The following is a 109553-nucleotide window of genomic DNA, read 5'->3' on the forward strand; positions in this document are numbered from 1 at the left end:
GCCAACGTCACCGCTGCGATCGCGCGCGGCCAGTCGGTGGTGCAGGGCGACGCGAATCGCGACCTCGCCGATTATCCCGACGATGCCTTCGACTATGCGATCCTGTCGCAGACGCTGCAGACCACCGAGCGCCCCGACCGCGTCGTCGACGAACTGCTGCGCATCGCGCCGCGCGCTTTCGTCAGCTTCCCCAATTTCGCGCACTGGCGTATTCGGCTCGCGCTCTTGTGGGGCGGGCGGATGCCGGTGACGCGCCTGCTGCCCGTCGCCTGGTACGAAACGCCGAACATCCACCATGTCACGGTCAGCGACTTCCGCGACCTCGTGCGCGCCAAGGGCATCGCGGTCGAGCGCGTCTGGCACCTGTCGGGGGACAAGCCGGCGAGCGACGCCGCCGCCAGCTGGCGCGCCGAACATGCGATCTTCCTGATTTCGAGATAATATCCTCCCTGCCGCGGCTGTGGGGAAGGATCAATTGCGTTTCAGCCCATTCGCGAGCAAGTCGTTGGCGGCTTGCGCCACGGCATCGACGTCGGCGGCCTCGTCCCACAATCCATATCGCATTCCGAGGAACACGTTCATGCCTGCAATGGCCCACGCGTGGACCTCGCCGGCGTCGGGCCGGATATCGCCGCGCTTCGCCGCACCCTCCAGCCGATGGCGGATGCGTTCGACCGTCGTTTCATAGTGACGCCGATAGCTGGCGTAGTCCACGAATTCCGCCTCGTCGATGATCCGGTAAATTTCCTTATGCTCGCGCACAAAGCCCAGATAGGACTGCAAGCCTAGCCGCTCCGCGGCGATCGCGTCGGGCGCTTCCTGGACCACCGGTGTGACATGATCGCGCAACTGTTCGCTCATATAGCGCACCAGCGCCTGGAAGATTTCGTCCTTTGAATCGAAATAGGTGTAGAAACTTCCGAGCGCAGTCCCGGCACGGCGAGTGATCGCGCTGATCGACGCCTCATGAAATCCGCGCTCGCCGAATTCGACCGCCGCGGCGTCGAGCAGCTTGCGCAGCGTCCGCCGCCCGCGTTCGGTGCGCGGCGTCTTGTCGCGCACCTCGCTCCCGGCATTCTCTGTCGCGACTGGCGGCTGATCCATAACGGCCCTCATCTCCCTCCGTCGCTGCCCCTATCGCTGCATCGTGGCTTTTCCGCACCACTGGCAAGCAAAAAACGACGTTTGCATATTCCAAGTTGAAACTCGGTTCATGTTTCACTATTGGAAGCGGCGCGGCTTGGCAAGCACCGGCCCACGAAAACCAGAACAAGGGTGGCGAAGGGTCACCCGCCACATGGGAGAGTCTTCATGCGTCCTTTCGCCCCCCGGCTGCGCCGCGCGGTCCTTGCCACCAGTGCGCTTTCGATGATCGCCTTCTCACCCGCCGCCTTTGCACAGGACGCGGGAGCCAGCGATGCCGGCGATGACGAGATCATCGTGACGGCACGCCGCCGCGACGAGCGACTGATCGACGTACCGATCGCCGTGACCGCCATTTCGGGCGATTCGCTTGCCAAGGCTGGCGCAATCGACATCACCGACGTCGCGAACATGGCGCCAAACACCACGCTCGAAAATTCGCGCGGCACCAATTCGACCCTCACTGCGTTCATCCGCGGGGTTGGCCAGCAGGATCCGGTGCCGGGTTTCGAAGCAGGCATCGGCATCTATCTCGACGACGTCTATCTCAATCGCCCGCAGGCTGCGGTGCTCGACATCTACGACGTCGAGCGGATCGAGGTGCTGCGCGGGCCGCAGGGAACGCTTTACGGTCGCAACACCATCGGCGGCGCGGTCAAATATGTGACGCGCTCGCTCAATCCCGATTCGCCCGAATTGCGCGTCCGCGGCACGCTAGGCACCTATAATCTTGCGGACCTCGTCGTCACCGCGAGCGCGCCGATCAGCGACATCGTCCGCGTCGGCGGCTCGGTCGCGCGCCTGTCGCGCGGCGGCTTCGGCGACAATCTCGCCATCGATGGCCTCGAAAATTACAACAAGGATGTGTGGGCCGGTCGCGGCACGGTCGAGCTCGGCGGCAACGGCGCGCCGGTGCTGATCCGCATCTCGGGCGACTATACACGCGACAAGTCCGACCCGCGCAACGGCCACCGGCTTATCCCCGGCCTCGTTTCGGGCGCGCCGGTCCTCGACGACGTCTATGACACCCGCGCCGGGCTCAACGATCCCAAACAGGATGTGAAGGCCTATGGCCTGGCGATGAACGTCTCGGCCGAACTCAGCGACAATGTGACGCTGCGGTCGATCAGTTCGTGGCGCAAGGACACCAGCTTCACCCCGATCGATTTTGATGCCTTGCCATCGGTCGACGTCGACGTCCCCGCGGTGTACCGCAACGAACAGCTCAGCCAGGAATTCCAGCTTCTTTACGAAAGCGACCGGCTGAACGGTCTCGTCGGCTTCTATTATCTCGACGCCAAGGCCGCGACCTCGTTCGACGTGTTGCTCGGGCTCGTCGGTTCGTCGGTCGGTTTCCCGGGTTTCAACGCCTATACGGCCGGCGACGTGCGAACGAACACCTGGTCGGTGTTCGGCGATTTCACCTTTGATTTCACCGAACAGCTGAGCCTGTCGGTCGGTGGACGCTACACGAACGACAAGCGCAACGCGTTCGTCTACAAGGCGACGCGCATCTCGGGCCTGTCGCCCGAATTCGGCGGCACGGTCGCACCGATCACCACCGCAGTGGCCACGAATTTCCACGGCGATCGCACCTTCAAGGAATTCACCCCGCGCGCGTCGCTCAGCTTCAAGCCCGACGACGACAATATGATCTACGCCTCCTATTCGAAGGGGTTCAAGGGCGGTGGGTTCGATCCGCGCGGATCGGGGGTGTCGGCGCCGATCAGCGATCCGGCCGCAGGCCGTACCTATCAGGACATCTACGATTATCTTTCGTTCGAACCCGAAAAGGTCGACAGCTATGAAATCGGCTACAAGGGATCGCTGTTCGATCGCCGACTGACACTAAGCCTAGCGGGCTTCTACATGGACTATAAAAATGTCCAGATCCCGGGTTCGTCCGCCTGTGTGGACGCGCTTGGCCTTCCCAGCTTCTGCGGGATCACCACCAATGCGGGCAAAGCCCGGCTGCAAGGGATCGAGGCCGAGGCCAATGCGGTCCTCGCCCGCGACTTCGCTGGCGCGGGCTCGAGCTTCCGCTTCAACGGCGCGCTCGGCTATATCGACGCCAAGTACAAGAGCTTCATCGCCGGAAATCCTCCCGCAGACGTCTCCAACCAGCGCACCTTCCAAAACACGCCCAAATGGACGGTGTCGGGTACGATCGCGGCGGGCATCCCGGCAATGGGCGGCAATATCGATGTCTCGACCGGCCTCGTCTATCGCAGCCTGACGCACCAGTTCGAGGTTCCCATCCCGGCGCTCGACCAGCCGGGCTATGTCCTGTGGGATGCGAGCCTCGTCTGGACCGCCGACAGCGGCGATTATTCGATCGGCATCCACGGCAAGAACCTGACCGACAAGCAATATATCACGTCGGGCTATAATTATCAGAATGCGGCGGGCGGCTCGACGCTCGGCCTCGAAGGCGTGCAGACGGCCTTCTACGGAAACCCGCGGCAGGTCTTCGTCACCGGCACGGTCAAATTCTGATTTTCGATTATTGAGGGGAAAGGGGCGCCGCCGCGGCGCCCCTTTTTCTATTCGCAGAGCGGCGGCGCTCCGGTCGCGGCGACCATCCGTTCGCCGTCGATGACGATCGGGCTCGCGACGCCGTCGATCGAGGCGCCTTCGGGCCGAAAGCGCATCTCGCGCGCGATGACCTGCGGGTCGGCGAACACCTGCGCCAGATCGTGATCGGTCCCGCCGGCACGCCCTCGGCCTCGAGCGCGAGCGCCAGCGGCTGCGCGTCCCACCCCGCGATCTTCGCCGCGAGCAGCGGGATCAGTACGCCCCGGTTCGCGAGCCGCGCGGCATTGTTGACGAAACGCGGGTCGTCGGCCCATTCGGGCACGCCCAATATGCCGCACAGCTTGCGATATTGCCCGTCGTTGCCGACCGCAATCACCAGCTGGCCGTCGGCGGTCGCAAACACCTGGTAAGGCACGACATTGACATGGGCATTGCCCATCCGTTTCGGCACGACGCCGCTCGCGAGGTAATTGGCCGCCTGATTGGCGAGCACCGCGACCTGGCTGTCGAGCAAGGCCATATCGATATGCGCGCCCCCACCCTTGTCGTCGCCCGTGACGTCACGGCGTCGCAGCGCGGCGAGGATCGCGACCGCCGCATACATGCCGGTGAAGATATCGGCATAGGCGATCCCCGCCTTTTGCGGCCCCCCGTCGGGTTCGCCGGTCAGCGACATGAAACCGCTCATCGCCTGGACGATATAATCATATCCGGCGCGGTGGGCATAGGGTCCGGTCTGCCCGAACCCGGTGATCGAGCAGACGACGAGCCGCGGGAAATCGGAACGCAGCCGCGCGGGATCGAGCCCATATTTGACCAGCCCGCCGACCTTGTAATTCTCGATCACGACATCGGCATCGGCGAGCAGCGCGCGTACCTCCGCCTGCCCCTCGGCGCGCGCGATATCGATCGCAACGCTGCGCTTGCCGCGGTTGCAGCTGTGATAATAGGCCGCGCCCAGAGCTTCGCCGTGCGTTCCGGCGACGAAGGGCGGTCCCCATTCGCGCGTATCGTCGCCCGCGCCGGGCCGCTCGGCCTTGATCACCTCGGCGCCCAGGTCGGCGAGCAATTGCCCGCACCACGGCCCCGCGAGCACCCGAGCCAGTTCGACGACAAGGATGCCCTCCAGAGGTTTAGGCAAAGGCCGAAATGCCCGTTATCGCGCGGCCGAGGATCAGCGCATGAACGTCGTGCGTGCCCTCATAGGTGTTCACCGTTTCGAGATTCACCGCATGGCGGATCACATGATAATCGGCCGAAATGCCGTTGCCGCCGTGCATATCGCGCGCGATGCGGGCGATATCGAGCGCCTTGCCGCAGTTGTTGCGCTTGAGCAGGCTGATCGCGTCGGGGATCAGGCGGCCTTCGTCGATCAACCGGCCGACGCGCAGCGCCGCCTGCAACCCCAGAGCGATTTCGGTGAGCATATTGGCTAGCTTGAGCTGGACGATCTGGTTCGCCGCCAGCGGCCGCCCGAACTGCTTGCGCTCGCCGGTATAGTTGCGCGCCGCCTCATAGCAGAATTCGGCCGCGCCCATCGCACCCCAGCCGATGCCGTAACGCGCGCGGTTGAGGCAGCCGAACGGGCCTTTCAGCCCCGACACATGCGGCAAGAGCGCATCTTCGCCGACCTCGACCGAATCCATGACAATCTCGCCCGTCACCGATGCACGGAGGCTCACCTTGCCCTCGATTTTCGGCGCCGAAAGCCCCTTCATGCCCTTTTCGAGTATGAAGCCGCGAATCGCGCCGTCATGCGCGTCGGACTTCGCCCATACGACGAAGACGTCGGCGATCGGCGAATTGGTGATCCACATCTTCGCGCCCTTGAGGCGATAACCGCCTTCGACCTTCTCTGCGCGGGTGCGCATCCCGCCGGGGTCGCTACCCGCATCGGGTTCGGTCAGCCCGAAACAGCCGACGAGTTCGCCCGAGGTCAGCCCGGGCAGAAATTTGCGCTTCTGATCCTCGCTGCCATAGGCGTTGATCGGGTGGATCACGAGGCTGCTCTGCACCGAACAGGCCGACCGGTATCCCGAATCGATCCGCTCGACTTCGCGCGCGATCAGCCCGTAGCTGACATAATTGAGCCCCGCGCCGCCATATTCGGGATCGATCGTCGCGCCGAGCAGGCCGAGCGCGCCCATTTCGGACATGATCTCGCGGTCGAACCGCTCGTTGAGGAACGCCGAGGTCACGCGCGGCAACAGCGCGTCCGTCGCGTAAGACCGCGCGGTGTCGCGGACCATCCGCTCCTCGTCGCTGAGCTCGGCATCGAGCTGGAGGGGATCGAGCGGGTCGAGCGCTTCGATGCGCTGCGGATCGGCGAGGGCCATGGGTCTGCTTTCCTCAAGAAACGACCATCAGGACCGGGTCGTTACGGGGTCGGTTCGGCCGTTTTGCGGGCCATCGCGGCAGCGGTGCTGTCGCGCGGTTCCAATATCGCCGCCGTCTCGATCAGGTCAAGCGCGCGCCGCGCTTCATGATAGCGGCGCGCGGCGATCAGCCAGTCGCTCGCGACGTCCGATCCCGGCATCGCTTCAACCTCGGCAATCGCCAAGTCTGCCTGCCCCGCCCCGAGATAGCGACGCGCGCGATCGAGCCGTTCGGAGGCGCGCGGCGACTGGGTTCCTGCGGCGCGCACGACGAACAATTCGCCGAGTTCGCGGCGCAGCCCGGTCCACAGGCTGCCATTGTCGTCACCGCCGCGTCCGACGAGTTGCGGCGCCAGTGTGTCGAGTTCGGCGCGCAGCTGTTCGAGCGTCACCGGTTCGCGCGAGGTATCGATGATTGTCTTGACCGCGTTCGGCTGATCGTCGCCGAAGCGCAGCCGCAGCTGGGCATCGAGATAGCCGAGCGACAGGCCGCGATCGAGCGCGCGCCGCACGGCAAAGGCGACGAGCAATCCCTCGGCGCGCGATGCGTTGCCCGACGCCGATTCGGCCTCGAGCGTGATCCGCGAAAGCCGCTGTTCGAGTTCGGCGACGCGCGCAGTGAGCGCGTTCGCCCCGTCGATCGGCGCCACCACGAGCGGCTGGCCGCCAGTGCCCTTGGCTGCGCCGCCCGCGATCAGCACGGGCGCCGTCGCGGGCGTGCCGATCATCTTGGTTGTGGGGACATTTTCACCCGTCAGCCAGCGGTTCACCGCCCATCCGCCGCCGGCGATGCCGATCAGAAGCAGGAGGAAGGCACCAAGGGCGATAGCGCGGAACGATAGCCCCCTCGCCGGGACCACCTCGTCCGCTGCGGGCGAGGCGGTGTCGATGCTGTCGATTGCCATGTTTCTCTTTCGAACGACCCTATTTTGCACCCTTGTGCCACAAAGCACCGGCCTCTGCCAACATTGCCGCGTCGCTCGGCTGTCCCGCGATGGCGAGATCGCGCCATCCCTCGCCCCCTGCGGCAGCGACCGCAGAACTGATCGCAACGAGGGTCAAATGGCTGCGTGCGCCGCCGACCAGATCCGAAATGCGCTGCGCACCCCGTGCAGAATGCGCGAGCAAGATCGCGGGCGCAGCGATCAGCGTGGACCATTCCGTCGGCGGCGCTACCGGAGCGACCGCATAGCATGGCAGCGCGGTGATTGCCGCGCCGCGCGCGTCGAATTCCGACCGGTCTCGGCCGCAAAGCCATAATATCGTTCGGATATCATGTGACGCCATGTCATCAAGAAGCCGCTGAGCATCGGCCGATCCGGTCATGACAACCGTCAGTCGCGCGGCCTCGGCGGCGCGCGCGGTCGCGGCGCCGACGGCATAGACGGGCAGCGATGACAGCTTGGCAAGATCCGCGCCCGCGAGCGTCGCGGCGAAGGCGCTGGTCAGCAGCATCGCGTCGAAATTTTCGGCGTCGGGCACTGCCCATTCGAGCGCGCGCGCCGCAAAAAGCGGCATCGCGCGTGCATCAAGCCCCAGTTTTTTTGCTCGCTCGACCGTCGCCGCATTGCCCGGTTCGGGCCGTGTGACGATCAGCGGCAAGTCATCGGTCATGCCGCGAACAGGCTCCGGACGCTCTCGGGCGCCTCGCCGAGCAGGCGATGCGCCAGCGACGCCGCCGCGTCCGAATCGGTAACAAGAACGTGCCCGGCAGCATGTTCCGCGCCATTGTCGGAGAAAATCTCGGCATCGAGGCGCAGCGTGCCATCGTCCCGCCAATAAGCGTGCGCCGCGACGGGTGAGCGGCAATCGCCGCCGAGAGCCGCGAGGAAGGCGCGCTCTGCCGCGACGGCGCGATGCGTCGGGGGGTGGTCGATCGCCGCGAGCAAGGTCAGCGTGACCGCATCGTCGGTACGGCATTCGATACCGATCGCGCCCTGCGACGCCGCCGGAAGCAACAGGCTCGCTTCCTGCACGACGCCCACATCGTGCATCCCCAGCCGGTCCAGCCCCGCCGCCGCGAGCAGGGTCGCATCGGCGTCACCGCCGGCAATCTTTGCGAGCCGCGTCGCGACATTGCCGCGCAGCAGCACGGTTTCGAGGTCGGGGCGAATCCGCTTCACCTGCGCCGCGCGGCGCGGGCTGCTCGTCCCCAGCCGCGCGCCTTGCGGCAGGTCGGCGATCGTCGCGGCCGCAATCCCCTCGCGAACCACCAGCCGGTCGCGTGGATCGGCGCGTTCGAGCATCGCACCGAGGAAAAAACGCGCGTCGCGGATCGTTTCGACGTCCTTCAGTGAATGAACCGCGATATCGATCGTCCCCGCGTCAAGCGCCGCGTCGAGTTCGCGCGTCCACAGCGCTTTGCCGCCAACCTCGGCGAGCGCGCGATCCTGGATCCGGTCGCCGGTCGCGGTCATCGGCACGATTTCGAGCGCCGTCATATCGATGCCATGGCTGGCAATCAGCGCCGCAGCCGCCATATGCGCCTGAGCCATCGCGAGTGGCGAAGCCCGCGTACCGATACGAAACGGGTTTTCGGGGGTCGGAAGTTCAATCATCGGACCTGCTGCTAGCGCGGCTTGCCCTGCCGATAAAGGGGCGGGTAAAGGAACGCGCAATAATATGACCCTGATCCTCGGCCTTGAATCGAGCTGCGACGAAACCGCAGCAGCGCTTGTCGACAGCGAGCGGCGCATTTTGGCGCACCGCGTCGCCGGACAGGAAGCCGAGCACAGCCCCTATGGCGGCGTGGTTCCCGAAATCGCGGCGCGCGCGCATGTCGACCGGCTCGCGCCGATCGTCGAAGGCGTGCTCGCCGATGTCGGCGTGTCGCTTGCCGACGTCGATGCGATCGCCGCGACCGCGGGTCCCGGCCTGATCGGCGGCGTGATGGTCGGGCTCGTCACCGGCAAGGCGCTCGCGCATGCGGCGAACAAGCCGCTGATCGCGGTCAATCATCTCGAAGGCCATGCGCTGTCGCCGCGCCTCGCTGACCCCGACCTGGAATTTCCTTATCTGTTGCTGCTCGTCTCGGGCGGCCATTGCCAGTTGCTGCTCGTCAGGGGCGTCGGCGACTACCGCCGCCTTGCCACCACGATCGACGACGCCGCGGGCGAAGCGTTCGACAAGACCGCGAAGCTGCTCGGGCTTGGCTATCCCGGCGGCCCCGCAGTCGAACGCATCGCAAAGGACGGCAATCCGCTTGCGGTGCCGCTGCCGCGTCCGCTCGTCGGCAGCGCCGAACCGCATTTCTCCTTCGCCGGGCTCAAAAGCGCGGTCGCGCGCGCCGCCGCAAGCGGACAGCACAGCATCCCCGACCTCGCGGCCTCGTTCCAGCAGGCGGTCGTCGACTGCCTCGTCGACCGAAGCAACATCGCGCTCGCCGCCTGCCCCGATGCCACGGCCTTCGTCGTCGCGGGCGGGGTCGCCGCCAATGGCGCGATCCGCTCCGCGCTGACCGCGCTCGCCGCGCGCTTCGGCAAACTCTTCGTCGCCCCTCCGCTTTGGCTCTGCACCGACAATGGCGCGATGATCGCCTGGGCGGGCGCCGAACGCTTTGCGGCGGGCCTGACCGACGATCTCGGCGTCGCAGCGCGCCCGCGCTGGCCGCTCGATCCCGACGCCGAAGCGGTGCGTGGGGCGGGAGTGAAAGCATGACGCCATATGCCAAATTCGGCGTGATCGGCGGCGGCGCCTGGGGCACCGCACTCGCGCAGCTTGTCGCCGCCGACGGCGCCCCCGTTCGTCTGTGGGCGCGCGAGGAGGATGTCGTCGCGGCGGTCAATGCCGATCATCGCAATCCGGTCTTCCTGCCCGGCGCCGCGCTGTCGCCATCGCTGACTGCCACCGCCAACCTCGCCGACATGGCCGACCTCGACGCCCTGCTGGTCGTCGTGCCTGTGCCGTTCCTGCGCGCCGTGCTCGCCGAACTCCCGGCGGGCGACGCGCCGCTGATCTTCTGCAGCAAGGGCATGGAGGCGGGGAGTTTCGCCTTTCCAATCGACATGGCGCGCGACCTCGCGCCGTCGCGCCCGCACGCGGTCCTTTCAGGCCCGACCTTTGCGCACGAGGTCGCCGCGGGCCTTCCGACCGCGATAACCCTCGCCGCCGCCGATACCGACCTCGCCGCCGGGATCGCTCGCGCGCTCGCGCGGCCGCATTTCCGCCCTTATGTCTCGACGGACGTCGTCGGCGCCGAGATCGGCGGCGCGGTCAAGAATATCCTCGCGATCGCGTGCGGCATCGTTGACGGCGCCGGGCTTGGGCTCAACGCCCGCGCGGCGTTGATCAGCCGCGGCTTTGCCGAAATGACTCGGTTCGGTCTCTCACGCGGGGCGCAGGCCGAAACGCTCGCGGGGCTTGCCGGGCTCGGCGACCTCGTCCTCACCTGCACCTCATCGAACTCGCGCAATTTTACACTCGGCCAAGGCCTCGGTCGCGGCGAGCCGGCCGAAGCGCTGATGGCTGACCGCCGCACCGTTGCCGAAGGCGCGTTCAGCGCGCCGGTCGTCGCCGCCGCCGCGCGTGCCGACGGCATCGACATGCCGATCACCGATACCGTGGCGCGACTCGTCGCCGGCGAAACGCGCGTCGCCGAAGCCATTCAGGCCTTGCTCAGCCGACCACTGCGATCCGAAGGGCGATGAAATGTTTCGATCGATTGCCTGCACTCCCCCGCCGCGCTAGACTGCGCTCCGGGGAGCAGCAGAAGGGGCGCGAGGCTTGAGCCAAACCGACAGCGCAGCCGCGCCCTCCTCGACCCCCGCGTCCCCCGCCGTGCCTTCGGGGGATGCGGACACCGCCGCGCTTGCCAAGGGCGGCCGCACCAATTTCTTCGGCTTCATCCTCCGTCTCGTCGCCCGCCTGCCCTTCCTCTATGTGGCGGGCCGCTGGTACGGGCCCGAAGCGGTCGGGCGTTTCGCCTTTGCCGTGCTGGTTATCGAACTCGTCGCGCAGCTCGCGACGCTGGGCCTGAAACGCGGCCTCGCCGAACAATTGAGCGCACCCGGCGCCGATCATCGCACCGTCGTCTGGGACGGCATGTTCGTCGCCTTGCTCGCCTCTGCGACCGGCTCGGCGCTGCTCTTCCTCTTTCCGCAGCTCATGTATCCCGCCGGCGGGGTCGACAGCACCGACCGCTGGATGGCGCTGCTCGTCTTCGCGATCGCGGGCACCGATATCGCGCTCGCCGCCTGCGCGTATAAATTCGACATCGGCGCGACCGTCCGCGCTCGCGCGGTCGTCGAACCATGGGTGATCAGCATCGCCGCCGCGGGATTCTGGTTTGTCTCGGTACGCGACGGCCTGATGCTCTCCTATGCCGCCGCGATGGTCGGCGCCTTCCTCACCGCGCTAGTCCCGATGCTGCGCCATTATGGCGGGCCGCACGGCTGGCAACCGCATCCCGCGCATCTGATCGCAGTTGCGCGGCGCAACGCGCCGCTCGCCGCCGCCGACGCGATCGAATGGGGCACGCGCCGCCTCGACCTCTTCATCCTCGGCCAGTTCACCTCGCCGACGATCTACGGCATCTATTATATGGCGCAGCAGGTCGCGTCGCTGCCGCAGAAGCTCAAGACCAGCTTCGAGCCGATCCTCGGCCCCGTGATCACGCGCAACCTCGCCGATAACCGGCTTGCCGCCGTGGCCGCGCAAGTGAGCCAGGTTGGTTTCTGGATCATCGCCGCACAGGCCGGCGTCGCGCTCGCGCTCGGGATCCCCGGTGAGGCGGTGATGGGCCTCGTCGGCCCCGAATTCGTCAGCGGCACCGCTGCGCTTGCCTTCTTGCTCGCCGCCGAGGTCGTAGCCGCCACCGCGGTCGTCAGCGAGGCCGCGCTCGTCTATGTCGCGCGCCACCGCAATTTGCTGATCAGCATCGCGACCCTCGCGTTGCAGGCGGGGCTCAGCGTCGCGCTGATCCTGATCGCCAAATCGATGGGCCTGCCGCCGATCACTTACGCGGGCGCGGTCGCGCTCGCGCTGATGCTCGCGCTCGGCTTCGCCTCGCTGGTCAAGGCGCGCCTGCTCGCGCGCATCTTGGGTGCACCGGTGAACAGCCTGCGCTGGGCGCTCGTCTGGGCAACCGCGGGCGCGACGGTGCTCGGCTATGGCGCGACGCAACTTCCCGAATGGGCCGAGCTCTTGATCGGCGTCCCCTTCATCCTCGGCGTCTATGCCTGGCTGATCTGGACGCGCGGCTTCGGACCCGCCGACCGGGCACTGTTCAAGAAACACCCCGAGACGGGCGAACCCGCGAGCGCCTGAACTTTATTCGACCGCCTTCTGCGCCGCGTCGCCGACGTCCTGTGCGGCATCGCCGACCTTTTGCGCCGCCTCGGTGATCGCGCCGGTTTCGGTCTTTTCGTTGGCGAGGAACTGGAACGCGACAAAGCCCGCGACCGCGATCAGCACGAGCAGGATCAGGCCAAAGCCCAACCCACCGCCGCGCCGCGGTTCGCGGTCGATGATCGTCGTCGTGTGTGTCGTCCCGTCGGGCGCGCGCGTTTCGTGAATCTCGTCGGCCATAAAGCCTCCTATTGCTGATGGCGCATAGGACGCTTCGGACCAGGGAAGGTTCCTATGCGAGGCGTGCCGCAACGATGGCCTTGAGGTCGGTCTGCGCACGCGGGCCGACCTGCGCGATGATTTCGCGCGCGCAAATGGCGCCCATCGTCAGGCAACCCTTGATCGGGCGGCCTTCGGCGAGACCCGACAGAAATCCGGCCGCGAACAGGTCGCCCGCGCCGGTCGTGTCGACCACCGTTTCGATCGGTTCGGCGCCGACTTCGGTGCGCTCGCCGCCCTGAAGCGCGATCGCACCGTGCGAGCCGCGCGTGACGATCAGCAGCGGCACCTGCGGCGCGATCTTCGCGACCGCCGCTTCGAAATCCTCGGTTTCGGCAAGCGCGCAAATTTCGACCTCGTTCGCGAACAGGATATCGAACAGCCCCTCGGCGATCAGCCTGCGGAAATCCTCGCCGTGGCGGTCGATGATAAAGGCGTCCGAGAGCGTGAAGGCGACCTTGCGCCCCGCCGCACGCGACACGTCGATCGCGCGCCGCATCGCTGCGCGCGACAGCTCCGGATCCCACAGATAGCCTTCGAGATAGAGGATTTCGCTGTCTGCGATCCACGCCTCGTCGATCATGCGCTGATCGAGCAAGTGGCTTGCGCCGAGGAAGGTGTTCATCGTGCGCTGGCCGTCGGGGGTGACGAGGATCAGGCAGCGCGCGGTCGGCGCGCCTTCGCTGAGCGCCGGGGTTTCATAGGCAACGCCGAGCGCGCGCAGGTCGTGCGTGAAGACATGGCCGAGCTGGTCGTCGGCGACCTGGCCGATGAAGGCGCAGCGTTCGCCGAGCGCGGCCATGCCCGCGAGCGTGTTGGCGGCCGACCCGCCCGACACTTCGACCGCGGGCCCCATTGCCGCATAGAGGCGTTCGGCTTCCTCGGCGTCGATCAGCCGCATCGATCCCTTGGTCAGACCTTCGGCAGTGATCAGCGCATCGTCGGCGCGGGCAAGAACGTCGACGATGGCGTTGCCGATGGCGACAACGTCGAAACGGGCGGTGGAGGCCATGAAATATCCTGTGATGTGTGGAAAAAGCTGCCGGGCGCCTTAGGCGGCGGCGCGCGCCAAGGCAAGCATAACGCTTGACCCGCGCCCGCCCGCCCACCATCCCTTCGCCCATGGCCCGCGCCGTTCACGCTTTCCTCCTCGCACTCAGGGACTTGCCCAACCCGCGCGTGCTGCGCGTGCTGGCGCAGAGCCTCGCGCTCACGCTCCTGCTGCTCGCCGTCTCGGGTGCCGCGCTCTTCTTCGCGGCGCGCTGGGCGCTCGCGCACTGGCAATGGCTGGGCGTGGCCGAACGCGACATGGCGGGGGTGCTGATCGTCCTCGCGATCGTCGCCGGCAGCTGGCTGCTGTTTCGCGCCGTCGCGATTGTCGTCGTCGGGCTGTTCGCCGACGGCATCGTCGCCGATGTCGAAGGACGCCATTATCCCGCCGCGGCGGCACAGGCGGTCGATGTCGGCTGGCGCCAGAATATCCGCCTCGCGCTCGCGTCGCTGGTGCGGCTGATCGGCGGCAACCTGCTGGCGCTGCCGATTTATCTCGTGCTGCTCGTCACCGGGATCGGCACCCCGATCTTCGCGCTGATCGTCAATGCGCTGCTGCTCGGCCGCGATCTCGAGGCGATGGTTCTCGCCCGCCATCCGGACCGGCCGCGGCTCGACCGGCCGGCGCGCTGGTCGATGGGGCTGCTGTCTGCCGCAAGCTTCGTGGTGCCCATCGCCAATCTGTTGGCGCCGATATTGAGCGCGGCTATGGCCGTCCACATGCTGCATCTGCGCAATGGGGACCAGAAAAGATGATCGAAAACCGCCGTCTGGCCGCGATTGCGGGCCTTGCTTTGACGCTCGGCGCGTGCGCGGGCCCCGCGATCCCGCGGCCATCGACACCCCCGCCAGCCCTGCCGCAACCAGCGACGGTCGTAAGGCCCGTTCAGAACAACGCGCTGATCGGCAACAGCGCCGATGCAATCGGCCGCATGTTCGGCAAGCCGCGTCTCGACGTCACCGAGGGCGCCGGGCGCAAGTTGCAATTTGCCGGATCGAACTGCACCCTCGACGTCTATTTCTACGCCCCGCGCGCAGGCGCCAACCCCGTTGCAACGCATGTCGACGCACGCACGCCCGACGGCCGCAACGCCGAAGTGAACAGCTGCGCCCAGTCACTCCAGCGCTAAAAGGATCCTCCCTGTCGGGCAGCGATGGGGAGGATTAGCGGCGTCATGACGCCAGTTCGGCGAGCGCCCATCGCGCGGCGTCGGCCACCATCGGCAATTCATCTTCGGCCAGCTGCGTTAGCACGGGCACGAAGCGCGCATCGCCGCTGTTTCCGGCTGCAATCGCCGCATTGCGCACCATGCGTCCGCGCCCGATGCGCTTGATCGGCGACCCTGCGAAGACCTGCCGGAAACCGGCATCGTCGAGCGCGAGCAGGTCCGAAATAGAGGGGGCAACGAGTTCGGCGCGCGGCAGGAAGGCGCGATGGGCGTGCGCGGTATCGGCGAATTTGTTCCACGGACAAACGGCAAGGCAATCGTCGCAGCCATACACGCGATTGCCGATCCCGCGCCTGAGATCGACCGGGATCGGCCCGTCATGCTCGATCGTGAGGTACGAAATGCAGCGCCGCGCATCGAGCCGGTACGGCGCGGGAAATGCCTGCGTCGGGCACGCATCCTGGCACGCCGAACAGCTGCCGCAGGTGTCGCGCCCGGGCTTGCTCGGCGCGAGATCGAGCGTCGTGTAGATCGCACCGAGGAACAGCCAGCTGCCGTGATCGCGGCTGACGAGATTGGTGTGCTTTCCCTGCCAGCCGAGCCCCGCCGCCGCCGACAGCGGCTTTTCCATCACCGGCGCGGTGTCGACGAACACCTTGACCTCGGCGTCCTTCACCTCGGCAACGAGCCAGCGCGCGACCGCCTTCAGCGCCTTTTTGACGACGTCATGATAATCGCCGCCCTGCGCATAGACCGAAATGCGCCCGCGTTCGGGATGCTCGGCCAAGGCGAGCGGATCGTGCGCGGGGGCATAGCTCATGCCGAGCGCGATCACCGATTTGACCTCGGGCCACAGCCCCTTGGGCGATCCGCGCTGCGCGGCGCGGCTTTCCATCCAGATCATGTCGCCGTGGCGCCCTTCGGCGAGCCACTGGTTCAGCCGCGCCGCGGTTTGCGGCGCGGCGTCGGCCTGCGCGATCCCGAACGCCGCGAACCCATGCGCGCGCGCGACGGCTTCGAGGCGGTCTTCGAGCGAAGGGGTTTCAAGAGGCAAGGCTTCGGCAACCATTGGCGCTCTATACGCGAGCGGCCTCGCCGTGCCATAGCTAGCATGGCGGATGATTGGGGACCCGGGTTTGAACGATTTCAGCGTCGAGGCGAATGGCCTCACCAAATATTTCGGCGATTACAAGGCGGTCGATCATGTCAGCCTCGCGGTGCCGACGGGCAGCATCTATGGCGTGCTCGGCCCCAATGGTGCGGGCAAGACGACCAGCCTGCGCATGACGCTGGGCATCATCGACCCCGATGAGGGGACAAGCCGCCTGTTCGGCGGGCAGCGACCGCAGGCGGTGCGCAATCGCATCGGTTATCTTCCCGAGGAGCGCGGGCTTTATCCGGGGATGAAGGCGCGCGAGGCGATCGCCTTCATGGGCGCGCTGCGCGGGCTCGACTGGTCCGAAGGGCGCCGCCGCGCGGCCGGATTCATGACCGAACTTGGGCTCGAACGGGTGATCGACACCAAGATCCGCAAAATGTCCAAAGGTATGGCGCAGATGGTCCAGCTGATCGGCTCGATCGTCCACGCCCCCGACCTCATCGTTCTCGACGAACCCTTCTCGGGGCTCGACCCGGTCAACCAGGAGCGGCTCGAAATGCTCGTCCGGCGCGAGCAGAGCCGCGGCGCGACGATTCTCTTTTCGACGCATGTCATGGCGCATGCCGAACGCCTCTGCGACCGGATCGCGATCATCGCGCGCTCGGCGCGCCGCTTCGAGGGCACCGTCGACGACGCGCGCGCGCTGCTGCCGATGCAGGTGCGCTACACGCCGCGGACCGCGGGCGATCCCGCCACGGTGGCCGCCAACCTGCCCGCCGGCGCGGAACTGCGCGGCGACGCCTGGCATTTCGCGATCGAGGACGCCGACGTCGAACCGTTGCTCGCACGCATCACCGCGAGCGGTCATGGCGTCACCGGCCTGTCGATCAGCCGCCCGGCGCTCCACGATGCGTTCGTGCATATCGTCCGCCAGGTCGATGCGGGGTTCGACGCCGACGCCACCGAAGATGCGGTCGAGGAGGCCAGCGCATGACCCCGTTTATTCGCAGCATGTTCGTTGTAGCGCGGCGCGACTTTCTCGCGATCGTCGCGACCCCGACCTTCCTTCTCTTTTTGCTCGCCCCGCTGTTCATGGTCGGCATGGGCCTCGCCGGCGGCATGGGCGCATCGCAGCTTGCCGATAGCGCGCGCGGCGCCGGGCGGATCGTTGTCGTCGCCGAAGCCGCCGACGTCGAAGCGTTGCAGGCGGCTGACCGCCGCCTTCGCGACGCCTTTACGCGCCGCGAGGCCCCACCCCCGCTCGAATATCGGATCGCCGGACCAGACGCACCCGACCCGCTCGCCATCACGCGCGAAAAGGGTACCGACACCTATGCGGTGATGAGCGGCGAACTCGAACGTCCGCGCATCGTCGAGCGCAATGCCGAGGGCAGCTCGGGCCGCTACCTTGCCCTGCTCGCAAACCAGGTGCTGCGCGACCGCGCCGCTGGCGACGTCGCGCCCGTGAAGCCCCGCTTCGAAAGTATCCAGCGCGGCGGCGCCAGCATCGCGGTGCAACAGTCGATGGGTTTTGGCGCGGTGTTCATCATCTTCCTCCTGACCCTGCTCCTGGCGGGGCAGACGGTGAGTTCGCTCGCCGAGGAAAAGGGTAACAAGGTGATCGAAATCCTGGCCGCCGCCGTCCCGCTCGAAAGCGTCTTCCTTGGCAAGTTGCTCGGATTCCTCGGCGTTGCGATGCTTTTCATCGCCTTCTGGATCACGATGGCGATGGGAGGCGGATTGATCGCCGCGATGCTTTCGGACCCGGCGACGCTCTCCGCCGCGGACGGAGCGGGCAAGGCGGTCGCCGCCCTGGCGTCGACCCCCGCGACGGGATGGCCCTTCTTCCTCGGCATCGGCTTCGTCTATTTCATCCTCTCGTTCCTGCTTCTCGGCGCCGTCTTCCTCGGCGTCGGCGCGCAGGCGGGCACGGTTCGCGAAATCCAGATGCTCAGCCTGCCGATCACGATCTTCCAGGTCGGCATGTTCAGCCTGTCGACCGCCGCCGCGAGCGCGCCGGGCAGCGGCCTTGCGAGCTTCGCGCAGATATTCCCCTTCTCTTCGCCGCTCGCAATGGCGGCGCGCGCCGCGACCGACGATGCCAAGGCGGTTCATCTGCTCGCGCTCGGCTGGCAGGCAATCTGGGTCGCGCTCGTCATCTTCCTGTCGGTGCGGCTGTTCCGCGCGGGGGTGCTCAGCGGCGGCGGCAACTGGAAATTCTGGCGGCTGGAAAAGAAAGCGTAAGGCGCGCTGCGACGTCCCTCCGCTTCTATTGACAAAGTTGTGAATAGTGGCATTCTGCAACCTAATCGGCCGCGTCAGACGGCCGTTCAGAGGAGCAGCCCATGGCCACCCAGATTCGCACCGCGCCCGAAAGCACCGACCCGCTCGACCCCAATCCCCTCGATGTCAGCCGCGCCGAGCTCTGGAGCGAAGACCGCTGGCAGGAACCGATGCGCCAGCTGCGCGCCAAGGCACCCATTTATCGCTGCGAAGATTCGAAATTCGGCCCCTATTGGTCGGTGACGACGTATAAGCCGATCCAGCATATCGAGGCGCTGCCCAAAATTTTCTCCTCGTCGTGGGAGTATGGCGGAATCACCGTCGCCGGTGACGGCATCGAACATCTGAAAGAGGGCGAAATGCCGATGCCGATGTTCATTGCGATGGACCCGCCCCAGCACACCGCCCAACGCCGCACTGTCGCCCCCGCATTCGGTCCATCCGAAATCGAACGCATGCGCGCCGACACACAGGCCCGCACCGCGGCGTTGATCGACACGCTACCGATCGGCGAAACCTTCGACTGGGTCGAACGGCTGTCGATCGAACTCACCACCGACATGCTCGCGATCCTGTTCGATTTTCCGTGGGAAGAGCGCCACCGGCTCACCGGCTGGTCCGACGCGCTCGGCGACATCGAAAGCTTCGACACGCTCGAAAAGCGTCAGATGCGACTCGCCAAGGCGTTCGAGATGGGCGCCGCCTTCAAGCAATTGTGGGATGCAAAGGCGCAAAACCCCGGCGAGCACGACCTGATTTCAATCATGCTCCAGTCCGACGCGATGAAGCATATGAGCGAGAATGAGTTCATGGGGAACCTCATCCTGCTTATCGTCGGCGGCAATGACACGACGCGCAATTCGATGTCGGCCTATGCCTATGGCCTCCACAAATTCCCCGAGGAACGCGCGAAACTCGAGACAAATCACGATCCCGAACTCGCCGTCAACGCGATGCACGAAATCCTGCGCTGGCAGACCCCGCTTGCACATATGCGCCGCACCGCGACCGAGGACATCGAGCTGTTCGGGCACGAGATCAAGGCGCGCGACAAGATCGCCTTGTGGTACGCCTCGGCGAACCGGGACGAGAGCGTGTTTCCCGATGGCGACCGCATTATCGTCGACCGCGAAAATGCGCGGCGCCACCTCGCCTTCGGCTATGGCATCCATCGCTGCGTCGGCGCCCGCGTTGCCGAACTGCAGCTCACGACCCTCATCTCCGAAATGCAACGCCGCCGCCTTCGCGTGAACGTCCTCGCCGAACCCGAGCGCGTGCACGCAAGTTTTGTCCACGGCTATCGTCACATGCCGGTACAATTGGAGAAATATTGACGCGCCGCTGTAACCCTTTGGCATAGGCGCACGTATCGAGGATATGATCGAACGTCGTTACATCCTTGGCGGACTTGCCCTCGGCGGCGCCATCATCGGCGCGCCGATGCTCTTCGCCAAATCATCGCGTCCGAAGGCGCAGCCCGGCTGGCAATTGTCCGACGCCGAATGGAAAAAACGCCTTTCGCCACTGCAATATCGCGTGCTTCGCGAAGCCGCGACCGAACGCCCCTTCACCAGCCCGCTCGACAAGGAAAAGCGCGCCGGCATTTTCGACTGCGCGGGCTGCGCACTGCCGCTCTATTCAAGCCGAACCAAGTTCGACAGCGGCACCGGCTGGCCCAGCTTCTGGGCCCCGCTGAAAGGCGGAATCGGCACGTCAACCGACCATGATCTGGGCTATGCGCGTACCGAAGTGCATTGCAAACGCTGCGGCGGTCATCTGGGCCATGTCTTCGACGACGGGCCCAAGCCGACGGGCAAGCGTTACTGCATGAACGGCGCGGCGCTGCGCTTCCGTCCGGCCTGACGCTTCCTACTCGGGCTTCACCCGCCACACCGACAGCCCGGCGCGCGATGCGATCGGCACCGCTTCGAGCCACGCCGGCGGTGTTCCGGCGTAAAGCTCTGCCGCAAGTCCATCGTTCCGTGCTCGGCGATATTTGGAAAAATCATTGGCGGTGCTGCAAATGACGATCAGCGTCGCCTTCTGCTTGCGAACCAGCGCCTCGGCCTGACTGGGATCGCCAACAAAGACGCGGATCGTATCGGCCATCGCCTCCTTGTTGCGGTGATGCGGGGTCGCAACCAGGCTGTGGCGCGTCCAGAAAAGAACCGGCGCCCCCAGGTCGATCGGCGTGAGGATCGTCGTCGTCGGCAATTTGCCGAGCCCGACGATAGCAGCCTGGTCGAGGCAATTCGCCGCATAGGGATTGGCGGCCTCCGCCGCCACGGTCCTTTCCGCCTCGTCTTTCAGCGAAGGGACGGCGACCTCGAGTGCCCCCACGACCGCCATGCTGCCGAGCAGCGGCAGGGTCAGCGCGGCCAGCACCGATGCGAGGATGCGCGGCACGGTCGACGCGATCGTCCGCGCCCGCGCCCAGGCGCGGAGGCCCAGCCAGGCGCAGCCGGGCAATGCGAAAAGATGCGCGGTCGACGCGCTTCGCAGGACGAATAGCGACAAGGCAGCCGCCCCGATCAAGGCGACGATGATCGTAGCCCAGTTCCGGCGGTCTTCGGCCGTGGCGCAGCCCCGCCACGCGAAAAACGCCCCCGCCAGACCGACGAGCGACGGCAGAATTACGTGGATCGCATCTTGGGGTTTCGACACCCACAAGGGCTGGCCTTCGAGGACGTGGCGGTACCAATATTTCACGACGATCGGGTCGAGCGTGGCAAAGGGGCCGTTCGCGCATCGCGGTTCGGTCCACACCAGCGCCCCCGCCGCCGACGCGCCCGCCAGCCCGAGCAGCAGAAAACGGACCCACGGCTGACCCGGGTTAGCCCGCGCCGCCGCGAAAACGACAGCACCGGCGGCGGCGAACGCCGCCATATAGGGCACCGAAAGCGAATCGCACCAATTGCCGAGCAGGCCCGCGGGGCCGCGCGTCGCAAACTGGAGCAGCAAGGCGCCTCCGGCGAGCGCGCCCATGTAACCGCAGAGCCGCGCGCGGTCTTCGGCCCGGCCGTAGAGCGCCCAGCGCAGCGCGGCGAGCCCCGCAAACAGCGCGACGATCGGCAAGCCTTCGATCGATATCGCGAGCAATGCCGCGGCGAAAAATCCGCCGAGCAGGCCCGCCCACCAGCTTGCAGGGCGAAGCGCCTGCGCCATGATCAGCATCGCGAAAAATATCTGCCAGCCGTGATGATCGACCCGAAGCGGGCGGAACTGCACCAATATATAACCCGACATGATCAGGAAGAGCGGCACGACATAGGCGATCCGCCGGTCCGATAGACCGCGGTAGCCAACAACGCAGGCGACGCTGAGCGCCGCGCCGAGCATCGGCGGCCACAGCGCCATCACGATCCGTTCGGCCATGACCTGCCCGAACAACGGCTTCAGCAACAAAATGCCCGCAGCCAGCGGCGCGTCGACGATCCGCGACCAGTGCATCAGCACCCCGCCACCCGCCGGGTTGACGCGATATTGCGACAGGTCCCACCAGCTTTGTCCGGCGAGAAGGTCGCGCACCTGCGCCATGCGCATCGCGTCGTCGGTATCCGACAGGTCGAGCACACCAATCGCGTGCCATTTGGAGATGATGGCGACGAAGCTCATCGCGCCCCAGATGATCAGCGCGATCCGTACCGGGGTGAACCACAGACTCAGCACGATGCCGTCCGCCGAGGAGGCGCGAACCGGCGCCTCTGCCCCCGCAGGCGGCGCGGAGGCGTCGCTCATGCCGCCGCAGCCCGGAAGACGATATGGCGGCGCAGCAAATAGGTGGTCTGGAAGCTGACGACGATCGCCGCGAGCTTGGCCAGTCGCGGATCAAGCCCGAGCGCGCTGCCGCCGCCGACGATCGCCGTGGTGACCGCCAGCCCGACGAGCGCCGATCCAACGAAGAGCAGTTTCTGGCGATGGCGTTCACCCGTGCCGCGTGCTGCGGCGCCGTCGGCAAAGACAAGCCGGCTCGACACCATCCAGTGCACCAGAATCCCGGCGCAATAGCCGGTTGCAGAGGCCATGACCGGCGACATGCCGGCGTCGAGCAGCAGCAGAAACAGCCCTGCATCGCTGCCGAGCGCGAGCCCGCTCGCGAGCAGATAGTTCAGCCAGCGAATCTCGCCGCGTCGCACCGAGCCGATCAATTTTTTGACTGGAAGCATGGCGCCGATCCCCCCGGCCAACGCCTCAGGCGGCCTTCGCCACGCGCGTGGGCACTTCGCGAACCGAAGCCAGCGCGGCCTGTTCGCCCTCGGTGCCGCTTTCATGATATTCGGCATCCTCGTTGACGCCCCAGATATCATAGAGTTTTTCGCCGGCGACGATGTTGCGTACCGTCAGCATCGCGGTCATCATCGCATGATCCTGGTTGTTATAGCGATGCATGCCGTTGCGCCCGACCATGTGCAGCGTCGGATAACGCGCCTCGAGCTCGCTACGCATCGTCTCGACATGCTTGGCATAATCATCGTCATAGACCGGATAGGCTTTTTCCTGCCGCACCACGGCGCCGCCTACGACATCTTCGGGATCGCACAGGCCCAGGATTTCCATTTCCCTCGTCGCGAGCGCGACCAGCTGCTCGTCGCTCGCCGCCCAGAGCCCGTCGCCCTCGAAACAGAAATATTCGAGGCCGACGCACGCGAGTTCGGGGTCGGGCACCATTTCGGGCGACCAGCTGCGGAAATTCTGCACCCGGCCGACCTGAACCTTGCTGTCGTGGATATAGATCCAATTGTCGGGGAACAGGTCTTCGGAGCGGATCTTGAGCGCGACGGTCAGGAAGTCGCGGTATTTGAGGTTCGGGGCGGCGTTCAGCGCGCACGCCGGCAGCGGATGGATGCGCGCCGCGAGCTCGCGCATCGGCGCCGAGCTGATCACATGCCCCGCATCGATCACGACATCGCCGTCGGGTCCGGTCGCTGTCATCCGCCAGCGGCCGCTCATCTGATCCTGCGTCAGCTGCTTGAAGCTGTGCCCCATCAAAACATGGTTGCCGCCCGCGACGACCTTGTCGCGCGCCGCATCCCACATCATGCCGGGGCCGAGCCGCGGATAGCGGAAGGTTTCGAGCAGGGTCTTGGTCGCCATGCCGTCGTTCGGGCGCTTGTTGAGCCCAAGGCTGCGTTTCAGCCCGTCGATGACCGCGCCGCCGAGCGAAAGCCCCTTGATGCGCTGCGCCGCCCAGTCGGCCGACATTTCGTCGCACGGCATGCCCCACACCTTCTCGGTATAGGTCTTGAAAAAGATCGAATAGAGCTTCCGCCCGAACTGGTTGATCGTCCAGTCCTCGAAACTGCGCACCTTCCTGTTCGGAAACAGCTTCGCCTGCGCATAGCTCACCATGCACAGCGTCGAACGAAAGATGCCAAGGTTCCAAAGCGCCTCGAACGCGCGCAGCGGATAGCTATAGAATTTGCCCTCATAATAGATGCGGCTCATCCGCGGGCGCTCAATGAAATCGTCGGGCAGGATCTCGTTCCACAGGTCTACGACTTCGCGGCTCTTCGAAAAGAAGCGATGCCCGCCGATATCGAAACGAAAGCCCTCATGCTCGACCGTGCGGCTGATTCCGCCGACATAGGTCGGATCCTTTTCGATCACCGTTACGCTGTAACCCTGCTGCGTCAGCTGGTACGCGGCGGTCAATCCCGCCGGGCCCGCGCCGATGATGGCGACGTCGGCACTCGTCGGGCGGCTTTTCGAACCAAAAGCTTCGGACATTATGATGTTTCCCCACAGGCAAATTCTTGCTCGCTACCCCTGTGGCCAATCATGGATAAAAAGTGGTTAACACCGCTTCGGTATTCTGCCGGAAACGCGGCTTCCCGCCTTGGGACGCGGCGCGTTTTGCTGTAAAACCATTCTGGCCAAGGAGGCGCACGGCATGGCAGGCGGTCTGGCAATCATATTGAGCGGCGGCGGCGCGAAAGGCGCGTTTCAGGTCGGCGTCGTCCACGAACTCGTCGTCAATCGCGGCGTCCGGCTCGATATCGTCGCCGGCGTGTCGACCGGCGCGATCCAGGCGCTCGGGGTGGCGCAGGACGATGTGCCGGGGCTGCTCGACGCCTGGCTCGGCATCCGCGGCAACAGCTCGATCTACAAGGAGCGACCGCTCGGCGTTATTGGCGGGCTGCTCGGCGAGGATGCGCTCTACGACACCGCGCCGCTCAAGCGGCTGCTCAAGGGGTTCGCGAACGACGCAAAGCTGCGCGCGAGCGGGCGCAAGCTACTCCTCGGCGTCGTCAATCTCGGCACCGGCACCTTTCGCAGCATCGACGAGAGCGTGCCCGGCATCCACAATTGGGTCTATGCCAGCTGCGCGATGCCGCTCTTCTTCGATCCGCTGAAAACGCGCGCGAGCGACGGCACCGAGGAACAATGGGTCGACGGCGGGGTGCGCGACGTGACCCCGCTCAGCGCCGCGCTCGAAATGAACCCGCGCGGGGTGATCGCGGTGCGCGCCTCCCCCGCGCCACATCCGGGCCCGGTGCGCACCTTCCCCAACCTCATCAAGATCGGGCTGCGCGCGGTCGATATCCTCCAGTCCGAAGTATCGGCGAACGACCTTGCCGGCGCGGCGTTGATCAACGACCTGATCGCCGCGCGCGAGGGTCAGCTTCGTGCGCTGCAAAGCGAAGGCATCGGCGGCGCGCAGGCCGCGCGCATCCTCCGCCCGCTCGACGTCCAGATCGCGCGCTATCGCTTCGCGCCGATCCGCATCATCGAGCCCGAGGAAGAGGTTGCCGAAACACTCGAATTCAACCCCGCGAAAATCCGCGCAGCGATCGATGCGGGGCGAAGGGCGGTCGACCGCGAATGGGACGCGCTGGAGCCGCTGCTAAGCTGATATTGATCAACGACCGACACAGCCGGGAGCGCCGCGCCCACGCCCCTCTGAAGATTCCGGAATTCCCGGCGAATCTGTCAATTCGGCGCGCGCGTCTTGAAATGCGAAGGATTGACGTTGTCCTCGGCCGCCAGTTTCCGCCAGCGATCGAAACGCTCAGTCGTCAATTTGCCCTCGCCAATCGCCGCCCGGACGGCACAGCCTGGCTCGACACCATGCGCGCAGTCGGAAAAGCGGCAATGTTGCGCCACAACGATAAAATCGTCGAAAACTTCCGATATTCCGGTGGCCGCGTCGGACAGTTGCAGCTCGCGCATACCGGGCGTGTCGAGCAGCCAGCCGCCTCCATCGAGTCGATGCATCTCGCGCACCGTGGTCGTGTGGCGACCGGTACCGTCGCGGGCGCGGATCGCTTGAGTGGCGATGCTGTCCGATCCGCGCAGAGTGTTTACGAGCGTCGATTTCCCGACGCCCGACGATCCCAGAAGCGCAACGGTTTCGCCCTTGCCGCACCATGCGGCGAGGCGAGCGACACTGTCGGGGTCGCGGCCGTTGACCGCTTCGACGCGCAATCCCGGTTCGATCGCGCGCGCGGCCGCTGCAAAAATCTCCGGGTCGTCGGTCAGGTCGGTCTTGGTGAGTACCACGACCGGGTTCACTCCAACCTCGCGCGCCAGCACCAGATAGCGCTCCAGCCGGGCGACGCTGAAATCCTGGTTGCACGATGCGACAATGAACAGCGTGTCGACGTTGGCGGCGATCATCTGCTCTTTGCGGGGATCGCCTGGTGCGCGCCGCTTGAACAGGCTCGTTCGACGAAGGACGCGTATGGGCTGGAATGTGTCGCGATCGACAAGCAACCAGTCCCCGACGGTCGGATGATCGTCCGACGGCGCGGCGCCTAGAATATAGGGCGAAATGAAGCGCTGAAATTCGGCGCCCGCAACGTCGATCTTGCCGCGATGGACAGCCATTACCCGGACGGGATGGCATTGCCGGGCTTCCTCGTCGGTGACCTGTTCTCGAAAATGGACCTTCCAGCCTAGAACTTCCAAAGTTTTATCGGGTGAATCCATACAGCAGCAGACGCATCTTTCGTTAAACCCATGCGCGGATTCTGGGCATCGGTTACGGTCCAAAAGCGCGCACAGAAATGAGGGAACCTGCATTAGCAGGGCAACCTATAGGGAGGTATACGGCCGTATTCCTTTGGTGGCCAGCGTGTAGCGAAGATTGGCGGCGCGTCCCATTGTCCTTCTCGCCCCCAAAACCGCCCACGCATCTATCGCGGGCCATCGCCGCCACCCGGCGGTCCGCGCGCGCCATGGCTGTCGGATGCTTCGTCCTGCAGCGCGACATCGCGCCGCAGCGGCTTCAGCACCAGCGTGCCGAGCCGGACGCGCGGAGTCGCCTTGCCGGGTACGGCGGCGATCGCAAAGACGCCGTCGAGCCGCAGCGCGGCCGCCGACGCCTTGCCCAGTCGCACCATGTAGCGCCCATAAGCGACGCCTTCGAAAAGGAAATATCCGTCGAACTCGCTAATCGTCGTCGCGCGCACGCGCCCCTCGGCATCGACCAGTTCGACCCCCAGCCCCTCGATCGGGTTGCCGCCGTCGCGGCGCAGCACCCCCTCGATCTCGCCCGCCGCCGCCATCGGCAGCGCAACGCGCGTCGCGACCCCGGGCCGCGGCGACACGACGACGCCGGGCAGCGCGGGCTGGACATAGGGATCGGGCAGGCTGCCCGCGTCGATGCCGATCAACACCGGGCGGAAAGGCTCAAGCCCGTCGATCGTCCCGCGCCCATCCTTGTCGGTCGCGGAATCGACATAGGCGTTGCCTGCGGTCAGCGGCACCCCGGGAAGCGCAGCTTCACCCGGCTGACGAATGCCATCGCCATTATCATCCATCCATACGTCGGCGATCACCTGGCCGCGGCTCGCGAGCTTTTCGCTCGACACGCGCCAGCCGCCGCTGGGCTTGGGACCGAAGCTAAAAGCGAGCGCCAGCGACGCCGCGACCGACCCGTCGCTCGCGACTTCGCCGAACCCCGTCAGCTGCAACTTGTTGAAGCGACGCGTATATCCCACACCGACGCGTGCGCGGTCGAGCCCGCGGTCATAGCCGAGCTCGGCCCGCCATTCGGCGTCGCCCTTCCCCGCCCATTCGCCGACCAGCGCCATGCGCGTATCGCCATTGTCGCCCGACAGTGCAAAACGCGCCTCTCCCCGGACGCGAACACGCCCGATACGGGCGTTGGCAAGCAGGCTGGCGGTCAGATTGTCGGGCGGATCGGGCCCGATCGGCACTTTGGTCCGGCTCCAGTCGAGCTGGCCGGTAAAGGTCAGCGCGCGGAAGCTCGCCGACGCGCGCGCGCTGGCTTCGAGGCTTTCGATCCCCGATCGCCGCTCGACCTGCCGAACGTCGAAATGCAGTGGCAAAACCGTTTGTCCCAATTTCACCGACTGGTCGAGCGAGATCGAATAAAGACCGTTAATATTGTTGATGAAACGGTCAGACACGAACCCGCCCCAGCCGCGCATCGCATCGGCGCGAACATAGGTTTCGCCGAACGCCGCGAGCCAGCTTGCGCGTGCTGCTACGCCGCCCCCACCTCCTCGCGAAGTGTCGGCATAGCTACCGCCAACCTCGAGCAAGGTCGGCCCGATCGACCGCCGCAGCGCGAGTTCGCCATAATTGTACCGAACATTCTCGATCAGCAGGCTGTGAAAATAGGCCGCCGCGGACGTGCGCGTATCGAGCCCACGCTCGATACCCGCGCTCCCGCGCCACCCGCGCCGAAACGCTCCGCGCCGCTGGTTCCCGAACTCGATCAGATCGGCATTTTCCTGCGCGATCCCCGCCCAGTACCAGGTCTGCTGCGGCGGGATCGAATCCATCCCTACCTGTACCTGCTTGATTTCACGCCGAATCTGGCCTTGCGGCCCATAGAGCACGATCTCGAAGCGGTTCGCGCCATATTGCAGCGGCACATCGATGAACTCGTAGCGCCCGTCGCCATTCGGGTTCGTAAAGGCGAGCAATTGCCCGTTGCGATACAATTCGGCATCCCAGCCCGCGGGCAGGTCGCCGCGGAAGGTCGTTTTGTCGAAGGCATCGGGCCGCTCGATCGGCCGATTGGTGAGCACCGCGCCGCGCCCCGGCGCCGAGGAGGCAACGATTCCCGTCGACAACAGGCTGACGTCACCCACGGCATAATGCGTCGCCTTCAGCGGCCCGAGCAGCCGCCCCTGCGGATCAGTGCGATAGAGCCGCATGCGTAAGCTGTCGGGCACCCCCCCATTGTCCGACGACAGCCGCGCGTCGAAACTCTGTCCGAGCACCTCGCCCGCCGCGAAAATCTCGTAGCGCCCCTGCACATAGGATCCACCGCGCTTGTCCGACACGACGCCCGCCGACGCGACGACATCGACCGACGGCGTCGCCCACGCCTGATACGGCCGCGCCGTCTGCGGAAGGCTTGCGAGGTCAAACTGCACCTCCGGCCGTATCCCCCCCGCCCGCGCGCGACGTTCGGCGGCGAGCTGGAACGGCAGTTTGTCCTTGCTGTCGATACGCAGCACCGCGTTCGACATATCGGCGGTCAGCGGCACGCCAAGCCAGATGTTGAGGCTATCTAGGTCGACGCACCACCCTGCCTGCGTGTCGCGGATCGTCGTCGGGCCCAGCCGGAAACTCTGGCTCCCCGCGCGCACGTCGCCCGCGTCGCGGTCGATCGTCAGGCTGCGGCGCTCGTCGAACACCCATCCGGTTGCGCGGCGCAACTTCTTGTCGACGCGCACCGCCAAGTCCAGCGCGAGCACGACATCGCCCAGGTCGACGCACACGCCCTGCGGCGTCTGATATCCGCGCACTCCGTCGCCGAGCCGATATTGCCCCGATCGCACATCGAACAGCCAGCTGTCGTCCTCGCTCGGTGCCCAATTGTCCTCGGCAAGCGAAACAGGCTTTTTCTCAACCGCCAGAGCGCCGGCGGGGACCAGCCCCACCAGCGCCAACCCGGCCAATATCGCCGGTTTCCATCGAGAGAGCGCCGCGCGGATCATCGTCCCGCCCGCTTCGCTCCGGCCTTACGCCATCATTTCACCACCCGCTCGGCCTCGTCGATCGTGCCGCCGCCGATTTCACGGTCTTCGCTATAACGAATATGCACCGGCCCCTTGAGCTTCGCCGCGAGTTCGCTGGGCACGCGAAGCGACACCTTCCGCGCGGCGACCTCCGGATAGACCGCGATGCCGCGCGCGACGAGCAGCGGCTCGGGCACGCCCGGGCGCGTCACCTGGATATCGCCATAGACCGAGCGGTTGCCCGTGCGCGTGAGGTCGAAATTGAACGCCGGCCCATCCTGCGTCTCACTCACCCACGCCTCGCCGATCGACGCCTCGGCCCCAAGGTCGCCCACGCGCACGATCACTGGAATCGTGATCCCGTAAATCGGCGTGAGCGCGATCGACACACCTTCGTTCTCGGGCTTGGCGGGATCGGCAGGCACCGCCGCGACCGCGTCGGGCACCGCGCGGAACAGCATATGTGCGCGATATTCGCCCGGCGGCGTGCCTTCGGGCACGCGAACCCCGACGCGTACGACCTGCGGCTGATTCGGCGGCAACGTGACGCGGCGCGGGCTGAAGGCAATCATGTCGAGCGCACGCCGCTCGGCCGCCGTCACATTTTCCTCGGCGATCTCGTCGAGCCCGCCCTCGCCGGTCATCCTTTTGATCTCGAGGCTGATGCGATAGGTCGCGGGCTCGGCGCCGATATTGTTCAGCACCACCTCGGTCCCGCGCGATCCGTCGAGGACGACGCGCGTCGGCGCAACGAGCAGGTCGCCGGCGGCCAAAGCCGGCGACGCCGCGGCGCCGAGCGCAGCCGCGGTAAACAGGCCGAAGCCCTTCAAAAAACGCAACATGGATACGATCCCCACAATCGTTTCGGGAAACGGCCCCACACCGTCCCGATGGTCGCATCCTGCTTGGCCCAACATGGTTGATATTTCGCTAACCACATCAACAACGTGCATAAAAAAGGGCCGCCAGACGCGCGTCCGGCGACCCCATTTACTCGCTGACGGGTCTCAGCCCGCCAGCCCCCCCCAGTTATTGGTAATTGGCGGTGACGTTGAACGTCCCCGTATAGTCACCCGACGCTTGGTTGGCGCCGACGCTCAGCGTGCCGCCGACCTGGAAGCTGCCGCCGGTGGCGCTCAGCGTGACGGTCGGCGCCGAATAGGTCAGCGTCGATGCCATTGTACCGCCGAGCGAGCCCGTCAGCGTCACGCTTGAATCGCCGCTGACAACGACAACCGCGCCCTCGGTGCCTGCAACGTTGAAGTTGGCGGCCGTCGCAGTACCGGTACAAGTAAGCGCGGCAGCGCAAGTACGCGTTCCGCCCGTGGACACCGCAACGGTCGCCGCGGTCGCACCGCTGATGATCGTCGCATATTGCAGATCGCTGGTGTTGGTGAGCGTAATCTGGCGCAGGATCTTGGCTTTCGCCGTACCCGTTGCCGACGCCGCATGCGCCGCCGAGGCGTTCATGGCGAGGGCAGCAATCGCGGCACCCAGAAGGGCGCGCTTCATTCCAATTTTGCGCATATATTTGGTCCCTTGAAACAGTCGAATTTCGAATGGATTTCCCACCCCATTCGCCGTCGTCTTTAGGGGACGACCTGTTCAGGCTTTGCCAGCAAGATTGGTTAACAGCGCAACAAGGATTGGCCCATGCCACTCAAGGCAACCAAATAAAATCAGTACTTTAGTGCCTTATGAGGATGATCGTGGGTACCGCCAGTTCTTCTTTAACGGCCCGGACTGGCACAAATTATGCGGTGATCAGATCGATTCGCCGCTCAACCGCTGGCAGATCATATCGAGCTGGTCGAGCGACGCGAATTTCAGCGTCAGCGCGCCCTTGCCCTCGCCGACATATTGGATCGCGACGCCGATGCCGAGCAGTTCGGACAGATGGCGCTCGACCGCGACGATATCGGGATCGCGCCCGCCATCCATGCTCTTATATTCGAGCGGCGCCTTGCGGCCGCCGCCCTTGTCGCTGCGCACCAGCGCCTCGACCGCGCGGACCGACAGGCCTTCCTTCACCACGCGGCGCGCGATCGCTTCGGCGTCCTCGGCGCCGATCAGCGCGCGGGCATGCCCCATAGCGAGCGACCCGTCGCCGACCAGCTCCTGCACCCCGGCGGGCAGGTCAAGCAAGCGCATCAAATTCGCGACGTGGCTGCGCGATTTGCCGACGAGCTTGGCGAGCGCTTCCTGATTATGGCCGAAATCGTCGATCAGGCGGCGATAGGCGCCCGCCTCTTCAATCGCGTTGAGGTCCTGGCGCTGGATATTCTCTACGAGCGCGATCTCATAGGTCGCAGCATCGTCGAGCTCGCGCACGAGCGCAGGGATATGATGCAGCCCCGCGCGCTGCGCGGCACGCCAGCGGCGTTCGCCGGCGACCAGCTGATAGCCGTCGCCATCGGGTGACCGGCGGACGATGATCGGCTGCAACAGCCCGCGCAGCCCGATCGAATCGGCCAGTTCGGCGATCGCATTTTCGTCGAAATGGCGGCGCGGCTGACCCGGCAGCGGTCGAATCGACCCGACCCCGACATGTTGCACCGAATCGCCCGTCGCCGGGGCTACCTTCGCCGCTCCTCCGGGAGTCGCCAGGACCGGCGCCTCGACCGCGACATCGCCGAACAAGGCGTTGAGTCCGCGTCCGAGACCCGAGGGCCGCTTGCGCGATGGGCTCGGATCCTGTCCAGTTTCGTCTTTATTATCAGCCATTTATGCAGCCTTGCGGACGTTGGGAAGCCGGTCGATCAGCTCGCGCGCAAGCGCAATATAGGCGGCCGACCCGGCGCAGCGATGGTCGTAGATCAGCGCCGGCAACCCGTGGCTCGGCGCTTCGGACAGGCGGACATTGCGCGGAATCACCGTCTCGAACACCACGGGGCCGAGCACTTCGCGCACATCGTCCGATACCTGGTCGGTCAGCCGGTTGCGCCGGTCGAACATTGTCAGCGCGACGCCGAGGATCGACAATTTCTGGTTGAAACGCTCGCGCACGCGTTCGACCGTCGTCAGCAACTGGCTGAGCCCCTCGAGCGCGAAAAATTCGCATTGCAACGGCACGATCAGCGATTCAGCCGCAATCAGCGCGTTGAGCGTCAGCATGCCGAGCGACGGTGGGCAGTCGATCAGGCAGATATCCCACTGGCCCGCCTCGGCGGTCGACAGCGCCTGTTGCAGACGATGGAGCCGGTCCTGAAACTCGATCAGCTCAATCTCGGCCCCCGACAGGTCGACCGTCGCGGTGACGATATCGAGCCGCGGCACCGCGGTCGGGATCGCGCATTCAGCAAGCGTCGCGTCGCCGCGCAGCAGTTCATAGCTCGAACATTCGCGCTGCGACTGCTTGATTCCCAGCCCCGTCGACGCATTGCCCTGCGGATCGAGGTCGATAATCAGCGTCCGCCAGCCCGTTGCTGCGAGCGCGGTCGCCAGATTGATCGCGGTCGTCGTCTTGCCGACTCCACCCTTCTGGTTCGCCACGGCAATGCGGATCATCGCTTTCCTCGCTGTTTTGCCGGGATATTTCCGACACCAACCAGAATCTGGCTTTCAGCATCGGTACGGCTTTGTTCCACGTGAAACAGATTCTGCCACGACTGCGGCAGCAAAGCCAGTTCCTTAACCGCATTTCGGCCTTTTGGCAGCAACCAGTGCGTCGTTTCGGTGGAAAAACGGGCGGATAAGTCGAGCAACTTGTTGAGCGGCGCAAACGCGCGCGCGCTGATCGTCGCCGCGGGCCGCGTCTCGACACGCTCCAAAGGCGCCTCAACCACCTCTACATGCGCAAGGGCAAGGTCGGCGGCGACGCTGCGGAGAAAGTCGCACCGCCGCTTACGCGATTCGACGAGCAGCATCGGTCGCGCGCTCAATATCGCGACAACCAGCCCCGGCAACCCCGCCCCGCTCCCCAGATCAATCCAGAGCCCGTCGCTGTCGCGCGTATCGAGCGCCAGAAGCTGCGCGCTGTCGGCAATATGCCGGACCCACATCGTCGGGATTGTCGATGCCGCGATCAGATTCTGCTGCGCACTTTCGGCGACGAGCATGTTGATGAAGCGGTCGAGCTTCGTCCAATGAGCTGCTGTCGGTGCGAATGCGTCGCCGATCCAGGCGCGCGCGGCTTCTTCGCTGGTCAGAATTTCGGTCGTCAAGCTGAAGCTGTCCTTTTTATCCGCTCGTGCTGAGCTTGTCGAAGCGCCGTCCTTCGTTCTTTCGCGTTAGAAGAAAGAACGGCCCTTCGACAAGCTCAGGGCAAACGGATCTTAGTAGTGGCGAAAGCTCACGCCGCGCGCCGCCGGCTATGTACCATGATCGCGGTCAGCGCCGCCGGGGTCACGCCATCGATGCGCGCCGCCTGCCCCAATGTCTCAGGGCGCGCCTTCGACAGCCGCTCGACCATCTCGCGCGACAGGCCGCCGATCGCCGCATAGTCGAGCGCCAAATCGAGCATGATTGCTTCATTCGCGGCAAGCGCGCGTAGCTCAGCATCTTGGCGTGCGATATAGGGTGCATAATGTGCATCCTCGGCGATCTCCGACAGGATCGCCATATCGATCGATTCGAGTTCGGGTGCCAGAACAGCCAGCCGGGCGATCGTCATATCCGGGTAGCGCAGCAGATCGATCCGCCGGCGTGCGATCCCGTCTCCCGGAACAGCCAGCCCAACCGCACCATAGTCGACCGTCGCAACGGGCGCGTCGAGCAGGGCTTCGGCGCACGCCCGTTCAGCCAGCCTCATTTCGAACAGCACCACGGTCGCGGGTCGCACCAACCCCAGCTCGATCCCCTTCGGCGTCAGCCGCGTCGCGGCATTGTCGGCGCGCAGGCGCAGCCGATATTCAGCGCGCGCGGTGAGCATGCGATACGGCTCGGTCACCCCCTGGAGCACAAGGTCGTCGACCATCACGCCGATATAGGATTCGGATCGGTCGAGGATCAGCGGGGCGCGGTCCTGCGCGGCCAGCGCCGCATTGGCGCCCGCGATCAGTCCCTGTGCTGCCGCTTCCTCATAGCCGGTGGTGCCATTGATCTGGCCAGCGCAATAGAGCCCGCCGATCGTGCGTACCTGCAACGTCCGGTCGAGCGCGCGCGGATCGATATGGTCATACTCGACCGCATAGCCGGGCACGACCATCTCGACGGTTTCGAGTCCCTGCATCGTACGCAGCATCGCGAGCTGGACATCGGCGGGGAGCGAGGTCGAAATCCCGTTCGGATAGACGAGAAACGAATCGAGCCCCTCGGGTTCGAGAAACACTTGGTGCCCGTCGCGGTCGGCGAAGCGATGGATCTTGTCCTCGATCGACGGGCAATAGCGCGGTCCCGCTGCGCCGATCGCGCCAGTGAACAGCGGCGAGCGATCGAGATTCGCCGCGATGATCGCGTGGCTTGCGGCATTGGTGCGTGTGATCGCGCAAAAAATCTGCGGCACGGTCCGCCCGCTGTTCCACGTGGAACAGGTCCAAACCTCGCCGTCCGACGGTTGCTCTTCTAGCCGCGCCCAATCTATCGTCCGTCCATCGAGGCGTGGCGGCGTTCCCGTCTTGAGCCGCGCCATCGGCAAGTCGGCCGCACGCAATTGGCCCGCGAGCTTTTGCGCCCCGGCCTCGCCGATGCGTCCGCCTGCCATCCGCTCTTCACCGCGGAACAGCAGTCCGCCAAGGAACGTGCCCGTCGCCAGCACGACTGCCGACGCCGACAATATCGTGCCGTCGCCAAGTTCGAGACCCGTCACGCGCGATCCGTCAGCCGACAACGTCAGCGCCGCCGCCTCGCCCGTAACGACAGTGATATTCTCCTCGGCGGCAAGCAAAGTCTGGATCGCTTCACTATATAGCTTCCGGTCGGCCTGGATCCGCGGGCCTTGCACCGCCGCGCCCTTCGATGCGTTGAGCATGCGATAGTGAATCGCCGCGGCATCGGCGGCGCGCGCCATCCACCCGTCGAGCGCATCGACCTCGCGCATCAAATGGCCCTTGCCGAGCCCCCCGATCGCCGGGTTGCACGACATCGTACCGATCAAAGAAGGATCGAAACTGACGAGCGCGACGCGCGCGCCGAGCCGCGCTGCGGCGCCCGCAGCCTCGGTTCCGGCGTGGCCACCGCCGACGACGATGACATCAAAAATTTCGCTGCTGTGCATGATTGCTGCGACCCTTACCGCAAAGCAGCCCGTGAATCCACCATTGCGGGAACAAGGCGATGTTTCACGTGAAACATCATTTCCCGATGCAGAAGCGCCCGAACAGTGCGTCGAGCATGTCCTCGACCCCGGCCCGCCCGGTGATCCGGTCGAGCGCGCCGCCAGCGAGCCTAAGCCGTTCAGCGAGCAGGATTAAATCCCTCGCTTCGCGCGATCTCGTGTCAATAGTCAGCCAATCGCGCGCCTCGGCGAGCGCCGCGCGCTGGCGCTGACGCAGCGCCGCTTCGCCCTCGCGCGGCAGCAAGGTCCGCGCCATGTCGACGATATATTTATGGAGCTTAGCCATCCCCTCTCCCGTCACCGCCGACAGGATCAGGTCGCAATGCGCTGCGTCGGCTTCGGCGGCCGCATCGCCGCGCCAGCGATCCGCCTGCGCCGCGATCAATATGGCCCGCGGATGATCGGGTGCCTCTTTCGGCGATCCGAGCCATAACAGGATATCCGCCGCCTCGACTGCCGCCTTCGCCCGGTCGATGCCGATCATTTCGATGTCGTCGGCGCTTTCCGCACGCAGCCCGGCCGTATCAGAAAACCGCATCGCGATCCCGTCAAGCGCAAGCGACGTCTCGACAACATCGCGCGTCGTTCCTTCTATCGGCGACACGATCGCCAATTCGCGCCGCGCCAACGCATTGATCAAGGTCGATTTTCCGGCATTGGGGGGCCCCGCAATCACCACCGACAGCCCCTCGGCGATCACCTCCGCCGCCGGCCGCGCCAACCAGGCGCCGAGGTCTTCGGCCAGCGCCGCCATCCCCGAAATCAAACGCCGCGCGACAACTTCGCCAACTTCGACATCATCCTCATCGGCAAAATTCAGCTCGGCCTCGGCCCCCGCCATCAACGTTAGCAGCCGATCCTGCCAACCCTCGACCGCGCGCGACACATGCCCACTTGCCAGCCCGAGCGCCTGCACCCGCTGGCTTTCGGTCTCCGCCGCAAGCAGGTCGGCGAGCCCTTCGGCTTCGGCCAGATCGATCCGCCCATTCAGAAACGCGCGCCGCGTAAACTCGCCGGCGGTGGCGGGGCGCAGGCCCTGGATCGCGCTCAGCGCTGTCTCGACCGCGGCGACCACCGCGCGGCCACCGTGCAGATGGAGTTCGGCCAGATCTTCGCCGGTTGCTGTCGCCGGTCCGGGGAACCACAGGATCAGCGCCCGGTCGAGCGGCGCGCCCGCTGCATCCTTGAGGTCCGCCAGCGATGCCCGCCGCGCTTCGGGCAACCGTCCGGCCAATAGCCGCAACGCCTCACCTGCCCGCGGGCCGCTAATGCGCACGACACCGATCGCCGCCGGCGGCATCCCGCTCGACAACGCAAAAATCGTATCGCTTAATATGTCTTGGTTCAGCTCTTGCGTCCTCGCGCCGGCTTATCGTCAGCGCTCATGTCAGCCGATTTGCTTGCCCCGCCCATCAATCCGCCGCCGAATTGACTCATCAGCGACTGAACCAGCCCCAGCCCGCTCTCGCCCATCGGCACCCAGCTCTTGACCATTTGCTGAACCATGTCGGGCGTAATCCCCTTCGCCATCAATTCTTTGACGCGATCGAGATAGATATCGTGCAGCGGCTCGAGATCGGGAAGACCGACCAGCCGCCGCGCCTCTTCGGGGGTGCAATCGATCTCGATATTGAATTTCATCGTCCGTCTCCGCCCCGAAATACCGGTAAGCCGCTTGAGCCGTGCCCGCAGCCCCGCTAGCTTCGCGCTTTCACCGCAAAGAAGCAAGAGTCAGGAGTTCCTCCCATGTCCGCGACCAACACGACCATTCCCACGCTCGACGGCGAAGCAACGGTTCCCGCTTATGTCGCGCGCCCCGACGCCGATTCATCGCGTGCAATCATCGTCATTCCCGAAATTTTCGGGGTGAACGCCGGCATCGTCCAGAAATGCGATGATTGGGCGGCGCAGGGCTATCTTGCGATCGCGCCCGACCTCTTCTGGCGCTTCGCCCCCGGGGTCGATCTCAACCCCGATGTCGAAGCCGAGTTGAACGAGGCGCTCCGGCTTCTCGGCCAATATGATGTCGACGACGGGGTCAAGGACATCGAGGCGGCGATCCGCTGGCTCCACGGGCAAGGCGCCGCCAAGGTCGGCTGCGTCGGCTACTGCCTCGGCGGCAAGCTCGCCTATATGGCCGCGGCGCGCACCGATATCGACGTGTCGGTCGGCTATTATGGCGTCATGATCGACCAGATGCTGCACGAAAGCCACGCGATCGCCAAGCCGCTCATGCTCCATATCCCGACCGCCGACCATTTCGTCAGCCCCGAGGCCCAGGCGAAGATGCACGAGGGGCTCGATCCGCATCCCAAGGTAACACTCTACGATTATGAAGGGCTCGATCACGGCTTTGCGGCAACCGACGGCGATCGCCGCGACGATGTGGCGGCCGAACTCGCCGACAGCCGCACGCGCGCCTTCCTCGCCGAGAATCTCGCATGAGCACAAAGAACGCGGGGGCCGGTCTCGCCGCCTGGCACGCCTATATGGCGGGCGGCGGCGACCCGCAGGCGCTCCGGGATCTGCTCGCCGAGGATGCGGTATTCCACTCGCCCGTCGTCCACACGCCGCAGGAAGGGCGCGACAAGGTCTTCGCCTATCTCCACGCGGCGAGCCACGTCCTCGGCGGCGACGATTTCCGCTATCTGCGCGAGATAATCGACGGCGAGCAGGCGATGCTCGAATTCCAGAGCAGCCTCGACGGCATCCAGATCAACGGCGTCGACATCATCACGTGGAACGATGACGGAAAAATAAGCGATTTCAAAGTGATGATCCGACCGCTAAAGGCGATTAACAAGGTCTGGGAAAAGATGGGCGAGATGCTCGCAGCGCAAGCGCGCTAGATCAGCATGAGCTCCGCAAGCTCGCGGTAAAGCTCCGGCGGCAAATCCGCGAGTCCTTCGCCCTCGTCGACGCCCTTCGGCGCGTCGGCGTCGGCCAGATAGCGCCACCCCTGATGCGCGCGTTTGGGCTGCGGATGAATGCGTTCGAGCGCCGCCACACAGACGATATCGATCCGCCCGTCGCTGCGATCGTCGAAGCGCAAAATCTCGACGCGCGCGACGAGCGTGTGCTTGACGATGAAATGCAGTTTGCCGCCGATCAGTTCATCGGCGCGCTTCGGCTTGAACCGCGTCGTGAAACGAATTTCACCGCCTTGCGCATAGTTGGCGATCCGCGCCTGAAGCGCCGGATAGTCGGCGCAGCCGACGGCAACGCGGGTCATGTGAAGCGCGGGCATGACCGCCAAATGGGGAGCCGACAGGAAAAAAGCCAGCCCCGCAAAGGACTGGCTTTTCCTTTTTTAGCCGAACAGTGTCCCGATCCCGACACCGGGGTCGACCCAGCCTTCGTAGATCATCTTGACCGCGACATAGACGATCACCGCAAGGCCGATGTAGGCGATCCAGCGGTAGCGCTCGATATATTTGGCGATGATGTTCGCCGCGAGACCCATCAGGGCAACGGCAAAGATCAACCCGACGATCATGATGCCCGGATGCTCGCGCGCCGCACCCGCGACCGCGAGCACATTGTCGAGGCTCATGCTGACGTCGGCAACGGCGACCGCCCAGGCGGCGCCGGCAAAGCTCTTGGCGGGCTTCAGGCCCGAATGCTCATCGCCCGCAATCTCGGGCGAGCCGTGCGACTGGCCGGCGTGACGCAGCTCACGCCACATTTTCCAGGCCACCCAGGCAAGCAATATGCCGCCGATAAAAATCAGCCCGACGATTCCCATCAATTGCTGCACGACGAGCGCAAAGCCGATCCGCAGCACCAGCGCCGCGAGCACGCCGATCAGGATGACCTTCTTGCGCTGATCGGCGGGAAGCCCGGCGGCGAGCGCCCCAACGACGATCGCATTGTCGCCCGCGAGGACGAGATCGATCATCAGCACCTGGAAGAACGCGGCTAAAGCCGCCGGCTCGGTGATGTTCGAGAAATCCTTGACGATTGCCGCCCACATGCCGGCCGCCCCGCCAAATCCCTCGGTTGCGGCACCGGCGTGCACCAAAAATTCCAAGATCACAGCGATTCTCCGAAATAGCTGACCGTAGGCATAGGGTCATAAAAGGGGTGCAGCAACGCTCGCCACTGCTGATACCGATCAGACGGCCGAAAACCATCGCGATGATCTTTGACAGACCGCCACTCTGCTAAAAGCAGATAAGGCTGTCCGGTTCCTGTCGGGCGGCGAATTTCCAGCGAGATGAAACCCGGGGAGGCGGTGATCAACGGCCGCGCCTCGGCAATGGCTTATTGATTCATGCTGTCGAAGAAATCCTCGTTGGTCTTCGAATCCTTGATCTTGTCGAGCAGGAATTCCATCGCGTCGATCGTGCCCATCTGCATGAGGATGCGGCGCAGCACCCACATTTTCGAAAGCTTGTCCTTCTCGACGAGCAACTCTTCCTTGCGCGTGCCCGACTTGCCGACGTCGAGCGACGGGAAGATGCGCTTGTCGGCGACCTTGCGGTCGAGCACGATTTCGGAGTTACCGGTGCCCTTGAATTCTTCGAAGATCACTTCGTCCATGCGGCTGCCAGTGTCGATCAGCGCGGTCGCGATAATCGACAGCGAACCGCCTTCCTCGATGTTGCGCGCGGCACCGAAGAAGCGTTTGGGGCGCTGGAGCGCATTGGCATCGACGCCGCCGGTCAGCACCTTGCCCGACGACGGGACGACGGTGTTGTAGGCGCGGCCAAGACGCGTGATCGAGTCGAGCAGGATGACGACATCCTTCTTGTGCTCGACGAGGCGCTTCGCCTTTTCGATCACCATTTCGGCGACCTGGACGTGGCGCGTCGCGGGCTCGTCGAAGGTCGAGGAGACGACTTCGCCTTTCACGCTGCGCTGCATGTCGGTGACTTCCTCGGGACGTTCGTCGACGAGGAGGACAATCAGGTAGACCTCGGGGTGGTTGTCGGTGATCGCCTTGGCGATATTCTGCAGCAGCACGGTCTTACCCGTGCGCGGCGGCGCGACGATCAGCGCGCGCTGGCCCTTGCCCTGCGGGCTGACGAGGTCGATCACGCGCGCCGACTTGTCCTTGACCGTCGGGTCGATCGTGTCGAGCGACAGCTTCTGGTTCGGATAGAGCGGCGTCAGATTATCGAAATTGACGCGGTGACGCACCGCCTCCGGATCGTCGAAATTGACCTTGATCACCTTGGTCAGCGCGAAATAACGTTCGCCGTCCTTCGGCGCACGGATTTCGCCCTCGACGGTATCGCCGGTGCGCAGGCCATATTTCCGGACCTGGTTCGGCGAGACATAGATGTCGTCGGGACCGGCGAGATAATTTGCTTCGGACGAGCGCAGGAAACCGAACGAGTCCGGGAGAACCTCGATCGTGCCCGATCCGATGATTTCCTCGCCCTCTTCGGCGAGTTCTTTCAGGATCGAGAACATCAGGTCCTGCTTGCGCAGCGTCGAGGCGCCCTCGACCCCCAGCTCTTCAGCCATTTCGACAAGCTGCGCGGGGGCTTTGGTTTTGAGTTCTTTAAGATGCATGGATGGATTCCAGGTAGATTTTCGGAAGAAAGGATACAGTCGATTTCAATGCACCGCTGGGGTGCCTATCCGGCCGTGGGACGACCGTTCAAGATAGCTCCGGCGCAAGGAAACGCCGCCCGCGCTGGGCGGGGTTGATCGGCCCCTAGAACCGGGCCGGGTTCAAGTCAATCGGGCAGCGCCCGAAGGACCAGGATTCAGGGGCGCACCACAACGAGGATGACGATGACCGCCGCGGCGATACCCGGAACCTCGTTGAGCAGTCGCAGCTGTTTTTCGGTGAGCGGACGCAGCCCGCGCGCGAGCTTTTTTGAATAGCCGATCATCCAGCCATGATAGCCCGACAGCGCGATCACGAGCAGGAATTTGGCGATGAACCAGCCTTCGCCCCAATAATCGCCATTAAATGCGAGCATCAGCCCAAAGATCCAGACGATGATCAGCGCGGGATTCAAAATGATCCGCCGCAGCCGATCTTCGCGCTCGATCCACTTCTTGTCCTCGTCCGACCCGACGGGCGTCTGATGGTGATAGACGAAAAAGCGCGGCATCATGAACAGGCCGGCCATCAGGAAAATCACGAAAATGATATGCGCCGCTTTGACCCAAAGCATCGTCGCCCCCAAAAATCCCGCCAGTTCCATAGACTATCCGCCGCGAACGCGTCTGATCAGATGTTCGACATGGGCGATCGGCGTGTCGGGCACGATGCCATGACCGAGATTGAAGATATGGGGACGCGACGGGAAAGCCGCAAGGATGCGGTCGATCGCCGTATCGAGGGCTTCGCCGCCCGCGACGAGCGCGAGCGGATCGAGATTGCCCTGCACCGGCAGGTGCGATGGCAAGGCGGCGTCGGCCCAGACCGGATCGACCGTCTCGTCGAGCCCGATCGCATCGACCCCGGTTTCGTCGGCATAGGCGCGAAGCTTGCCGCCCGCCCCCTTTGGAAAGCCGATTATCGGCGTATCGGGATGCATCGCCTTCAGACGGCGGACAATCTCGGCGTTCGGCGCGATCACCCATTGCTCATATTGCGCCGGCGACAGGCTGCCCGCCCAGCTGTCGAACAATTGCACCGCGTCGACGCCCTGTTCGATCTGTCCCGAGAGATAGGTGACGGTCAAATCGACGATCGCATCGATGATCGCCTGGAACGCCGCTGGATCGCCGAACGCGAGCCGCCTCGCAGCCGCCTGGTCCTTCGACCCCTGCCCTGCGACCATATAGGTAGCGACCGTCCACGGGCTCCCTGCAAAGCCCAGGAAGGTTGTTTCGGGAGGCAGCGATGCCGCAACCCGCGATACGGTTTCATAAATGGGGTCGAGCCGATGCGGCGCGGCTTCGAGCGACGCCAGCGCGCTATCGACGAGCGGCGGTGCGAGCCGCGGTCCCTCACCTGCTTCGAACCACAGATGCTGGCCGAGCGCATGCGGGATGACGAGAATGTCGGAGAAGAGGATCGATCCGTCGAAGCCGAAGCGCCGGATCGGCTGCAACGTCACCTCTGCCGCGGCCTCGGGATCGTAGCACAGCTCGAGGAAGCCGCCCTTCGTTTCACGCAGCGCCCGATATTCGGGGAGATAGCGTCCGGCTTGGCGCATCAGCCAGAGGGGTGGGCGTTCCTGCCGCACCCCGTGCAACGTTGCTAACAGGCTCTTCGGTGACGCCTTCACGCGGGCCCTCTCTCTCTTCTCAATAATAATTAGAATATGATTGTGGTGGTTTGTTGGTAGGCGGACAGCGCGGCTTTAGGCCGGGGCGTCCTTTTTGCCAACAGCTTGACTCCGTCGACCTCGCCATCCGCCGGAGAGTCGCAACGCGCTGTCCCCCTAATTCACAGCCTGTGGATAAGATTCATCCCTTGTGGACAAGTGGTGGAGCGGAATCGACACGGCCGGGGATGAATCGCCCATCCCGATTTGCTCCCCGCGCTTCTCCAAAACTTATCCACAGGGCGGTAAATCCATATAATATCAACTCTTCATCCCGGCGAAGGCCGGGATCTCTACTTCGCGTCGCCGATTAACGGCGAGATCCCGGCCTTCGCCGGGATGAAGAGGGGCATGCATTTTTCCCTCTCGGCTTGCCTTTTGCTTTTCTGCATCGGAAAGCTGCAATTATGGGCCGGCTCCACCTACATCTCATATCCGACTCCACGGGCGAGACACTCGAAAATATCGCCAAAGCGGCGATCGCGCAGTTCGACGATGTCGAGGTCGTGCGCCACTTCTGGCCGATGGTACGATCGGAATCGCATCTCGACCGCATCATGGCCGAGGTGCAGGCAAGCCCCGGCATGATCCTCTTCACGCTGGTCAACGGCGAGTTGCGCGTTAGCCTCGAACGCCGCGCGACCGCGCTGAACCTGCCCACCGTCGCCGCGCTCGACGCGGTCACCGACGCTCTGTCGCGGATGCTTGGACAGGAAGCAAAGGCGCGGCCTGGGCGGCAACATGCGCTCGATGCTGCCTATTTCGCGCGCGTCGACGCGATCCAGTTCACCGTCGCCCACGACGACGGCATCGGCTGGGAAAATTGGGAACAGGCCGATATCGTCCTTGCGGGCGTGTCGCGGACCTCGAAGACCCCCACGAGCATCTATCTGGCGAACCGCGGCTTCAAGACCGCGAACATCCCGATCGTCCCCGAATCGCCGCCGCCGAACGCGCTGTTCAACCTGAGGCGCCCGATGGTCGTCGGGCTGACGACGGGGCTCGACCGGCTCGTCCAGGTGCGACGCAACCGACTGCTCTCGCTCAACCAGGCGCCCGAAACCTCCTATGTCGACGATGAGCGGGTAAAGGCCGAGCTCGCCTATGCGCGGCGGATGTTCGCCGATAATGGCTGGCCGGTGATCGACGTCACGCGCCGCTCGATCGAGGAAACCGCCGCCGCGGTGATCAAGCTTGTCGAAGACCGCAGCGCGACATGACCATCCTCCTTGCCTCGCAAAGCAGTGGCCGCGCCGCGATGCTCCGCGCCGCCGGGCTCAGTTTCGAAACCACTGCCGCGCATGTCGACGAGGAGGCGCTAACGGCGTCGCTGCTCGCCGCCGGGCAAACCCCGCGCAACATCGCCGATGCGCTTGCCGAAGCGAAAGCCGTCAAAATCTCGTCGCGCCTTCCCGGTGTCACCGTGATCGGTGCTGATTCGACGCTCGCGCTCGACGACGGGTCGATGCTTTCGAAGCCCGAAAGTCCTGAAGACGCCGCCGATCATCTCCGCCGCATGGCGGGCACACGTCACCGCCTGTTCAGCGCCGCGGTCGCCGCGCGCGACGGCGTCCCGGTGTGGCGCGCGATCGGCGAGGCGAAGCTGTGGATGCGCCCCTTGTCGGGCACCTTCATCGCCGACTATGTCGCGCGCGAATGGGACAGCATCCGCTGGACCGTCGGCTGTTACGAAATCGAAGGAGCGGGCGTGCAATTGTTCGAACGGGTCGAGGGCGATCCATGGACCATCATCGGCATGCCGATGCTTCCCTTGCTGGCGTGGCTGCGCGCCACCGGACTGGCGCCGCAATGAGCACGCCCTTTGCCGAAGTGATCGGTGACCCGATCGCCCAGTCGAAATCGCCGCTGATTCACAATTTCTGGCTCAAGGCGCTAGGCATTCCCGGCGATTACCGGCGGTTCCATGTCCCGGCTGAGGAGCTCCCAGACTATATCGCCGGTGCTTGCGCTGACGCCGATTGGCGTGGTTGCAACGTGACCATGCCTCACAAGCAAGCGATCATGGATCTCGTAGATGACCCTGGCGATATCCGCGGTACCATCGGCGCGATGAACACGATTGTCCGCCAGCCGGACGGATCAGTTATCGGCACCAACACCGACGCCGCCGGCTTCTATTCGCCGCTCGCCGAACTCGATCTAGAAGGCTCGCCGGTCGCGGTTATCGGCGCCGGCGGAGCGGCGCGCGCGGTCTTGTTCGCGCTCGCCCGCGCCCATGTCGGTCCCGTCACTATTCTTAACCGCAGCCCGTTGAAGGCGATGGGGCTTTTGGCAACGTTCGGACTCAAGGGCGATGTCGCCCAGCTCGATGCGCAGCTCCCGCCCGTGTCGCTGCTCGTCAATTCGAGCAGCCTCGGCATGACTGGCCAGCCTGCACTCGATCTCGACCTGTCGCCGCTTCCTGATGATGCGATCGTTTACGACCTCGTCTATTCGCCGCTTCAGACCGGATTGCTGAAGGCCGCAGAGTCGCGTGGACTCGAGACGGTCGACGGGCTCGACATGCTGATCGGTCAGGCTGCGCTCGCCTTCGAACTCTTCTTTGGTGCGCCTCCGCCCGAGGGCCGCGACGAGGAACTGCGCGCGCTTTTGATGGCATGACCCATCACCGACGCCCCGGCTCGCGGCTCCGCCGTCCCTTCATCATCGGGCTTACTGGCTCGATCGGCATGGGCAAATCGACCGCAGCGGCGATGTTCGAACGCGAAGGCGTGCCCGTCTTTGACGCTGATTCCGAAGTGCATCGACTGCAGGGCCCTGGCGGAGCGCTCGTCGCGGCGATCGAGACACGCTTTCCCGGCACGACCGGGCCGAAGGGGGTCGATCGCCAGAAACTCGGCGCCATCGTGCTCGGCAACAAGCACGAACTTGCCGCGCTCGAGGCGATCATTCACCCCGCCGTCGGTAAGGCGCAAAAATGTTTCCTTGCACGCCACCGTGCGCGCGATGTCGTCGTGCTCGACATTCCCCTGCTCTTTGAAAAGGGCGGCTGGCGGCGCGTCGGCGCGATCGCCGTCGTTTCCGCGCCCGCATGGATGCAGCGGAGGCGCGTGATGCGTCGGCGCGGGATGACTGCGGCAAAGCTCAAGGCGATCCGCCGTCTTCAGGTGCCCGACCGGGTCAAGCGGTCGCGCGCCGATTTCATCATCGAAACAGGGCGCCCGAAAAGCGAGACGCGTCGCCAGATTCGCTTCATCGCCTCTTGTTTCCACGCCCGATAGGGTCCAGATTATGGCTTCGATGCGAGAGATTATTTTCGATACCGAAACCACGGGTTTCGATCCCAAGAGCGGGGACAGGCTGGTCGAAATCGGGTGCGTCGAACTGATCGACCGCCGCGAAACCGGCGTCACCTTTCACGCCTATTTCAACCCCGAACGCGATATGCCCGCCGCCGCCGAAGCGGTGCATGGCCTGTCGATCCAGTTCCTGTCAGACAAACCCTTGTTCGCGACTCGCGTCGACGAACTGATGGAATTTTTGGGCGACGCGCCGCTCGTCGCGCACAACGCCGCGTTCGACTTCGGTTTCGTCAATGCCGAACTCGCCCGCGCCGGCCGCCGCGCGCTCGACATGACGCGCATGTGTTGCACCGTCCAGATGGCGCGCAAGCTCCATCCCGGCGCGAAGCACAGCCTCGACGCGCTCTGCACGCGCTACGGCATCGACCGCAGTCACCGCGTCAAACATGGCGCTTTGCTCGACGCCGAACTGCTCGCGCATCTCTATATCGAAATGACCGGCGGGCGGCAGATCGGCCTCGGACTCGCAGCTTCTGCCGCGCGCACAGGCGCCTCGGCCTCCCCGGCGCCCGCGACATCGCGCGGCGCTGATCGTCCCTTTCGCGAACCCCGTCCCCATATGGCATCGACCGCCGAAATCGCGCGCCATGCCGAATTTGTCGCAGGGCTGAATCAGCCGCTGTGGCTCGATACGGTGTGATGACACTCCCTTAAAGTCATTGCATCGGCCAAGAAGGAGAAGAAAAATGGAAATCCGCGTCTCTGGCCACCAGATCGAAACCGGCGAAGCGCTCCAGGCGCATGTGTCGGACCGGATGAACGCGATTGCCGACAAATATTTCTCGCGGGCGATCGGGGCGCACGCGACTTTTGGTAAAGGGCCGCACGACAGTTTCCAGTGCGACATCGTCGCGCATGTGATGCAGGGGCTGGTGCTGAAGGGTCACGGCCAGGCGCAGGATGCACATGTCGCGTTCGAAGGCGCAGCCGAGCGCATCGAAAAACAGCTCCGGCGTTATATGCGGCGATTGAAGGACCACAATAACGGCGTGGCGGAACCCTCGCCGACGGTCGACGAGATCGAGGACAATGCGGGCTACACCGTGTTTGATGCGGGCGATGAGGAGGATGCGGGCGATGCGCCCGCGATCATCGCCGAAACGCGCGTCGATATTCCGAGCAGCAGCGTGTCCGACGCCGTGATGATGCTCGACCTTCGCAACACAAACGCGCTGCTCTTCGTCAACAGCAAGACCGGCACGCACAACATGGTCTATCGTCGCGACGACGGGACGATCGGCTGGGTCGAGCCACGATAAGGCTGGATTTTCTTCGCCATCCGGCTTAAGGGCCGCGCCCAACGATGCCCGAAGCCGGCATGGCGGGGGGCCTGCCACGACAGATCGCGATCGCCTGCCAGCAGTTCAGTGCCTGGCGGCGGCCGGCGTTTTACAAGATTTGACCAGAGCAATGAATCTTTCTTCCCTTCTTTATCCGGCGACTGTGCGCGCGCACGTGCAGCTCGATTCGAAAAAAGCGCTCTTTCCCTTTGTGGGCGATCTCGCGAGCCGTTCGCTTGGGCTCGATGCGGGCGAAGTCAGCGAAGCGCTGCTCGAACGCGAACGCCTCGGTTCGACTGGCTTTGGCCGCGGGATCGCGCTGCCGCATGCCAAGATGGCCGACCTCGGGGGCGTGCGCGGCCTGTTCCTGCAACTGGCGCGTCCGATCGATTTCAACGCCGTCGACGGCCTGCCGGTCGACCTGCTCTTCATTCTGCTGTCGCCGCTGGATGCCGGCGCCGATCATCTCAAGGCGCTTGCGGGCGTATCGCGCATGCTGCGCAACGAGGCGGTCGCCGAGCGGCTGCGCGGCGCGAAGAATGACGAAGCGCTCTATGCGATGCTCGCCGACACCGAAACGCGTGACGCGGCGTAAGAATATCTTGCCGGTGCCCCGGCGAAGGCAGGGGCCCATCTCCAATATTTTCGGTATCAGCAGCGGGAAGCTGAATTTGCTAGAGCAGGTGATGGGCCCCTGCCTTCGCAGGGGCACGGGCTGATATGACTCGCCTTAAGAGCCGCTTTCTCGTCGACCTGCTGCTGCGCCGCACCGAATCGGCCGGCGGCTTCGCCACCGTGCTCGCCAAGGGCGACGAAACCTCCGGAATCATTCTCGTCCAATGCACCGAACGAGGTCGGCCCGGACCGCTGCTCGAACGGCGCTTTTCAGAGACCGGCCGCTATATCTGGGAGGCCGTCGGTCCAACCGACCCCCATGACGGCGAAGCGCGCAAAAATTATCAGGAACGGCGGCGCAAGGCCGATCCCGATATGTGGCTGATTGAACTGGATATCGCAGATGCGCCACAACTCGTCGCGGAGTGGGCTGCGTTAACTTGACTCTGTTGCGGCGCACAATAACTGGCGCCCATTCGATAACGCGTAGGTCGTTCCGTGGGTTGCACTGCCTTTTTGCAGAAACCCGGTAAAACGGTTTGGACACGCAGTCGGACGATGACCGCAGGCGCAATTGGACCATAGTCCCCCGCCTGTTTTGAGAGGTTCGGTTCATCGGCCGCACTTTTGACGGACACTATGAGTCGCATTTTGAATGTAGCCGGCATGGCTGCCGTCGGCATGACTGCCGCCTCCATGCTGCTTTTGGCGGAACCGGGCTTTGCAAGCGATCTTGCGGCAGACGCCAATATCCCCTCGATCATCCTCCCGGGCGCCGATGCGCCGGTTGTGGCTGAGAATGCGGACCTATCGACCACAACCGAAGCGCCGGTCGAAGACAACAACAACACCGAGGTCGAACCCGTCACCGAGCCCAAGCCGGCGCAGGTGACCGCCGATTCGCTCGCGGAGCTCGTCTCGCTGACTCAGCGCCCCGTAGACCTCGACCCCGAACTGCGCTGCCTTGCCGGCGCGGTCTATTTCGAATCGCGCGGCGAATCGCTCGTTGGCCAGCTCGCGGTCGCGCATGTCGTGCTGAATCGCGCCCAGTCGGGCCGCTTTCCCAAGAGCCTCTGCGGCGTCGTCCATCAGAAGAGCCAGTTCAGCTTCGTGCGCGGCGGCAAAATGCCCGCCATCCGCAACGGCGCGCAGTGGAACAACGCAGTAGCGATTGCACAGATTGCCCGCGACGGCAGCTGGAAGAACCACGCCCCCGGCGCGCTCTTCTTCCACGCGCGCTATGTCTCGCCGGGCTGGCGCAAAACGCGCATCGCGCAAATCGACAACCATATCTTCTATCGTTAAATTGTTTGGGCGGGGTGCAGAGGCATCCCGTTCATTGCCAAGCCATATTTGCTGGCGCATGAAGCAGCGATGACGCGTCAAATTTCCGTCGCCCTGCTCTCAGCAGCGGCGCTCGCTCTCGGTGGCTGCGCCACTGCGGTTCCTCCGATCGAAGTCACGCGCTTCCACGCCAGCGCGCCCGCAGGCTGGGCGCCGGGGACGCGCTATACCGTCGACACCGCGCCGCTCGGCAACGCCGGGGCGATGATCGACCCGCCCTCGCTCGAATGGAACAGCTACCGCACCGCGGTGGAACAGCAATTGCAGCGGCAGGGACTCGTCGCGGCGCCCGACGGCGCCCGCGCGCCCTTGAAGGTGCGGATCGGTTTCGAACGCATGAACCGTGAAGGCGTCGGTCGGCGGTCGCCTGTTTCGGTCGGGGTCGGCGGGTCGACCGGCAGCTATGGGTCGGGCGTCGGACTCGGGATCGGCCTCAATCTCGGCGGTGGTCCGAAGCGGATGGCCGATCTGCAGCTCGCGGTGCGCATCGACGATGCCGCAAGCGGCCAGGCTGTGTGGGAAGGCCGCGCCGTGACCGCGGTTCCAGTGAAGGCGCCCGCCAGCCAGCCCAGCCTCGCGGCGGCGAAATTGGCAGAAGCCTTATTCAAGGACTTCCCCGGCGAATCGGGACGCACTATCAGCGTCAAATGACCATCAGCATCAACGCCGCTTTCGACAGCGGCAATATCGTCGTGGAAAATGTCGACGGCACGTCGGCGCGCCTTTCGATCCGCAAGGATCGCGAGTCGGACTTTTTCCAGTGGTTCCACTTTCGCGTGTCGTGTGCGGTCGGCGACGCGCTCGACCTTGCGATCACGGGTCTTGCCGATTCGGCTTATCCCGACGGCTGGTCGGGCTATGCCGCCTGCGCGAGCACTGATCGCGAAAACTGGTTCCGTCTCGACACGAGCTATGACGCCAAAATGGGTGGGGGCACGCTGACGATCCAGCACACCGCCGAAAGCCAAATCCTCTATATTGCCTATTTCGCGCCCTATTCGATGGAACGCCATCACGACCTGGTCGCGCAGGTGGCCGAATGCGAAGGCGTGACCTATCGCTGCCTCGGCACCAGCCTCGAAGGCCAGCCGATCGACTGCCTCGAAATCGGCACCGGCGACACCCAGGTCTGGCTCTACGCGCGCCAGCATCCGGGTGAGAGCATGGCCGAATGGTGGATGGAAGGCGCGCTGGAAAAGCTCATCGATCCCGCCGATCCGCACGCGCGCTCGCTGCGCGCGAAGTGTCGGTTCCACATCGTCCCGAACATGAATCCCGACGGTTCGCGTCGCGGCCATCTGCGCACCAATTTCGCCGGCGTAAACCTCAACCGCGAATGGGACAATCCGACCGCCGAACGCAGCCCCGAAGTGCTCGCCGTGCGCAACGCGATGGACGAAAGCGGCGTCGACTGGGCGATGGACGTCCATGGCGACGAGGCGATCCCCGCTGTCTTCCTCGCGGGCTTCGAGGGCATCCCGTCGCTCAAGCCCGCGCAGACCGAAAAATATAAAGCGTTCGAAACCGCGCTTGCCGCGAACACTCCCGATTTCCAGGTCGACCTCGGCTATGCCGAATCGGCGCCGGGGCAGGCGAATCTGTCGATGTCGACGACGCAGCTCGCCGAACGCTTCGGCGCGGTGTCGATGACGATCGAAATGCCGTTCAAAGATAATCGCGACCTTCCCGACCCCGTCGCGGGTTGGTCGCCCGAACGATCGAAGCTGCTGGCGCACGCGTGCCTCGCGACGCTGGATCAGCTTCTCTGATGTTCAAAGCGGGCGCCTGGCGGATCGTCGAGGATGATCTGTCGGGCACCGCGATCCGCGCGCTGCTTGAGCAACATTTCGCGGGCATGCTCGCCAACTCGCCGGCGGGCAGCTGCCATTTCCTCGATTTCGACGGGCTGTGCGCCGACGGTGTAACCTTCTGGTCGATCCACCGCGGCGACGAGCTCGCGGGGTGCGGCGCGCTCAAGATGCTGGGTAGCGGGCACGGCGAAATCAAGTCGATGCGCACCGCTGAACCCTTCCTGCGGCAGGGCGTCGCCGCGCATATGCTGGACCATATCATCAATGTCGCGCGCGAACGGCGACTCGCACGCCTCAGCCTCGAAACCGGATCGAGCGGCGCTTTCGAACCTGCGATCGCGCTTTACCAGCGCTACGGCTTCACCGAATGCGAACCCTTCGCCGATTACCAGCCCGATCCGTTCAGCCGCTTCATGACGCGCCTGCTCTAGAAACCAAAACGGGGTCCGGAAGGGACTCTGGACCCCGCAAATTCACCAAGCCAAGAGGCGTCGTTAAGCGGCCTTCTTGTCCTCGATCGCCGGCGTGTTGCCGCCGATCGCGATCTTGTGCGGCTTCATCGCCTCGGGCACTTCGCGCACCAGGTCGATCGCAAGCAGCCCGTCCGACAGATCGGCGCGTTCCACCCGCACGAAGTCGGCGAGCTGGAAGCGGCGTTCGAACGCGCGCGTCGCGATGCCGCTATACAGGAGCTGGCGCCCCTCGCCTTCGGCGGCCGGCGCCTTGCGCCCGCTGACGGTCAGCATATTCTGCTGCGCGGTGATGTCGATCTCGTCGGACTTGAAACCTGCGACCGCGACGGTGATGCGAAAATGGTCGTCGGCGAGTTTTTCGATGTCGAAGGGCGGATAATTTTCGGCGCCCGAACCGCTCGTTTCGAGGAAATCGAACAGGCGGTCGAAACCGACGGTCGAACGGCGATAGGGGGTCCAGTCGAAACTGTTACGCATGACTCTTTCTTCCTTTCAAAAAGCGAAGTCAGGGACCGCGGCCGGTGCCGCGATCGCCGCCCGGCCCCGTGTCGGCGGCCGGATGAGGCAAATCTGGGTGCAGCTGAAACCATTTCAAGAGGGGCGTTGGCCTTATGTAAAAACCCGCGCTAAAGGGCGGCACATCTCTCCAACCGAAGGATCCGAAATGCCCCAGCTCATCCTCATCCGTCACGGCCAGTCGCAGTGGAATCTCGAAAACCGCTTCACCGGCTGGTGGGATGTCGATGTGACCGAAAAAGGCGTTGCCGAAGCGATCGCCGCGGGCGAATTGATGAAGGCCAAGGGCATCGCGCCCGACACTTGCTTCACCTCGGTCCAGTCGCGCGCGATCAAGACGCTGAACCTCGCGCTCGAAGCTATGGGCAGGTTGTGGCTCCCCGTCACCAAGGACTGGCGCCTCAATGAGCGCCACTATGGCGGCCTCACCGGGCTCGACAAGGCCGAGACTGCGGCAAAGCATGGCGAGGATCAGGTCAAGATCTGGCGCCGCAGCTTCGACATCCCGCCGCCGCCGCTCGAAGCCGGCTCACCGTGGGACCTGTCGACCGATCCGCGCTACGCCGGCATCGCCATCCCCTCGGCCGAAAGCCTGAAAGACACCATCGAGCGCGTGCTGCCCTATTATGAAGCCGCGATTGTGCCCGAACTCGCTGCCGGAAAGACGGTGCTGATTTCGGCGCATGGCAACAGCCTGCGCGCGCTCGTCAAGCATCTCTCGGGCATTTCGGACGCCGACATCACTGGCCTCGAAATCCCGACCGGCCAGCCGATCGTTTATGAGCTGAATGACGATCTCAGCGCACGCGAGCGTTATTATCTGAGCGAAAAATAATAAACCTCGTCATTGCGAGGAGCGCAGCGACGCGGCAATCCAGGGGCGGAGCAAGACCGCTTTGGATTGCTTCGCTTCGCTCGCAATGACGAAGACAAGGTCGCCTTAAAGCGTCCCCGTCACCGTAAGCTGGAAAAATCGCCCGAACTTGCGCGATCGATTTTCGCTGAACGCCACCCGCCCATCGCGCCGGTCGACGAATACCGTGCGGTTGAACCCGTCCTTCATCGCCGCAAGATTGCGATAAGACAGCTTCATCGTGAAGCCCGCGACATTCTTGTGCTCGACAAAGGCGGTGACGAACGGCCCGTCGGCATATTCCTTCTCGATCGCGCCGAGCCGCAAATTCGGGCTATAATGCTCGTCGAAATATCCCCCGCCGCACGCCAGATTGGTGCGCGGAATATCGTGGCGCAGGCTCAGGTCGACCACATAGCCGTTCGCGGTGGTCTGCGCGAGCGTCGCCGACAGGCGCGGCTGGCCGGCGTTGTAGCGGCCGAACTCGTCGCGCACGAACAACAGGTCCCCATTGCCGTCGAACCGCTGTTCGGGTCCCCAATGCCTCTGACGCCGCGCCTCGTTCTTCAGGCTCAGCGTCACATTCGTCCCGCCGATCTTGCTGGACGTATGAAAAACGGCCGACATAATTCCCCGGGGTGGCCGCTATCGAAACAAAGGCAGCTCTCAATCGCGAATAGTTCGCAATAATTCTCCAGCTCATATTGTCTACCAACGGCTGGTGTCATTCGACGAGGGTCTGGCGAAGGGCTTTGATCCCGCTTTTGGCAGCCGCCTTGGCTCTAGACTTGCATCGCGGCGAATTCGCGACATTATGTCGCGCAGCTACGGGGGTTTTTAGTGCGCATTCCAGTTTCGATATTCGTGGCGGCCGTGCTTGCGCACGCGCCGGTTCATGCCGAAGACAATCAGATTCAGCGCGGCCCGGTGCCGGACTGGGTGGTTCCGTCCGACCTGATGCCGGTTCCGGGCGACGCCAGCGGGATGTTTTTCGTGCGGCGTCAGGATGCGGTCATTCATCTCGACGAACAGGGGCAGGCGCAATATTTCGGTTATCGGATCCGAATTCTCCATCCGAACGCGTTGCAGATCGGAAATGTCTCGACCGCCTGGAATCCCGCATCGGGGCCCCCCGTGGTGCATCTGGTCAAGGTTCACCGGGGCGACGAGACGATCGATGTCCTCGAAAAGACATCGTTCGACATCCTGCGCCGCGAGGATCAACTCGAGGCGGCGAAACTCGACGGCGTACTTACCGCAGTGCTCCGCGTGCCCGATCTGCGCGTCGGCGACGAGCTTGAGGTCGGGCTGACGACGCGGTCGAGCGACCCCACGCTTGGAACGAATGACTCGGGCCTTCTTTTCCTCGCGGCAAGCCCCGCGCCCGGCCGCTACCGGTTGGGGCTGAGCTGGGACAAGGGGCTGAAGCCGACGGTCAGGATGACCCCCGACATGACGGCGATCGGTGTATCGCGCGATGGCGGGATCGATTTCCGGTTCGACAATCCGGCGCTGTTGACGCCGCCGAAAGACGCTCCGGCGCGCTATCAATGGCAGCGGATCGTCGAATATACCGACTTCGCCGACTGGGCCACGATCTCGCGGCTTTTCGCCCCGCTGTACGCAAAGGCCGCGGCGATCGCCGACGGTTCGTCGCTCGACAAGGAAGCGCAGCGCATCGCCGCGGGGCACGCGAAGCCGCTCGACCGGGCCAACGCCGCGCTGAAACTGGTGCAACAGGATGTGCGCTACATCTATGTCGGGCTGGGCAGCGGCAATCTGACCCCCGCCACCGCCGAGGAAACATGGCAGCGGCGTTATGGCGACTGCAAGGGCAAGACGGCGCTGCTGCTGGGATTGCTCGGCAAGCTCGGGATCGACGCCGAAGCCGTCCTTGCCAACAACAGCGGCGCCGACGACGGCCTCGACGAACGCCTGCCCAATCCGGGGATGTTCGACCATGTGCTGGTACGGGCAAAGATCGACGGCGCTGCCTACTGGCTCGACGGCACGCTTCCGCCGGTCGTTCCGTCCGCTGCTACCCCGGCGATTCCCTACCGATGGGTCCTGCCGGTGACGGCGAAGGGCGGCGCGCTTCAGAAACTCGATTGGCGGATGGCCAGCAAGCCGAACGAAATCACCCTCTATGAAATCGACGCGCGCGCGGGCTTCGACCGGCCGGCGCGGGTGACGAACACCACCATCGTCCGCGGCATCCCGGGGCTGCAGCAGCAGGTCGAGCTGTCCGGATTGACCGCCGATCAGTTGCGCGACGGCATGCGCCAGCAGCTGGTCGGCGGAACGTGGGACAGCGTCGACGATGTCAAATGGCGCTACGATCAAAAGGCCGAGGCCAGCATCCTTACCATCACCGGCAAATGGACGGTCGATTGGGACGACGACGGGGACGGCGACAAATCCTATGCGCTGCCCGGCGGTGGTTTCAGCCCGCCCGAAAAACGCGGGCGCGCTGCGGACCAGAATCAGGATCTGCCTTATTACAGCGCGCCCGAATTCGACTGCCGGGTAACGACGTTGCGGCTGCCGGCGAAGACGAATGCGGCGAATTGGTCGTTCAAATCGGGCTACGACACACGCATTTTCGGAAAAAATCATTATCGCGCTTTCGACCTTCGCGACGGATCGATCCGCATGGTCCGCGGCCTGCGGGTCGAACAGCCCGAAATCGACGCGGTCAGCGCACGGCGCGACAATGGCCGGATTGCCGGTTTCGACAACAGCATGGCATGGGTGTCCTATAAGCCCGACGTGGCAAAGCCGATAGATCCCGACGGCAAGGTCGTGCCCGCCACCTACGAGATCGACTGGACCGCCGATACCGTCCCGTGCCTTTCGCCCGCCACGATGCGCTGACCCCGGCGCGGGCGGCGATCAGTCGCGCAGCAGCTCGTTGATCCCGGTCTTCGCGCGCGTCTGCGCATCGACGCGCTTGACGATCACCGCGCAATAGAGCGACGGCCCCGGTGTCCCGTCGGGCAAAGGCTTGCCCGGCAAAGCCCCCGGCACGACGACCGAATAGGCCGGCACTTCGCCGATGAAGATTTCGCCCGTCGCGCGGTCGACGATCTTGGTCGACGCGCCAAGGTAGACGCCCATCGACAGCACCGCGCCCTCGCGCACGATGACGCCCTCGGCAACTTCGGCGCGCGCGCCGATGAAGGCGCCGTCCTCGATCACCACCGGCCCGGCCTGCAGCGGTTCGAGCACGCCGCCGATCCCCGCGCCGCCCGACAGATGGACGTTCGCACCGATCTGCGCGCAGCTGCCGACGGTCGCCCAGGCGTCGACCATCGACCCCTCGCCGACATAGGCGCCGATATTGACGAAGCTCGGTAACAGGACGGCGCCCTTGCTGATGAATGCGCCGCGGCGGACGATCGATCCCGGGACCGCGCGGAAGCCCGCATCGCGAAAGCGGTTCTCGCCCCATCCGGCGAATTTCGACGGCACCTTGTCCCACCAGCGCGCGCCGCCGGGGCCGCCTTCGATGAGTTCCATGTCGCTCAGGCGGAACGACAGCAGCACCGCTTTCTTCAGCCACTGGTTGACCTGCCAGGTGCCGCCGGCGTCACGCTCGGCGACGCGATAGCTGCCGTCGTCGAGCCCTGCGATCGCGGTCTCGACCGCATCGCGCACGGCACCCTCGGTCGTCAGTCCCAGCGTCTCGCGTGCGTCCCATGCGGCTTCGATCGTCGATTGCAGGTCGGTGGTCATGAAATTCCCCATGGTAAAGGCAATGAATCGAGCCAGTCGGCGATGTCGTTGACGTGGAAATCGACCTGGTCCGGCAGGTGGCCCCGATGACCGCTTTCGCTGCCATTGTCCAGCCAGACCGTCGTCATCCCCAGCGCTTTGGCGGGGGTCAGATTGCGCGCCATATCCTCGACGAAAACGCTCTTCGCCGGATCGACTTTCAGATGTGAAATCATCATTGCATAGGCTTCCGGATCGGGCTTCGGCGTATAGCGCGTAACCCGAATGTCGCAGATGCCGTCGAACATGTCGGCGATCCCGCGCGCGTCGAGCACGCGCGCCGCATAATCGGCATCGGCGTTGGTGAAGATCAGCTTGCGTCCCGGCAGGCGCTCGAGCCCGGCGCGCAGCCGCGCATCGACGCTCAGCCGATCGAGCGCGATGTCGTGAACATCGATCAGGAAATTCTCCGGATCGATGCCATGGTGGCGCATCAGCCCCGACATCGTCGTGCCATGGTTGTGGAAATATTGCTTTTGCACCCGCCGAGCTTCGACCGCATCGACGTTCAAGAGGCGCATGATGAAGGCGCCCATACGCTCGTCGATCAGGTCGAACAGCTTCGCCGACGGCGCATAGAGCGTGTTGTCGAGATCGAAGATCCAGCTATCGATATGGTCGAGCGGGGCGGGCATGCCGGGCCGCATAAAGGCTGGGGTGCGTGGGGGCAAGGCGTCCAAATCCTCCCTGTGGCGAAGCCATGGGGAGGTGGCAGTCGCGTTAGCGACTGACGGAGGGGCGATGGCGCGACGTCGCCGCCCCTCCACCACCGCCTGCGGCGGCGGTCCCCCTCCCCATCGCTTCGCGACAGGGAGGATCGGTTAACCGCATGATGCTACCCCTCCCTCCTCCGCCGCGCTAAAAGGCGGACATCTGGGCAAAAGGGGGTACGGCAGTGGCCGACGCGAACCGACGCAGCAGCATCCGGCGGGTGACCGGGCGGCCTTTGCCCATGCTGCTCTCGCTCGCCGCGCTGTCGCTCACCGCATGCGGCGGCGGTGGCAGCACCGCCCGCCCCTCGCCGACTCCCGCCCCGCCGTCCGCCCCAACACCCACGCCTACCCCGACTCCGACGCCCACCCCGACCCCGCCCCCGACCGGCAATTTCAACACCGCCGAAACGCGCAGGTCCGACGGGGTCAATTTTCACGGCGCGGTCACCGCCTATCAGGCCGGCGCGACGGGTCAGGCCATATTGGCGGGCGTGATCGACGACGGGATCGATCAGGACAGCCCCGAATTCGCGGGGCGCATCTCGTCGCAATCGATCGACCTTGCCGGATCGCGCGGCATCAATGGCGAGGGCACGCACGGCACCAACGTCGCGCAGGTGCTGCTTGGCGGAAAAAATGACGCGGGCACCTTCGGCATCGCGTTCAACGCCAATCTGCTTGTGCTGCGCGCCGACCGGCCGGGCAGCTGCGCGACCGAGGATCCGACCAACGACGAAAGCGGCTGCCGCTTTCCCGAAACCGCGATCGCGGCGGGGCTCGACCGCGCGGTCAGTGCGGGCGCGCGCGTCGTTAACATCTCGCTCGGCGGCGAAGACCCGCCCGGCGCGACCTTGCGCGCCGCGGTCTCGCGGGCGACCGCGGCCGGGATCATCGTCATCATCTCGGCGGGGAACGAGGGCGACACGAACGCGAACGGCAACGATCCGAACAACCCCGATCGCTTCGCGCAGGGCATGCGCGACGCCGGCGGCGGGCTGGTCGTCATCGCCGGATCGGTCGACGAAAATCGCGCGATCTCGGACTTCAGTAATCGCGCGGGCGTTTACGTCGGTTCCTATCTGACCGCGCTCGGCGAAGGCGTGTGCTGCGCTTATGAAAATGGTGCGCTCAAGACCGAGGGCAATTTCGTCTTCGTGCTCAACGGCACCAGCTTCGCGGCGCCGCAAGTCGCGGGCGCGGTTGCGCTGGTCGCGCAGGCGTTTCCGAACCTGTCGAGCCAGCAGATCGTCTCGCTTCTCTACCAATCGGCGCGCGATGCGGGTGCGGCGGGCGACGATGCAATCTACGGACAGGGTATCCTCGACATTGCGCGCGCCTTTCAGCCGATGGGCGCGACATCGCTCGCGGGCACCTCGACCGCGGTCGCGCTCGATGCGCCGCTCGGCATTCTTGGCGGCCCGATGGGCGATGCGGGCGGGGCCGGAACGATGGGCCTCGTCACCGACGGCTTCGGCCGCGCCTTCAATGTCGATTTCGGCGGCGCGCTCGGCCAGCGCCGCCCCGACTTCAAACTGTCGGGCGCGATCGGCGGGCTCGTCCGCCAGCAGAGCGCGGCGAACTCGTCGCTCGCACTCTCGCTCGTGACCGCGCCGGGCACGGGCGGGTCCGACGCGCTCGCCGGCCTCTCCTTTCACGACGGGCAGCGCGCGCGCACCCTTGCCGCCTCGGTGATGACGCGGCTCGACGCGCGCACGCGCATCGGCTTTACGGCCGGACGCGGCGCCGGCGGCCTGCTCGCGGGTGAGCGCGGCGAAAGCGGCCATGCGATGCTGATCGGCGATGCCGCGCATGAGGGCCTCGGCTTTGCCGCCAGCCCCGGAATCGGCACGATAATCCGGCATAATATCGTTAATAATCAATATATTAATATTATATTGGAGAATGGCTGGGTTTCGGGCTCGCGCTGGCAGGACGACCCCCTCCTCCGCTACCGATCGGGCCACGACAGCCGCTACCAGCGCGTTGGCGCTGCGTGGGACGGCCGCTTCGGTCCGGTCCGCACCGCGCTCGGTGCTAGCTGGCTGCGCGAATCGGACAGCCTCCTCGGCGCCCGCCTCGGCCCGATGTTCGCCGCCGGCGGCGCGACCAGCCTCGTCGGCGACGCCAGCTTCATCCTCGATATGCGCGATGATTGGCAAATTGCGGCCGCCTGGCGCCAGATGTGGACGCGCCCCGACAGCCAGGGCTTGATCGCGGGCGGCGCGCTCTGGTCGACCGCCTTTTCGTTCGACGTCGCGAAGGCCAATCTGGTGCGACCGGGCGACCGCGCCGCGCTCCGCTTCGCGCAGCCGCTCCGCGTCGCGCGGGGCGGGATCGACCTGATGCTCCCCGTCGCGCACGATTATGCGAGCGGCCGCACCGACTTCGGCCGCCGCACCTATAACCTCGCTCCCACCGGGCGCGAACTGGTAGTCGAGGCGAGCTATGCGCTGGCGCTTTTCGGCGGCGATCTGATCGCCAACACATGGTGGCGGCAGGACCCCGGCCATATCGCCGCGATGCCCGATGACCGGGGCGCGGCGCTCCGCTTTACGATGGGCTTCTGATCGGCTTTAACGATCCCCAAGATCAAATCAGGGGATCCCAAGATGAAGCCGATTCACTACCTACCGCTCGCGCTGGTCGGCGCCGCGCTCGCCTCACCGCTTGCGGCCCAGGCGCCCGCGCGTACCGTCATCCACGCGGGTCAATTGCTCGCCGAACCCGGCAAACCCGTGCGCGGCGCCTCGACGATCATCGTCGAGGGCGGCAAGATACTGAGCATAGCCGACGGCTATCAGCCCGCCGACCCCGGCGCGACGCTGATCGACCTCAAGGACAAATATGTCCTCCCCGGCCTGATCGACAGCCATGTCCATCTGACGAGCGATGCGGGCGGCATCGCCGGCCAGCTCGAAGAAGTGACGCTCAGTCCGGCGGCGCAGGCCTTCAATGCCGAGGCGAACGGCATGAAGACGTTGCGCGCGGGCTTCACGACGGTACGGAACCTCGGCGATGGCGACGGCGCGACCTTGGCGCTGCGCGATGCAATCGCGGCGGGTAAGGTACGGGGGCCGCGCATCGTCGACGCGGGTAACAGCATCTCGGGCAGCGCGGGACATATGGATGGCTCATTGGGCTATCGCGACGAACTCCGCCCCTTCTTCGCGGGCGCGGGCAACACCTGCAATGGCGCCGACGATTGCCGCCGCGCGGTGCGGCTGCAGATCGGCCGCGGCGCCGATGTGATCAAATTTGCGTCGACCGGCGGAGTCAACAGCCGCATTGGTGCCGGTCTCGGCAAGCAGATGTTCGACGACGAGGCGCAGGCGATCGTCGATACCGCGCATCTGTTCGGCAAGAAGGTCGCGGTGCACGCGCACGGCGCCGACGGCATCCGCCTTGCGATCGATGCCGGCGCCGATTCGATCGAACATGGCACGATCCTCGACGAAGCGACGATTGCGGCCTGGGCGAAGTCGAAGACCTATTATGTCCCGACACTTTCGACGGTGAACGGCTACAAGGAACGCCTCGCCGCCAATCCCGACGCTTATGAACCCGATGTGCTCGCCAAGATCCAGTGGCGCATTTCGATCACCGGCAAGAGTCTTGAGCAGCTCGTCCCGCGCGGCGTGCGCATCGCGTTCGGTACCGATGCCGGCGTGTCGAAGCACGGCCGCAACGGCGACGAGTTCGGACTGATGGTCCAGCACGGGATGAAGCCGGTCGAGGCGCTCAAGGCGGCGACGGTCAACGCCGCTGACCTGCTTGGGCTGTCCGACCAGATCGGCACCATCGCCCCCGGCAAGAGCGCCGACATTATCGCGGTCGCGAGCGACCCGGTCGCCGATGTGCGCGTACTCAAGAAGGTCGATTTCGTGATGGCCCGGGGGGCGGTGGTCGACTGAGCCGGTGATCTCGTCATTGCGAGGGCGATCTGGGTACACGTAAACCGCTCTGGATTGCTTCGCTCCGCTCGCAATGCCGAAGTTTCAAACTTCGAGTGCGGTTTTCAGCGCCAGCCATTTTTCGAGTTTTGCAGCGAAGCCGATCGTATGCGCGGCGCTGCTCGATGGCAGGTCAACGATGGCGATCCCATCGAGCGGCGGAAGTTGCTTTCGCCCAATCGCGGCCGCCGTGCCGCCGTTGAAGGCGATCATGCCGAGGTTGGGCAGGTCGGCGACCAGCGCCGCGAGGTCGTGTGCCTCGACTTCGCGGATCAGTGAGTCGCTGCTGGTATGCCGCTCGGCGCTGCGGATGACGTCCCACAGCCCGACCTTCGCCTCGCGCAGCGCGGCCAACCTGTCTTTATAAGGCATGTCCGCCAGCGGTCTGCCGACGACCTCGCCGAGCAGGCGCCAGAACTGGTTTGTCGGATGTGCATAATATTGCCGTTCGGCGAGCGAACGGGCGCCGGGCAGACTGCCAAGGATTAAGAGCTGCGTATCGGGCGCGACGTGCGGTGCAAAGCTGGCGTGGCGGACGGCGGGCATCGCGCCTGATAGCCCGCGAGGACTGGCGCAACAATATTGCCCGCCCCTTGACCGCCGAGGGAATCGGGTCTAGGGGCCCGCTCGACCGAAAAGGGCAGTTTGCTGCCTCTTTCAGTTACAACAGCGCTTGAACATTGCTGGCGCGGATGGAGCCTCCGGAAGATCGTCGCGATCCGCCGGGGTCTTTTGCTGTTATCAGGTCGGCCGTTTTTCGCCATTTTTGGCGAGTTAGCAGCCGGAGCTTCGTCCACCGCAGTACAGTAACCGTTCGCTCTGATGGGCGGACATTTAAAGGTGAAGCATTCATGCCCACGATCAACCAGCTGGTCCGCAAGGGCCGGACTCCCCAGAAGGTGAAGTCCAAGGTCCCGGCGATGGACGCAAACCCGCAAAAGCGCGGCGTTTGCACCCGAGTCTATACGACGACCCCGAAAAAGCCGAACTCGGCGCTCCGCAAGGTTGCGAAGGTCCGCCTGACCAACCAGCGCGAAGTCATCACCTATATCCCCGGCGAAGGCCACAACCTCCAGGAACACAGCGTTGTGCTGATCCGCGGCGGTCGTGTCCGCGATCTTCCCGGTGTGCGTTACCACGTCCTGCGCGGCGTGCTCGATACGCAGGGCGTGAAGGACCGCAAGCAGAGCCGTTCGAAATACGGTGCGAAGCGTCCGAAGTAAGGACCGCTTTTTCGGCTATTTGATCATCCCAGAGCGCCTCGCGCCGGGATGCTGTTGTAAAGGAATACCCTATGGCTCGTCGTCGTCGTCCTGAACGCCGCGAAATCCTGCCCGATCCCCGTTTCGGTGATACGGTGCTGTCGAAATTCATGAACAGCGTCATGCTGGACGGGAAAAAATCGGTCGCTGAAAGCATCGTTTATGGTGCACTCGAGTCGGTCGAAGCCCGTGCCAAGAAGGAACCCATCGGTGTGTTCCACGAAGCGCTGGCGAACATCCGTCCGAACATCGAAGTCCGCAGCCGCCGCGTCGGCGGTGCGACCTATCAGGTTCCGGTCGAAGTCCGTCCGGAGCGTGCGCAGGCGCTCGCGATCCGCTGGCTGATCACCGCTGCGCGCAATCGCAGCGAAACCACGATGGCCGCGCGCCTGTCGGGCGAACTGCTCGACGCGTCGAACAACCGTGGCAATGCCGTGAAGAAGCGTGAAGACACGCATCGCATGGCCGAAGCCAACCGCGCTTTCAGCCACTACCGCTGGTAAACGCGCGCGGGACGCCGCCCCGCATCGAGTGGGTGCGCGTCTCGCAATCGTAACAATCGTTCCTATATCGGGGGTGGCTTTAAAGGCCGCCCCCCACATCCAAGGAAAAGACCATGGCACGCAGCCATCCGCTCGAACGCTATCGCAATTTCGGTATCATGGCGCACATTGACGCCGGCAAGACCACGACGACCGAGCGCATTCTCTATTACACCGGCAAGTCCTACAAGATCGGCGAAGTCCATGACGGCGCCGCGACGATGGACTGGATGGAGCAGGAACAGGAACGCGGCATCACGATCACGTCCGCCGCGACGACCTGCTTGTGGAAGGCCGAAGAAGGCCAGGGCCCGGAGCATCGCCTGAACATCATCGACACCCCCGGACACGTCGACTTCACGATCGAAGTCGAACGTTCGCTGCGCGTGCTCGACGGTGCGATCACCGCGTTTGACGGCGTTGCGGGCGTTGAGCCGCAGTCTGAAACCGTGTGGCGCCAGGCCGACAAGTATAAAGTTCCGCGCATGTGCTTCGTCAACAAGCTCGACCGCACCGGCGCCGACTTCTATTATTGCGTCCAGACGATCATCGATCGCCTTGGCGCGACCCCGGCCGTCCTTTATCTGCCCATCGGCGCCGAAGGCGACTTCAAGGGGCTGGTCGACCTCGTCAACGAGCGCGCGATCATCTGGAAGGACGAAAGCCTCGGCGCGGAATTCTTCTATGAGGAAATCCCCGCGGATCTCGCCGACAAGGCGGCCGAATATCGCGAAAAGCTCGTAGAGCTCGCCGTCGAACAGGACGACGACGCGATGGAAGCCTATCTCGAAGGCACCGTTCCCGACGTCGCCACGCTCAAGAAGCTGATCCGCAAGGGCACGCTGGCACAGGCGTTCGTTCCGGTCCTCTGTGGCTCGGCGTTCAAGAACAAGGGCGTTCAGACGCTGCTCGACGCGGTTGTCGACTATCTGCCTTCGCCGCTCGACATTCCCGACGTCCAGGGTCTCAAGCTCGACGGCGAAACCCCCGATTCGCGTCCGCCGGCCGACGATGCGCCGCTGTCGCTGCTGGCGTTCAAGATCATGAACGACCCGTTCGTCGGCTCGCTCACCTTCGCCCGCATATATTCGGGTACCCTGAACAAGGGCACGTACCTGAACTCGGTGAAGGACAAGAAGGAAAAGGTTGGCCGCATGCTGCTGATGCATGCGAACAGCCGCGAAGACATCGAAGAAGCCTATGCGGGCGACATCGTTGCGCTCGCGGGCCTCAAGGAAACCACCACCGGGGATACGCTCTGCGCCACTAACGCGCCGATCATCCTCGAGCGGATGGAATTCCCCGAGCCCGTGATCGAGCTTTCGGTGGAACCGAAGACCAAGGCCGACCAGGAACGTATGGGCATCGCGCTCAATCGTCTGGCCGCCGAGGATCCCTCGTTCCGCGTGTCGACCGACCATGAATCGGGCCAGACGATCATCAAGGGCATGGGCGAGCTTCACCTCGACATCCTCGTCGATCGCATGAAGCGCGAGTTCAAGGTCGAAGCGAACGTTGGCGCGCCGCAGGTGGCGTACCGCGAATCGCTCGCAAAGGCTGTCGACGTCGACTATACCCACAAGAAGCAGTCGGGCGGCTCGGGCCAGTTCGGCCGCGTCAAGGTCAGCGTCGCTCCGGGCGAACGCGGCGCGGGCATCACTTTCATCGACGAGATCAAGGGCGGTAACATTCCGCGTGAATATATCCCGTCGGTCGAAAAGGGCATGCGCGAGTCGGCCGAAAACGGTCACATGATCGGCTTTCCGATCATCGACTTCGAAATCAAGCTCACGGACGGCGCGTACCACGACGTCGACTCGTCGGCGCTGGCGTTCGAAATCGCGGGCCGGGCGGCGATGCGCGAAGTGGCGGCAAAGGCCGGCATCAAGCTGCTCGAGCCGGTGATGAAGGTCGAAGTCGTTACCCCTGAGGAGTTCATGGGCGACGTGATCGGCGACCTTAACAGCCGTCGCGGGCAGATTCAGGGCACCGACAGCCGGGGCATCGCCCAGGTCGTCGAGGCGATCGTTCCGCTGGCAAACATGTTCGGCTATGTGAATCAGCTGCGCAGCTTCAGCCAGGGTCGCGCCAGCTACTCGATGCAATTCTCGCATTATGAAGAAGTGCCGACCAACGTCGCCGAAGAAGTGAAGGCCAAGATGGCCTGATGGGTCAAAACCGCGCGGGCTTGCACCGCGCGGCAAGACCCTCTAAGGGCGGCGCCTGATTCAGCAGGCTCGTCCAGGACTGATCAACGCAAACATTGAACAAGAAGGTTGTTAAATCATGGCCAAGGCTAAATTTGAGCGGACGAAGCCGCACTGCAACATCGGCACCATCGGTCACGTCGACCATGGCAAGACCTCGCTGACCGCAGCGATCACCAAGGTGCTCGCCGAAAACGTCGCCGGCAACGCCGCCGTCGACTTCGCGAACATCGACAAGGCTCCCGAAGAGCGCGAGCGCGGCATCACGATTTCGACCGCACACGTCGAATATGAAACCGACGGCCGTCACTATGCGCACGTCGATTGCCCGGGACACGCCGACTATGTGAAGAACATGATCACCGGTGCCGCCCAGATGGACGGCGCGATCCTCGTTGTGTCGGCCGCTGACGGCCCGATGCCGCAGACCAAGGAGCACATCCTGCTCGCGAAGCAGGTCGGCGTTCCGACCATGGTCGTCTTCCTCAACAAGGTCGACCAGCTGGACGATCCCGAACTGCTCGAGCTCGTTGAGCTCGAAATCCGCGAAGAACTGTCGAAGCGCGACTTCGACGGCGACAATATCCCGATCATTCCGGGTTCGGCTCTCGCCGCCCTCGAAGGTCGCGACGACGCCATCGGCAAGGATGCGATCCTGAAGCTGATGGCTGCCGTCGACGCGTGGATCCCGCAGCCGGAACGTCCGCTCGACAAGCCCTTCCTGATGCCGATCGAAGACGTGTTCTCGATCTCGGGTCGCGGTACCGTCGTCACCGGCCGTATCGAAACCGGCGTCGTCAAGGTTGGTGAAGAAGTCGAAATCGTCGGCATCAAGGACACCAAGAAGACCGTCGTGACCGGCGTCGAAATGTTCCGCAAGCTGCTCGACCAGGGCCAGGCTGGCGACAACGTCGGCGCGCTGATCCGCGGCGTCGGCCGTGAAGAAGTCGAGCGTGGCCAGGTTCTGGCAAAGCCCGGCTCGATCACGCCGCACACCGAGTTCACCTCGGAAGTGTATGTCCTGTCGAAGGATGAAGGCGGCCGTCACACGCCGTTCTTTGCGAACTATCGTCCGCAGTTCTATTTCCGCACCACCGACGTTACCGGTGAGGTTATCCTCCCCGAGGGCACCGAGATGGTCATGCCGGGCGACAACGTCCAGCTGTCGGTCAAGCTGATCGCCCCGATCGCCATGGACCCGGGTCTGCGCTTCGCAATTCGCGAAGGTGGCCGCACGGTCGGCGCAGGGGTTGTGGCGACGGTCACAAAGTAATATAGGGCCGCGAGCCGCTCGATTCGGAAGTGATTCGGGCGGCTCGTAGCTTTAAGAATTTTAATGGCCGAGCCGGCTTCCACTAGGGAGCCGGAACAGGCCATTTCGGCTCTTTCGCATCGTTAGACGGGATTCGACTGGAACAGTCATGGAAACGCAGAATATTCGCATTCGCCTGAAGGCCTTTGATCACCGCGTGCTCGATCAGGCCACCACCGACATTGCCGACACGGCACGTCGTACCGGAGCGCTTATTCGCGGCCCGATCCCGCTTCCGACGCGTATTGAAAAATTCACCGTGAACCGCGGCCCGCATGTCGACAAAAAGTCGCGCGAGCAGTTCGAGGTGCGTACCCACAAGCGGCTGCTCGACATCGTGCAGCCCACCCCGCAGACGGTCGACGCGCTGATGAAGCTCGACCTCGCCGCGGGCGTCAATGTTGAGATCAAGTTGGCGTAAGCCAACGCAGCCCCCGGATAAGCGGGGGTCTCTATCGGCAGGACACTTCGGTGACTGCATTGTCCGGCGCGATCCGGACCGACGATAGGGTGGATACCGCCGGCCGTTTCTTCGGAAACATTCAAACCGGGCTGCGTCCCCCGTCTCGCCGCTTCTCCTTCGGGAAGGCGGCACCTCAGCCCGGACGGGGCGATGCATCGAAATTCTGGGCTGGGAGGGTAGTCGTCGGGCTTTGCTTGATGGCTTCCCGCAAGCCGTGCGGAATGGTCCGCCCGGCCTCTGTTGAGGAGTATGATCATGCGGACTGGCGTGATCGCGAAGAAAATGGGGATGACCCGCCTGTTTCAGGACGACGGCCGCCACGTGCCCGTCACCGTCCTGAGCCTCGAAGGCTGTCAGGTCATTTCTGTGCGCGAACAAGAACGTGACGGCTATGTGGCCGTTCAGCTCGGTGCCGGCTCGGCGAAGGCGAAGAATGTTGCGAAGCCGCAGCGCGGCGCTTTCGGCAAGGCCGAAGTCGAACCCAAGGCGAAGGTCGTCGAATTCCGCGTCGCTGACGACGCGACGCTCGACGTCGGCGCGGAACTGTCGGCCGACCATTTCGTCGCCGGCCAGATTGTCGACATCCAGGGCGTGACCCAAGGTAAGGGCTTTGCCGGTGCGATGAAGCGCTGGGGTTTCGGCGGTATGCGCGCAACCCACGGCGTTTCGATCAGCCACCGTGCTCATGGTTCGACGGGCAACCGTCAGGATCCGGGCCGCGTCTTCAAGAACAAGAAGATGGCCGGCCACATGGGCGCGCGCAACCGCACCCAGCAGAATCTCGAAATCGTTCGCACCGACGTCGAGCGCGGCCTCATCTTCGTCAAGGGCTCGGTCCCTGGGTCGAAGGGCGGCTGGCTGATGGTCCGCGATGCGGTCAAGCTGCCGCGCCACCCTGAGGCCCCCTATCCTGCGGGCATCAAGAGCGCAGCGAACGCCAATCAAGAAGCCCCGGCTGATGCGTCTGTGGAAACCCCGGTTGAAGAAACCGTGGTCGACACTGCCACCACCGACGGCGCACAGGAGTCCTGATCATGAAGGTCAAGGTTCACACCATCGACGGCAAGGCCGGCGCGGACATCGATCTTAACGACGATGTGTTCGGCGTCGATCCGCGTGCCGACATTCTCCATCGCGTCGTCAGCTGGCAGCTCGAAAAGCGTCGTGGCCCGGCTCGCGCCGCCCGCGAACGCAGCGACGTGTCGCGCACCGGCAAGAAATTCGGTCGCCAGAAGGGCGGCGGTACCGCGCGTCACGGCGATCGCGCAGCCCCGATCTTCATCGGCGGCGGCAAGGCGCATGGTCCGCGTGCCCGCACCTTCGGCCACTCGCTGAACAAGAAGATCCGCACGCTCGGCCTCAAAATGGCGCTGAGCGACAAGGCGAAGGGCGGCAAGATCCTCGTTCTCGACACGCTCGAGCTCAAGGACGCCAAGACCAAGGCGCTCGCCGGCCAGCTCGGCAAGCTCGAACTCGGCAATCGCGCACTTTTCATCGATGGTGATGCAGTGCACGAAAGCTTCGCCATGGCGTCGGCCAACCTGATCGGTATCGACGCGATGCCGGCGATGGGTGCCAACGTCTATGACATTTTGCGCGCCGATACGCTGGTCCTGACCCGCGCCGGCCTCGAAAAGCTGGAGGCACGCTTCAATGGCTAAGGCAAAAACAGTCGACGCGCGTCACTATGACGTGATCCTCGCTCCGGTGATCACCGAAAAGTCGACGCTGCTCAGCGAAAATGACGCAGTGGTGTTCAAGGTTGCGAACGACGCAACCAAGCCCGCCATCAAGGCCGCCGTCGAGGCGCTGTTCGATGTCAAGGTTCTAAGCGTCAATACGCTGATCACCAAGGGCAAGACCAAGCGCTGGAAGGGCAAGCCCTACACCCGCAGCGACGTGAAGAAGGCGATCGTTCGCCTGGCCGAAGGCCAGACGATCGACGTCACGACCGGCGTCTGATTGTAGGAAGAGGCAGAGAAAATGGCACTTAAATCCTATAATCCGACCAGCCCCGCGCAGCGCGGCCTGATCCTCGTCGACAAGTCGTCGCTGTGGAAGGGCAAGCCCGTCAAGGCGCTGACCGAAGGCAAGAACAAAACCGGTGGCCGCAACAACAAGGGTCATGTGACCTCGCGCGGCATCGCTGGTGGCCACAAGCAGAAGTACCGCTTCATCGACTTCAAGCGTCGCAAGTGGGACATGCCGGCTACCGTCGAGCGTCTGGAATATGACCCCAACCGCACGGCGTTCATCGCGCTCGTCAAATATGAAGACGGTGAGCAGACCTACATCCTGGCGCCGCAGCGTCTGGCCGTTGGCGACACCGTCGTCGCCGGCAAGAAGACCGACGTGAAGCCGGGCAATGCGATGGAATTGTCGCAGATGCCGGTCGGCACGATCGTCCACAATATTGAGATGAAGCCGGGCAAGGGTGGCCAGATCGCCCGTTCGGCCGGCACCTATGCCCAGGTCGTCGGCCGTGACCGCGGTCTCGTCATCGTGCGTCTCGGTTCCGGCGAGCAGCGTTACATTCGCGGCGAGTGCATGGGCACGGTCGGTGCGGTGTCGAACCCCGACAACCAGAACACCAACCTGGGCAAGGCCGGCCGCAATCGCTGGCTCGGCAAACGCCCGCTGACGCGCGGTGTTGCAAAGAACCCGGTCGATCACCCGCATGGCGGCGGCGAAGGCCGTACCTCGGGCGGCCGTCACCCGGTGACCCCGTGGGGCAAGCCGACGAAGGGTGCGCGTACGCGCCACAACAAGTCGACCGACAAGATGATCATCCGGTCGCGTCACGCGAAGAAGAAGAGGTAAGCCATGGCTCGCTCGGTCTGGAAGGGTCCTTTCGTGGACCTCCATCTGCTCAAGAAAGCCGAAACGGCCCAGGAAGGCAGCAGCAATGCGCCTATCAAAACCTGGTCGCGCCGGTCCACCATCCTGCCGCAGTTCGTGGGGCTGACCTTCAACGTCTACAACGGCCGCAAGTTCGTGCCGGTGTCGGTGAACGAAGACATGGTCGGCATGAAGCTGGGTGAATTTGCGCCGACGCGCTTCTTCCCCGGGCACGCTGCCGACAAGAAGGGCAAACGCTAATGGGCAAGGAAAAGTCCCCCCGCCGCGTTGCGGATAACGAGGCACTCTCGGTCGGCACGCAGATTCGCGGTTCGGCGCAGAAGCTGAACCTCGTCGCCGCGCTGATCCGCGGCCGCAAGGTCGAAGACGCGATGAACATCCTCACCTTCTCGAAGAAGGCGATGGCTGTCGACGTGCGCAAGGTTCTCGCCAGCGCGGTCGCCAACGCGGAAAACAACCACAATCTCGACGTTGATGCGCTCGTCATCAAGGAAGCGAGCGTTGGCAAGTCGATCTCGATGAAGCGCTGGCACGCACGCGGCCGCGGCAAGTCGACCCGGATCGTCAAGCCGTTCAGCCGCATCCGCATTGTCGTGCGCGAACAGGAAGAAGAGGCGTAAGATGGGCCAGAAGAGCAATCCGATCGGCCTGCGCCTGCAGGTCAACCGCACCTGGGACAGCCGCTGGTTCGCCGAAGGCCAGGACTATGGCCGCATGCTGGTCGAGGATCTGAAGATCCGCCAATATGTGTTCAAGAACCTGCCGCAGGCCGCGATCTCGAAGGTCGTGATCGAACGTCCGGCCAAGCTGTGCCGCGTGTCGATCTATGCCGCCCGTCCGGGCGTCATCATCGGCAAGAAGGGCGCGGACATCGAAAAGCTGCGCAAGAAGCTCGGTGAACTGACGGGCAGCGACGTGTCGCTGAACATCGTCGAAATCCGCAAGCCCGAAGTCGACGCCAAGCTCGTCGGCCAGGGCATTGCCGATCAGCTCGAACGCCGCGTCGCGTTCCGTCGCGCCATGAAGCGTGCGGTTCAGTCGGCGATGCGTCTGGGCGCCGAAGGCATCCGCATCAACTGCGCCGGCCGTCTCGGCGGCGCGGAAATCGCACGTACCGAATGGTACCGCGAAGGCCGGGTGCCGCTTCACACGCTGCGCGCCAACGTCGACTATGCCGAATCGACCGCTCACACCGCTTATGGCGTGTGCGGGATCAAGGTGTGGATCTTCAAGGGCGAGATTCTCGGCCACGACCCGATGGCGACCGACCGTCTGATGCTCGATGCACAGACGACCGGCGTCCGTCCGGCTCGTGAAGATCGCCGCTAAGGACTGCTGACATGCTGCAACCGAAAAAAACCAAGTTCCGTAAGGCTTTCAAGGGCCGCATCCATGGCAACGCCAAGGGCGGAACCAGCCTGAACTTCGGCTCCTACGGGCTGAAGGCGATGGAACCCGAGCGCATCACCGCGCGTCAGATCGAAGCGGCTCGCCGTGCGATCAGCCGTGCGATCAAGCGTCAGGGCCGTTTGTGGATCCGTATCTTCCCCGACGTCCCCGTGTCGTCGAAGCCTGCCGAAGTCCGTATGGGTAAGGGCAAGGGTTCGCCGGAATTCTGGGCCGCTCGCGTGAAGCCGGGTCGCATCCTGTTCGAACTCGACGGCGTTCCCGGCCCCGTGGCCGCGCTGGCGTTCGAACGCGCCGCGATGAAGCTGCCGATCAAGACGAAGGTGATTGCCCGTCTCGGCGACACCTCGCATCTGGAGGGTTAAGGGCCATGTCCAAGACCGAAGATTTCAAGGCCAAGACCGACGACCAGCTCGCCGAACAGCTTGGCGAACTGAAGCGCGAGGCGTTCAACCTCCGTTTCCAGGCGGCCACCGGCCAGCTTGAAAAAGCGTCGCGCGTCAAGGAAGTGCGGCGCTCGATCGCCCGCATCAAGACGCAGCAGACCGAGCGCACGCGCTCGGCCGCGAAGTAAGGAGACTATCGATGCCGAAGCGCATTCTGACCGGTACGGTGGTGTCCGACAAGGGCGACAAGACCGTTGTGGTGAAGGTCGAACGGAAGGTGAAGCACCCTCTGTACGGCAAGATCATCCGTCGTTCGAAGAAGTATCATGCCCACGATGAGGACAACGCCATCAAGGCTGGCGAAACCGTCCGCATCGAGGAAACGAAGCCGATTTCGAAGCTGAAGACGTGGAAGGTGCTCGACAAGGTCGACACCCACAGCAAGCCCAAGACGGCTGCTGACGCCTAAGCTGAGTTTCACGGAACCGCCGGGGCATCCCGGTAGGCCAAAAAAGAAGGAAATGCATCGATGATTCAGATGCAGTCACAATTGGAAGTCGCTGACAACAGCGGTGCCAAGCGCGTCCAGTGCATCAAGGTGCTCGGCGGGTCGAAGCGTCGCACCGCCGGCGTAGGCGACGTGATCGTCGTGTCGATCAAGGAAGCTCAGCCGCGCGGCAAGGTGAAGAAGGGTGACGTGCATCGCGCCGTTATCGTTCGCACTGCCAAGGACGTGCGCCGCGCCGATGGCTCGGTCATCCGTTTCGACAGCAACGCCGCCGTGCTCGTCAACAAGAATGAGGAGCCGATCGGCACCCGTATCTTCGGCCCCGTCGTCCGCGAACTGCGCGGCCGTGGCTATATGAAGATCATCAGCCTGGCGCCGGAGGTGCTCTGATCATGGCGAACAAGATCAAGAAGGGCGACACGGTTGTCATCCTGTCCGGCAAGGACAAGGGCAAGACCGGTGAAGTGACGCAGAGCCTGCCGAAAGACGGCAAGGTCGTCGTCGCTGGCGTCAATGTCATCACGCGCCACCGCAAGCCGAGCCAGACCAACCCGCAGGGTGGCCTGGAACGCAAGGAAGCGCCGCTGTACGCGAGCAAGGTTGCGATTGCCGATCCCAAGACCGGCAAGCCGACGCGCGTTCGTTTTGAAACCAAGGACGGCAAGAAGGTCCGCGTGGCCGTGAAGTCCGGGGAGACGCTCAATGGCTGACAATTACACCCCGCGCATGCGCAAGCGCTACGACGATGTGATCGTCAAGGCGATGACCGAGAAATTCGGTTACAAAAATGCGATGGAAGTGCCGAAGATCGAAAAGATCACGCTCAACATGGGCGTCGGCGAAGCCACGCAGGACAAGAAGAAGGTCGAGAAGGCCGCCGAGGAAATGGAATTGATCGCGGGGCAGAAGCCCGTCGTGACCAAGGCCAAGAAGTCGATCGCACAGTTCAAGCTGCGCGAAGGCATGCCGATCGGCTGCAAGGTCACCCTGCGCCGCGAACGCATGTACGAATTCCTCGATCGCCTGATCACGATCGCAATGCCGCGCATCCGCGACTTTCGCGGCGTGTCGGCGACGAGCTTCGACGGCCGTGGCAACTATGCCATGGGCCTGAAAGAGCAGATCATCTTCCCCGAGATCAACTATGACCGCATCGACCAGGTGCGCGGCATGGACGTGATCGTCACCACCACCGCCCGTACGGACGAAGAAGCCCGCGAACTGCTCAAGCTGTTCGGCTTCCCCTTCCCGATCGAAGCGCAGGAAAAGGAAGCCGCCTGATCCCTTTGGGACCAGGCAGGCTCTTTCAAGAAGGAAAGAGAACTTAAGTCATGGCGAAACTGAGTTCGATGAACAAGAACGAGCGTCGCAAGCAGCTGGTGAAGAAGTACGCCGGCCGTTATGCGAAGCTGAAGGCGATTGCAGCGGACACCTCGCTCGATGATGGCGAGCGTCTGATCGCGCGCCTCAAGATGGCGGAAATCCCGCGCAATGGTAACCCGACCCGCATCCGTAATCGGTGCGAGCTGACCGGGCGCCCGCGCGCTTATTATCGCAAATTCCGGCTGTGCCGTATCCAGCTCCGCGATCTGGCCAACAAGGGCCTGATCCCCGGTGTTGTGAAATCGAGCTGGTAAGGGACTGACAAGATGGCAATGACCGATCCCCTGGGTGATATGCTCACCCGCATCCGCAACGGCCAGACGGCGAAGAAGGACAGCGTCCTGACGCCGGCTTCGACGCTGCGCGTCCGCGTTCTCGATGTTCTCCAGCGCGAAGGCTATATCCGCGGCTACAGCGAAGAAGCGCTGGGTGCCAAGGGCCAGCACAAGGGCATCCGCATCGAACTGAAATATTTCGAAGGGCAGCCGGCGATCCGCCATGTGGCGCGCGTTTCGAAGCCCGGTCGCCGCGTCTATTCGGGTTCGAAAGAACTTCCGATCGTGCGCAACGGCCTGGGTATCACCATCGTGTCGACCCCGCGCGGCGTTCTCTCGGACGCCGAAGCACGCGAACATAATGTCGGCGGCGAAGTGCTGGCGGAGGTGTTCTGATGTCGCGCATTGGTAAAAAGGCAGTGGGCATTCCCAGCGGCGTCACCGCCGCGATCGACGGCGGCCAGCTGTCGGTCAAGGGCCCCAAGGGCACGCTCGCGATGCCGCTTTCCGACCTCATCAATTATGAAGTCGCCGAAGGCAGCATCTCGGTCCAGCCCGCGAACACGACCCGCGAAGCTCGCGCCTTCTGGGGCATGCAGCGGACGCTGGTGCAGAACCTGATCACGGGTGTCACCGAAGGCTTCACCAAGGTCCTCGAGATCACCGGTGTCGGCTATCGTGCCAACTCGCAGGGCAAGACTCTGAAGCTGCAGCTCGGCTACAGCCACGATGTCGATTTCGCGGTGCCCGAAGGCATCGAGATCAAGACGCCGGACAACACGACGATCGAGATCAGCGGCATCGACAAGCAGCAAGTCGGCCAGGTCGCGGCGGAAATCCGCCGTTGGCGTAAGCCCGAACCCTATAAGGGCAAGGGCATCAAATATCGCGGCGAGTACATCTTCCGCAAAGAAGGCAAGAAGAAGTAAGCCATGGCACATCTTACCCCTTTCCAAAAACGCCGTCAGCGCGTCCGTACAGCCCTCCGTCAGCGCTCGGGTGGCCGCGCCCGCCTGTCGGTGCACCGTTCGGGCCGCCACATCTATGCACAGCTCATCGATGACGCTGCCGGGCAAACGCTCGCTTCGGCGTCGACGCTGGACAAGGATGTCCGCGGCAAGACCGGCGCAACCACGGCAGCTGCGGCTGACGTTGGCAAGCGCCTCGCCGCTGCCGCTAAGAAGGCCGGCGTGACGCAGGTCGTCTTCGACCGCGGCGGTTTCCTGTTCCACGGGCGCATCAAGGCGCTGGCCGACGCGGCTCGCGAAGGCGGATTGGAGTTCTAATCATGGCAGACGAAGTACAGAACGTCGAAGGCGCTCCCGAAGCAGCCCCCACCGATGGCCAGGCTCCGCGCCGCGGCCGTGGCGGCGGCCGCGATGGTAGCCGTGGCGGTCGTGACGGTGGCCGTGGCCGCCGCGACGATCGTCGCCCGCGCGACGATGAGGGCGGCGAAGAGCTGATCGAAAAGCTCGTCCACATCAACCGCGTCTCAAAGACCGTGAAGGGCGGCAAGCGCTTCGGTTTCGCCGCGCTCGTCGTCGTCGGTGACGGCAAGGGCCGCGCCGGTTTCGGTCATGGCAAGGCGCGCGAAGTGCCCGAAGCCATTTCGAAGGCGACCGCGGCTGCAAAGAAGGCGATGATCCGCGTTCCGCTGCGCGATGGCCGCACGCTGCACCATGACGGTCGCGGTGTGTTCGGTGCGGGCAATGTAACGCTGCGTTCGGCACCCGCCGGTACCGGCATCATCGCCGGTGGCCCGATGCGCGCCGTGTTCGAATCGCTGGGCGTTGCCGACGTGGTGACCAAGTCGGTCGGCACCTCGAACCCCTACAACATGATCCGTGCGACCTTCGAGGCGCTCGGCGAACAGACCAGCCCGAAGTCGGTCGCGCAGCGTCGCGGCAAGAAGGTTTCGGACCTGATCAAGCGTGGCGGTGCATCCGACCGCGCAGCCGAGGCGGAAGCCGCGGCGGTGACGGAGTAAGACGATGGCTGACAAGAAGATCAAGATCCGCCAGATCGGTTCGCCGATCCGTCGTCCCAAAGGCCAGCGTGCCATCCTGACCGGCCTCGGCCTGGGCAAGATGCACCGCGAGGTCGAACTGGTCGACACCCCGGAAGTGCGCGGCATGATCCGCAAGCTTCCCCACATGGTGAAAGTCATCGAGGGCTAAACCCCTCGGTACTTTCCCGAATCCTATTAGCGCGACAAAAGCGAAAGCGAGTGCAAAATGACGATCAAGCTTAACGAACTTCGTGACAATAATGGCGCCCGCAAGGGCCGTATGCGCGTCGGACGCGGCATCGGTTCGGGCAAGGGCAAGACCGCCGGCCGCGGCCAGAAGGGCCAGAAAGCCCGCAGCGGTGTCGCGATCAACGGCTTCGAAGGCGGCCAGATGCCGCTTCACATGCGCATCCCGAAGCGCGGCTTCAACAACATCTTCGGTAAGGATTTCGCGATCGTGAACCTGGGCATGGTCCAGAAGCTGATCGACGCGAAGAAGCTCGATGCGAAGGCGACGATCGATCACGCAGCGCTCAAGGCCGTTGGCCTGGCGCGCGGCGGCAAAGACGGCGTTCGCCTTCTCGCCAAGGGCGAACTCACCGCGAAGGTGACCTTTGCCGTTGCCGGCGCGTCGAAGGGCGCGATCGAAGCGGTCGAAAAGGCCGGTGGCAAGGTCGAACTGCCCGAGCCCAAGGCCGAAGGCGAAGGCAAGAAAGCCAAGCGCAAGGCCGAAGCGGCCGCCAAGAACGCCTGATTTTCGGCAAAGGGTGGTTCGGAGCACGAACCGCCCTTTGTTATTTGAAGACCGATATTTCCCGTTCGTGTCGAGCGAAGTCGAGACACCCATCGGAACAGCATAGGGTCGAGGGGCATCTCGACTTCGCTCGATGCGAACGGATAGATGGGGCCTGCAACCGCCGCATCTGTAAATGGGCCTTTCCCCTTGCGCTTCGACCCATGCGAACGCACATAGGCGCCGGGTCGCGGGGGCGCGGTCCGCCACTCGAGGAAAGATCACCATGGCCTCTCGCGCCGACCAGCTTGCTTCCAACCTGAACTTTTCAAAGTTCGGCCAGGCGACCGAACTCAAGAACCGCATCTGGTTCACAATCGGCGCCCTGATCGTCTTCCGTTTTCTGTCGTTCGTGCCGCTGCCGGGGGTCGACCCCGTTGCGCTGGCGTCGCTCTACAGCCAGGCCGCGTCGGGCGGCGTCCTCGACATCTTCAACACTTTCTCGGGCGGCAGCCTGGAGCGCATGAGCATCATCGCGCTCGGGGTGATGCCCTATATTACGGCGTCGATCGTCGTGCAGCTGGCGTCGGCTTTGTCGCCCAGCCTCGCCGCACTCAAGAAAGAGGGCGAAAGCGGGCGCAAGAAACTCAATCAATATACCCGTTACGGCACCGTCGGTCTGACCGCGATACAGGGTTATTTCATCGCCGTTGGGCTTGAATCGCTCGGCGCGACGCAGGGCATCGCGGCGGTCGTCGACCCCGGCATGATGTTCCGCATCGGCGCCGTGATCAGCATCGTCGGCGGAACGCTCTTCCTGATGTGGCTCGGCGAACAGATCACCAGCCGCGGCATAGGCAACGGCGTTTCGCTGATCATCATGGCGGGCATTTTGGCGCAGCTGCCGCGCAGCTTTGCCCAGATGTTCACGCAGGTGCGCGAAGGCTCGATGGGCGGCGGCACGATCCTCGCGGTCGTCGGCGGCGCGATCGTCGTCATCGCCTTTATCAGCTTCATGGAACGCGCACAGCGCCGCGTCCTCGTCCAATATCCAAAGCGCGCCACTCAGCGCGGCGTGATGCAGGCCGACCGCAGCCACCTGCCCCTGAAGGTCAACACCGCAGGCGTAATCCCGCCGATCTTCGCCTCGTCGCTGCTGCTGATGCCGCTGACCGTCACGCAAATGATGGGTCAGAATGTCCAAGGCGACACCGCGACCGGCGACTTCCTTATCACGCTCAACCAGTATCTCGCGCACGGCCAGCCGCTCTATATGGCGCTTTATGCCGCGGGCATCATCTTCTTCTGCTTCTTCTACGTCGCGGTCGTCTTCAATCCCGAAGAAACCGCCGACAATCTGAAGCGCCAGAACGGCTTCATCCCCGGCATCCGCCCGGGCAAGAACACCGCCGCCTATCTCGACCATGTGCTGACGCGCATCACCGTGATCGGTGCGGCCTATCTGGCGGCGATCTGTCTGATCCCCGAATATTTCATCGCCGGATCGGGCCTGCCGTTCCAGCTCGGCGGCACCAGCCTGCTGATCATCGTCAACGTGACGATCGACACGATCAGCCAGATCCAGAGCCACATGCTCGCGCATCAATATGGCGACCTCATCAAGAAGGCGAAATTGAAGGGGGGCGTTGCGCGGCGCTAAAGCGCCCGCTACGTCCATCCGCGCCACACGAATAGGGCAACGTGCAGGAAACAGGGGCCTCCATGACGCTGAATATCATTTTGCTGGGTCCGCCGGGTGCGGGCAAGGGAACGCAGGCAGTGCGCCTGGAAGAAGAGCATGGCATGGTCCAGCTCTCGACCGGCGACATGCTCCGTGCGGCAGTCAAGGCGGGGACTCCGATCGGGCTGCAGGCGAAAGCCGTCATGGACGCGGGCGAACTCGTTTCGGACGAGATCGTCTCGGGTCTGATCGGCGAACGGCTCGACCAGCTCGGCAACGACGTCTCGGTGATCTTCGATGGCTATCCGCGCACGGCGGCACAGGCCGAAGCGCTCGACGGCATCTTGTCGGCGCGCGGGCGTAAGCTCGACCATGTAATCGAGCTGCAGGTCGAGGAAGATGCGCTCGTCGACCGCATCACCGGCCGCTTCAGCTGTGCCAAATGCGGGGCGGGTTATCACGACCGCTACAAGCTGCCCAAGGTCGAAAACACCTGCGACGTCTGCGGCAACCACGAGTTCAAGCGCCGTCCCGACGACAATGAAGAAACGGTGCGCACGCGCATGGCCGAATATCGCGCCAAGACCGCGCCGATCCTGCCGATCTATGAAGCGCGCGGCATCGTGACGCATGTCGATGGCATGGCGCCGATCGATGAGGTCAACGACGCGATCGAAACGATCCTCGCGGGCTGAGGCTAGCCAGTCCTCCCGGCACCGGTTATTGAGGCGCCAAGGGGGACAGGGTGATGGCAATTTCCAGACATTTTGCGGGCGCGGCGATGATCGGCGCGCTGGCTTTCGCGCCGGTCGCAAACGCCAAGGTCGTCGACCAAAGCGACGCCGGCTTCACCGTCGCGCACACGGGGCAGGTCGCCGCGACCCCTGCCGATGCGTGGAAGATGCTTCGTATGCCCGAAAGCTGGTGGTCGAAAGATCATAGCTGGTCGGGGGACGCCGCGAACTTCTGGCTCGATTCGCAGGCGGGCGGTTGTTTCTGCGAGAAACTGCCCGATACGGGCGGAGGCGTCGGCAGCGTCCAGCACGCGCGCGTCCTCTTTTCAAAACCGGGCCAGATGCTTCGCCTCTCGGGCGCTTTCGGACCGCTGCAAGGCGAGGCGCTGACGGGCACGCTGACGATCCAGATCAAGGAAACCCCGATGGGCAGCGCGCTGCGCTTCGACTATGTCGTCGGCGGCTATATGCGCTTCAAGGTTGCCGACATCGCACCCGCGGTCGACAAGGTGATCGGCGAGCAATTGCTCGGGCTCGCCAATGCGCTCGGCGGCGCGCTGCCGCCGACGCGCGACGAAAAGGCGGCGGGCGAGGGCAAGGACGAGCCGAAGGCCGAAACACCGCCCGTGAAGGATGAGCCTGGCCTTGATGCCGCCGTCGCCGACCTGGTCGAGGAAGAGGCTAAGCCCGCACCCGAAGGTCGCTAGGCGTCGGGTTTGCCGCGCAGCTTGGCGAGCGCAGCGAATGGCCCCGCAGCCTCTTCGCTGAGCACGCCTTTTTCGGCGAGGATGCGGTCCGCGTCGGGATGACGCGGGAAGGGATCGAGCGCGAGCGAGAGCGTCTGCACCGCCGCTTCGCCAAGGTCGACGCGGTCGCCCTCGAGCGGCAGCAAATCGAGTTCGTCGCTGCCGATCTCGATCTCTTCATCCTCGCTGACCGGCGCGTCGACATCGCGCAGGAAACGCAGGTCGAATGGCTCGGCGATCGTCGCGGGGACGGGCAGGTCGGTCGCGGCGCACGCCTGCACCACCTTGGCTTGCACCTCGCCCTTCGCGCCGATGCCGCCGGCGATCGCGCGCACTTCGCCGGTGATAAAAAAGCAGTCGAGCGCGACCAATGCCAGCCGCTCGGCGATCTGGGCGCGGGCCTCGGCATCGGCCTCGACCGACAGGGTGCGGCCATGCGCGGCGTCGGCCAGCGTGACGATCAGCGAGAATTCGGGATCGCTCAATGCCCTGCTCCGCCCAGGCGGTCGGCGGCGATCAGATCTGCCACCGGGGTCGCGGAGAGGGCCGCGCGCAGCGCGGAAACTTCGGTCATCACATGCGCGAGCCCTGGTTTGCCGGGCTCTTGCCCGCGCCACAGGTTGCGGATCAGCGCGCTACGCAATTCGTCCGATCCGTCGGTGGCGCGATAGGCGCCGAGCCGCCCGCCGAGCGCGCTCATCATCCGCCCGACCTGCTTGCCGACCACCATGTCGCCAAAGCCGATCTGGCGCATCTGGCCGTCCATGTCGTTCACGAACAATTCGGTGAGCTGGACGCCCGCGAGCCCGTGTGCCGGCTCGTCGTCGATGCGGTGCAGCACCAGCGCCGTAACAAGACTGACCATATCGAACCGTCCGTCGAGCGTGTCGGGAACGGTGCCCTGCGCATACCAGTGCGGCGCGCGCGCGGTGGCGACGACGGCATTCCATAGCGGGCGGCGCGCCTCGCGCGGATCGGGGTCGGATTTAAAGAGTTTGCGAAGTGAGAACATGGCAGCTGCTTAGGCGCATTCGGGCCGCCGGAAAAGAGCCGCCGGTCAGCTTGTGGCAAGCTTTACTGCGCCACAAGCGGCTTGTGCGCGCTGTCCGCTTGCGGTTAAGAGGCGCGAGAGCCAGCGCCGACCGCCCGGATAAGCGGCGGACCGGCGCAACGGAGATATTTGATGCCGAATTCGATCCTTTTACGTCCTGCCCCGCGCGCGCGCCTCGTCGTGCTCGGCCTCGCCGTCGCGCTGACCGTCAGCGGCTGCGCGCAGCTGAAGGGCCGGCAGGGCTATGTCGTCGACCCGCTGCTGACCGAGGCGATCACGCCCGGCGTCGACAACCGCGAATCGGTCGAAAAGACGCTCGGCCGCCCGACCTTCGTCGGCCAGTTCAGCAACAATGAATATTATTATGTGTCGCGCGAAACGCGCCAGCTCGCCTTTGCGAAGCCGCGTCCGGTCGATCAGCAGGTGCTGCGTGTCCGCTTCGACCCAGCCGGCAACGTCGCTGCGGTCGACCGCACCGGGCTCGAGCTGGTCAGCCGGCTCAGCCCCGAAGGCGACAAGACGCCGACGCTCGGCCGTCAACGTAGCTTCTTCGAAGATATCTTCGGCAACATCGGCGCGGTGGGTGCGCCAGGTGCGGGTGCTCCGGGGCAATAAGCCCGAAGGCAACGACAAAGTCAGTAAAGCGGCGGCGCCCCGGGGCACCGCCGCTTTTTCTTTTATTGTGCGATTCCGCCCGCCGCGAGCACGGCGAGAGTGACGAGGTCCGACGCGGTCGACGCCATCGTCGCGACCTGCACCGGATTTTCCATGCCGACGAGCATCGGGCCGATCACCGCGCCGCCGCCGAGTTCGCGCAGCAGCTTCGCCGACAGGTTCGCCGACTGCAGACCCGGCATGATCAGCACATTCGCGGGCCCCGACAGGCGGCAGAAGGGGTAGTTTTTCATCACCTTGGCATTCAGCGCGACATCGGGCGCCATTTCGCCTTCATATTCGAACGCGGGCTGGCGCTGGTCGAGGATTGCCACCGCCTCGCGGATATTATCGAGCCAGCTTCCCTCGGGGTTGCCGAAGGTCGAATAGGACAGGAAAGCGACGCGCGGTTCGTGGCCCATGCGCCGCGCGACCTGTGCGGTGCGTTCGGCGATATCGGCGAGCATCTCGGCGGTCGGGCGCTCGTTGACCGTCGTGTCGGCCATGAAGATCGTGTGATGCTGGTCGACGAGGACGTGAATACCGAACGGGGTCTTGCCCTCGGCATGGTCGATCACGCGGCGGATTTCGCGCATCGACTGCGAATAGGTACGCGTCGTCCCGGTGATCATCGCATCACCGAGCCCCATCTTGAGCAGCAGCGAGCCGAAGATATTGCGATCGCGGTTGACCATGCGTTCTACATCGCGGCGCAGATACCCGCGGCGCTGCAGCCGTTCGTAAAGCATCTCGACCATCTGCGGCACATGCGGCGAATTGACGCTGTTGTGCACCTCATAGCTTTCGGGATCGGCGACGCCCATCGCGCGGAGCTTGTCGTGCAGCCCCTCGCGCCCGACGAGCACCGGGGTGCCATAACCGCCGTCGCGGAACTGGATCGCGGCGCGCAGCACGGTTTCTTCCTCGCCCTCGGCAAAGACGACGCGCTTCGGATTGTTGCGCGCGGCTTCATAGGCGAGCGTGAGGACCGAAGTCGTCGGGTTGAGCCGGGCGCGGAGCCGGGTGCGATACTCGTCGAGATCCGCGATCGGCTTTTGCGCAACGCCCGTGTCCATGGCCGCCTTGGCGACCGCTGCCGGCACGATTTCCATCAGGCGCGGGTCGAAGGGCGAGGGGATGATATATTCGGGACCGAAGCTCGACGCGCGGCCGCCGTAGGCCGCGGCGACTTCCTCGGGCACCTGCTGGCGCGCGAGGTCGGCGATCGCATAAGCCGCCGCGATCTTCATCTCTTCGTTGATCGCGGTCGCATGAACGTCGAGCGCGCCGCGAAAGATGAAGGGGAAGCAGAGCACGTTGTTGACCTGGTTCGGATAGTCCGAGCGGCCGGTCGCGATGATCGCGTCGGGGCGCGCCGCGCGGGCGTCGGGCGGCGAGATTTCGGGATCGGGATTCGCCATAGCGAAGATGATCGGCGCGGGCGCCATATGCTTCACCATCTCGGGCTTCAGCGCGCCCGCGGCCGACAGGCCGAGGAACACGTCGGCGCCGACGAGCGCCTCGGTCAGGTCGCGGGCTTCGGTCGGCACCGCATGCGCCGACTTCCACTGGTCCATGCCGTCGGTGCGGCCCTGATAGATCGTGCCCTTGCGGTCGCACATAATGACATTTTCATGGGCGACGCCCATCGCCTTGATCAGCGCGGTGCATGCGATCGCCGCGGCGCCGGCGCCGTTGACGACGACCTTCACCGTCGCCAGGTCGCGGCCCGTCAGGTAACAGGCGTTGATCAGACCCGCGGCGGTGATGATCGCGGTGCCGTGCTGATCGTCATGGAACACCGGAATGTTCATGCGTTCCTTCAGCGCCGCTTCGATGATGAAGCAATTGGGCGCCGCAATATCTTCCAGGTTGATGCCGCCAAAGCTCGGCGCCAGCAGTTCGACCGCTTCGATGAAACGCTGGGGATCTTCGGTGTCGACCTCAAGGTCGATCGAATCGACGTCGGCGAAACGCTTGAACAGCACCGCCTTGCCTTCCATCACCGGCTTCGAGGCGAGCGCGCCGAGATTGCCAAGGCCGAGAATCGCGGTGCCGTTCGAGATCACCGCGACCAGATTGCCCTTGATCGTATAATCATAGGCCTTGGCCGGATCCTCGGCGATTGCGAGCACCGGCACGGCGACGCCGGGTGAATAGGCGAGGGACAGGTCGCGCTGCGTCGCCATCGGCTTCGACGCGACGATCTCGATTTTCCCTGGTCGGCCATATTCGTGGTAAAGCAGGGCCTCGCGATCCGAAAATTGCACCTTGCTGCCGCTGTCCATCATTTATCCTCTCAACTGATCCACAAGGCGCGCGCCCGAGCCCATTCCCTAGCGGCGCCTTGGCGAAATGGAACCCGCGAATCGCGCGCGCGTCTTGCCACGGCCCCATATCCGTCCCTAAGCATGTCTTATGCCTGTCACCGCCCGCTCCGCTGCCAATACGAATAGTCCCGCGCCCGCCGCAACGCCGATGATGGCGCAATATTGGTCGCTGAAGGACAAGGCAGGCGATTGCCTGCTCTTCTATCGCATGGGCGATTTTTTCGAGCTGTTCTTCGACGATGCGAAGGCGGCCGCCGCGACGCTCGACATCGCGCTGACCTCGCGCGGCGAGCATGACGGGCAGCCGGTCGCGATGTGCGGCGTTCCCGTCCACGCCGCAGAATCCTATCTCGCGCGGTTGATCCGCGCCGGGCACCGCGTCGCGATCGCCGAGCAGATCGAGACCCCGGCCGAGGCGAAGGCGCGTGGCGGCTCGAAGGCGCTGGTCGCTCGCGACATCGTGCGCTTCGTCACCGCGGGCACGCTCACCGAAGAATCTTTGCTCGAAGGACGGAGCGCGAACCGCCTCGCCGCGCTCGCGCAGATCGGCAGCGACGGCGACGTGGCGATTGCCGCCGCCGATATTTCGACCGGGCGTTTCGAGGTCGTCGCGGTGCGCAGCGAGCAGGTCGATGCCGAACTCGCGCGGCTCGCGCCCTCGGAGCTTCTGCTCAGCGAAAGCGCCGAGGAGCTGCCGATCTCGTCGGCGCGGCAGATCGTGCGCCGCCCGCCCGCAGACTTTTCCAGCACGAGCGCGCAAAAACGCCTCGAAACTTTTTTCGGCGTCCAGACGCTCGACGGCTTCGGCCAGTTCGGGCGCGGCGAAATTGCCGCGATGGGTGCACTCGTCGCCTATCTCGACCATGTCGGCACCGGCGGGCCGACCTTTCTCCAGCCGCCGCTGCGCCACCTCGCATCGGGGCGGATGGCGATCGATGCCGCGACGCGCGAGAGCCTCGAACTCGTCCGCACGATGGCGGGCGCGCGCGACGGCAGCCTGCTCGGGACGATCGACCGCACCGTCACCGCGGCGGGTGCGCGATTGCTCGCCGACGATCTCGCGAGCCCGCTCACCGACAAGGATGCGATCCTCGACCGGCTCGATCTCGTCGATGGTCTTGCGCGCGATTCCTTGTGGCGCGGCGAACTGCGTGCTGCGCTGCGCGCTCTCCCCGATGCCGGGCGTGCGCTCGGCCGCCTCGTCGCGGGGCGTGGCGGCCCGCGCGACCTCGCGCAGCTGCGCGATGCGCTCGGTGGCGCAAGGCTGCTGCGCGAACGGCTCGCGCGTCGGCCCGACCTGCCGCCTTTGCTCATGCGGCTGCTTCCCGGACTCGACGGCCACGGGACGCTCGTCGACGAACTCAGCCGCGCGCTGATCGAAACCCCGCCGGTCGACGCCGCGCAGGGCGGTTATGTCGCCGAAGGCTACGATCATGCGCTCGACGCGCTCCGCGAAACCGCGCGCGACGGGCGCAAGGCCATCGCCGCGCTCGAAGCCGACTATCGCGACCGCACCGGCATCGCTTCGCTCAAGATCCGCCACAATGGCGTGCTCGGCTATCATGTCGAGGTGCCGGCGAAGCACGCCGACGCGCTGATGGCGCCCGAATCAGGCTTCACCCATCGCCAGACGCTTGCGGGCGTCGTGCGCTTCAATTCCGCGGACCTCCACGAAGCCGCGAGCCGGGTGACGCAGGCGGGTGTTCATGCGATCGCCGCCGAGGCCGCGCATCTCGAATTGCTGACCGATGCCGCGATCGCGCGGCGCGAAGCAATCGCTGCTTCCTGCGATGTGCTTGCGCGCATCGACGTTGCCGCGGCGCTCGCCGACCATGCGATGAGCCACAATTGGTGCCGTCCCGACCTCGCCGACACCCCGTGCCTCGACGTCACGGGCGGGCGGCATCCGGTGGTCGAAGCCGCGCTCGCGAAATCGGGCGAACGCTTCGTCCCCAACGATGTCTCGCTCTCGACAAGCGATCGCCTGTGGCTCGTCACCGGCCCGAACATGGGCGGTAAATCGACCTTCCTCCGCCAGAATGCACTGATCGTCGTGCTCGCGCAGGCGGGCGGCTTTGTCCCGGCCGCGTCGGCGAAACTCGGGCTCGTCGACCGGTTGTTCAGCCGTGTCGGCGCGAGCGACAATCTCGCGCGCGGGCGCTCGACCTTCATGGTCGAGATGGTCGAGACCGCGGCGATCCTCGCGCAGGCGACCCCGCAAAGCTTCGTCATCCTCGACGAGGTTGGGCGCGGCACCTCGACCTACGACGGGCTCGCGCTCGCCTGGTCGGTGGTCGAGGCGGTGCATGAGGTCAACAAGTGCCGCTGCCTCTTCGCGACGCACTATCACGAACTGACGCGCCTCGCCGAAACGCTGGGCGCGCTCTCGCTCCACCACGTCCGCGCGCGCGAATGGCAGGGCGATCTGGTGCTGCTCCACGAACTGGCCGAGGGGCCCGCCGACCGCAGCTACGGCCTTGCGGTCGCACGCCTCGCGGGGGTTCCCGCGGGTGTCGTCAAGCGCGCCGAGGCGGTGCTCGCCAAGCTCGAGGCAGGGCGCGAGAAAACCGGCGGGCTCGCCGCAGGCCTCGATGACCTGCCGCTGTTCGCCGCGACGCTTGCCGAAGCGCCCGCCGCAGCGAAGGACGCGCTGCGCGAGGCGCTCGCGGGCATCGATCCCGACGCGCTTGCGCCGCGCGAGGCGCTCGACACGCTGTACGCGCTCAAGCGGTTGATCGCCGACGAATCATGAGCGAGCTGTTCGACAATCTCGACCATCGCCGCGCGATCATCGACCGGCGCGATCTGGCGGCGCAGCTTGACGCGATCGCCGCCGAAAGCAGCGATTCGGGAACGCGCCGCCGCGCGATGGTCGATCTCCTCAAGGCGGCGCTGGAGGATGGCCGCGCCGAGATCGAGCGCCGACTGCTCGAACGGCCTTCCTCGGGCCGCGTCGCGGCGAATGCGATGGCGTTCCTGATCGACCAGATCGTCCGGCTCAGCCATGATTTCACCACCGGCCATCTCTATCCCTCGGCCAACCGATCGGCGGGCGAACGCATCACGCTGATCGCGGTGGGCGGTTATGGGCGCGGCGAAATGGCGCCGCATAGCGACATCGACATCGGCTTCCTAACCCCGTTCAAGCAGACGAGCTGGACCGAACAGGTGATCGAGGCGCAGCTTTATACCTTGTGGGATCTCGGGCTGAAGGTCGGTCATTCGAGCCGCTCGCTCGACGAGATGGTGCGCTCCGCGAAGGAGGATTTGACGATCCGCACCGCGCTGCTCGAAGGGCGCTTCATCTGGGGCGACCGCGCACTTTACGACCAGGCTTCGGCACGCTTCGATGCCGAGGTCGTCGCGGGCAATGCGCGCGCCTTCGTTGCCGAAAAACTTGCCGAACGCGACGAGCGTCACAAGCGCATGGGTGATTCGCGCTACGTCGTCGAACCCAATGTGAAGGAAGGAAAGGGGGGCTTGCGCGATCTTCACACGCTCTTCTGGATCGGAAAATTCATCCATCGCGTGCGCACCGTTCCCGAACTGGTCGGCGCGGGGCTGCTATCGGCACGTGAGCTTCGCCAGTTCGAGCGCGCCGAAAATTTCCTGCTCGCGGTGCGCTGCCACCTCCACACCCTCGCCGGGCGCGCCGAGGACCGGCTGACCTTCGATTTCCAGCGCGAGATCGCGCAACGCATGCACTTCGCCGACCGTCCGGGCAAAAGCTCGGTCGAGCGGTTCATGCAGCTCTATTTCCTCCATGCGAAAAGCGTCGGCGACGTCACCGGCACCTTCCTCGCGCATCTCGACGACCAGATGGCGGCGCGCGGGCGGCGGTTTCTCCCGACGATCCGGCGGCGCCCGGGCAAGCTCCACGGCTTCGTCCTTGATCGCGGCCGGCTTGCGCTGCCCAGCGACGATTTCTTTCAACAGGACCCGGTGCGGCTGGTCGAGATTTTTGCGCTCGCCGACAAGCATGGCCTCGAAATCCACCCGCAGGCGATGCGTCAGGCGCGCCACGATGCGAAACTGATCGACGCGCGGGGGGTGCGGCGCATTCCGCGCGCCAATGCGCTGTTCCTCGACGTGCTGACCTCCCCGCGCGATCCCGAAACGGTGCTACGCTGGATGAACGAGGCGGGGGTGTTCGGCCGTTTCGTTCCCGATTTCGGCCGCGTCGTCGCCCAGATGCAGTTCGACATGTATCACCACTACACCGTCGACGAGCATACGATCCGCGCGATCGGGCTGCTCGCCGATATCGAGCAGAGCCGACTGCAGGAGGATCATCCGCTGTCGACCGCGATCATGGACCAGATCCATTCGCGGCGCGTCATCTATGTCGCGGTGCTTCTCCACGATATCGCCAAGGGGCGCGGCGGCGACCATAGCGTGCTTGGTGCCGAACTCGCGCTGCGGGTATGTCCGCGGCTGGGACTCAACGAGGCCGAGACCGAGACCGTCTCGTGGCTCGTCCGATATCACCTGCTGATGTCGGCCACCGCATTCAAACGCGACCTCGCCGATTTCAAGACGATCCTCGATTTCGCGCAGGTCGTGCAGTCGCCCGAACGTCTGCGCTTGTTGCTCGTGCTCACGGTCGTCGACATCCGCGCGGTCGGCCCCGGGGTGTGGAACGGCTGGAAACGCCAACTGCTCACCGAGCTGTACGATGCCGCCGAAGAAGTGCTTCGTCTCGGCCACAAGCAGCGCGGCCGCGAACAACGGATCGCGAGTAAGAAGGAAGCGGTCGCGGCGCAATTCGGTTTCGACCAGAAAGTCTTCGACAAGGTCGCGAAGCGCCTTCCCGAAAGCTATTGGATCGCCGAACCCGTCGAAGTCATCGCCGCCAATCTGGTTCACATACGCCAGGCGGGCGACGCGCCGCTGCATATCGCTGCGGTCCCCGACGACGATCGCGGCGCGACCTTGGTGATGGTGCTCGCCGCCGACCATCCGGGGCTTTTCTATCGCATCGCGGGCGGCATTCACCTTGCCGGCGGCAACATCATCGACGCGCGCATCCACACGACGCGCGACGGGCTCGCACTCGACAATTTCCTCGTCCAGGATCCGCTCGGGCGCCCGTTCGACGAGCCCGGCCAGATTGGCCGGCTGACCCGCGCGATCGAGGATGCGCTCGCCAACCGCCACAAACTGCTCCCCAAACTGGAAGCCCGCGCGCTCCCGCGCACCCGCGCCGAGGCGTTCCGCGTCGCGCCCAACGTCTTTGTCGATAACAAGGCGTCGAACCGCTTCACGGTGATCGAGGTCAACGCGCAGGACCGCCCGGCGTTGCTCAACCAGCTCGCCTATGCGCTGTTCCAGTCGAAGGTTACGGTGCACAGCGCGCATGTCGCAACCTATGGCGAGCGCGCGGTCGACACCTTTTACGTGACCGACCTGATCGGTGACAAGATCGACAGTGCGGCGCGGGTGAAGTCACTGGAGAAACGCCTGCTCGAAGCGGCGACGAGCCAGAGCGAGGAAGCTGTCGCGGCCTGACCGTTTTGGGGTGGGGAGCGGGCATTCACCATCTCCCATCGGGAGAGGGATACGCAGGCTTGGTTGCGCAGCAACCCAGCCGAAGTTGGGTGAGGGGATCACCCATCAACTGCGAATACGAACCTCAAACTCCCTCACCCAACCCTCTCCCAAGGAGAGAGGGCTTGACGTCCGCTTCCGGTCGAAGGCCGACCTTCAGCGGCCCGTTCAGCCGCCTGCTGGTCCCGCCATCGCCGCCGCCGCGGCCAACACCCCGCCGTTGAACCGCTGCGACAGCGCGGCGTCGGGAATCGCGTTGAAGGCGTGGATCGCGCCGGCATAGCTGTGCAGGTCGACGGGCACGCCTGCGGCGACGAGCCGACGCGCATAGTCGAGATTTTCGTCGAAGAAGAGGTCGAGGCTGCCGGTTGCGATATAGGCGGGGGGAAGCTTCGACAAATCCTTGGCAAGGCTCGGCGAAAACCAGCCGCACCGGTCGTCGTCGATCTGGTAATCGCCCTGCAGCGCGCGCCAGCCGAAGCGGTTGCTCGCGCGCGTCCAGATGAATTCGCCTGTCGTCGGGTTCTGATACGGACAATCGCCGCCGCCGGTGCGATGGTCGAGCATCGGATAGGTTAGCACCTGTCCGGCGATCGCCGGCCCGCCGAGGTCGCGCGCCATGATCGCAAGCGCCGCGGCCAGCCCGCCTCCCGCGCTCTCGCCCGCGAGGATGATCCGGCTTGCGTCGAAGCCAAGCGTATCGGCTTGCCCCGCGAGCCACGCCAGCGCTGAATGGCAATCTTCCTGCGGCGCTGGAAAGGGACATTCGGGGGCGAGGCGATATTCGACCGATGCGACCGGTACGCCCGCAGCAGCGGCCAGCGCCGCGGGACCCGACTGCATTTGCTTCACCGACCCCATCACCATGCCGCCGCCGTGGATATGGAGGATAGCGCCGCCGCGCGGATTGGCCATCGCGGGACGATAAAGGAACACCGGAATGTCCGGGCCGCCGTGGATCGACGGCACCATCATCTCTTCGGGCGCGATCATCGGCGGCGGCAGGATGGCATAGGTTTCCGCCGCCTTCGCCCGAATCTGGGCGATTGGCGCCGAATCGAGATCGACGCGCGGGAAAAGATCGATGATCGGCGCGATCTCGCGGTCGACGAGGTGGCGGGTCGTAATATCAAACTCTCCCTCATATCCTGGCCGCCGCGAAGATAGAGCGGCGCAGTTTAATACGAACCGTTCGCCCTGAGCTTGTCGAAGGGCCGTTCATCCTTTGAGCACCGCTAAGGAAAGAACGGTGCTTCGACAAGCCCAGCACGAACGGACAAGAGGGGACTCAGATTTGGCGCACGACGCTCTAGCCGCGCAGCGCCGCTCCAACCTTCGCCGCTGCGGCGACCACCTTGTCGGCGATCGCTTTCAGCTCGGCTTCGGCGAAGCTTTTTTCCAGCGGCTGCAACTCAACCTCGACTGCCAGGCTCACTTGCCCATCAGGCACGCCCTGGCCGGCAAAGCGGTCGAACAGCCGTGCATCGACGATGCTCGCCTTGTCGGCGCCGCGGACCGCGCGCACGAGATCGGCGGCGGTCAGGCTCGTCGGGGCGAGGAAGGCGAAGTCGCGGCGCACCGATTGTAGCGCGGGGGGCGTGAACGCCGCGCGCGCCGGGCCGCTCGCGCGCTTCGCGGGGATCGCGTCGAGGAAAATCTGCACCGCCATCACCGGGCCGTCGACATCGAAATGGCGGGTCAGCAGCGGGTGGAGCGCGCCGAATTCGGCGAGCACCGCCTTGGGGCCGAGCCGTAGCGTCGCCGACTGGCCGGGGTGCCAGATGCTGCCCTCGCTCACCGCATCCATCACCTGCAAGCGGTCGGCGGGGGCGCCTGCGGCGTCGAGCAGCGCCAAAGCTACGGCCTTGGCATCGAACGCATCGAACGGCGCGGCCTTGCCCGCCTGCCAGCCGCGCGCGCGCTTGTCGCCCGCCATCAGCACGGCGAGCGTCGGATGCTCGGCGTCGGCCAGATAGCGGCGCCCGATCTCGAACAGACGGATGCTGTCCGCGCCGCGCTTCTGGTTGCGCGCCGCCGCGGCGAGCAGGCCGGGCAGCAGCGAGGGCCGCATGACCTTCAGATCTTCGCTGATCGGGTTGGCGAGCGTCCAGTCGCCGCCGCCAAAGGGCGCGACTTCCTGTTCGGCAATGAAGCTCCACGTCACCGCTTCGTGAAAACCCGCGGCCGCTGCGGCGCGGCGCAGGCGGCGTTCGGTCAGCTGTTCGGCGGTTGCGGTCGGTTTCGCTACCCCGTCGCTGCGCGGCAGCGGCACCGACGCGATCGCGTCGAAGCCGGTGATGCGCGTCACTTCCTCGACCAGATCGGGCGCGCCGTCGATGTCGCGGCGCCAGCTCGGCACCTGGACCTGCCAGCGACCGCCCTGTTCGATGACGGTGAAGCCCAGCGCGGTCAGAATCTCCCGCTGCCGCGCCGGATCGATATCGATACCGCCCAGCGTCGCCGACAGCGCGGGATCATAATCGACCGTCTTGACCTCGGCGGGCGGCGTGCCCGCGCGCGTCACCATCGACGGCGTGCCGCCGCAGATGGTCAGGATATGCTGCGTCACGATCGCGGTCGCATCGTCCAGAAACGCCGGATCGACCCCGCGCTCGAAGCGGCTGCGCGCATCGCTCGTCAGGCCGAGCGCCTGTCCGGTCAGCGCGATGCGTTCGGGGGTGAAATAGGCGATTTCGATCAGCACATCGCTCGTCGTCTCGCTGCACCCCGAATGTTCGCCGCCCATGATGCCCGCAATGTCGTGGACCTCGCGCTCGTCGGCGATCACCGTCATGCTGCCGGTGAGCGCATAATCCTTGCCATTGAGCGTCGTGACCGTCTCGCCATCCTTGGCGCGCCGCGCGACGAGCGCGCCATGCAATTTGGCGCGGTCATAGATATGGCTTGGGCGGCCGAGGTCGAACATCACATAATTGCTGATGTCGACGAGCGCCGAGATCGCGCGCTGGCCGACCGCTTCCAACCGGCGGCGCATCCATTCGGGCGCTTGGCCGTTGGTGACGCCGCTGATCGTGCGGCCGAAAAAGGCGGGGCAGGTTTCGGGGTCGTCGGTGCGGATTTCGGTCGCGGGGGCGCCCTCCCCCGCGATCGTCGGGACGTCGAGCGGTTTCAGCGTGCCGAGCCCGGCGGCGGCGAGGTCGCGGGCGATCCCGCGTACGCCCATGCAGTCCTGCCGGTTCGGGGTGATCGAAATGTCGATCACCGGGTCGCCCGCGCCGCTGTAATCGGCAAAGGGGGTGCCCACAGGAGCATCGGCGGGAAGCTCGATGATCCCGTCATGGTCGTCGCCCAGCTCCAGCTCGCGCGACGAGCACATCATGCCGTTCGATTCGACCCCGCGGACCGCGGCGACCTTCAGCTCCATGCCGTTCGCGGGCACGACCGCGCCGGGCAGGCCGAGCACGCCGATCAGGCCGGCGCGCGCATTGGGCGCGCCGCACACGACGGTGAGCGGTGCGCTGCCGTCACCGGTGTCGACGGTCAGCACCTGCAATTTGTCGGCCTGCGGATGTTTCTCGGCGGTGAGCACGCGCGCGACGCGGAAGCCCGCGAGTTTTTCGGCCGGATTCTCGACGCCTTCGACCTCATGGCCGATGCGGTTGAGTGTGGCGACAACATCGGCAACGGCAAACTCGCCATCAAGATGCTCTTTCAGCCAGTCGAGGGTGATCTTCATGCCGAAACCCCCCCGCTCAGCGTTGGGACGCTCAGCGCGCCGAACCCGTAATGCGCCAGCCAGCGCAGGTCGCCGTCGAAAAAGGCGCGCAGATCGTCCATGCCATATTTGAGCATCGCGAGCCGGTCGACGCCGACCCCGAAGGCGAAGCCCTGCCACTCGTCAGGATCGAGCCCGCAATTCGCAATGACGCGGCGATTGACCATGCCGCTGCCGAGCAGCTCCATCCACGCATGTCCCGCGTCGTCGCCGTTGCCGCCGACGATGCGGCGGCCCTTTTCCTGCTTATAGCCGACATCGACTTCGGCCGAGGGTTCGGTGAACGGGAAATAGCTGGGGCGCAGGCGGAGCACGATGTCGTCGCGCTCGAAATAGGCCTTCAGGAAGGTTTCGAGCGTCCATTTCAGGTGCCCCATATGGATGCCGCGATCGATGACGAGACCTTCGACCTGGTGGAACATCGGCGTGTGCGTCGCATCGCTGTCGCTGCGATAGACGCGGCCGGGCGCGATGATGCGGATCGGCGGCTGTTGCGACATCATCGTGCGGATCTGCACCGGCGAGGTGTGCGTGCGCAGCAGCATCGCGCGGCCTTCGACGTCCGTGTCGGGGAAATAGAACGTGTCGTGCATTGCGCGCGCGGGATGCGTCTCCGGAATGTTGAGCGCGGTGAAGTTGCGCCAGTCGTCCTCGATCTCAGGACCCGTCGCAACGGCGAAACCCATGTCGGCGAATATTTCGGCGAGTTCGTCCATCACCTGGCTGACCGGATGGATGCTGCCGCGCGGGCTTGTGTCGGCGGGCAGCGACATGTCAATCGCTTCGGCCGCCAGCTTCACGTCGAGCGCCGCAGCATCCAGTTCCGCTTTGCGCGCCGCAAGCCCCGCGGTCACCGCCTCGCGCAGGCTGTGGATCTCGGGACCCTTCGCTTGCCGCTCGTCGGGTGTCATGCCGCCCAGCGTCTTGAGCAGTGCGGTGATGGTGCCCGCCTTGCCCAGCGCCGACACACGCAGCGCTTCGATCGCGTCGAGGTCGGCCGCCGCCGCTATGTCACCCATAAGCTGGGTCTGGATGGCCTGGATATCGCTCATCGTCGTTCGTCCTGTTCCGGCGGCATTGGCGCTGCCGGCCTGCTTTTTCGCTTCTGTTAGGATATGGCGGCTGCCCGCCCGTCCGTCGCCTGCCGCTTGCACCGAACGCCCCGCGCGGGTCAAGCCTGATGGCGGAAAACGGGGCTATCCTGCAGGCTTGTGCAGACCCTGTACTGCGGCCCCCGCGGCGGCGGCGCGGGCGAACGCCGCCGCGCCCAAAATAGGCTTGGGGCGCGCGGCATAGTCGCGCGGGCTCATCCCCATGAAACGCTGAAAGTCGCGCGTGAACTGCGCCTGGTCGTAATAATGATGATCCATTGTATCGATCCACGCCATCGACGGGTCGAGCATGAAGCGCGCGAGGCTGCGCAGGAAGCGCTGGCGCAGCAGGAGCAATTTGGGCGAAAAACCGAAGGCGCGGTGGCTCAGCCGCTCGATCGACCGTTCGGAGAGGCCGAGCTTGGCCGAAAGATCGGCTACGCTCGTCACCTCGTCATCGACCAGCGCCTGATGCGCGGCGAGGATGGAAGGATCGTCGGGCGGCGCATCGGCGAGGAGGGCGCAGACATGGGCGTCGATCAGCGCCGCCGCGGCATCGACGTCATTCACTTGCCGCAAGGCTTCGAGTAGCGGCGCGAAGCGAGCAAAGGCCGGGTGGGCGCTGCCGTCGGTCATCCGGTCGGCGAGCTCCTCGGCGGGCAGCGGAATGAATTTGGCCCAGCCCATCGGCAGGATGCCGATCCCCCAGGCGCGCATATTGCCCGCCGAGAAATGGGTCGCCGTGCTCGTCGGGCCGGTGGCGATGAAGCGCGGCGTTTCGGTCAACGGGCTGTCGCCGATCGCCGCGCGCGGCGGGTCGCCCTCGACAAATCGCAGGTTTGCCCATTCGGGGTGTAGATAATCCTCGACCCGGCCGCCGCCGGGAACCGCGACTTCGCTGAGGTAAATGGTGCTGACATAGGGGCGCAGGGCGGGCGACAGCGGAAAGAAGTGCGTGGCGACGCGCGCGTCGGCGGGAAGGTCATGAGATGCGTCGCGTTGCGCCATGCTGTCCCATTTTGAGCTAAAAGAGCATGAATAACAATGCCCCGACCCCGGCTGGTGTCGGGTTCTTACAATTTTATACGCCGCGACTGCGTCATAGTTGCGTGGCCCGCTCCAAAAAGGGGTGCGAGGAGAATTGTGACGCGACGCCAACAGGGTGGGGCCTGGCGGGGACCTGAAATAGACGACTGATTTTCCGAGCTTCGTCCCGGCCGGCAGCTTTCTGCGACCCACGGCTATTCGGAACGGGCGGGGGGGGCGATGGTTTCCACTGGAACCATTGTCGAGGCGGCGTGGAGCGGGAGCTTCGCGCCGCCTCTTCTGTTTGGGGTCTGGTCAAGTCAGCTTGGGGTAGGAAGCGGTCGTATCCTATATTCGTCATTCCCGCGAAAGCGGGAACCCAGCGATGGGCCAGCCGACGGACGCTCTGGGTCCCCGCTTTCGCGGGGATGACGAAGAGGAGATAGGAAGTGGCCGCAATCTGTCGAAAGCCACCAGTCCGATCACAAGTCTCCAAAAGAAAAGGGCGGCCCCGTCGGGACCGCCCTTGTTTCGTCTCGCTAGACTGAAAACGTCAGGCTGCCTTGGGCAGCGCCGCTTTCGCCTGAGCGATGATCGCCCCGAAGACATTGCCTTCGTTCATAGCAAGGTCGGCCATGACCTTGCGGTCGAGTTCGATCCCGGCCAGCTTCACGCCGTGCATGAACTGCGAATAGGTCAGGCCTTCGGCGCGGACTGCGGCGTTGATGCGCTGGATCCACAGGCCGCGGAAATTGCGCTTCTTAACCTTGCGGTCGCGATAAGCATATTGGCCGGCCTTTTCGACCGCCTGCTTGGCGACGCGAATGGTGTTCTTGCGACGGCCGTAATAGCCCTTCGCCTGTTCCAATACGCGTTTGTGCTTGGCGCGCGTGGTGACGCCGCGTTTGATGCGTGACATGCTCTAGCGCTCCTTACTTCAGGCCGTAAGGCGCCCAGAGGCGCACATGGGCCACATCCGAATCGCTCAGCACGCTGGTGCCGCGGTTGGTGCGGATATATTTCGCATTGTGGCTGCTCAGGCGGTGGCGCTTGCCGACGACGCCGTGCTTCACCTTGCCTGAGGCGGTGAATTTGAAGCGTTTCTTCACACCGCTCTTGGTCTTCATTTTGGGCATTTTGGTCTCCTTTGGAAGTCCGTTTGCGTATCGACCTGGCAGCCCTTTCAGCCAGCCGACACAATCGGAAGCGGGGCGCTTAGGGGGATTCGCGCCGAAATGCAAGCGTTGCGGCGCTCAAGTGCCGGCGCCCGCACTCAGTGGTGGCAGGCGAGCCCGTCAATCACATCTTCGAGTCGCGCCGGATCGCCCAGCGCGATGACATGCCCCGCGCTGTCGGCGTTCAGCCGATCGCCGTTCCAGTCGCACATCGTCCCGCCCGCGCCCTCGACGATCGGCACCAGCGCAGCGAAGTCGTGAAGCTTCAGCCCGGCCTCGACCACCAGGTCGATATGCCCGCTCGCGAGCAGGCCGTAATTATAACAGTCGCCGCCGAAGACCATGCGCTTGTGCGACGTCTTCGCCGCCAGTGCCATGAAATGCTCCGCATCATGGTCGGCAAAATATTGCGGGCCGGTGGTCGCAAGAACCGCATCGCCCAACTCGCGGCAAATGCGCGTGCGCGCGGGCGCCCCATTGAACATGGTCGGCTGCCCCAGCGCGCCGACCCAGCGTTCGCCCGCGACCGGTTGGTCGATGATGCCGAGGATGGGCCAGCCGTCTTGGAGCAGCGCGATCAGCGTGCCAAAGATCGGGCGGCCCGCCATGAAGCTGACTGTCCCGTCGATCGGGTCGAGCACCCACTGACGCGATGCGTCGACGCGTTCGGCGCCATATTCCTCGCCGATGATTCCGTCGCGCGGCGCCTCGGCATCGAGCAGCCGGCGCATCGCAGCCTCGGCGCTGCGGTCGGCCTCGGTCACGGGCGAGGCGTCGGCCTTGGCTTCATGCGCAAAGGCGGCGCGGAAAAGCGGACGGATCGCCTCGCCGGCGGCGTCGGCGAGGCGATTGGCGAGGAGAAGGTCTGATGTGAGCGACATGATCTTCCGCTAGCCCAGCACCGCCCGCGCCGCCAGCCCAAGCGCGCCGATCCCGCAGGCTCGATCGTAGTTTTTAATAATTTTACAAAGATGGTATAACTTGTAAAATAACAACCATGGCAGGCGATTTTCACCTTGGGCCGATCATCACGACTTTTGCGCGCTACGGGCTTCGCAAAACGTCGATGGAGGATGTCGCCATCGCGCTCGGCGTGTCGCGGCAGGCGCTCTATAACCGTTATGGATCGAAGGGCGCCTTGATCGGCTGGGCAACCAAAGCGCTGATCGACACCTCGCTGGACGACGCGCTCGCCAGCATCAACCAGCCGGCGAAGACGCTCGTTGAGCGCTTGGCCGATGCGTTCGACGCATGGGTCGGCCGGCATATCGAGGCGCTGCGCGCGTCGCCGCACGGCACCGAAATCGTCGCGATGCTTCAGCGCGATCCCCCCGAGGCGGTGCGCGCAGCCGAGCGCCGACTGGTCGCGGCGATGGCCGAGGCGATCCGGTTCAGCGGACCGGGTTCGGCTGTCGCGCGCGCGGGCAGCATGGCGCAGGCTTTATGCTGGACGGCCCGCGGCCTCGCCCATGCCGTGCCCGATCACGCGACCTTCCGGCGACAGCTCGATCATATCGTCAGCGCGCTCGTCGCGCGCTGACGCGATCAGTCGAAAAGCGAGGAGACGCTCGATTCGTCGGCGATGCGCTTGATCGCTTCGCCGAGCAAAGGCGCGACGGTGAGCGCGCGGACCTTGCCGCTGTCGTTCACCGCATCGGTCGGCTGGATCGAATCGGTGATGACGAGCTCGGTAAGCTCGCTCGCATCGACGCGCGCGACCGCGCCGCCCGACAAGACACCGTGGGTGCAATAAGCGACGACGCCCTCGGCGCCCGCGGCCTTCAGCGCCGCGGCGGCGTTGCACAGCGTCCCCGCCGAATCGACGATGTCGTCGATCAGGATGCAAAAGCGACCCTTCACGTCGCCGATGATGTTCATCACTTCGGATTCGCCGGCGCGCTCGCGGCGCTTGTCGACGATCGCGAGCGGGGCGTTGTCGAGCCGCTTGGCGAGCGCGCGCGCGCGGACCACGCCGCCGACGTCGGGCGACACGACCATCAGATTCTTGCCCGCGAAGCGCGCCTGGATGTCGGCGCTCATCACGGGCGCGGCATAAAGGTTATCGGTCGGGATATCGAAAAAGCCCTGGATCTGCCCGGCGTGCAGGTCAATCGCAAGGACGCGGTCGGCGCCCGAAGTGGTGATCAGGTTCGCGACCAGCTTGGCCGAGATCGGCGTGCGCGGGCCGGGTTTGCGGTCCTGACGGGCGTAACCGAAATAGGGGACGACTGCGGTGATGCGCTTGGCCGAGGCGCGGCGCAGCGCGTCGTTGATGATTAGCAATTCCATCAGATTGTCGTTCGCGGGGAAGTTCGTCGGCTGAACGACGAACACATCCTGACCGCGGACATTCTCGTGGATTTCGACGAAGACCTCTTCGTCGGCGAAACGGCGCACGCTGGTATCGGTCAGCGGCAGTTCCAGATAGTCCGCGATCGCGCGGGCGAGAGGAAGATTGCTGTTGCCGGAGATAAGTTTCATGGGGTGCGATGCCCTTTCGCGGCGGACGGGATTGCGCGCCCCCTTAGCCAGCGCGAGCGGATAGGGGAAGGGGTTAAAGCCCGATCCGCTGCGCGCGCCGCAGTTGAAATCGGCGCGCGTCGGCCTAAACCACGGGCATGATACAAAAGCTGACCATCGTTCTTTCGCAAATGACGCAGGTCGTCGGCGATCTTGCCGCCAACGCCGCCGCGATGCGCGAAGTCCGCGCGCGGCACGCCGACGCCGATCTGATCCTTTACCCCGAGCTGCAACTGATCGGATACCCGCCCGAGGATCTGGTGCTGAAGCCCGCGCTGGCGGCGCGCGCCGCGACGATGCTCGCCGAATTGGCCGCCGATACCGCCGATGGCGGCCCGGCGATGCTGGTCGGGTCGGTCGAGCGGGAGGGCGACGCGCTTTATAATATCGTCGCGTTGCTCGACGGCGGCCGGATCGTCGCGACGCGAAGGAAACATGAACTGCCCAATTACGGCACCTTCGACGAGAAGCGCGTCTTTGCCCCGGGGCCGCTTCCCGACGTCGTCGAATGGCGTGGCGTCAAGCTGGGCCTGCCGATCTGCGAGGATGGGTGGTTGCCGAAGGTTTGCCAGCATCTGGTCGGGCAGGGCGCCGAGCTGCTGATTTCGGTCAACGGCAGTCCGTATGAGATCGACAAGGACGAGCGGCGTCTGACGCAGGTGTTCGCGGGCCGTGTCGCCGAAACCTCGTTGCCGCTGATTTTCCTCAACCGCATCGGCGGGCAGGACGAGATTGTGTTCGACGGCTGCTCGTTCGTATTGAACAGCGAAGGGACGACGGCGCACCGGCTGACCGATTGGGAGGCCGAGGAGCGCGTGACGCGCTGGACGAAGGGCACCGATGGCTGGACCTGCGAAGCGGGGGCGATCGCTGAATGGGAGGCGCATCCCGCCGATATCTATAGCGCGATGATCGTGAGCTTGCGCGACTATGTCGAGCGCAACCGCTTCCCCGGGGTCGTGCTCGGCCTCTCGGGCGGAATCGATTCGGCGATCTGCGCCGCGATCGCCGCCGACGCGCTGGGGCCAGACAAGGTCTGGTGCGTGATGATGCCGAGCCGCTTCACCAGCGAGGAGAGCCTGAACGATGCCGCGGGCTGCGCGAAGATGATCGGATGCAAGCTCGATACGATTTCGATCGTGCCCGCAGTGGAGGCATTCGACGCTATGCTCGCCGGCAGTTTTGCCGACAAGGATGTCGATATCACCGAGGAAAATGTCCAGTCGCGCATTCGCGGCGTGACATTGATGGCGCTCAGCAACAAATTCGGCCCGATGCTGCTGACGACGGGCAACAAGAGCGAGATGAGCGTCGGTTATGCGACCATCTATGGCGACATGGCGGGCGGCTATAATCCGCTGAAGGACGCGTACAAGATGACGGTGTTCGCGCTCGCTGAATGGCGCAATGCGAATGTCCCGCGCCTGTCGCGCAACCCGGTGACGCCGGTAATGCCCGCGAATATCGTCACGAAGCCGCCGAGCGCCGAACTGCGCCCCGACCAGAAGGATGAGGACAGTCTGCCGCCTTATGCCGACCTTGACCGCATGCTCCATATGCTCGTCGAGGAAGAAGCGAGCGTCGACGATGTTGTCGCGAAATATGGATTCGATCGCGATGCGGTGGCGCGGATCGAGCGATTGCTGATGCTCGCCGAATATAAGCGCCGCCAGGCGCCGCCGGGGGTGAAGCTGTCGACGCGCAATTTCGGGCGCGACCGGCGTTATCCGATCACCCATGGTTTTCGTACCGCCTGACTCGCGCCGCGCGCGAAACAGGCTATAGGCGCGGCCATGACTGTCGTGACCCGCTTCGCTCCCTCGCCGACCGGCACCCTCCATGTCGGCAATGTCCGCACCGCGCTCCACAATTGGCTGTGGGCGCGCAAGCATGGCGGGCGTTTCCTGCTGCGCATCGACGACACCGACCTCGAACGGTCGAAAGAGGAGTATGTCGACGCGATTCGCGCCGACCTTGCGTGGCTCGGTTTCGATATTGACGGCGAGGAACGCCAGTCGGCGCGCTTTGCGCTCTATGAGGCCGAGTTCGCCAAGCTGAAGGCGGCGGGGCGCGTTTATGCCTGTTACGAAACCCCCGAAGAACTCGATATCCGCCGCAAGATATTGCTCTCGCGCGGGCTGCCGCCGGTTTATGAGCGCAAGCCTGATGGCGCGCCCGCCCCCGAGGGTGTGGCGCCGCACTGGCGCTTCCGGCTCGACCATGACGCGGCGATCGAGTGGATCGATATGGTTCGCGGACCGCAACATTTCGAACCGAAAACCATGTCGGACCCGGTGGTGCGCCGCGCCGACGGTAGCTGGCTCTATCTGTTGCCGAGCGTGATCGACGACATCGCGATGCGAATCACCCATGTCGTGCGCGGCGAGGATCATGTGTCGAACACCGCGACGCAGATTCAGATGTTCGAAGCGCTCGGCGCGACGCCGCCCGCCTTTGCGCATGAGGCTTTGCTCGTGGGGACCGAGGGCAAATTGTCGAAGCGGCTCGGCTCGCTTGGTATGGCGAACCTGCGCGAAGACGGCATCGAGCCGATCGCGCTGGTCGCATTGCTTGCCCGATTGGGGACGAGCGATCCGGTCGAGCCGGTGACAGACGTCGCCCCGCTGGTCGAAAGCATCGATTTTGCGCGCTTCGGCCGCGCGCCCGCGCGCTTCGACGAGGCCGAACTGGCGCTGCTGAACCAGAAGATATTGCATCACACCGATCATGCGGCGGTTGCGGACCGTCTGCCGACCCCGATCAGCGAAGCGCGCTGGAACGCGATTCGCCCGAACCTGACGACGGTGGCCGAGGCGGCCGAGTGGGTGTCGGTGTTCGACGGTCCCTTTGCCTCGCCAGCGGCCGAAGAGGTCGACCGCGCGGTGCTGGCCGCCGCCGCCGCCGCCGCGCCCGGCGTCGACTGGAGCGCCGACCCTTGGCACACGCTGACCGGCGCCGTCAAAGACGCGACGGGGGCAAAGGGGCGCGCGCTGTTCCTGCCGCTGCGCCGTGCGCTGACTGGGCGTGACCATGGCCCCGACATGGCCGAGCTGCTGCCGCTGATCGCCAAGGATCAGGCAGTCGCGCGGCTTTCCGTTACCTGACGACCCATATTGGCGATCCCCCCTTGCTTACCGATTCGCTTGACATGTGACGTGATGTTATAATATCACGTTGATCTGACCTGGCCGACAGCAACGGTGGGAACGCGGCGGGGCCGAGTCATAGAGGCAAGGAGAGATGCCATGACCCTGATACCCTTGATTTCGGCGATTATAGCCGCGCCTGACGCGACCACCGCGCCAGCCGGAGCGGCAACCGCCCTCCCTCGTAACAGCTATGGAAGCGACTCGGGCCGCCACCCGGTCGCCGCGCTATTCGCCGTGGGACTGCCCGCTGCGCTGGTGGTGGCGGTCGCGCTGTCGCCGATGATTATCGAGATGACACCGAAGAGCGAGCCGATGACCGGGACGTTGATCGAACTCGAAAAGCCGCTCGATCCGCCGCCACCCAAACAGGCCGAAGATGTCGAGCCGACGCCGCGGAGCGCATCGACGCCCGACGTCGTGGTCCCTATCTTTCCAACAACGCCCTTAAAGGAACCTTGGGCCGATACCAGGCCCTCGATACCCGACATCGGCCCCGTCGATCCCGGCCCGCCAGTACGCGCAGCCGATCCGCCGACCATAGCGAAGTTGGTGCTCGCGCAGCTCGACGAGCGCTATGCGGGTCTCTTCCAGCCCGATTATCCGGCGCGGGCACAGCGCGAGGGGGTCGAGGGGGTTGTGGTCGTCCGCGTGCTGATCGGCACCGACGGGCGAGTGAAGGCGGTCGAACTGGTCAGCACCGACGATCCGGCATTTTTCGAGGCGACGAAGCGGCGTGCGCTGACCAAATGGCGCTTCAAGGCTGCAACGCGCGGCGGGGTGCCCGAGGAAAGCTGGAAAGAAATGCGCGTCCGTTTCGAAATCAAGAACGCATAGCGCCCTAAACCCGACCCCTCCCGGGCGGGCGGTTTTGTGCCGCCCGCCCGCTCCTTTCGCTTGACAGAAAGGCCGAATCCCGCCAAAGGCGCCCGGATATTGAGGGGCGGCGCGGCGTCGCGCGGCCCTTTCATGTTTTTCACACCAACGTCGGGGCCCTAGTCCCGCCGCATCCCTCGGACCTCCGGTGGATGTGCAGTTATTTCGAGGAACAGGGCCATGGCCAAGCCGACGACCGTCAAGATCAAGCTGGTGAGCACCGCCGACACGGGCTTTTTCTATGTCACGAAAAAGAACCCGCGCACGATGACCGAGAAGATGTCGGTGCGTAAGTACGACCCGCGTGTCCGCAAGCACGTCGAGTTCAAGGAAGCGAAGATCAAGTGATGCATTTCCCCATGCGCTGAAAGCGCGTGGGGCGGAAATGCGTCATCCTGGCGAAGGCTGGGATATAGAAGGGCGGCCCCGCGCCGCCCTTTTTCGTGCGCGTCTGAAAGTGGGTTTTGGGGTGGTGAGCGGACGTTCACCCTCTCCTAAAGGGAGAGGGCTTTATGGCCGCTATCGGTCGTCAGCAGACGCTCAAGCAAACGCTCCGACGCTCTCGATAAACTTGATCACCGAAATCGGTTTGGAGACATAAGCTTCCGCGCCTGCCGCCTTGATCTGCTCCTCATCGCCCTTTCCCGCATAGGCGGTGACCGCCATGATCGGGACGCTGCGCAAGGTCAGGTCGGCCTTCATCTGGCCGATCAGTTCGAGCCCGCTGACATGCGGCAACTGGATATCCATGATGATCAGGTCGGGCGACACTTCGCGCGCCTTGGCCAGCGCGTCACGGCCGTCGCGCACGGGATGCGCGCTATAGCCATGGGCGTTGAGCAGGTCGCAGAACAGGCGGAGGTTAAGCTCATTATCTTCGACGACCAGGATGGTCTTGCCCATGTTACTTATGTTCCCCACCTTGCATCCGCGGTCCGTTTAGGCGAATCGGCCGCACGACACAATTGCATCGCGACGAAGGGACTTACGACTTGCAGGATGGCGATGCCGCGCTGGCGCTTCAGGCGCTCGGATGGATCTTGAGCGACGAACCGCGCGCCGAGCGGCTGCTGGGTCTGACCGGGCTTGCGCCCGATGAACTGCGCGCGTCGCTGGGCGAGCAGGCGACGCTCGCGGCGATCCTGTCGTTCCTGACCGCCCACGAAAGCGACCTTATCGCCTGCTCCGATGCGTTGCAGGTGCCGCCGGCCAGCATCGCCGCCGCCGCGCAAAGGCTCGAAGGCCAGCCATCCGAAGGAACCACCGCATGAACCGCCCGCTCGTCATCACCGATTGCGACGAGGTGCTGATGCACATGGTCGTCCCCTTCGCCGAATGGGTCGACGCCGAACATGGCGTGATCTTTCGTATCGAGGATGCGAGCTTCGCGAACGCGCTGAAGCGCAAGGAGTGCGGCACGCCGCTCGAGGCGGCCGAGGTTTGGCCTTTGCTCGACGGCTTCTTCCGCAAGGAAATGATGCGGCAATATCCGATCCCCGGCGCGCTTGCGGCGATGGCGGCGATCGGTGCCGAGGCCGATATCGTCGTGCTGACCAATGTCGGGCCCGAACATCAGCAGGCGCGGATCGAACAGCTCGCGCTCCACGATTTCCACGCGCCGGTGATCGGCAGCCGCGGCGGCAAGGGCGAGCCGGTGCGCCGCCTGATCGAAGAGTATAAGCCCTCGGTCGCGGTGTTCGTCGACGACCTGGCGGGTCATCATCATTCGGTCGCGCAGGAGGCGCCCGATGTTTGGCGCCTGCATCTCGTCGGCGAGCCCGCGATTGCCGACAAGATCGCGCCCGCGCCTTACGCGCATGCCCGAATCGACAATTGGAAAGAGGCGCAGCGCTGGATATTGGCGCGCCTTGCCGAAAACATCCCCGCCCCGGCCGCCGAGCCGGTTTAATCAAGGAACGACCAATGGATATCGCCGCCAAAATCGCCGAACTCGGCCTCGAACTTCCCAAGCCCGCCGCGCCGGTCGCCGCTTATGTCCCCGTCGTCGAACATGGCGGCCTGCTCTATGTCAGCGGCCAGCTGCCATTCCGCGACGGGCAGGTCGTGACTGGCCGCCTGGGCGAAGACGTCGACGTCGCGGGCGGTCAGGATGCCGCGCAGCGCGTCGCGCTGATGCTCGTTGCGCAGATCGGGCAGGCGCTCGGCGGCGACTGGTCGCGCGTCGCGCGCATCATAAAGCTCGGCGTTTTCGTCAACAGCACCCCCGGTTTCACCGATCAGGCGAAGGTCGCGAATGGCGCGTCGGACCTGTTCGAGGCGCTGTTCGGCGATGCGGGGCGCCATGCGCGCGCTGCGGTTGGCGTTGCGGTGCTGCCACTCGGCGCGGCGGTCGAGGCCGACGCGATCGTCGCGGTGCGCCCGGCCTAAATCATGGCCGAGGCCGACCCGCCGGCACGCGCCATCTCGCTCGGTAGCGGCGTTGCCGCGATCGAAGCCGCGGCGTGGGACGCACTGCACGATGGCAGCAACCCATTTGTCGGTCACGCCTTCCTGGCGTTGCTCGAAGACTCGGGCAGCGTCGGGGCGGGCACCGGATGGCAGGCGGCGCCGCTGCTCGTCGAGGATGCCGGCGGCGCGCTCGTCGCCGCCGCGCCCGCCTATCTCAAATCGCACAGCCAGGGCGAATATGTCTTCGACCATGCATGGGCCGATGCGTGGGCGCGTGCGGGCGGCGATTATTATCCGAAGCTGCAGATCGCGGCGCCCTTCACCCCGGTGCCGGGGCCGCGCCTGCTCTCGAACGACAAGGGCGACGCGCTGCTGCTGCTCCGCGCCGCGGAGGCGGTGGTGCGGCAGAACCAGCTGTCTTCGGCGCATGCCACCTTCGTCGCGCCCGAGCAGATGTCGTTGTTCGAGGAAGCGGGGTGGCTCATCCGCCGCGATATCCAGTTTCATTTCGCGAACGCGGGCTATCGCAGCTTCAACGATTTCCTCGCCACGCTGACTTCGGCAAAACGCAAGCAACTGCGCAAGGAGCGGCTACGCGCGATCGAGGGGCTGCGGATTGAGGAGCTCACCGGCGATGCGATCCGCCCCGACCATTGGGACGCGATGTGGCTTTTCTATCAGGACACCGGCGCGCGCAAATGGGGGCATCCGTACCTCACGCGCGAAGCCTTCGACCTGATGGGTGAAAGGATGGCCGAGCAGATCATCCTGCTCATCGCCTATGACGGCGAGGAACGGCCGGTCGCGGGCGCGCTGCACTTCCTCGGTGCCGATACATTATACGGTCGCTATTGGGGCTGCCAGATCGACATCCCCTATCTGCATTTCGAACTATGCTATTACCGCGCGATCGATATTGCCATCGAACGCGGCCTGGCGCGTGTCGAGGCGGGCGCGCAGGGCGGGCACAAGCTCGCGCGCGGCTATGGCCCCGTCGCGACCTGGTCGGCGCATTTTATCGCGGACACGGGATTTCGGCGCGCCGTCGCCGACTATCTCGAACAGGAACGGCAAGCGGAAGCGGTCGAGATGGATTGGCTCGAAGGGCACACGCCCTTCAAGCGGAAGGATTAGGCCGCGAAGCGGCGTGCTGCGGGACGGCGCGCCGTCTCGTCGAGCCAGGCGCGCGCCTGACGCTGCGCTTCCGCGATCTCGTCGCGGCTCATTTCGTCCGACAGGTCGGCGCGGCACTGCTGGCCTTCGACATTGCCGCCGAGCGCTGCCAGGTTGAACCATTTATGCGCCTGGATCAGGTCGACATCGACCCCGCCAGTGCCGGTCGAAAAAGCGATACCGAGATCGAAATACGCATTGGCGTCGCCGCGTGCGGCGTCGAGCAGACGGCTCTCGATCAGATATTGGGCAGACTTCAGACTATTCGCCATGATAACCCCCTGTCGCTTCCCCCCACAGGAAGCTTCGGCCCCCAACCTTGCGGCTTATGGTCAACAAAGCGTTAACGGTGCATCGATTTTCTTGTGGATGGGACAGGGGGTCCCCGGAAACCTGGGATTTTTGCGGTTAATCAACCGACTGCCAAATTGTCTATCAACCGCGTTTTTCCAATCCGCGCAGCTGCCAGAAGCCGCGCTGGCTTGCGAAAGGCGTCCAGTCTTTCGAGGCTGTCGGCATCGGCGAGCGCGACATAATCGACGCTGTCAAAGCCGCTCTTGACGATCGCCGCCTCGGCCTTGGCGAGCGTTTCGTTCACCTCGTCGCCGCCCGCAATCGCTGTCGCCGCCGCCTTCAACGCCGCGGGAAAGGCGGTCGCAGCGGCTCGCTGATCCTTTGACAGATAGGCATTGCGCGACGACAGCGCGAGGCCGTCGGTGTCGCGTGCGATCGGCGCGCCCAAAATGTCGATGCCGAAATCGAGGTCGCGCGCCATGCGGCGGATGATCGCGAGCTGCTGCCAATCCTTTTCGCCGAAGATCGCCACGTCGGGCCGCACCTGATTGAACAACTTGGCGACGACGGTCGCAACGCCGTCGAAATGCCCCGGGCGCGCCGCGCCGCAATAATCGGCGCCGAGTTCGGAAACCTCGATATGCGTGCTGTGCCCCGACGGATAGACGGTCGCGACATCGGGCGCCCAGAGCAGGCTCGTGCCTTCCTGCGCCAGCATCGCCGCGTCGCGCGCCTCGTCGCGCGGATAGGCGGCAAAATCCTCATTGGGGCCGAATTGGGTCGGATTGACGAAGATCGACACGACGGCATGGTCCGCAACACGCTTCGCCATGCGGACGAGCGAGACATGGCCGTCGTGCAGCGATCCCATCGTCGGCACGAGCGCGACGCTCTTGCCCCCTTGCTTTAGTGCCGTAACGGCACGTTGCAGCATTGCGATGTCACGGATGATTTGCACGCCCGGTCGGCCTCCGATATTGGCGCGACTATATCACTTCGCGCGTCGGCCGCCCATGCCGCGCAAACAGGAAAATCGCAACGCTCATGACGAAGCCCGCACCGCACCGCATCATCTTTGCCAATGAAAAGGGTGGGACCGGAAAATCGACCTGCGCCGTGCATTTCGCGGTCGCGCTGGCGAGCCAGGGCTGGCGCGTTGCGGGGATCGATCTCGATCCGCGCCAGCGCACCTTTCACCGCTATCTCGAAAACCGCGAACAGACCGCGAAGCGCCGCGAGATAACGCTGCCCACCCCGCGCTTCGAGGTGTTCACCGGCTCGACGGTCGAGGAACTCGACGAGCAGGTCGCGCGGCTCAGCGAAGACGCCGATTACATCATCGCCGACACACCCGGCCGCGATGACGTCTTCGCGCGCCACCTCGCGACGAGCGCCGACACGCTCGTCACCCCGATCAACGACAGCTTCATCGATTTCGACCTGATCGGCCAGGTCGATCCCGAAACCTTTCAGGTCACCCGTCCCAGCTTCTATTCCGAACTGATCTGGGACGCGCGCAAGACGCGCGCGAAGACCGACGGGCGGACGATCGACTGGATCATCCTGCGCAACCGCCTCCAGCATGTCGACGCGCACAATATGCGCCGCGTCGGCGAGGCACTGACCCAGTTGTCGCGGCGCGTCGGCTTCCGCGTCATCCCTGGGCTTGGCGAGCGCGTTATCTATCGCGAACTTTTCCCCGCTGGCCTCACCCTGCTCGACAAGGCGCATCTCGGCGGCATGGGGATTGGGCATGTCGTCGCGCGGCAGGAACTGCGCGAAGCGATGGGAGGATTGAACCTTCCCGCGCGCGAGCGGTTCCACCCGGACGGCGACCTTTTCGCCGCCGCCTGAATTCCGTCTCTCCCCCAAGAGGATCCCCCATGACCCATGTTTTCCATCCGACGATGCTGCGCGAATATGACATACGCGGCGTCGTTGGCGACACGCTGTCCGACAAGGACGCCTATGCCATCGGCCGCAGCTTCGCGACGCTGGTCCGCCGTGCGGGCGGCAAGCGCGTCGCGGTCGGCTATGACGGCCGTCTGTCGTCGCCCATGCTTGCCGACGCGCTGATTGCCGGGGTCAATGCTGCGGGCGTCGACGCGCTCAACGTCGGGCTCGGTCCGACGCCGATGCTCTATTATGCCGCGTCAACCGAGGATGTAGAGGGCGGCATACAGATAACCGGCAGCCACAACCCCCCCGACTATAATGGCTTCAAATTTGTGATGCAGGGGCGTCCCTTCTATGGCGCCGACATTCTGGGCATCGGCGAAATGGCCGCCGCAGGCGACTGGGAGGCGGGTGAAGGCACGTCGCAGAGCATCGATATCGTCGATGCCTATGTCGACCGGCTGGTCGAAGGGTTCGCGGGCGGCGCCTTCCGCATCGGCTGGGACGCCGGCAACGGCGCCGCGGGCACGGTCATCGAGAAGCTCACGGCGCGCCTTCCGGGCGAGCATCATTTGCTGTTTACCGACATTGACGGACATTTTCCGAACCACCATCCCGATCCGACCGAAGAGAAGAATCTTGCAGACCTGCGCAAGCTCGTCGCGGAGAAGAGCCTCGATTTCGGCGTCGCTTTCGATGGAGACGGCGACCGCATCGGCGCGATCGACGGCGAGGGCCGGGTGATCTGGGGCGACCAGTTGCTGCAAATCTACGCCGCTGCGGTGCTGCAAGATCTGCCCGGCGCGACGGTGATCGCCGATGTGAAGGCGAGCCAGGCTTTGTTCGACCGCGTCGCCGCGCTCG

At 64.7% G+C, this 109553-nt stretch carries 118 protein-coding genes and 1 pseudogene (2 of these 119 cut by a window edge); 72 read left to right on the forward strand and 47 right to left on the reverse strand.

Annotated features, from left to right (window positions below; genetic code table 11):
* On the forward strand, window positions 1–441 hold the 3' portion of the coding sequence (gene metW / locus SKP52_RS20350; RefSeq protein ID WP_039578100.1) for a methionine biosynthesis protein MetW. 144 nt of this gene lie to the left of the window's left edge; 441 of the gene's 585 nt are visible here — the last part of the coding sequence; the start codon falls outside the window, past its left edge; it ends in the stop codon at window positions 439–441.
* A gap of 30 nt (window positions 442–471) precedes the next feature.
* Here the strand turns inward: metW and SKP52_RS20355 are convergent, their stop codons facing one another.
* Complete coding sequence (locus SKP52_RS20355) at window positions 472–1104, reverse strand: TetR/AcrR family transcriptional regulator (protein ID WP_081997459.1); 633 nt, start codon at window positions 1102–1104, stop codon at window positions 472–474.
* A 207-nt stretch (window positions 1105–1311) separates the two neighbouring features.
* On the opposite strand from SKP52_RS20355, the gene SKP52_RS20360 reads away from it, so the two are divergent.
* A complete protein-coding gene (locus SKP52_RS20360) occupies window positions 1312–3639 on the forward strand; it encodes a TonB-dependent receptor (RefSeq protein ID WP_039578106.1) in 2328 nt (775 codons plus the stop codon).
* Window positions 3640–3686: 47 nt separating this feature from the next.
* Here the strand turns inward: SKP52_RS20360 and SKP52_RS20365 are convergent.
* The 5 genes and pseudogenes from SKP52_RS20365 to hemC all read right to left on the reverse strand — a co-directional run bounded on the left by SKP52_RS20365 (window position 3687) and on the right by hemC (window position 8611).
* Window positions 3687–4819 (reverse strand): annotated as a pseudogene (locus tag SKP52_RS20365) (CaiB/BaiF CoA transferase family protein).
* Window positions 4812–6014, reverse strand: coding sequence for an acyl-CoA dehydrogenase (locus SKP52_RS20370; RefSeq protein WP_039578109.1), 1203 nt, complete (start codon window positions 6012–6014; stop codon window positions 4812–4814). The pseudogene SKP52_RS20365 and the gene SKP52_RS20370 overlap by 8 nt, the downstream one beginning before the upstream one ends.
* 41 nt (window positions 6015–6055) lie before the next feature.
* Entirely contained in the window at window positions 6056–6958 is a 903-nt protein-coding gene (locus SKP52_RS20375) for a mitofilin family membrane protein (protein ID WP_052208636.1), read from the reverse strand.
* A 19-nt stretch (window positions 6959–6977) separates the two neighbouring features.
* Entirely contained in the window at window positions 6978–7667 is a 690-nt protein-coding gene (locus SKP52_RS20380) for a uroporphyrinogen-III synthase (RefSeq protein ID WP_039578112.1), read from the reverse strand.
* Entirely contained in the window at window positions 7664–8611 is a 948-nt protein-coding gene (gene hemC, locus SKP52_RS20385; protein ID WP_039578115.1) for a hydroxymethylbilane synthase, read from the reverse strand. The genes SKP52_RS20380 and hemC overlap by 4 nt, the downstream gene beginning before the upstream one ends.
* Window positions 8612–8675: 64 nt before the next feature.
* Here hemC and tsaD point away from each other — a divergent pair, with 64 nt between their 5' ends.
* The 3 genes from tsaD (at window position 8676) to SKP52_RS20400 (ending at window position 12317) form a co-directional block, all read left to right on the forward strand.
* A complete protein-coding gene (gene tsaD / locus SKP52_RS20390) occupies window positions 8676–9710 on the forward strand; it encodes a tRNA (adenosine(37)-N6)-threonylcarbamoyltransferase complex transferase subunit TsaD (protein ID WP_039578119.1) in 1035 nt (344 codons plus the stop codon).
* Window positions 9707–10699: an NAD(P)H-dependent glycerol-3-phosphate dehydrogenase gene (locus SKP52_RS20395; RefSeq protein ID WP_039578122.1), complete on the forward strand. Its 993-nt coding sequence runs from the start codon at window positions 9707–9709 to the stop codon at window positions 10697–10699. The genes tsaD and SKP52_RS20395 overlap by 4 nt, the downstream gene beginning before the upstream one ends.
* Before the next feature lie 76 nt (window positions 10700–10775).
* Window positions 10776–12317: a lipopolysaccharide biosynthesis protein gene (locus SKP52_RS20400; protein ID WP_039578127.1), complete on the forward strand. Its 1542-nt coding sequence runs from the start codon at window positions 10776–10778 to the stop codon at window positions 12315–12317.
* Between the two features lie 3 nt (window positions 12318–12320).
* Here SKP52_RS20400 and SKP52_RS20405 read toward each other — a convergent pair whose 3' ends face one another.
* On the reverse strand, window positions 12321–12578 hold the full coding sequence (locus tag SKP52_RS20405; protein WP_039578130.1) for a hypothetical protein: 258 nt from the start codon (window positions 12576–12578) through the stop codon (window positions 12321–12323).
* Window positions 12579–12630: 52 nt separating this feature from the next.
* Window positions 12631–13629, reverse strand: coding sequence for an adenosine kinase (locus tag SKP52_RS20410; RefSeq protein WP_039578133.1), 999 nt, complete (start codon window positions 13627–13629; stop codon window positions 12631–12633).
* A gap of 110 nt (window positions 13630–13739) precedes the next feature.
* Between SKP52_RS20410 and SKP52_RS20415 the strand changes: the two genes are divergently transcribed.
* Entirely contained in the window at window positions 13740–14423 is a 684-nt protein-coding gene (locus tag SKP52_RS20415; protein WP_039578138.1) for an EI24 domain-containing protein, read from the forward strand.
* Complete coding sequence (locus SKP52_RS20420; RefSeq protein ID WP_039578142.1) at window positions 14420–14797, forward strand: hypothetical protein; 378 nt, start codon at window positions 14420–14422, stop codon at window positions 14795–14797. The genes SKP52_RS20415 and SKP52_RS20420 overlap by 4 nt, the downstream gene beginning before the upstream one ends.
* 43 nt (window positions 14798–14840) lie before the next feature.
* Here the strand turns inward: SKP52_RS20420 and queG are convergent, their stop codons facing one another.
* Complete coding sequence (queG, locus tag SKP52_RS20425; protein ID WP_039578145.1) at window positions 14841–15905, reverse strand: tRNA epoxyqueuosine(34) reductase QueG; 1065 nt, start codon at window positions 15903–15905, stop codon at window positions 14841–14843.
* A 49-nt stretch (window positions 15906–15954) separates the two neighbouring features.
* Here queG and SKP52_RS20430 point away from each other — a divergent pair, with 49 nt between their 5' ends.
* From SKP52_RS20430 to msrB, 4 genes are all read left to right on the forward strand, one after another.
* A complete protein-coding gene (locus tag SKP52_RS20430) occupies window positions 15955–16929 on the forward strand; it encodes an ABC transporter ATP-binding protein (protein ID WP_039578147.1) in 975 nt (324 codons plus the stop codon).
* Window positions 16926–18179: an ABC transporter permease gene (locus SKP52_RS20435; RefSeq protein ID WP_039578150.1), complete on the forward strand. Its 1254-nt coding sequence runs from the start codon at window positions 16926–16928 to the stop codon at window positions 18177–18179. Before SKP52_RS20430 ends, SKP52_RS20435 begins: the two co-directional genes overlap by 4 nt.
* Before the next feature lie 101 nt (window positions 18180–18280).
* A complete protein-coding gene (locus tag SKP52_RS20440; protein ID WP_039578152.1) occupies window positions 18281–19552 on the forward strand; it encodes a cytochrome P450 in 1272 nt (423 codons plus the stop codon).
* 43 nt (window positions 19553–19595) lie between these two features.
* The gene (gene msrB / locus SKP52_RS20445; RefSeq protein ID WP_148309198.1) at window positions 19596–20081 is read left to right on the forward strand and encodes a peptide-methionine (R)-S-oxide reductase MsrB; all 486 of its coding nucleotides are present in this window, start codon (window positions 19596–19598) and stop codon (window positions 20079–20081) included.
* Between the two features lie 6 nt (window positions 20082–20087).
* Here the strand turns inward: msrB and SKP52_RS20450 are convergent, their stop codons facing one another.
* From SKP52_RS20450 to SKP52_RS20460, 3 genes are read right to left on the reverse strand one after another with little or no spacing between them, the layout of a single operon-like run.
* The gene (locus SKP52_RS20450; protein WP_052208638.1) at window positions 20088–21956 is read right to left on the reverse strand and encodes a hypothetical protein; all 1869 of its coding nucleotides are present in this window, start codon (window positions 21954–21956) and stop codon (window positions 20088–20090) included.
* Window positions 21953–22384: a GtrA family protein gene (locus tag SKP52_RS20455; protein ID WP_052208640.1), complete on the reverse strand. Its 432-nt coding sequence runs from the start codon at window positions 22382–22384 to the stop codon at window positions 21953–21955. The genes SKP52_RS20450 and SKP52_RS20455 overlap by 4 nt, the downstream gene beginning before the upstream one ends.
* A 25-nt stretch (window positions 22385–22409) precedes the next feature.
* Window positions 22410–23945: an NAD(P)/FAD-dependent oxidoreductase gene (locus SKP52_RS20460; protein WP_052208642.1), complete on the reverse strand. Its 1536-nt coding sequence runs from the start codon at window positions 23943–23945 to the stop codon at window positions 22410–22412.
* A gap of 163 nt (window positions 23946–24108) precedes the next feature.
* Between SKP52_RS20460 and SKP52_RS20465 the strand changes: the two genes are divergently transcribed.
* Entirely contained in the window at window positions 24109–25071 is a 963-nt protein-coding gene (locus SKP52_RS20465; RefSeq protein ID WP_039578154.1) for a patatin-like phospholipase family protein, read from the forward strand.
* Window positions 25072–25148: 77 nt separating this feature from the next.
* On the opposite strand, the gene rsgA is transcribed toward SKP52_RS20465, so the two are convergent.
* The 10 genes from rsgA to SKP52_RS20515 form a co-directional block, all read right to left on the reverse strand.
* A complete protein-coding gene (gene rsgA, locus SKP52_RS20470; RefSeq protein ID WP_039578156.1) occupies window positions 25149–26147 on the reverse strand; it encodes a ribosome small subunit-dependent GTPase A in 999 nt (332 codons plus the stop codon).
* A gap of 206 nt (window positions 26148–26353) precedes the next feature.
* Window positions 26354–29137, reverse strand: a complete 2784-nt coding sequence (locus SKP52_RS20475) for an MSCRAMM family protein (protein WP_039578158.1) — start codon at window positions 29135–29137, stop codon at window positions 26354–26356.
* 32 nt (window positions 29138–29169) lie between these two features.
* Window positions 29170–30000: a fimbrial biogenesis chaperone gene (locus SKP52_RS20480; protein ID WP_039578160.1), complete on the reverse strand. Its 831-nt coding sequence runs from the start codon at window positions 29998–30000 to the stop codon at window positions 29170–29172.
* Between the two features lie 187 nt (window positions 30001–30187).
* Window positions 30188–30685, reverse strand: coding sequence for a DUF4402 domain-containing protein (locus SKP52_RS20485; protein ID WP_039578162.1), 498 nt, complete (start codon window positions 30683–30685; stop codon window positions 30188–30190).
* A 237-nt stretch (window positions 30686–30922) separates the two neighbouring features.
* Window positions 30923–31882, reverse strand: a complete 960-nt coding sequence (locus tag SKP52_RS20490; RefSeq protein ID WP_039578165.1) for a ParB/RepB/Spo0J family partition protein — start codon at window positions 31880–31882, stop codon at window positions 30923–30925.
* A complete protein-coding gene (locus SKP52_RS20495; RefSeq protein ID WP_039578168.1) occupies window positions 31883–32665 on the reverse strand; it encodes a ParA family protein in 783 nt (260 codons plus the stop codon).
* Window positions 32662–33321: a 16S rRNA (guanine(527)-N(7))-methyltransferase RsmG gene (gene rsmG / locus SKP52_RS20500; RefSeq protein ID WP_081997460.1), complete on the reverse strand. Its 660-nt coding sequence runs from the start codon at window positions 33319–33321 to the stop codon at window positions 32662–32664. Before rsmG ends, SKP52_RS20495 begins: the two co-directional genes overlap by 4 nt.
* A 128-nt stretch (window positions 33322–33449) precedes the next feature.
* Window positions 33450–35312: a tRNA uridine-5-carboxymethylaminomethyl(34) synthesis enzyme MnmG gene (mnmG, locus tag SKP52_RS20505; RefSeq protein WP_039578171.1), complete on the reverse strand. Its 1863-nt coding sequence runs from the start codon at window positions 35310–35312 to the stop codon at window positions 33450–33452.
* A gap of 76 nt (window positions 35313–35388) precedes the next feature.
* Window positions 35389–36672, reverse strand: a complete 1284-nt coding sequence (mnmE, locus tag SKP52_RS20510; RefSeq protein ID WP_039578174.1) for a tRNA uridine-5-carboxymethylaminomethyl(34) synthesis GTPase MnmE — start codon at window positions 36670–36672, stop codon at window positions 35389–35391.
* Between the two features lie 44 nt (window positions 36673–36716).
* Window positions 36717–37013 carry a DUF6489 family protein gene (locus SKP52_RS20515; RefSeq protein WP_039578180.1) on the reverse strand — a complete coding sequence of 99 codons (297 nt, stop codon included), beginning with the start codon at window positions 37011–37013 and terminating at the stop codon, window positions 36717–36719.
* Window positions 37014–37118: 105 nt separating this feature from the next.
* Between SKP52_RS20515 and SKP52_RS20520 the strand changes: the two genes are divergently transcribed.
* Window positions 37119–37817, forward strand: coding sequence for a dienelactone hydrolase family protein (locus SKP52_RS20520; protein WP_039578182.1), 699 nt, complete (start codon window positions 37119–37121; stop codon window positions 37815–37817).
* A complete protein-coding gene (locus tag SKP52_RS20525) occupies window positions 37814–38221 on the forward strand; it encodes a nuclear transport factor 2 family protein (RefSeq protein ID WP_039578185.1) in 408 nt (135 codons plus the stop codon). The genes SKP52_RS20520 and SKP52_RS20525 overlap by 4 nt, the downstream gene beginning before the upstream one ends.
* On the opposite strand, the gene SKP52_RS20530 is transcribed toward SKP52_RS20525, so the two are convergent.
* The 6 genes from SKP52_RS20530 to hemE form a co-directional block, all read right to left on the reverse strand.
* Window positions 38218–38619 (reverse strand): DUF1489 family protein, encoded by a 402-nt coding sequence (locus SKP52_RS20530; RefSeq protein ID WP_039578189.1) that lies wholly within the window; start codon window positions 38617–38619, stop codon window positions 38218–38220. The two genes, SKP52_RS20525 and SKP52_RS20530, sit on opposite strands and share 4 nt — an antisense overlap.
* Before the next feature lie 63 nt (window positions 38620–38682).
* Window positions 38683–39345, reverse strand: a complete 663-nt coding sequence (locus SKP52_RS20535; protein ID WP_187337305.1) for a TerC family protein — start codon at window positions 39343–39345, stop codon at window positions 38683–38685.
* 59 nt (window positions 39346–39404) lie between these two features.
* Complete coding sequence (locus tag SKP52_RS26290) at window positions 39405–39614, reverse strand: antibiotic biosynthesis monooxygenase family protein (RefSeq protein ID WP_228383717.1); 210 nt, start codon at window positions 39612–39614, stop codon at window positions 39405–39407.
* Window positions 39615–39635: 21 nt separating this feature from the next.
* A complete protein-coding gene (gene rho / locus SKP52_RS20540; RefSeq protein WP_039578193.1) occupies window positions 39636–40892 on the reverse strand; it encodes a transcription termination factor Rho in 1257 nt (418 codons plus the stop codon).
* Between the two features lie 197 nt (window positions 40893–41089).
* The gene (locus SKP52_RS20545; RefSeq protein ID WP_407695043.1) at window positions 41090–41506 is read right to left on the reverse strand and encodes a CopD family protein; all 417 of its coding nucleotides are present in this window, start codon (window positions 41504–41506) and stop codon (window positions 41090–41092) included.
* Window positions 41507–41539: 33 nt separating this feature from the next.
* Window positions 41540–42496 (reverse strand): uroporphyrinogen decarboxylase, encoded by a 957-nt coding sequence (gene hemE / locus SKP52_RS20550; protein WP_407695110.1) that lies wholly within the window; start codon window positions 42494–42496, stop codon window positions 41540–41542.
* Window positions 42497–43014: 518 nt separating this feature from the next.
* Between hemE and SKP52_RS20555 the strand changes: the two genes are divergently transcribed.
* The 12 genes from SKP52_RS20555 to SKP52_RS20610 all read left to right on the forward strand — a co-directional run bounded on the left by SKP52_RS20555 (window position 43015) and on the right by SKP52_RS20610 (window position 51411).
* Window positions 43015–43827 carry a pyruvate, water dikinase regulatory protein gene (locus SKP52_RS20555; protein WP_039578206.1) on the forward strand — a complete coding sequence of 271 codons (813 nt, stop codon included), beginning with the start codon at window positions 43015–43017 and terminating at the stop codon, window positions 43825–43827.
* A complete protein-coding gene (locus SKP52_RS20560; RefSeq protein WP_081997461.1) occupies window positions 43824–44420 on the forward strand; it encodes a Maf family protein in 597 nt (198 codons plus the stop codon). The genes SKP52_RS20555 and SKP52_RS20560 overlap by 4 nt, the downstream gene beginning before the upstream one ends.
* Window positions 44417–45229 carry a shikimate dehydrogenase gene (aroE, locus tag SKP52_RS20565; RefSeq protein ID WP_039581845.1) on the forward strand — a complete coding sequence of 271 codons (813 nt, stop codon included), beginning with the start codon at window positions 44417–44419 and terminating at the stop codon, window positions 45227–45229. The genes SKP52_RS20560 and aroE overlap by 4 nt, the downstream gene beginning before the upstream one ends.
* Window positions 45226–45849, forward strand: coding sequence for a dephospho-CoA kinase (gene coaE, locus SKP52_RS20570; RefSeq protein WP_052208646.1), 624 nt, complete (start codon window positions 45226–45228; stop codon window positions 45847–45849). Before aroE ends, coaE begins: the two co-directional genes overlap by 4 nt.
* A 19-nt stretch (window positions 45850–45868) precedes the next feature.
* Window positions 45869–46570 carry a DNA polymerase III subunit epsilon gene (dnaQ, locus tag SKP52_RS20575; RefSeq protein WP_039581851.1) on the forward strand — a complete coding sequence of 234 codons (702 nt, stop codon included), beginning with the start codon at window positions 45869–45871 and terminating at the stop codon, window positions 46568–46570.
* A gap of 46 nt (window positions 46571–46616) precedes the next feature.
* Complete coding sequence (gene hpf, locus SKP52_RS20580) at window positions 46617–47189, forward strand: ribosome hibernation-promoting factor, HPF/YfiA family (protein WP_039578211.1); 573 nt, start codon at window positions 46617–46619, stop codon at window positions 47187–47189.
* A gap of 151 nt (window positions 47190–47340) precedes the next feature.
* The gene (locus tag SKP52_RS20585; protein ID WP_039578216.1) at window positions 47341–47805 is read left to right on the forward strand and encodes a PTS sugar transporter subunit IIA; all 465 of its coding nucleotides are present in this window, start codon (window positions 47341–47343) and stop codon (window positions 47803–47805) included.
* 125 nt (window positions 47806–47930) lie between these two features.
* The gene (locus SKP52_RS20590; RefSeq protein ID WP_039578221.1) at window positions 47931–48269 is read left to right on the forward strand and encodes a DUF1491 family protein; all 339 of its coding nucleotides are present in this window, start codon (window positions 47931–47933) and stop codon (window positions 48267–48269) included.
* Between the two features lie 195 nt (window positions 48270–48464).
* Complete coding sequence (locus SKP52_RS20595; protein ID WP_039578224.1) at window positions 48465–49130, forward strand: cell wall hydrolase; 666 nt, start codon at window positions 48465–48467, stop codon at window positions 49128–49130.
* 69 nt (window positions 49131–49199) lie between these two features.
* A complete protein-coding gene (locus SKP52_RS20600) occupies window positions 49200–49820 on the forward strand; it encodes a DUF4136 domain-containing protein (protein ID WP_039578227.1) in 621 nt (206 codons plus the stop codon).
* Entirely contained in the window at window positions 49817–50938 is a 1122-nt protein-coding gene (locus SKP52_RS20605; protein WP_039578231.1) for a M14 family metallopeptidase, read from the forward strand. The genes SKP52_RS20600 and SKP52_RS20605 overlap by 4 nt, the downstream gene beginning before the upstream one ends.
* Window positions 50938–51411, forward strand: coding sequence for a GNAT family N-acetyltransferase (locus tag SKP52_RS20610; RefSeq protein ID WP_039578234.1), 474 nt, complete (start codon window positions 50938–50940; stop codon window positions 51409–51411). Before SKP52_RS20605 ends, SKP52_RS20610 begins: the two co-directional genes overlap by 1 nt.
* A 63-nt stretch (window positions 51412–51474) precedes the next feature.
* Here SKP52_RS20610 and SKP52_RS20615 read toward each other — a convergent pair whose 3' ends face one another.
* Entirely contained in the window at window positions 51475–51930 is a 456-nt protein-coding gene (locus tag SKP52_RS20615; RefSeq protein ID WP_039578238.1) for an Hsp20 family protein, read from the reverse strand.
* Window positions 51931–52117: 187 nt separating this feature from the next.
* On the opposite strand from SKP52_RS20615, the gene gpmA reads away from it, so the two are divergent.
* The gene (gene gpmA / locus SKP52_RS20620; protein WP_039578243.1) at window positions 52118–52804 is read left to right on the forward strand and encodes a 2,3-diphosphoglycerate-dependent phosphoglycerate mutase; all 687 of its coding nucleotides are present in this window, start codon (window positions 52118–52120) and stop codon (window positions 52802–52804) included.
* A 105-nt stretch (window positions 52805–52909) separates the two neighbouring features.
* Here the strand turns inward: gpmA and SKP52_RS20625 are convergent, their stop codons facing one another.
* Entirely contained in the window at window positions 52910–53449 is a 540-nt protein-coding gene (locus SKP52_RS20625; RefSeq protein WP_039578247.1) for a hypothetical protein, read from the reverse strand.
* 237 nt (window positions 53450–53686) lie between these two features.
* Between SKP52_RS20625 and SKP52_RS20630 the strand changes: the two genes are divergently transcribed.
* Window positions 53687–55696, forward strand: coding sequence for a DUF3857 domain-containing protein (locus tag SKP52_RS20630; protein ID WP_228383718.1), 2010 nt, complete (start codon window positions 53687–53689; stop codon window positions 55694–55696).
* Window positions 55697–55714: 18 nt separating this feature from the next.
* Here the strand turns inward: SKP52_RS20630 and dapD are convergent, their stop codons facing one another.
* Both dapD and SKP52_RS20640 read right to left on the reverse strand, forming a co-directional pair.
* The gene (gene dapD, locus SKP52_RS20635; RefSeq protein ID WP_039578250.1) at window positions 55715–56557 is read right to left on the reverse strand and encodes a 2,3,4,5-tetrahydropyridine-2,6-dicarboxylate N-succinyltransferase; all 843 of its coding nucleotides are present in this window, start codon (window positions 56555–56557) and stop codon (window positions 55715–55717) included.
* Entirely contained in the window at window positions 56554–57231 is a 678-nt protein-coding gene (locus tag SKP52_RS20640; RefSeq protein ID WP_039581861.1) for a pyrimidine 5'-nucleotidase, read from the reverse strand. Before SKP52_RS20640 ends, dapD begins: the two co-directional genes overlap by 4 nt.
* A gap of 260 nt (window positions 57232–57491) precedes the next feature.
* Here SKP52_RS20640 and SKP52_RS20645 point away from each other — a divergent pair, with 260 nt between their 5' ends.
* Both SKP52_RS20645 and SKP52_RS20650 read left to right on the forward strand, forming a co-directional pair.
* Window positions 57492–59876, forward strand: coding sequence for a S8 family peptidase (locus SKP52_RS20645; protein WP_148309200.1), 2385 nt, complete (start codon window positions 57492–57494; stop codon window positions 59874–59876).
* A gap of 42 nt (window positions 59877–59918) precedes the next feature.
* The gene (locus SKP52_RS20650) at window positions 59919–61220 is read left to right on the forward strand and encodes a metal-dependent hydrolase family protein (protein WP_039578253.1); all 1302 of its coding nucleotides are present in this window, start codon (window positions 59919–59921) and stop codon (window positions 61218–61220) included.
* A gap of 84 nt (window positions 61221–61304) precedes the next feature.
* Here the strand turns inward: SKP52_RS20650 and SKP52_RS20655 are convergent, their stop codons facing one another.
* Entirely contained in the window at window positions 61305–61805 is a 501-nt protein-coding gene (locus SKP52_RS20655) for a DNA-deoxyinosine glycosylase (RefSeq protein ID WP_039578256.1), read from the reverse strand.
* Between the two features lie 305 nt (window positions 61806–62110).
* Here SKP52_RS20655 and rpsL point away from each other — a divergent pair, with 305 nt between their 5' ends.
* From rpsL to SKP52_RS20795, 28 genes are all read left to right on the forward strand, one after another.
* On the forward strand, window positions 62111–62482 hold the full coding sequence (rpsL, locus tag SKP52_RS20660) for a 30S ribosomal protein S12 (RefSeq protein ID WP_037515637.1): 372 nt from the start codon (window positions 62111–62113) through the stop codon (window positions 62480–62482).
* 71 nt (window positions 62483–62553) lie between these two features.
* Window positions 62554–63024, forward strand: coding sequence for a 30S ribosomal protein S7 (gene rpsG / locus SKP52_RS20665; protein ID WP_039578261.1), 471 nt, complete (start codon window positions 62554–62556; stop codon window positions 63022–63024).
* Window positions 63025–63137: 113 nt separating this feature from the next.
* Window positions 63138–65231, forward strand: coding sequence for an elongation factor G (gene fusA / locus SKP52_RS20670; protein ID WP_039578265.1), 2094 nt, complete (start codon window positions 63138–63140; stop codon window positions 65229–65231).
* Window positions 65232–65349: 118 nt separating this feature from the next.
* On the forward strand, window positions 65350–66543 hold the full coding sequence (tuf, locus tag SKP52_RS20675) for an elongation factor Tu (protein ID WP_039578268.1): 1194 nt from the start codon (window positions 65350–65352) through the stop codon (window positions 66541–66543).
* A gap of 148 nt (window positions 66544–66691) precedes the next feature.
* Window positions 66692–67003 (forward strand): 30S ribosomal protein S10, encoded by a 312-nt coding sequence (rpsJ, locus tag SKP52_RS20680; protein ID WP_003042199.1) that lies wholly within the window; start codon window positions 66692–66694, stop codon window positions 67001–67003.
* A 297-nt stretch (window positions 67004–67300) separates the two neighbouring features.
* On the forward strand, window positions 67301–68077 hold the full coding sequence (gene rplC, locus SKP52_RS20685; RefSeq protein ID WP_039581867.1) for a 50S ribosomal protein L3: 777 nt from the start codon (window positions 67301–67303) through the stop codon (window positions 68075–68077).
* Window positions 68078–68079: 2 nt separating this feature from the next.
* The gene (gene rplD, locus SKP52_RS20690; RefSeq protein ID WP_039578275.1) at window positions 68080–68706 is read left to right on the forward strand and encodes a 50S ribosomal protein L4; all 627 of its coding nucleotides are present in this window, start codon (window positions 68080–68082) and stop codon (window positions 68704–68706) included.
* Window positions 68699–69007 carry a 50S ribosomal protein L23 gene (locus tag SKP52_RS20695; protein WP_037515644.1) on the forward strand — a complete coding sequence of 103 codons (309 nt, stop codon included), beginning with the start codon at window positions 68699–68701 and terminating at the stop codon, window positions 69005–69007. Before rplD ends, SKP52_RS20695 begins: the two co-directional genes overlap by 8 nt.
* Before the next feature lie 21 nt (window positions 69008–69028).
* The gene (gene rplB, locus SKP52_RS20700; RefSeq protein ID WP_039578277.1) at window positions 69029–69865 is read left to right on the forward strand and encodes a 50S ribosomal protein L2; all 837 of its coding nucleotides are present in this window, start codon (window positions 69029–69031) and stop codon (window positions 69863–69865) included.
* A gap of 3 nt (window positions 69866–69868) precedes the next feature.
* Window positions 69869–70144, forward strand: a complete 276-nt coding sequence (gene rpsS / locus SKP52_RS20705; protein ID WP_039578279.1) for a 30S ribosomal protein S19 — start codon at window positions 69869–69871, stop codon at window positions 70142–70144.
* Window positions 70144–70524: a 50S ribosomal protein L22 gene (gene rplV / locus SKP52_RS20710; RefSeq protein WP_037515650.1), complete on the forward strand. Its 381-nt coding sequence runs from the start codon at window positions 70144–70146 to the stop codon at window positions 70522–70524. Before rpsS ends, rplV begins: the two co-directional genes overlap by 1 nt.
* A gap of 1 nt (window position 70525) precedes the next feature.
* The gene (gene rpsC, locus SKP52_RS20715) at window positions 70526–71233 is read left to right on the forward strand and encodes a 30S ribosomal protein S3 (protein WP_037515652.1); all 708 of its coding nucleotides are present in this window, start codon (window positions 70526–70528) and stop codon (window positions 71231–71233) included.
* A gap of 11 nt (window positions 71234–71244) precedes the next feature.
* Window positions 71245–71676, forward strand: a complete 432-nt coding sequence (gene rplP, locus SKP52_RS20720; protein ID WP_037515653.1) for a 50S ribosomal protein L16 — start codon at window positions 71245–71247, stop codon at window positions 71674–71676.
* A 5-nt stretch (window positions 71677–71681) separates the two neighbouring features.
* Complete coding sequence (rpmC, locus tag SKP52_RS20725) at window positions 71682–71885, forward strand: 50S ribosomal protein L29 (protein ID WP_039578281.1); 204 nt, start codon at window positions 71682–71684, stop codon at window positions 71883–71885.
* Between the two features lie 11 nt (window positions 71886–71896).
* Window positions 71897–72166, forward strand: coding sequence for a 30S ribosomal protein S17 (rpsQ, locus tag SKP52_RS20730; RefSeq protein WP_039578283.1), 270 nt, complete (start codon window positions 71897–71899; stop codon window positions 72164–72166).
* 60 nt (window positions 72167–72226) lie between these two features.
* Window positions 72227–72595, forward strand: coding sequence for a 50S ribosomal protein L14 (rplN, locus tag SKP52_RS20735; RefSeq protein WP_011543078.1), 369 nt, complete (start codon window positions 72227–72229; stop codon window positions 72593–72595).
* A complete protein-coding gene (gene rplX, locus SKP52_RS20740) occupies window positions 72595–72915 on the forward strand; it encodes a 50S ribosomal protein L24 (RefSeq protein ID WP_228383933.1) in 321 nt (106 codons plus the stop codon). Before rplN ends, rplX begins: the two co-directional genes overlap by 1 nt.
* Window positions 72908–73486 carry a 50S ribosomal protein L5 gene (gene rplE, locus SKP52_RS20745; protein ID WP_039578290.1) on the forward strand — a complete coding sequence of 193 codons (579 nt, stop codon included), beginning with the start codon at window positions 72908–72910 and terminating at the stop codon, window positions 73484–73486. The genes rplX and rplE overlap by 8 nt, the downstream gene beginning before the upstream one ends.
* 50 nt (window positions 73487–73536) lie before the next feature.
* Window positions 73537–73842 carry a 30S ribosomal protein S14 gene (gene rpsN, locus SKP52_RS20750; protein ID WP_039578292.1) on the forward strand — a complete coding sequence of 102 codons (306 nt, stop codon included), beginning with the start codon at window positions 73537–73539 and terminating at the stop codon, window positions 73840–73842.
* Between the two features lie 12 nt (window positions 73843–73854).
* Window positions 73855–74259: a 30S ribosomal protein S8 gene (rpsH, locus tag SKP52_RS20755; RefSeq protein ID WP_039578294.1), complete on the forward strand. Its 405-nt coding sequence runs from the start codon at window positions 73855–73857 to the stop codon at window positions 74257–74259.
* Window positions 74259–74792 carry a 50S ribosomal protein L6 gene (gene rplF / locus SKP52_RS20760; RefSeq protein WP_039578297.1) on the forward strand — a complete coding sequence of 178 codons (534 nt, stop codon included), beginning with the start codon at window positions 74259–74261 and terminating at the stop codon, window positions 74790–74792. The genes rpsH and rplF overlap by 1 nt, the downstream gene beginning before the upstream one ends.
* A gap of 3 nt (window positions 74793–74795) precedes the next feature.
* Complete coding sequence (gene rplR, locus SKP52_RS20765; protein WP_039578300.1) at window positions 74796–75149, forward strand: 50S ribosomal protein L18; 354 nt, start codon at window positions 74796–74798, stop codon at window positions 75147–75149.
* Window positions 75150–75151: 2 nt separating this feature from the next.
* The gene (gene rpsE, locus SKP52_RS20770; RefSeq protein ID WP_039578304.1) at window positions 75152–75850 is read left to right on the forward strand and encodes a 30S ribosomal protein S5; all 699 of its coding nucleotides are present in this window, start codon (window positions 75152–75154) and stop codon (window positions 75848–75850) included.
* Window positions 75851–75854: 4 nt separating this feature from the next.
* Window positions 75855–76040, forward strand: coding sequence for a 50S ribosomal protein L30 (gene rpmD, locus SKP52_RS20775; RefSeq protein WP_039578307.1), 186 nt, complete (start codon window positions 75855–75857; stop codon window positions 76038–76040).
* A 57-nt stretch (window positions 76041–76097) separates the two neighbouring features.
* Entirely contained in the window at window positions 76098–76625 is a 528-nt protein-coding gene (rplO, locus tag SKP52_RS20780) for a 50S ribosomal protein L15 (protein WP_039578310.1), read from the forward strand.
* Window positions 76626–76890: 265 nt separating this feature from the next.
* Window positions 76891–78264: a preprotein translocase subunit SecY gene (gene secY, locus SKP52_RS20785; protein WP_039578315.1), complete on the forward strand. Its 1374-nt coding sequence runs from the start codon at window positions 76891–76893 to the stop codon at window positions 78262–78264.
* A gap of 62 nt (window positions 78265–78326) precedes the next feature.
* The gene (locus tag SKP52_RS20790) at window positions 78327–78980 is read left to right on the forward strand and encodes an adenylate kinase (RefSeq protein WP_187337269.1); all 654 of its coding nucleotides are present in this window, start codon (window positions 78327–78329) and stop codon (window positions 78978–78980) included.
* Window positions 78981–79033: 53 nt separating this feature from the next.
* On the forward strand, window positions 79034–79726 hold the full coding sequence (locus tag SKP52_RS20795; RefSeq protein WP_052208650.1) for a hypothetical protein: 693 nt from the start codon (window positions 79034–79036) through the stop codon (window positions 79724–79726).
* Here SKP52_RS20795 and SKP52_RS20800 read toward each other — a convergent pair.
* Together SKP52_RS20800 and SKP52_RS20805 are read right to left on the reverse strand one after the other, a co-directional pair.
* On the reverse strand, window positions 79723–80250 hold the full coding sequence (locus SKP52_RS20800) for a YceD family protein (protein ID WP_039578322.1): 528 nt from the start codon (window positions 80248–80250) through the stop codon (window positions 79723–79725). The genes SKP52_RS20795 and SKP52_RS20800 overlap by 4 nt on opposite strands.
* On the reverse strand, window positions 80247–80777 hold the full coding sequence (locus SKP52_RS20805) for a ubiquinol-cytochrome C chaperone family protein (RefSeq protein WP_039578325.1): 531 nt from the start codon (window positions 80775–80777) through the stop codon (window positions 80247–80249). Before SKP52_RS20805 ends, SKP52_RS20800 begins: the two co-directional genes overlap by 4 nt.
* Before the next feature lie 171 nt (window positions 80778–80948).
* Between SKP52_RS20805 and SKP52_RS20810 the strand changes: the two genes are divergently transcribed.
* On the forward strand, window positions 80949–81431 hold the full coding sequence (locus SKP52_RS20810) for an outer membrane protein assembly factor BamE (protein WP_052208652.1): 483 nt from the start codon (window positions 80949–80951) through the stop codon (window positions 81429–81431).
* 62 nt (window positions 81432–81493) lie between these two features.
* Here the strand turns inward: SKP52_RS20810 and SKP52_RS20815 are convergent, their stop codons facing one another.
* Window positions 81494–83758 (reverse strand): NADP-dependent malic enzyme, encoded by a 2265-nt coding sequence (locus tag SKP52_RS20815; protein ID WP_039578328.1) that lies wholly within the window; start codon window positions 83756–83758, stop codon window positions 81494–81496.
* A 130-nt stretch (window positions 83759–83888) separates the two neighbouring features.
* On the opposite strand from SKP52_RS20815, the gene mutS reads away from it, so the two are divergent.
* Together mutS and SKP52_RS20825 are read left to right on the forward strand one after the other, a co-directional pair.
* On the forward strand, window positions 83889–86552 hold the full coding sequence (gene mutS / locus SKP52_RS20820) for a DNA mismatch repair protein MutS (protein ID WP_039578331.1): 2664 nt from the start codon (window positions 83889–83891) through the stop codon (window positions 86550–86552).
* Window positions 86549–89308, forward strand: a complete 2760-nt coding sequence (locus SKP52_RS20825; protein WP_039578334.1) for a [protein-PII] uridylyltransferase — start codon at window positions 86549–86551, stop codon at window positions 89306–89308. The genes mutS and SKP52_RS20825 overlap by 4 nt, the downstream gene beginning before the upstream one ends.
* 207 nt (window positions 89309–89515) lie before the next feature.
* Here the strand turns inward: SKP52_RS20825 and SKP52_RS20830 are convergent, their stop codons facing one another.
* The 7 genes from SKP52_RS20830 to SKP52_RS20860 form a co-directional block, all read right to left on the reverse strand.
* The gene (locus SKP52_RS20830) at window positions 89516–90340 is read right to left on the reverse strand and encodes an alpha/beta hydrolase (protein ID WP_228383719.1); all 825 of its coding nucleotides are present in this window, start codon (window positions 90338–90340) and stop codon (window positions 89516–89518) included.
* Window positions 90341–90656: 316 nt separating this feature from the next.
* Window positions 90657–93044, reverse strand: a complete 2388-nt coding sequence (gene pheT, locus SKP52_RS20835; RefSeq protein WP_039578339.1) for a phenylalanine--tRNA ligase subunit beta — start codon at window positions 93042–93044, stop codon at window positions 90657–90659.
* Window positions 93041–94135, reverse strand: a complete 1095-nt coding sequence (pheS, locus tag SKP52_RS20840; protein ID WP_039581875.1) for a phenylalanine--tRNA ligase subunit alpha — start codon at window positions 94133–94135, stop codon at window positions 93041–93043. Before pheS ends, pheT begins: the two co-directional genes overlap by 4 nt.
* 144 nt (window positions 94136–94279) lie before the next feature.
* Entirely contained in the window at window positions 94280–95182 is a 903-nt protein-coding gene (locus SKP52_RS20845) for a helix-turn-helix domain-containing protein (protein ID WP_081997462.1), read from the reverse strand.
* Between the two features lie 571 nt (window positions 95183–95753).
* Window positions 95754–96119 carry a 50S ribosomal protein L20 gene (gene rplT, locus SKP52_RS20850; RefSeq protein WP_037515683.1) on the reverse strand — a complete coding sequence of 122 codons (366 nt, stop codon included), beginning with the start codon at window positions 96117–96119 and terminating at the stop codon, window positions 95754–95756.
* A 13-nt stretch (window positions 96120–96132) separates the two neighbouring features.
* A complete protein-coding gene (rpmI, locus tag SKP52_RS20855) occupies window positions 96133–96336 on the reverse strand; it encodes a 50S ribosomal protein L35 (protein WP_037515684.1) in 204 nt (67 codons plus the stop codon).
* 137 nt (window positions 96337–96473) lie between these two features.
* Window positions 96474–97256 (reverse strand): inositol monophosphatase family protein, encoded by a 783-nt coding sequence (locus tag SKP52_RS20860; protein ID WP_039578342.1) that lies wholly within the window; start codon window positions 97254–97256, stop codon window positions 96474–96476.
* Between the two features lie 116 nt (window positions 97257–97372).
* Between SKP52_RS20860 and SKP52_RS24835 the strand changes: the two genes are divergently transcribed.
* Window positions 97373–97915 (forward strand): TetR/AcrR family transcriptional regulator, encoded by a 543-nt coding sequence (locus SKP52_RS24835; RefSeq protein ID WP_052208654.1) that lies wholly within the window; start codon window positions 97373–97375, stop codon window positions 97913–97915.
* A 5-nt stretch (window positions 97916–97920) separates the two neighbouring features.
* Here SKP52_RS24835 and SKP52_RS20870 read toward each other — a convergent pair whose 3' ends face one another.
* On the reverse strand, window positions 97921–98856 hold the full coding sequence (locus SKP52_RS20870; protein ID WP_039578345.1) for a ribose-phosphate pyrophosphokinase: 936 nt from the start codon (window positions 98854–98856) through the stop codon (window positions 97921–97923).
* Between the two features lie 137 nt (window positions 98857–98993).
* Here SKP52_RS20870 and SKP52_RS20875 point away from each other — a divergent pair, with 137 nt between their 5' ends.
* The 4 genes from SKP52_RS20875 to rpmG all read left to right on the forward strand — a co-directional run bounded on the left by SKP52_RS20875 (window position 98994) and on the right by rpmG (window position 103265).
* Window positions 98994–100652, forward strand: a complete 1659-nt coding sequence (locus SKP52_RS20875; RefSeq protein ID WP_039578347.1) for an NAD+ synthase — start codon at window positions 98994–98996, stop codon at window positions 100650–100652.
* Between the two features lie 36 nt (window positions 100653–100688).
* On the forward strand, window positions 100689–101999 hold the full coding sequence (gene gltX / locus SKP52_RS20880) for a glutamate--tRNA ligase (protein WP_039578350.1): 1311 nt from the start codon (window positions 100689–100691) through the stop codon (window positions 101997–101999).
* Between the two features lie 141 nt (window positions 102000–102140).
* On the forward strand, window positions 102141–102878 hold the full coding sequence (locus tag SKP52_RS20885; RefSeq protein WP_039578353.1) for a TonB family protein: 738 nt from the start codon (window positions 102141–102143) through the stop codon (window positions 102876–102878).
* A gap of 219 nt (window positions 102879–103097) precedes the next feature.
* Window positions 103098–103265: a 50S ribosomal protein L33 gene (rpmG, locus tag SKP52_RS20890; RefSeq protein WP_037515700.1), complete on the forward strand. Its 168-nt coding sequence runs from the start codon at window positions 103098–103100 to the stop codon at window positions 103263–103265.
* A gap of 192 nt (window positions 103266–103457) precedes the next feature.
* On the opposite strand, the gene SKP52_RS20895 is transcribed toward rpmG, so the two are convergent.
* Window positions 103458–103820, reverse strand: a complete 363-nt coding sequence (locus SKP52_RS20895; protein ID WP_039578356.1) for a response regulator — start codon at window positions 103818–103820, stop codon at window positions 103458–103460.
* Window positions 103821–103882: 62 nt separating this feature from the next.
* On the opposite strand from SKP52_RS20895, the gene SKP52_RS20900 reads away from it, so the two are divergent.
* From SKP52_RS20900 to SKP52_RS20915, 4 genes are read left to right on the forward strand one after another with little or no spacing between them, the layout of a single operon-like run.
* A complete protein-coding gene (locus tag SKP52_RS20900; protein WP_228383720.1) occupies window positions 103883–104188 on the forward strand; it encodes a DUF3572 domain-containing protein in 306 nt (101 codons plus the stop codon).
* Window positions 104185–104826 carry an HAD family hydrolase gene (locus SKP52_RS20905; RefSeq protein WP_039578361.1) on the forward strand — a complete coding sequence of 214 codons (642 nt, stop codon included), beginning with the start codon at window positions 104185–104187 and terminating at the stop codon, window positions 104824–104826. Before SKP52_RS20900 ends, SKP52_RS20905 begins: the two co-directional genes overlap by 4 nt.
* Before the next feature lie 14 nt (window positions 104827–104840).
* Entirely contained in the window at window positions 104841–105305 is a 465-nt protein-coding gene (locus SKP52_RS20910; RefSeq protein WP_039578364.1) for a RidA family protein, read from the forward strand.
* A gap of 3 nt (window positions 105306–105308) precedes the next feature.
* A complete protein-coding gene (locus SKP52_RS20915) occupies window positions 105309–106460 on the forward strand; it encodes a GNAT family N-acetyltransferase (RefSeq protein WP_052208656.1) in 1152 nt (383 codons plus the stop codon).
* Here SKP52_RS20915 and SKP52_RS20920 read toward each other — a convergent pair.
* Together SKP52_RS20920 and panC are read right to left on the reverse strand one after the other, a co-directional pair.
* Window positions 106457–106771, reverse strand: coding sequence for an SEL1-like repeat protein (locus tag SKP52_RS20920; RefSeq protein WP_039578367.1), 315 nt, complete (start codon window positions 106769–106771; stop codon window positions 106457–106459). The genes SKP52_RS20915 and SKP52_RS20920 overlap by 4 nt on opposite strands.
* A 140-nt stretch (window positions 106772–106911) precedes the next feature.
* Window positions 106912–107751 carry a pantoate--beta-alanine ligase gene (gene panC, locus SKP52_RS20925; RefSeq protein ID WP_039578370.1) on the reverse strand — a complete coding sequence of 280 codons (840 nt, stop codon included), beginning with the start codon at window positions 107749–107751 and terminating at the stop codon, window positions 106912–106914.
* 86 nt (window positions 107752–107837) lie between these two features.
* Here panC and SKP52_RS20930 point away from each other — a divergent pair, with 86 nt between their 5' ends.
* A complete protein-coding gene (locus SKP52_RS20930) occupies window positions 107838–108647 on the forward strand; it encodes a division plane positioning ATPase MipZ (RefSeq protein ID WP_039578372.1) in 810 nt (269 codons plus the stop codon).
* A gap of 29 nt (window positions 108648–108676) precedes the next feature.
* Window positions 108677–109553, forward strand: the 5' portion of a protein-coding gene (pgmG, locus tag SKP52_RS20935) for a phosphoglucomutase/phosphomannomutase PgmG (protein ID WP_039578374.1). 506 nt of this gene lie beyond the right edge of the window; only the first 877 of its 1383 coding nucleotides appear in the window; its start codon is at window positions 108677–108679; its stop codon lies beyond the right edge, outside the window.

The sequence above is a fragment of the Sphingopyxis fribergensis genome (genome assembly GCF_000803645.1).
In the GTDB taxonomy this organism is placed as follows: domain Bacteria; phylum Pseudomonadota; class Alphaproteobacteria; order Sphingomonadales; family Sphingomonadaceae; genus Sphingopyxis; species Sphingopyxis fribergensis.

What these genes read in the sequence shown, in the direction of transcription:
- rpsL (WP_037515637.1), top strand. Translation starts at nt 62,111, where the DNA reads ATGCCCACGATCAACCAGCTGGTCCGCAAGGGCCGGACTCCCCAGAAG.
- SKP52_RS24835 (WP_052208654.1), top strand. Translation starts at nt 97,373, where the DNA reads ATGGCAGGCGATTTTCACCTTGGGCCGATCATCACGACTTTTGCGCGC.
- SKP52_RS20525 (WP_039578185.1), top strand. Translation starts at nt 37,814, where the DNA reads ATGAGCACAAAGAACGCGGGGGCCGGTCTCGCCGCCTGGCACGCCTAT.
- msrB (WP_148309198.1), top strand. Translation starts at nt 19,596, where the DNA reads ATGATCGAACGTCGTTACATCCTTGGCGGACTTGCCCTCGGCGGCGCC.
- SKP52_RS20355 (WP_081997459.1), bottom strand. Translation starts at nt 1,104, where the DNA reads ATGGATCAGCCGCCAGTCGCGACAGAGAATGCCGGGAGCGAGGTGCGC.
- rplF (WP_039578297.1), top strand. Translation starts at nt 74,259, where the DNA reads ATGTCGCGCATTGGTAAAAAGGCAGTGGGCATTCCCAGCGGCGTCACC.
- aroE (WP_039581845.1), top strand. Translation starts at nt 44,417, where the DNA reads ATGAGCACGCCCTTTGCCGAAGTGATCGGTGACCCGATCGCCCAGTCG.
- SKP52_RS20815 (WP_039578328.1), bottom strand. Translation starts at nt 83,758, where the DNA reads ATGGACAGCGGCAGCAAGGTGCAATTTTCGGATCGCGAGGCCCTGCTT.
- SKP52_RS20930 (WP_039578372.1), top strand. Translation starts at nt 107,838, where the DNA reads ATGACGAAGCCCGCACCGCACCGCATCATCTTTGCCAATGAAAAGGGT.
- rsgA (WP_039578156.1), bottom strand. Translation starts at nt 26,147, where the DNA reads ATGGATTCACCCGATAAAACTTTGGAAGTTCTAGGCTGGAAGGTCCAT.
- rpsQ (WP_039578283.1), top strand. Translation starts at nt 71,897, where the DNA reads ATGCCGAAGCGCATTCTGACCGGTACGGTGGTGTCCGACAAGGGCGAC.
- SKP52_RS20795 (WP_052208650.1), top strand. Translation starts at nt 79,034, where the DNA reads ATGGCAATTTCCAGACATTTTGCGGGCGCGGCGATGATCGGCGCGCTG.
- secY (WP_039578315.1), top strand. Translation starts at nt 76,891, where the DNA reads ATGGCCTCTCGCGCCGACCAGCTTGCTTCCAACCTGAACTTTTCAAAG.
- SKP52_RS20560 (WP_081997461.1), top strand. Translation starts at nt 43,824, where the DNA reads ATGACCATCCTCCTTGCCTCGCAAAGCAGTGGCCGCGCCGCGATGCTC.
- gltX (WP_039578350.1), top strand. Translation starts at nt 100,689, where the DNA reads ATGACTGTCGTGACCCGCTTCGCTCCCTCGCCGACCGGCACCCTCCAT.
- rplD (WP_039578275.1), top strand. Translation starts at nt 68,080, where the DNA reads ATGAAGGTCAAGGTTCACACCATCGACGGCAAGGCCGGCGCGGACATC.
- rplB (WP_039578277.1), top strand. Translation starts at nt 69,029, where the DNA reads ATGGCACTTAAATCCTATAATCCGACCAGCCCCGCGCAGCGCGGCCTG.
- SKP52_RS20545 (WP_407695043.1), bottom strand. Translation starts at nt 41,506, where the DNA reads ATGCTTTGGGTCAAAGCGGCGCATATCATTTTCGTGATTTTCCTGATG.
- rplE (WP_039578290.1), top strand. Translation starts at nt 72,908, where the DNA reads ATGGCTGACAATTACACCCCGCGCATGCGCAAGCGCTACGACGATGTG.
- hemC (WP_039578115.1), bottom strand. Translation starts at nt 8,611, where the DNA reads ATGATTGAACTTCCGACCCCCGAAAACCCGTTTCGTATCGGTACGCGG.
- SKP52_RS20870 (WP_039578345.1), bottom strand. Translation starts at nt 98,856, where the DNA reads ATGAAACTTATCTCCGGCAACAGCAATCTTCCTCTCGCCCGCGCGATC.
- mutS (WP_039578331.1), top strand. Translation starts at nt 83,889, where the DNA reads ATGCCTGTCACCGCCCGCTCCGCTGCCAATACGAATAGTCCCGCGCCC.
- SKP52_RS20415 (WP_039578138.1), top strand. Translation starts at nt 13,740, where the DNA reads ATGGCCCGCGCCGTTCACGCTTTCCTCCTCGCACTCAGGGACTTGCCC.
- rpsS (WP_039578279.1), top strand. Translation starts at nt 69,869, where the DNA reads ATGGCTCGCTCGGTCTGGAAGGGTCCTTTCGTGGACCTCCATCTGCTC.
- SKP52_RS20460 (WP_052208642.1), bottom strand. Translation starts at nt 23,945, where the DNA reads ATGTCCGAAGCTTTTGGTTCGAAAAGCCGCCCGACGAGTGCCGACGTC.
- SKP52_RS20455 (WP_052208640.1), bottom strand. Translation starts at nt 22,384, where the DNA reads ATGCTTCCAGTCAAAAAATTGATCGGCTCGGTGCGACGCGGCGAGATT.
- mnmE (WP_039578174.1), bottom strand. Translation starts at nt 36,672, where the DNA reads ATGCCGCCGGCGGCGATCGGTGTCGTGCGCATTAGCGGCCCGCGGGCA.
- SKP52_RS20610 (WP_039578234.1), top strand. Translation starts at nt 50,938, where the DNA reads ATGTTCAAAGCGGGCGCCTGGCGGATCGTCGAGGATGATCTGTCGGGC.
- SKP52_RS20625 (WP_039578247.1), bottom strand. Translation starts at nt 53,449, where the DNA reads ATGTCGGCCGTTTTTCATACGTCCAGCAAGATCGGCGGGACGAATGTG.
- SKP52_RS20860 (WP_039578342.1), bottom strand. Translation starts at nt 97,256, where the DNA reads ATGTCGCTCACATCAGACCTTCTCCTCGCCAATCGCCTCGCCGACGCC.
- mnmG (WP_039578171.1), bottom strand. Translation starts at nt 35,312, where the DNA reads ATGCACAGCAGCGAAATTTTTGATGTCATCGTCGTCGGCGGTGGCCAC.
- SKP52_RS20605 (WP_039578231.1), top strand. Translation starts at nt 49,817, where the DNA reads ATGACCATCAGCATCAACGCCGCTTTCGACAGCGGCAATATCGTCGTG.
- rplV (WP_037515650.1), top strand. Translation starts at nt 70,144, where the DNA reads ATGGGCAAGGAAAAGTCCCCCCGCCGCGTTGCGGATAACGAGGCACTC.
- rplN (WP_011543078.1), top strand. Translation starts at nt 72,227, where the DNA reads ATGATTCAGATGCAGTCACAATTGGAAGTCGCTGACAACAGCGGTGCC.
- SKP52_RS20515 (WP_039578180.1), bottom strand. Translation starts at nt 37,013, where the DNA reads ATGAAATTCAATATCGAGATCGATTGCACCCCCGAAGAGGCGCGGCGG.
- rpmI (WP_037515684.1), bottom strand. Translation starts at nt 96,336, where the DNA reads ATGCCCAAAATGAAGACCAAGAGCGGTGTGAAGAAACGCTTCAAATTC.
- fusA (WP_039578265.1), top strand. Translation starts at nt 63,138, where the DNA reads ATGGCACGCAGCCATCCGCTCGAACGCTATCGCAATTTCGGTATCATG.
- SKP52_RS20450 (WP_052208638.1), bottom strand. Translation starts at nt 21,956, where the DNA reads ATGAGCGACGCCTCCGCGCCGCCTGCGGGGGCAGAGGCGCCGGTTCGC.
- SKP52_RS20420 (WP_039578142.1), top strand. Translation starts at nt 14,420, where the DNA reads ATGATCGAAAACCGCCGTCTGGCCGCGATTGCGGGCCTTGCTTTGACG.
- rplO (WP_039578310.1), top strand. Translation starts at nt 76,098, where the DNA reads ATGACGATCAAGCTTAACGAACTTCGTGACAATAATGGCGCCCGCAAG.
- SKP52_RS20360 (WP_039578106.1), top strand. Translation starts at nt 1,312, where the DNA reads ATGCGTCCTTTCGCCCCCCGGCTGCGCCGCGCGGTCCTTGCCACCAGT.
- SKP52_RS20480 (WP_039578160.1), bottom strand. Translation starts at nt 30,000, where the DNA reads ATGTTGCGTTTTTTGAAGGGCTTCGGCCTGTTTACCGCGGCTGCGCTC.
- SKP52_RS20520 (WP_039578182.1), top strand. Translation starts at nt 37,119, where the DNA reads ATGTCCGCGACCAACACGACCATTCCCACGCTCGACGGCGAAGCAACG.
- SKP52_RS20485 (WP_039578162.1), bottom strand. Translation starts at nt 30,685, where the DNA reads ATGCGCAAAATTGGAATGAAGCGCGCCCTTCTGGGTGCCGCGATTGCT.
- SKP52_RS20430 (WP_039578147.1), top strand. Translation starts at nt 15,955, where the DNA reads ATGATTGGGGACCCGGGTTTGAACGATTTCAGCGTCGAGGCGAATGGC.
- rpmD (WP_039578307.1), top strand. Translation starts at nt 75,855, where the DNA reads ATGGCTGACAAGAAGATCAAGATCCGCCAGATCGGTTCGCCGATCCGT.
- SKP52_RS20810 (WP_052208652.1), top strand. Translation starts at nt 80,949, where the DNA reads ATGCCGAATTCGATCCTTTTACGTCCTGCCCCGCGCGCGCGCCTCGTC.
- tuf (WP_039578268.1), top strand. Translation starts at nt 65,350, where the DNA reads ATGGCCAAGGCTAAATTTGAGCGGACGAAGCCGCACTGCAACATCGGC.
- SKP52_RS20600 (WP_039578227.1), top strand. Translation starts at nt 49,200, where the DNA reads ATGACGCGTCAAATTTCCGTCGCCCTGCTCTCAGCAGCGGCGCTCGCT.
- SKP52_RS20875 (WP_039578347.1), top strand. Translation starts at nt 98,994, where the DNA reads ATGATACAAAAGCTGACCATCGTTCTTTCGCAAATGACGCAGGTCGTC.
- rpsJ (WP_003042199.1), top strand. Translation starts at nt 66,692, where the DNA reads ATGGAAACGCAGAATATTCGCATTCGCCTGAAGGCCTTTGATCACCGC.
- SKP52_RS20375 (WP_052208636.1), bottom strand. Translation starts at nt 6,958, where the DNA reads ATGGCAATCGACAGCATCGACACCGCCTCGCCCGCAGCGGACGAGGTG.
- SKP52_RS20475 (WP_039578158.1), bottom strand. Translation starts at nt 29,137, where the DNA reads ATGATCCGCGCGGCGCTCTCTCGATGGAAACCGGCGATATTGGCCGGG.
- SKP52_RS20845 (WP_081997462.1), bottom strand. Translation starts at nt 95,182, where the DNA reads ATGGCGCAACGCGACGCATCTCATGACCTTCCCGCCGACGCGCGCGTC.
- rpsC (WP_037515652.1), top strand. Translation starts at nt 70,526, where the DNA reads ATGGGCCAGAAGAGCAATCCGATCGGCCTGCGCCTGCAGGTCAACCGC.
- SKP52_RS20585 (WP_039578216.1), top strand. Translation starts at nt 47,341, where the DNA reads ATGAATCTTTCTTCCCTTCTTTATCCGGCGACTGTGCGCGCGCACGTG.
- hpf (WP_039578211.1), top strand. Translation starts at nt 46,617, where the DNA reads ATGGAAATCCGCGTCTCTGGCCACCAGATCGAAACCGGCGAAGCGCTC.
- SKP52_RS20380 (WP_039578112.1), bottom strand. Translation starts at nt 7,667, where the DNA reads ATGACCGATGACTTGCCGCTGATCGTCACACGGCCCGAACCGGGCAAT.
- SKP52_RS20885 (WP_039578353.1), top strand. Translation starts at nt 102,141, where the DNA reads ATGACCCTGATACCCTTGATTTCGGCGATTATAGCCGCGCCTGACGCG.
- rpsG (WP_039578261.1), top strand. Translation starts at nt 62,554, where the DNA reads ATGGCTCGTCGTCGTCGTCCTGAACGCCGCGAAATCCTGCCCGATCCC.
- SKP52_RS20640 (WP_039581861.1), bottom strand. Translation starts at nt 57,231, where the DNA reads ATGCCCGCCCCGCTCGACCATATCGATAGCTGGATCTTCGATCTCGAC.
- rpmG (WP_037515700.1), top strand. Translation starts at nt 103,098, where the DNA reads ATGGCCAAGCCGACGACCGTCAAGATCAAGCTGGTGAGCACCGCCGAC.
- rho (WP_039578193.1), bottom strand. Translation starts at nt 40,892, where the DNA reads ATGCATCTTAAAGAACTCAAAACCAAAGCCCCCGCGCAGCTTGTCGAA.
- rplP (WP_037515653.1), top strand. Translation starts at nt 71,245, where the DNA reads ATGCTGCAACCGAAAAAAACCAAGTTCCGTAAGGCTTTCAAGGGCCGC.
- tsaD (WP_039578119.1), top strand. Translation starts at nt 8,676, where the DNA reads ATGACCCTGATCCTCGGCCTTGAATCGAGCTGCGACGAAACCGCAGCA.
- SKP52_RS20830 (WP_228383719.1), bottom strand. Translation starts at nt 90,340, where the DNA reads ATGATCGCGCCCGAAGAGATGATGGTGCCGTCGATCCACGGCGGCCCG.
- SKP52_RS20590 (WP_039578221.1), top strand. Translation starts at nt 47,931, where the DNA reads ATGACTCGCCTTAAGAGCCGCTTTCTCGTCGACCTGCTGCTGCGCCGC.
- SKP52_RS20790 (WP_187337269.1), top strand. Translation starts at nt 78,327, where the DNA reads ATGACGCTGAATATCATTTTGCTGGGTCCGCCGGGTGCGGGCAAGGGA.
- pheT (WP_039578339.1), bottom strand. Translation starts at nt 93,044, where the DNA reads ATGAAGATCACCCTCGACTGGCTGAAAGAGCATCTTGATGGCGAGTTT.
- SKP52_RS20595 (WP_039578224.1), top strand. Translation starts at nt 48,465, where the DNA reads ATGAGTCGCATTTTGAATGTAGCCGGCATGGCTGCCGTCGGCATGACT.
- rplR (WP_039578300.1), top strand. Translation starts at nt 74,796, where the DNA reads ATGGCACATCTTACCCCTTTCCAAAAACGCCGTCAGCGCGTCCGTACA.
- SKP52_RS20405 (WP_039578130.1), bottom strand. Translation starts at nt 12,578, where the DNA reads ATGGCCGACGAGATTCACGAAACGCGCGCGCCCGACGGGACGACACAC.
- SKP52_RS20395 (WP_039578122.1), top strand. Translation starts at nt 9,707, where the DNA reads ATGACGCCATATGCCAAATTCGGCGTGATCGGCGGCGGCGCCTGGGGC.
- SKP52_RS20910 (WP_039578364.1), top strand. Translation starts at nt 104,841, where the DNA reads ATGGATATCGCCGCCAAAATCGCCGAACTCGGCCTCGAACTTCCCAAG.
- SKP52_RS20440 (WP_039578152.1), top strand. Translation starts at nt 18,281, where the DNA reads ATGGCCACCCAGATTCGCACCGCGCCCGAAAGCACCGACCCGCTCGAC.
- rpsH (WP_039578294.1), top strand. Translation starts at nt 73,855, where the DNA reads ATGGCAATGACCGATCCCCTGGGTGATATGCTCACCCGCATCCGCAAC.
- rpmC (WP_039578281.1), top strand. Translation starts at nt 71,682, where the DNA reads ATGTCCAAGACCGAAGATTTCAAGGCCAAGACCGACGACCAGCTCGCC.
- dnaQ (WP_039581851.1), top strand. Translation starts at nt 45,869, where the DNA reads ATGCGAGAGATTATTTTCGATACCGAAACCACGGGTTTCGATCCCAAG.
- SKP52_RS20655 (WP_039578256.1), bottom strand. Translation starts at nt 61,805, where the DNA reads ATGCCCGCCGTCCGCCACGCCAGCTTTGCACCGCACGTCGCGCCCGAT.
- SKP52_RS20615 (WP_039578238.1), bottom strand. Translation starts at nt 51,930, where the DNA reads ATGCGTAACAGTTTCGACTGGACCCCCTATCGCCGTTCGACCGTCGGT.
- SKP52_RS20555 (WP_039578206.1), top strand. Translation starts at nt 43,015, where the DNA reads ATGGGCCGGCTCCACCTACATCTCATATCCGACTCCACGGGCGAGACA.
- hemE (WP_407695110.1), bottom strand. Translation starts at nt 42,496, where the DNA reads ATGCGCCAAGCCGGACGCTATCTCCCCGAATATCGGGCGCTGCGTGAA.
- SKP52_RS20650 (WP_039578253.1), top strand. Translation starts at nt 59,919, where the DNA reads ATGAAGCCGATTCACTACCTACCGCTCGCGCTGGTCGGCGCCGCGCTC.
- pheS (WP_039581875.1), bottom strand. Translation starts at nt 94,135, where the DNA reads ATGAGCGATATCCAGGCCATCCAGACCCAGCTTATGGGTGACATAGCG.
- coaE (WP_052208646.1), top strand. Translation starts at nt 45,226, where the DNA reads ATGACCCATCACCGACGCCCCGGCTCGCGGCTCCGCCGTCCCTTCATC.
- SKP52_RS20465 (WP_039578154.1), top strand. Translation starts at nt 24,109, where the DNA reads ATGGCAGGCGGTCTGGCAATCATATTGAGCGGCGGCGGCGCGAAAGGC.
- SKP52_RS20530 (WP_039578189.1), bottom strand. Translation starts at nt 38,619, where the DNA reads ATGCCCGCGCTTCACATGACCCGCGTTGCCGTCGGCTGCGCCGACTAT.
- rpsE (WP_039578304.1), top strand. Translation starts at nt 75,152, where the DNA reads ATGGCAGACGAAGTACAGAACGTCGAAGGCGCTCCCGAAGCAGCCCCC.
- SKP52_RS20410 (WP_039578133.1), bottom strand. Translation starts at nt 13,629, where the DNA reads ATGGCCTCCACCGCCCGTTTCGACGTTGTCGCCATCGGCAACGCCATC.
- dapD (WP_039578250.1), bottom strand. Translation starts at nt 56,557, where the DNA reads ATGACCACCGACCTGCAATCGACGATCGAAGCCGCATGGGACGCACGC.
- rplT (WP_037515683.1), bottom strand. Translation starts at nt 96,119, where the DNA reads ATGTCACGCATCAAACGCGGCGTCACCACGCGCGCCAAGCACAAACGC.
- SKP52_RS20495 (WP_039578168.1), bottom strand. Translation starts at nt 32,665, where the DNA reads ATGATCCGCATTGCCGTGGCGAACCAGAAGGGTGGAGTCGGCAAGACG.
- SKP52_RS20435 (WP_039578150.1), top strand. Translation starts at nt 16,926, where the DNA reads ATGACCCCGTTTATTCGCAGCATGTTCGTTGTAGCGCGGCGCGACTTT.
- SKP52_RS20805 (WP_039578325.1), bottom strand. Translation starts at nt 80,777, where the DNA reads ATGTTCTCACTTCGCAAACTCTTTAAATCCGACCCCGATCCGCGCGAG.
- SKP52_RS20695 (WP_037515644.1), top strand. Translation starts at nt 68,699, where the DNA reads ATGGCTAAGGCAAAAACAGTCGACGCGCGTCACTATGACGTGATCCTC.
- rplC (WP_039581867.1), top strand. Translation starts at nt 67,301, where the DNA reads ATGCGGACTGGCGTGATCGCGAAGAAAATGGGGATGACCCGCCTGTTT.
- SKP52_RS20370 (WP_039578109.1), bottom strand. Translation starts at nt 6,014, where the DNA reads ATGGCCCTCGCCGATCCGCAGCGCATCGAAGCGCTCGACCCGCTCGAT.
- gpmA (WP_039578243.1), top strand. Translation starts at nt 52,118, where the DNA reads ATGCCCCAGCTCATCCTCATCCGTCACGGCCAGTCGCAGTGGAATCTC.
- SKP52_RS20490 (WP_039578165.1), bottom strand. Translation starts at nt 31,882, where the DNA reads ATGGCTGATAATAAAGACGAAACTGGACAGGATCCGAGCCCATCGCGC.
- SKP52_RS20905 (WP_039578361.1), top strand. Translation starts at nt 104,185, where the DNA reads ATGAACCGCCCGCTCGTCATCACCGATTGCGACGAGGTGCTGATGCAC.
- SKP52_RS20825 (WP_039578334.1), top strand. Translation starts at nt 86,549, where the DNA reads ATGAGCGAGCTGTTCGACAATCTCGACCATCGCCGCGCGATCATCGAC.
- SKP52_RS20920 (WP_039578367.1), bottom strand. Translation starts at nt 106,771, where the DNA reads ATGGCGAATAGTCTGAAGTCTGCCCAATATCTGATCGAGAGCCGTCTG.
- SKP52_RS20915 (WP_052208656.1), top strand. Translation starts at nt 105,309, where the DNA reads ATGGCCGAGGCCGACCCGCCGGCACGCGCCATCTCGCTCGGTAGCGGC.
- SKP52_RS20895 (WP_039578356.1), bottom strand. Translation starts at nt 103,820, where the DNA reads ATGGGCAAGACCATCCTGGTCGTCGAAGATAATGAGCTTAACCTCCGC.
- queG (WP_039578145.1), bottom strand. Translation starts at nt 15,905, where the DNA reads ATGGTTGCCGAAGCCTTGCCTCTTGAAACCCCTTCGCTCGAAGACCGC.
- rpsN (WP_039578292.1), top strand. Translation starts at nt 73,537, where the DNA reads ATGGCGAAACTGAGTTCGATGAACAAGAACGAGCGTCGCAAGCAGCTG.
- SKP52_RS20535 (WP_187337305.1), bottom strand. Translation starts at nt 39,345, where the DNA reads ATGTGGGCGGCAATCGTCAAGGATTTCTCGAACATCACCGAGCCGGCG.